The sequence below is a fragment of the Kroppenstedtia guangzhouensis genome (assembly GCF_014637345.1).
In the GTDB taxonomy this organism is placed as follows: domain Bacteria; phylum Bacillota; class Bacilli; order Thermoactinomycetales; family DSM-45169; genus Kroppenstedtia; species Kroppenstedtia guangzhouensis.
In genome coordinates this window covers 1-114,568 of record NZ_BMEX01000003.1, presented here as the reverse complement: position 1 = coordinate 114,568, position 114,568 = coordinate 1, and the positions used below count along the sequence as shown (strand labels likewise).

Genomic DNA, 114,568 nt, shown 5'->3' with positions numbered 1-114,568 from the left:
GCGAAAATCATGGACAGCGCGGAAGAGGTCTGGGGTTCTGCGGAGATGATCCTGAAGGTAAAAGAGCCCCAAGCTTCGGAGTTCCAATATTTTCGTGAGGGGTTGATCCTGTTTACTTATCTTCACTTGGCTCCGGAACCGGAATTGACCCGGGCCTTGATGGAGAAAAAAGTGACCGCGATCGCCTATGAAACAATTCAGTTGGATAACGGGGCCCTTCCTTTGCTGACTCCCATGTCGGAAGTGGCAGGACGTATGTCTGTTCAAATCGGAGCACAATTCCTGGAAAAGCCGAAAGGTGGGAAAGGGGTTCTTCTCGGCGGGGTTCCGGGTGTTCTTCCCGGTGAGGTCGTCATTATCGGGGGTGGAATCGTCGGAACCAATGCGGCCAAGATCGCCCTGGGTCTCGGGGCCAATGTGACAATCATCGATCTCAACCCGGACCGTCTGCGGCAACTGGATGATATTTTTCATGGGCAGGTTCGGACATTGATGTCCAATCCCTTCAATATCGGACAAGCTGCCAAAAAAGCCGACCTCCTGATCGGGGCGGTCCTGATTCCCGGTCGGCGTGCCCCGCGCTTGGTGACGGAAGAAATGGTCAAGGAGATGAGCCCCGGTTCCGTGATCGTCGATGTGGCGATCGACCAAGGCGGCTCCATCGAAACCAGCGACCGGGTGACCACCCACAGTGACCCGACCTATGTAAAACACGGTGTGGTTCATTATGCCGTGGCCAACATCCCGGGAGCAGTGGCTCGTACATCCACCTATGCACTTACCAATGTGACGATTCCTTATGCGCTGGAGATTGCCAACCGGGGATTGGAGAAGTCTCTGCAGCAAAACCATCCCCTTGCCCGGGGGGTCAATGTGATGGACGGGATCATCACCTATCGAGCGGTTGCGGAGGATTTGAACCTTCCATATCAATCTCTTGATGAGCTGATGGGTCGGGCCATTCTGGGTTAAAGTGGACATAGGGCCGTCTCTCTTCCCATAAGATAAAGGTAAAAGAGATGGGAAAGGACGGGGTTTGATGATTATCCCGCTCCGTCGGTTGGCGGCATGGGCCAAGTTTTTAATCCTTTTTGTGATCCTGACCCTGGTTTTGTATGAAGCCATTTCCATCCTGTCACAATGGATGCAACCAACCCATCGATACGGGGAGCCGAAGGGACGTGCGGTCAAAGTGATGGCCCCCTCGGAAAAACCGAGTGGACGGGGGGATTTGGCAGATATAACGGATCGCCTCCGCATGTTTTATTGGTTGGGCGAATAAGCCTTTTCTTCACCGCTTGGGGATCCCTTGAGCGGCCTTTTTTTTGAGACGGATGACAGGGGTGAGACGCGTGAAGAGATTTGATCGAATCGCTTTGATCGTGTTGGACAGCGTGGGCATCGGAGCCTTGCCCGATGCGGAACAATTCGGTGATGAGGGAGTTCATACCATGGGCCATATCGCGGAAGTCAGGGGGCTGAATCTTCCTCATCTCGCCGGTTTGGGGTTGTCCAATATTGAACCGATTCCTGGAATCAGTCCAGCGGACCGGCCCAAGGCCCATTATGGAAAAATGGCGGAGGTTTCCGCCGGCAAGGATACGACTACCGGACATTGGGAATTGATGGGTGTACATACTTCGATCCCATTCAAAACTTACCCACAAGGTTTTCCCGAAGAGTTGATCCAAGCCTTTGAACAACGGATCGGACGCAAAGTGTTGGGAAATAAACCGGCCTCCGGGACGGCAATCATCGAGGAGCTGGGAGAGAAACATATGGAGTCGGGGGATGTGATCGTATATACATCGGCAGACAGTGTCTTTCAGATTGCAGCCCATGAAGAGATCATCCCCCTGAATGAGTTGTATCGGATTTGCGAGGTTGCACGGGAACTGACCATGGATGAACGGTTTGCCGTGGTCCGGGTGATTGCCCGTCCCTTCACCGGCCGGCCGGGGAGTTTTGAACGGACCGCCGACCGGAGGGATTATTCCGTCAAACCACCGCGACCGACAGTGATGAACTTTTTGCAACAGGCGGGTCTGGATGCGATCGGCATCGGCAAGATTTCGGATATTTACGCCGGCGAAGGGATCACCCGCTCCGTTACAACTGAAAATAATATGGACGGAGTGGACAAACTGTCGGAGGTTTTGAAAGAAAACTGGACCGGGCTGGCTTTTATCAATCTGGTCGATTTTGACTCCAAATACGGACATCGACGGGATCCGGAGGGATACGGACAGGCGTTGGAGGATTTTGACCGTCGGTTGCCGGAGATTCTGGAGTTGATCCGGCCGTCTGATCTCCTGATCATCACGGCAGATCACGGAAATGATCCCACATACACCGGAACCGATCACACCCGGGAATATGTCCCTCTCTTTGTATGGGGGCCGTCGTTGTCGGAGACAGGAAGGTCCCTCGGGGTTCGGAAAACTTTTTCCGATGTGGGGGCCACCATAGCGGACAATTTCGGGGTGCAGATGCCGGATTACGGAACTTCATTTCTGTCCGAATTACAATACCGGAGATAAGGAGAGAGGAGATCTCAAGATGGAATCCATGCTGCAGAAAACGGAACAGGCTGCACAAATGATCCGCAGACGGATCAGTAAAAAGCCGAAAATCGGGTTGGTACTCGGCTCCGGTCTGGGGATCCTGGCGGAGGAGATCGAAAGTCCGGAAACCGTTGGTTACGGGGAGATTCCCCATTTTCCAGTCTCCACAGTGGAAGGTCATGCGGGTCGGTTGGTAATGGGTCATTTGGAATCCCAACCGGTGGTGGCGATGCAGGGGCGGTTTCATTTTTACGAGGGGTATGGGATGCAGGAGGTGACCTTTCCGATCCGCGTGATGAAATCCCTGGGGGTGGAGACGTTGGTCGTCACCAATGCCGCCGGCGGCATCCACACCGGCTTTGAAGCGGGGGATCTGATGTTGATCCGGGATCATCTCAATCTGATGTTTACCAATCCGCTGATCGGCCCCAACCATCCCGAATGGGGTGTCCGGTTCCCCGATATGTCGGAAGCATATGATCCCCTGTACCGGCAATTGGCCAAACGGGTGGCGGAGGCTCAGGGGATCATCTTGCGGGAGGGAATCTATGCCGGACTGACCGGACCTTCCTATGAAACGCCCGCCGAGATCCGCATGCTCCGAAAGATGGGAGCGGATGCCGTCGGCATGTCTACCGTTCCCGAAGTGATCGTGGCCAGACACGGGGGGATGCGGGTCATCGGTATTTCCTGTATCTCCAACATGGCTGCGGGAATCCTGCCCCAACCTCTCAGTCACAATGAGGTAATGGAGACGGCTGAACGGGTAAAGCCCCGCTTCACCCGGCTGGTGAAAGGGTTGATCAAGGAGATTCGATCGGTCTGAAGGGGATCAAAAACAAAGGGAAGGGGATCCATACATTGGAGCAAAAAATGGAACGGATTGCAGAAGCAAAGGAAACCATTGAGAAAAAAACGAATCACCGTCCGACCATCGGAATGATCCTGGGTTCCGGACTGGGGGATTTGGCCCGGGATCTCGAGGCTGCTGACTATATTCCTTATGACGAGATTCCTCACTTCCCTCAATCCACAGTGGAAGGTCATGCGGGCAGATTGGTCATCGGCTGTCTGTCCGGAAAAACGGTGGTGGCGATGGAGGGGCGTTTCCATTTTTATGAGGGATATACCCAGCAGGAAGTGGTATTTCCCATCTATGTGATGAAATCCTTCGGTGTGAAAAGCTTGGTGGCCACCAATGCCTGTGGCGGGATGAATGCTTCCTTTCAGGCAGGGGATCTGATGTTGATTGAGGATCATATCAATTTCACAGGAGCCAATCCCCTGATCGGTCCCAATGAGGATCGCTTGGGCCCCCGTTTTCCCGATATGTCGGAGGCCTATGACCGGGAATTGATCCAATTGGCCCGGGAAGTGGCTGAGGAGCAGGGAATCCGTCTGCAACAGGGAGTATACGCAGGGGTTAGCGGGCCCTCCTATATGACCCCGGCCGAATTGATCATGCTTCGCAACCTGGGAGGGGATACCGTCGGTATGTCGACGGTGCCGGAGGTGATTGCAGCCCGTCATGCAGGTCTGAAGGTGCTGGGGATCTCCTGTATCACGGATATGGCCATTGGAGAGGAGCTGGAACCTCTGACTCATGAACAGGTGGTGGAGGTGGCCAACCGAACAAAACCCCGATTTATCGGGTTGGTAAAAGGAATCCTGGCCCGGATGGAGGGATAAGATGGAGGCAGTGGAACTGATCCGGAAAAAGCGGGATGGACAGGTGCTTACTTCCCAGGAGATCCGGTTTCTGATTCAGGGATATCACCAAGGAAACATCCCTGACTACCAGATGTCCGCCTGGGCCATGGCTGTCCGGATCCGCGGGATGAACGCCCGGGAGACGGTGGATTTGACCATGGAAATGGTTCGATCCGGCGAGGAGGTTGATCTCTCTGCGATTGAAGGAATCAAAGTGGACAAACACAGCACAGGGGGTGTGGGGGACACCACCACGCTGGTGCTGGCTCCCCTGGTGGCAGCGGCCGGGGTGCCGGTGGCCAAACTGTCCGGGCGTGGTCTCGGTCATACTGGGGGAACAATAGACAAATTGGAGTCTTTTTCGGGGTTTGAAACAGCTTTATCCACAACAGACTTTGTCCGGCAGGTCAATGAGTTGGGTGTAGCTGTGATGGGACAAACTGCTGATCTCACCCCGGCCGACAAGAAGCTGTACGCCCTTCGGGATGTCACCGCCACGGTGGATTCCATCCCTCTGATCGCCAGTTCCATTATGAGCAAAAAGATCGCTGCCGGTGCCGATGCTGTTGTCCTGGATGTTAAAACCGGAAGCGGGGCGTTTATGAAAGAGGAAAAGAAGGCACTTGAGCTGGCCCGGTCGATGGTGGAAATCGGCCATCGAATCGGGCGGCGGACCGTGGCAGTGATCAGTGATATGAGTCAACCGTTGGGATATGCGGTGGGAAATGCTTTGGAAGTGAAGGAAGCGATTGAAACTTTGAAAGGCGACGGCCCCCGGGATCTGACGGAACTTTGTCTGACCTTGGGGGGACAGATGGTGACCTTGGCTCAAAGGGCGGCATCACCAAAGGAGGCTGAGGAGAAGCTCAAGGCAGCCATCGATGATGGTTCGGCTCTGGAGTATTTCCGCCGGTTTGTAAAGGCGCAAGGAGGAGACGCCCGGGCGGTGGATGAGCCGGATCGACTTCCGCAATCTCCGGTGCAATTGCCCGTGGAATCTCCCGACTACGGGGTAGTGACAGCATTGGATGCGGAGGCGATCGGTTTGTGTGCCATGCAGCTGGGTGCCGGTCGAAAGACTAAAGATGCTCCCATCGATTACGGTGTCGGGGTGCTTCTGCGTAAGAAAATCGGGGATGTCGTGCATAAAGGGGAAACGTTGGCCATCCTTCACGCCAACAACAGAGAAGAGGCAGAAACCGTGCGGGAACGTTTCCTTAACGCGGTCACTCTTGGAAATCAACCAGTGACGCCTCCACTCCTGGTTCGGGAATTGGTTACAGATGTGAAGGCTGAATAAGTTTAATTTTCTCCGGGTATTTGCCCGGTTTTTCTTTTTGTCATATATGGAATAATCATCCTCCCCTCCGCTCACAATAAAGGTAGAGAAGGAGGGGAAGCCTCGATGCGAGCACGTTTGTGTGTGTGGGTTCTGTTGTTGTGTCTGCCCATTGTGGCAAGTCCCACCCCCGTGTGGGCGGCAGAAGATGGGTTGGCACCCAGTTCAAAATCGGCTATTTTGGTCGATGCGGATACCGGAACCGTGTTGTATGAAAAAAACAGCCGGGAAAAACTGCCGCCGGCAAGCATCACCAAAATCATGACGATGCTGTTGGTGATGGAAGCGTTGGAGAAAGGCAAGATCTCCTATGAAGATCAAGTGCGTACCAGTGAATACGCCTCCTCCATGGGAGGGTCCCAGATTTTTCTGGAAACAGACGAAGTTATGAAACTGGAAGATCTGTTAAAAGCGGTGGCGGTCGGAAGTGCCAATGATGCTTCGGTGGCCCTCGCCGAACATTTGGCGGGTACGGAAGGGCGGTTTGTGGAAATGATGAACCGGCGGGCGGAAGAGTTGGGCATGAAAGACACCCGGTTTCAAAACCCCAATGGTCTTCCAGCACCTGATCATTATTCCACGGCGAAGGATATCGCGATCATGTCCCGCGAGTTGCTCAAACATCGGGAAATAACCAGATTTACAAAAATCTATGAGGATTATTTGCGCAAGGACAGTAAAAAGCCTTTTTGGTTGGTGAATACCAACAAACTGGTGAAGTTTTACGAAGGATTGGACGGTCTTAAAACAGGATATACAGGGGAAGCGGGATTTTGTCTGGCTGCCACTGCCAAGCGCCGGGATTTGCGGGCGATTGCTGTGGTTATGGGTGAACCGGATGTCAAGGCTCGAAACCGGGAAATCACCCGCATGCTGGATTTTGCATTCAATCAATACGCCAACCGGGTGATTTACAAACCGGGTCAACTGATCGGAAGACTTCAGGTGGATAAAGGGGAAAAAAACATGATCGAGGTGCGTTCCCCCCAACAGTTCAGCGTGTTGATGAAAAAAGGAGAGAATCCCGGCGATTATCGGACGAAAATTCGATGGGAAAAGCTGAAGGCACCGGTCAGGAGAGGGCAGTTTTTGGGAGCTGTGGAAGTGGAGAAAAACGGAAAAACAGTGGCCCGGATGGAGTTGGTTTCCGCCCGGGAGATCCCCAAAGCGGGAATATGGACCATAATGAAGCGAACTGCCAGGAAGATGTTTTTTATTCCGGATGAAACACCTGCCGCAGACCCCGGAACTTAAGACCGATTCCGCCCCGATGGGCGGAATCGGTTTTGTCGGTCTTTCCCGGTTTTCTTCTATTTTTGTCAGTTAGGAGGAACCCCTTTTGGAAACGTAGAAATGAAAAGCAACGGTGTTTTACAGAAGGACAGGGGGGAAAAGAGATGAGCCTGCATGTGGAGATTTCACATCAGCGAGATGTACTTCTCGTGCGTCTGGACGGGGAGTTGGATCATCACTCCGCGACAGAAGTGCGGGAGCGAATTGACCGGGAATGGTCCAAAGGAATTTATGGACATCTAGTGTTAAACTTATCCAAACTCACCTTTATGGACAGTTCGGGACTTGGTGTGATCCTGGGTCGATATCGCAGAATATCCGAAATGGATGGAAAAATGGTTCTCTGTGCTGTCCAACCGTCCATACACCGCTTGTTTGAGCTATCGGGGATGTTAAAAATTCTGCCCTTTTGCGAAGATGAGCAAACAGCTCTCAATGTCTGTGGGGTGGCATCATGAGCACCATACATACCAATTTTATGGAGACGAGGTTTGCCAGCCGATCGGAAAACGAATCCTTCGCCAGGGTGGCGGTGGCCTCTTTTGTCTCCCAACTGGATCCGACCATGGAAGAGTTGACCGATATCAAGACTGTGGTTTCCGAAGCGGTTACCAATGCGATTATTCACGGTTACGAGGAGAGGACAGACGGTGAGATTACGATCCGGACTGAAATCGACGGGAACCGGATCAGCATCCAGATTGAGGACCAAGGGGTGGGCATTGCGGATGTGGACAGGGCGCGTCAACCTCTCTTCACCTCTAAGCCGGAACTGGAACGTTCCGGGATGGGCTTCACTATCATGGAAAATTTTATGGATCAAGTGGAAGTCCTCTCTGCCGAAGGGAAGGGAACGAGTGTCCGTATGGTGAAAGATTTGAAAACCCACCGACAGGCTGTTGGAAACTGAGGGTGGACTATGGAGTCTGATGTGCGCAATTCCCGCCATAAGCATCTGTCGGATAAAGAAGTGAAAGACCTGATCCAAAAAAGTCAAAAAGGGGACACGGAGGCACGGGATCGACTGGTTCAGCATAACATCCGGCTGGTGTGGTCCGTGGTGCAACGTTTTCTGAACCGGGGCTATGAAGCGGAAGATCTATTTCAAATCGGTTGTATCGGTCTTTTGAAAGCCGTGGATAAATTCGACCTCGCTTATGATGTAAAGTTTTCCACCTATGCTGTGCCGATGATTATCGGAGAGATCCAACGTTTTCTGAGGGATGACGGCATGGTGAAGGTAAGCCGTTCTCTCAAGGAGCTGTCTAACCGAATTCGAAAAGTCAAAGATGAATTGACCAAAGGGTTGGGTCGCTCCCCGACCATCCAGGAGCTGTCCGATGAGATCGGGGTGACGCCGGAAGAGATCGTTTTTGCCCAGGAAGCAAGCCGTACCCCCACTTCCATCCATGAGACAGTTTATGAGAATGACGGGGATCCGATCACTTTGATAGATCAGATTGCCGATGATGAGGAAGAAGGCTGGTTTGACCGAATGGCCCTGAAAGAGGCGATCCGTCAGTTGGAAGAAAGAGAGCGTTTGATCGTATATCTCCGGTTCTTCAAGGATCAGACTCAGTCGGAAGTGGCACAACGGCTGGGAATTTCCCAGGTTCAGGTCTCCCGTTTGGAAAAAAAGATCATTCGCCGCATGCGGGATGCCATCGATGACGGCGAAGTTTGAGGAAAGGCTTGCACCCTCCAGAGGGTGGCCTTTTTTTGTATGGAGTTTTCGAGAACGTTACATACTACATACGGGAGGGAGTGCCATGACTTCCAGTCAAGTGTTTATACAGATGAAAAAAAGAATACTGGCTCGACCCGGACAAATCCTGCGGGTGGGGGACGTCTCCCGGGTGTTGGCGGAGGAAGATCGGGAACAGATCGAAAGTCTTCCCGTCACCCGGTTTGGCCCGGAAGAAGGAAACATGGCAGTTGTCGAACTGATGGATGTAGTTCGGATCATCCGCAGGGAGTATCCCACCTTGGATATTCGGACAGTGGGGAATCCCCAGGTTCTGATCGAGTTCAAGAAAATCGGTCCCAAGCCTGGATGGATCACCGTGGCTGGAGTGTGGTTATTGCTGTTTGTGGGGTCGGGGCTGGCCATTATGAATTTCCACACGGATGTGAGTATGAAAGAGGTGCATGAACGTATCTATTATCTGATGACCGGAATGCACCACTCTCGGCCGCTGATTCTGCAAATCCCGTATTCTTTGGGGATCGGACTGGGCATGGTCTTGTTTTTTAATCACCTTTTCAAGCAAAAGTTTAATGATGAGCCCAGTCCGCTGGAACTGGAAGTTTTTATGTATCAGGAGAGTATCGATCAATATGTGATCGATCATGAGAAAACGAAAGGACAAAAGGGTTCCCGTGTCCCTTCTGGTTGACTTGGCACTGATTTTTATCGGATTGGCCGGGGGAGTTGCGGTGGGGAGCGGACTGGTTGCGTTTCTGACCGTGTTGGATATTGTTCCGCGGCTGACGGTTCTCACCAACAGCCGAACACAGGTCCATCTGTATGAGATTGCCTTCGTAGTGGGGGCAGTCGTCTTCACCTGGGTGGACTTTCGGGAATGGGTCGCTTTTTTTCCTCCAGTCAGCACAGTGTGGATGGGACTTTTGTCGGGTGTTTTTGTCGGGCTGCTGGCGGCCGCACTGACAGAGGTGGTAAATGTCCTGCCCATTCTTGCTAAGCGGATCGGGATGGAACCCAGGATTTTTTGGTTGTTGCTGGCGATGATGTTGGGAAAAGTGGTGGGCTCATTGTTTCAATGGATCGTCTTTATCTCCGATTGAAATGGTGGTATCTCCGTTTTGATGAGTGTTCGGGTGAGCCCGTTCAAGGGGTGAGGCATATGGGAAAGAGAAAGGTGATCCTGATTACCGACGGTGACCGGATCGCCAGGGAAACCGTGGAAGAGGTGGCCCGGCGAGTGGGAGGAAGATGCATTTCGGCGTCAGCGGGGAATCCGACGCTGTTGACCGGACCTGACTTGGTGAGATTGATTCAGGAAGCCGCCCATGATCCCGTGTTGGTGATGTTTGATGATTGCGGTTCCCAGGGAAAGGGACCCGGGGAGACCGCTTTGGAGCACGTGGTGAATCACCCCGGGGTGGAGGTACTGGGAGTTGTTGCTGTCGCTTCCAATTGCTATGCTGCGGCGGGGGTTCAGGTGGATGTGGCCCTGGATCAGAAGGGCCATTGCGTGGAACATGGTGTGGACAAGGACGGTTCGGTGGTAAACGGAGCCCCTTTACGAATTTACGGAGACACGGTGGATGTATTGAATCAGTATCAGTTTCCGCTGGTGGTGGGAATCGGTGATGTGGGCAAGATGGAGAACTATGATGATCCGTTGTGGGGAGCTCCCATTACTACGAAAGCGGTTCAGTTGATTTTAAAGCAAGCCGGCTTCTCTCCTGTTTCCTCCGAAAAAAACAGTTGATTGGGATCAGATGAGAGCGACCCATATCACATGAAGAAAAAGATCAGTACACAGATGAGCCAGCATGGCATAAGAGAGTCCCCATCGCCAAAAGAGCCAGCCAAACAACACTCCGGGTATGCCGTTTAAAATAGTGGCCCGAAGGATCAGAGGCACTGTCAAAGAGCCGAAAGCCGCAGATGTGGCTTCCAGATGGAAAATTCCGAAGAAAAGAGCGGAAAAGATGATTCCCATCCAATAATGATAAGATCGGGCTTGCTTACGGGATAATTTAATCAAAAGCCAGACGATCAGGTTCATCACAAGGAATCGACAAAGAACTTCTTCAAATATCCCCCCGTACAAACTTGCCGCCAAACCTTTCCAGGGAGAAATGACGGGGGAATCCCCCAAGGAGGAATGAAAGGAGCTGAAGATAAATGTATCCGCCATTATAATAAGTAATCCGATTCCCAGACCGAGCAACACGGAATGAAAGAATTTTCGGGTCATTCCTTCCGGCTTGGCATTCCGATACAAAAGCCAACGCATCACTGGTACATCCAACCCGGTTTGAGCGGACAATCGCACTCCGATCCAACTGGCCAAAAATGCAAGAATCGTGGATTGAACCAAAAAGATCCATATCAGATCGGGATTGCCTTCCTCCCGGATCAACTCGTTTACATATGGAATTCCTCCCACCACGCCGATAAAACAGAGAAAGGTGAGTAAAAATATCAACCGGCCTTGTTTCAATGAAATACCTCCTCAACAATTAGCTAATTTTCTAATTATCTAATCAAAATCCTAATGAACTTCATCTGCCAAGTCAACCCCCTTTTTTGGATGTCTTCTTAAAGGATATCAACCCTTGGCATGAAAAAAGGAATATGGTACTCTGATCTAAATTTATTTAGCCACGGAATAAGGGCGAGGGGTGTCGATTTGTCCGGGACCGATCATCCCCGAATCGGCTGTTGCCATCGTCAGGATGAATCAGGAGGGAGACTGGGGGAGGCAACAGGCGCGTCTGTCGTCCGTTGCTTTTTGAGTTGTGAAAGGGGAGCGGAAGGGATGAAACTACGCGGAACCAGTCGAATCAATCATCAAGGACACTTGGAGATCGGGGGATGTGATACGGTGGAATTGGCAAACCGTTTTGGAACTCCCCTTTATGTAATGGATGAAACGATGATCCGGCAACGGATCCGCTCCTATGTGGAAGCCTTTGAAAGGACAGAACTTTCCTATCGGGTGGCCTATGCCAGCAAAGCGTTCAGCACATTGGCGATGTGCCGGTTGGTGGCTGAAGAGGGACTTTATTTGGATGTGGTTTCCGACGGGGAGCTTTATACCGCATTAAAAGCGGGATTTCCTCCAGAGCGGATTTATTTCCACGGCAACAATAAGACATTGGAGGAGATTGTAATGGCGCTGGATGCGGGGATTGGCCGATTTGTGGCGGATAATTTCACGGAGTTGGCGATGCTGGATCAGCTCGCCCGGGAACGGGGACGTCGGGTGAAAGTGATTTTGCGAACCACTCCCGGAGTTGAGGCCCACACCCATCACTATATCCAAACAGGTCAGGAAGATTCCAAGTTCGGTTTTGATCTGGAAAGCGGCCAGGTTCACCGAGCCCTGAAGCAATGCATGACATCGGAGGGGCTGGAGCCGGAAGGGTTTCACTGTCACATTGGATCTCAGATTTTTGAAACTGATGGATTTCGTCTGGCTGTTCGTAAAATGGCGGCGTTGGCTACAGAGTGTCGGCAATCCCTGGGGTTTGAGACACGGATCCTCAATCTGGGTGGCGGATTTGGGATCCGTTACAACGAAGAGGATCACCCGATGCCAGTGAATCAGTATATCGCGGCCATTGCCGAGGAGGTGCGTCATGGGTTTGCCGGTGAGGAATTTCCTCAAATCTGGTTGGAGCCGGGACGCAGTATTGTAGGAGAGGCTGGCACCACATTATATCGGGTGGGAACTGTGAAGGAGATTCCTGGCCTTCGCAAGTATATCGCCGTGGATGGTGGGATGAATGACAATCCCCGCCCGGCGCTGTATCATGCCTCCTATGAGGCTTGCCTGGCCAACCGGGTGGGGGAAGAGCCGACTGAAACAGTTTCTATTGCAGGAAAACTCTGTGAATCCGGAGATATGTTGATCTGGGACATCGCTTTACCCCCGGTGAACACCGGCGATCTGTTGGCTGTGAGTTGTACCGGAGCTTACAATTATTCGATGGCGAACAACTACAACCGGCTCCGCCGCCCGGCGGTTGTCTTTGTCCGGGGTGGTGAAGCCTTTGAAGTGGTGCGACGGGAGACTCTGGAGGATCTGATCCGGAATGACCGGATCCCCGGGAGAATGAAAGAGCTGGATCAGACGTAATTGGTGCGATCAGAATAAGTGGTATAGGTTCTATGAACTATGGACTCCTCCTTCGGGAGGCTTTTCGTCAAATCTCCTCTTTTCATCTTGAACACTCAAAGGAGGCTCTAGTATACTGACTTTTGAAGTGAACTGATTTATAACAATCGATGCGAGGTTTCTCCCTTTGAAACATCCATAGGATGTTTTGCGTTTTAGCGGAAACACCGGATTCATATGGTGGAAAGGGTGATCCTGTTTTGAAGATGATGGGAGAGGGCGCGTGGAAGAAGACAGCGGTTGCTGTGGTGGCTTTGAGTTTAGCCTTCTCCGTCTGGCCATCGGGTCTTGTCCAAGCCGACAAGAAGTCCGAGTTGGAAAAGAAGTTGGACGATGTCCAGAAAAACAAAGCCCAAAAAGAGAAAGAGATCGCGGAACTGAAAAAGGAGATCGATGAGCACAAAAAGAAATTGAATTCCTTGGAGGAAGAGCTGGAGAAGGCAAAGTCAGAGGAAAGAAAGAAAAAGGAGATTCTGAAGGAAGCCAAAAAGGAACTGGACAAATACGATGACAAATACAAGGAAAGCGTCCGTTCCATGTACATCAACAGCGGAACCAATCAGATGGAGGTTTTGCTGAAGGCGAAATCCTTAGGAGAATTTCTGGCCAGATATGAAGTTCTCCGCCTGATCCTCAAGCAGAATTACGATGAAGTGAAGAAATATTACGAGCGAAAGGACAAGGCGGAGAAAGCGGAGAAGGAAGTGAAAAAGGCCAGAAAAAAAGTTGAAAAAAAGACGGAAAAGGCACGGAAAGAGTATGACAAAATGGTTGACTTGATGGAGGAAAACCAGGATAAACTGAGTTCCCTGGAGCATGAAGAGGGGGATTACCGGAAGGAACTGTCCCAACTGAATTTGGAACATTTGAAGTCAGGCTCTTTTCCTTATCAGGGCCCCCTGAGTCGGCCGGCAGGAGGACGGGTCTCGTCCGGGTATGGATATCGCGGGAGTGAATTCCATACGGGGATCGATTTTGCAAACGGTCAAGGTTCCCCGATTTACGCAGCTGCCAACGGACGGGTGATCCGTGCTCAAAGTTGCAATTGCGGTTATGGCTACTATATCATGATTGATCATGGGGGCGGTGTCTTCAGTCTCTATGCCCACATGTATTCCTGGCAATCCCAGGTGTCGGTGGGAAGTGTGGTGAAAAAGGGGCAACGGATCGCCTCAATCGGGAACAACGGACGCTCTACGGGGCCCCACCTTCATTTTGAGGTGCATGAAGGGCGACCAGGGAACTACGTCAATCCATATAAATATATGCAGTGAATTCTGTTTTCATCCCCTTCCATTCCGGAGGGGTTTTTTTGAAGTATGGAGAATTTGTGCCCGTTAAGCAGCCAAGGCATTAGGGGTACCGGTAGTGTGGTAGAATAATGGATGTCAAGGTGTACAGAGAGGAGGTACTCCATAGATGAATCGAACGATTCGGGGAATGTCCATTCTGGGAGCGGCGGGCACGCTGTTGATCACCCTGATGGGGGCATTGGTCACCAAAACCGGTTCCGAAGACGGATGTGGCAATACTTGGCCCTTCTGCCACGGCGAAATTTTTCCCAGCTACCACACTCTGGAGCTGTGGATCGAGTATAGTCACCGGATCGTCTCCGCACTGGTGGGTTTGATTGTGGTGGCGGCTTCGGTTGGGGCCTGGCTTCTTTACAGGAAAAACTTCACTGTCAAGTTCTTGGCATTCAACAGTGTGTTTTTTATCATTTTCCAGGGCCTGCTGGGAGCGGCGGCAGTGGTTTGGGGTCAGTCGGATGCTGCACTGGCTCTTCACTTCGGTTTTTCCCTCTTATCCTTTGCCAGTGTGCTCCTGTTGACGGTGGTTCTGTTTCAGATGGATCGTCAGGGACGCTCCCAAAGCAGTAAAGCTTCTTTTGTGTCCCGACCGATGAAATATGGAATGTGGGGTTTGGCAGTTTACACCTATGTCGTCGTCTACACCGGTGCTTATGTACGGCATACGGGCTCCAGTCTGGGCTGTGCCGATTGGCCTTTGTGTGGAAGCAAATGGATTCCAGATCTGTTCAGCCAGGGGGGAATACAATTGACCCACCGTCTGTTTGCTGGTCTCTTGTTCCTGTTTGCCGTCTGGTTATGGTGGGCGGTCAGGAAAAAGTATCCCCATCGGAAAGATCTGAACAAGGGGGCCCGCTGGTCTTTGATTTTAACTGTGCTTCAAGTGTTGACCGGTGGTGCAATCGTTCTGACCAAGCTGGAGTTGATGGTGGCCCTCGGCCACGCAACCCTCGTCTGCCTCTTCTTTTCTGCGGTCTGTTACCTTTGCTTGCAAGTGGGTCCACCCTGGAAGGACCACAGGGATCCCTCTCTGCTCCAAGGTAGGAAAAGTGATCCCTTGACCCCGTGACGGAGGGCATCGGTTCCCATACCGGATTGGGGTATGATACAATGTAAACGTGATCGCGCATACGATCCAATTGAATCAGCTGATCAACATCCTTCGGGGCTGGGTGAAATTCCCGACCGGCGGTGATGGAGGGGGATCCCTTCCTCAGTCCGTGACCCGCGTTTTGCGGTGGATCCGGTGAAACTCCGGGGCCGACAGTTAAAGTCTGGATGGGAGAAGGATGAAAGGGAATGCGGGTGTCTCCTGTGGCAGCGGTGCTTTTTTGTTGTGTCTGCTGTTGTCGAAGCCCTGCCAAAGTCGGTTTCCTTTGTGGGATCCGGGGAGGTATTCCTGCGTTCTCATTTCCTGTGTCCCTGTTTTCAAAAGCCCTGATGGAAGGGCTTTTTTTATTTGATTGCAGAGAGGAGATCATCCTTGAAGAGCATGAGCCTGACGGAAGATGAACGATGGATGGAGTTGGCACTCCGGTTGGCGGAGGCGGCTCGTGGACAGACATCCCCCAATCCATTGGTGGGTGCTGTTGTGGTAAAAGATGGACAGCTCCTGGGTTCCGGGGCCCATTTAAAGGCGGGAGGCCCTCATGCGGAAGTGCATGCCCTGGAACAGGCGGGGGAGTCGGCGGAGGGAAGCACCCTCTATGTCACTCTTGAACCTTGTAATCACTATGGTCGAACTCCTCCCTGTACTGAGCGAGCCATCTCCTCCGGAGTGAAACGGGTGGTGGTGGGTAGCATCGATCCGGACCCTTTGGTGTCGGGAAAAGGGGTGCAACGGTTGCAGGAAGCCGGTTTGTCGGTGAAGACAGGGGTGCTTGCAGACCGATGTACCCAGTTGAACGAAACCTATTTTCACCATCGCCGAACAGGATTGCCCTTCATCACCTTGAAAGCAGCGGTCACGCTCGATGGAAAGACTGCCACCTCTGACGGGGACAGTCGATGGGTGACGGGGGAGGAGGCCAGGGAAGAGGTGCATCGTCTGCGTCACCAATACGACGCGGTTTTGATCGGATCCGGAACGGCTCTGCACGACCGGCCGCAGTTGACGGTCCGGCTGCCGGGGGGTGGTAAGAATCCGTTGCGGGTCGTGGTGGACAGTAAACTCCGCGTTCCACTGGACAGCCCGTTGGCAGATGTGGAATCCGCTCCCACCTGGGTATTCTGTACTGACGAGGCGGCTCCCGGACGGGAAGAAGCTCTGACCGCCAGGGGGGTTCGTGTGTTTCGAACAGGGGCGGGCCCCCGGGTGAGGCTGGAGCGGGTCTTTCGTCGTTTGGGTCAAGAGGGGATCGTCTCGGTCCTTACAGAGAGCGGGGGGGAATTAAACGCGTCCCTGTTGCGGGAAGGTTGGGTGAATAAAGTGATGTTTTTTATTGCACCCAAGATTTTAGGAGGCCGGGACAGTCTGACCGCCGTTGGGGGGGCGTCAGCAGATTACATGAAAAATGCTCTCTCACTGAAAGATGTATCGGTTGATATCTTGGGCCGGGACATCCTAGTGACGGGGATTCCCCGCAAGCCTTGATTGAAAGGAAGGGATTCCATGTTTACTGGATTAGTGGAAGAGGTGGGTCGGATCGGCTCGATGGACCGCGAGGGGGATGCCATGCGCTTGTCCATCTCCTGTAAACAGGTGTTGGAAGGGGTGCAGGTGGGGGACAGTGTTGCCGTGAACGGTGTCTGTCTGACTGTGGTCGGATTCGATGCCGATCAGTTTTGGACCGATGTGATGCCGGAAACGATAAACCGAACCAACCTGGGCCAACTTGCCCTTGGAAGTCCGGTCAATTTGGAGCGGGCATTGCGAGCGGGGGATCGATTGGGAGGACATTTTGTCCAGGGACACGTGGACGGAATGGGACGTGTTCTTACCCGTACTCCCCGAGAAAACGCAGTTCTGTTTCGGATCGAAGTTCCCGCAGAGTTGACACGGTGGATGGTGAATCAGGGGTCGGTGGCGGTGAACGGAATCAGTCTGACCATCGTGACGGTCGAACCGGAAGCTTTTACCGTCTCCATCATTCCCCATACTTTGGAGTTGACCCAATTAAAGGAGACGGAACCGGGGGATTCGGTCAATATAGAGTGTGACCTGATCGGAAAATATGTAGTCAAACTGGCCAGTCAGCAAGCCATGCGTTTGTAGGAAAAGAGTTGAAAGAGGTGGGTGATGATGCGAGGTTTCGATTCAATCGAAGAAGCTATCAATGCGTTGAAGCAAGGTAAAGTCATCATCGTGGTCGATGATGAGGATCGGGAGAATGAAGGGGATTTTGTGGCCCTCGCCGAAAAGGCGACACCGGAGGTGATCAACTTTATGATCACCCACGGGAGGGGACTGGTGTGTGCCCCGATCACCGAGGAACGGGCCCGGAAGTTGCATCTTCCCTTGATGGTTCGTCAGAACACAGATACCCACGGTACCGCTTTCACTGTGTCTGTCGATCACGTTTCGAGCACCACGGGAATTTCCGCCCATGAACGTTCAACGACGGTGAAAGCATTGATCGATCCTGAGACCCGGGGAAGTGATTTCCGTCGCCCGGGCCACATCTTTCCCCTGATCGCCAAAAGCGGTGGAGTGCTCCGCCGTGCAGGCCATACGGAGGCGGGAGTGGATTTGGCCCGTCTGTGCGGGGCTTTTCCCGCTGCCGTGATTTGTGAAGTGATCAAAGAGGACGGCAGTATGGCCCGTGTGCCGGATCTGATGAAGATCGCCGAAGCGCATCAACTCAAAATGATCACCATTCAGGACTTGATCCATTATCGCAATCGTAAAGAAAAATTGGTGGAACGGGTGGTATCGACCCGACTTCCAACGGAGTTCGGTGATTTTACCGCATACGGATATCGAAATGATGTGGATGAGAAGGAACATATCGCCTTGGTTAAGGGGAAGATTGATTCGGAACAGCCGGTCATGGTCCGGGTTCACTCGGAATGCCTCACAGGGGATGTGTTTGGATCTCACCGCTGTGATTGTGGTCCCCAACTTCATGCCGCTTTGAGTCAGATCGAAGAAGAGGGGGTCGGCGTTCTCCTCTATATGCGCCAGGAAGGGCGCGGAATCGGTCTTCTCAATAAATTGAAAGCCTACAAACTGCAGGAAGAGGGGATGGACACTGTTGAGGCCAATCTGAAGCTGGGTTTCCGGCCTGACTTGCGTGAGTATGGTATCGGCGCCCAGATCCTGCGTGATCTCGGAATAAAGAAGATGCGCCTGTTAACCAACAATCCCCGAAAAATCACAGGGTTAAAAGGTTATGGTCTCGAAGTGACGGAAGTATTGCCAATCGAAATGCCGTCCTTGCCCGATAACGAACAATATCTACGAACCAAAAAGAACAAATTGGGACATATGCTCCACCTGTGATTGAAAGAAAAGGATGGAGAGTTGATCAGGATGTCCATAAACGTTGCGAATTCGTACTGGCCGGGTCGGTCGGGATTGGGTTTCACATGACCTTTTCCTTGTTCTTACGATCCAAAATCACTCCATGTGAAACCCAACCCTCCCTTGCCTCCTCCAGCAATTGTGAGCTAGGATGGTGGGAATTTGATTCGCCTTTTCGTTTTTTGGTGGAACACGGTCTCCCCATGCAAAATGGGATGAATATACGCTTTTAAAAAGGAGTTTTTCCAACATGGCCAGAACATTTGAAGGAAACCTGACTGCAGGCGATCTTCGCTTCGGAGTGGTGGTTGCACGCTTTAATGAATTTATCACCTCCAGACTGCTGCAAGGGGCCGAAAGCGCATTGTCGCGGCATGGGGCTGACCGGGAGGCGATCGATGTGGCTTGGGTTCCGGGAGCCTTTGAAATCCCTTTGATCGCTGATCAGATGGCAGCGTCAGGAAAATATGATGCGATCATCGCACTGGGAGCGGTGATCCGGGGTTCCACTCCCCATTTTGATTATGTCTGTTCTGAAGCGGCCAAAGGGGTGAGTGCCGCGGCTGTCGAACATGGTCTTCCAGTCATTTTTGGGATTTTGACAGTGGATACCATTGAGCAGGCGATTGAACGTGCCGGTACAAAGGCCGGAAATAAAGGGTGGGATGCGGCGATGGCCGCCATTGAAACCGTCAATCTGCAAAAGGCTTTGACACGGGCTTGGAAAGAGGAAGCGGGCGAGTGAAGGGAGTGAGCCATGATTGGAGATGAAAATCAAGCTGGATATGTTTGAGGGGCCTTTGGACCTCCTTCTCCATCTGATCGATAAATCGGAGCTGGATGTGTGTGAGATTCCCATCGCCCGAATCACAGATCAATATATGGAGTCACTATCGGCGATGCAAGTTTTTGAGCTGGAGTCGGCCAGTGAATTTCTGGTCATGGCGGCTACCCTGCTGTCTATTAAAAGTCGGATGTTGCTTCCCCGCGCGGAACCCGCCGATCTGTCCGATGTACTGGAGGATGAAGACGGAATGGATCCCCGGGAAGAGCTGGTTCAGCGACTGTTGGAATACAAACGGTATAAACGACTTTCTGATGTCCTTCGTGAGCGGGAAGCGGCCAGAAGCCAGGTTTATACCCGGATGCCGATGAACCTGACAGAATACACTCCGGATGAAAATCCCTTGGAAGGGATCACACCGGACGATCTGTTGCAGCTCTTTGTCGATGTGATGAACAACCGAGAGGAGGAGGAGGAAGAAGAGGCACCGACCAAAATGACGCGGGAAGAGATTTCGGTGAGCGACCGCATGGAAGAGATTCATGATTTTCTGGCCCGCCGGGGAGGGGTTCTGCATTTTTCGGAATTGCTTCATTGGAAGGTGATCACCCGGGAGCGGGTGATCACCACCTTTTTGGCTTTGCTGGAACTGTTGAAGTTGAAGCGGATTCGGATCCGACAGGGTGGGCTGTTTGATGATATCCGGGTTGAAGCCCTTATATCGGAGGGAGGAGACGCGTCTGGAGGAACAACGGTTAAAGCCAATTATTGAGGGACTTCTGTTTGCAGCGGGAGAAGACGGACTCCGGGTGGCGGAGATCGCCGAGGTGACGGAGACGGATAAACGAACTCTTCGCCGGATCCTGAAAGAAATGGCTCAGGAATGGACAAAACAAGGCCGGGGTATCCAAATTGTTGAAGTAGCCCAAGTCTATCAGCTCACCACACTCCCGGAACATCGGGAGTACTTCGAACGTCTCGCCAAATCCCCTTCACGCTCTCAGATCTCCCGAGCGGCACTGGAGACATTGGCAGTGATTGCTTACCGTCAGCCGATCATCCGGGCGGAGGTGGAAGAGATTCGAGGGGTGAAAAGTGAAAAAGTGATTCATTATCTGAAACGGAAAGGATTGATCCGGGAAGTGGGGAGGGCAGAAGGAGCGGGCCGTCCGATCCTGTATGGAACCACCCGGGAGTTTTTGGAGTATTTTGGGCTGCGCAGCCTGGATCAGCTTCCCCCGGCGGATTCCATCTTTGAGTGGGCTGAGTGGGAACGGGAACGAAAGGAACTGTACGAACGCCTGGGAGTGGATCCCCCCTCCGAAGAGGAGAAGCTGCCGGATTCCGATTCCGAGGCGAAAACGTGCGTCGCTGAAACTTCCAATCGGGAAAATTGACCGGTTTCAGACAATATCCGCGGGACGAGACCCGCGGTTTTTTGTATGAATTGCAGAAAGGGGGCCGATACTATCATCATTGGAAGATGTTGGGCGTCGGGTGGTGATGGTGTTGGTCTGGATGATCCTCTTCGGAGTGATCCTGATCATCCTGATCCTGTTTCCGTTCACATCAGTCCGGATTCATCTGATCTACCGAAGAAAGGCGGAAAGGGATCACCTGGAGTTCCGTTTTCGCCTGTTTTTCGGATGGATCCGATTTCGGGTCAGGGTTCCTTCACTTCAGCTGAGGGGGGCGGAAATGACTGTCCGTTCCAAGGAAAAAGGAAATGTGCCGGGAAGCGGTACACGACATCAAAAGTCAAGAATCACCTGGCGAGGGATCCGTAAGATGCGGCACAAGTTTGCCCAACTCCAACAACGCATCGTACAGCTGAATGAGGTGTTGCTGGAGACCGGCCGCCGGTTTATGAGCCGGGTGGTATGTGAGCGATTGGAGTGGGAGACTTTTATCGGGACAGGGGATGCGGCGTCGACGGGTATAGTGACGGGAATCGTATGGGGAGTGAAATACACCTTGATCGGTTTTGCCGGTTCCCACATTCGTTGGGAGAAAGCTCCCCAGATTGAGGTTCAACCCCTGTTTAACAGTGAACGGATCGAGACCTGCTTGGAAAGTATATTCCGATTCCGAATTGGACACGCTATCCTTGCTGTCATTTGCCTGCTTGTACGCTTGTTGCAGAATCAAAAAGGGGGTGAAGGAAGTTGGCAGAACACCCAATTCAAGGCTTGATGACGACTGCTATGGAAAATATCAAAGAGATGGTGGATGTCAATACAATCGTGGGAGAGCCGGTTGAAACGCCCGATGGCAGCATCATCATCCCTGTATCCCGGGTGGGGTTCGGTTTTGCCGCCGGCGGAAGCGAATTTAACGGGTCGAAGCCGGACCCATCGGTAGGGAAAGAGGGTCCGGAGAAAAAGGGTGGGGATTCCCCCGGCTTTCCTTTTGGTGGAGGCAGCGGGGGCGGAGTTTCCATCACCCCGGTTGGATTCCTGGTAGTCACCCAAACAGGAATCCGGATGTTGAACATGGAAGGTTCCACCCATCTGTTCGACCGGTTGTTGGATTTGACGCCCAACATGATGGAGAAGTTGCAGAAATGGACTAAAGGTAAAACGGAATCCTTTGAGGAACCTGGAACCGACATCTGAATCCCCTCAAAACGCCGGTCCGTCTAAAAATAGGGATCGGTGTTTTTTTGTCTCTTTTTTCATAACCCTGTCCCACCGGCATATAATTTTTAGAAAACAAGCCCGAGGTGGAGGGTTAATGCGGTTGACACGATGGTTACTCACAGTGTGGATCGGATGTGTCCTGGTGTTCCTCCCTGCGAAATCCTTGGCTTTTCATCGGCCTGAGCATCTGGAATTGAGTGCGAAGGCGGCGGCAGTGATCGATGTCCAGTCCGGACGCATCCTGTATGAGAAAAATGCTGGGAAACAGATGCGGATTGCCAGTCTGACCAAAATCATGACCGCGATTGTGGCCATAGAAAACGGGGATTTGAAAGAAAAAGTGAAGGTGAAACCCAGGGCAGTGGGTGTGGAGGGATCCTCCATCTATCTGAAACCGGGGGAGGAAATTCCGCTGGAGCATTTATTGTACGGGTTGATGTTGCGTTCAGGGAACGATGCGGCAGTGGCGATCGCGGAGCATGTCGGCGGGTCGATGGAAGGGTTCGTATACAAAATGAATGAAAAGGCGGAGTATTTGGGATTGGAGAATACCCATTTCCGAAATCCCCATGGATTGGATGCACCGCAACACTACTCTTCGGCTGAGGATTTGGCCCGGTTGACCGCTTATGCCCTTAAAAATCCCGTGTTCCGGAAAATTGTTTCCACCCAAGTGAAAACAGTTCCCTGGCCGGGTGAACAATGGCATCGAAAATGGTACAACAAAAACAAAATGCTCCGTCTTTACCCGGGAGGGGATGGGGTGAAAACCGGTTTCACCAAACTGTCCAGGCGCACTCTTGTCTCCTCGGCCACAAGGGAGGGAAGACAGATTGCCACGGTGACACTGAATGCGCCGGACGATTGGAAAGATTCCATGCAACTCTTGGAATATGGGTTTCGTCACTTTCAAAGAGTGCAGTTAGTGAAAAAAGGAGAAGAATTCTCCCCCAGCCAGAAAGGGCGGGCTCCAATGGAAATCGTGGCTTCCCGTTCCTTCACCTACCCGTTGACTGAGGAGGAGCGAGACCGGGTGGAAGTGCGCCCCATGATCACCTTTCCTCTGAAAAAGGTGAAGTCTGCAGGGATCCGTGTGGGTACAGCCCGGATTTTCGTGGAAGGAAAGCCCGTCGGTTCCATCCCTCTAATCACCCAAGATGAAGGAGAAGAGACTGTATGGGGGCATTGGTTCACAGTATTGGCATCCATTTATGAACAGGAGGGATAGGGATTGGTCAATTATATCTGGCTGTTTATGATCGTGAGCGGTGTCGTGGCCGGTGTGATTCAGGGAAATGTGGACACGGTGACCGAGGCCGCATTGAAAGGTGCGAAGGATGGAGTGGCGGTCTGTCTGGGTTTGATCAGCATCCTCGTCTTTTGGCTGGGGATGATGCGAATCGCCCAGGAAGCGGGGCTCTTGGAAAAACTGGCCCGCATTCTGGGACCTGCGGCCCGGTTTTTGTTCCCGGATGTTCCCAGGGATCATCCCGCCATGGGATATATCCTGTCCAACATGAGCGCCAATCTGTTTGGTCTGGGTAATGCGGCCACTCCCATGGGACTGAAGGCGATGGAGGAATTACAGAAGTTGAATCCGGATCCTAAGACCGCATCCCCGGCCATGTGCACCTTGTTGGCTTTAAACACATCCAGCTTGACTCTGATCCCGACAACCATCATTGGGATTCGGATGGAGCATGGTTCCGCAAACCCCACAGAGATCATCGGAACGACGATTTTTGCTACTTGTTGTTCGACATTGGCAGCCATTCTGTTGGATCGCTGGTATCGGACCCGATGGACAGCGAAAGAATAGGGATTTTGGGGATCAGAGTTGTCAGATTACGAGAAAACAGGTGATGGAAAGGGAGTCGTGTGCGGCATTGGTGTGCCCAAGGAGTGTAGTGACCAGGAAATCACTTGTGCTCTATGGATGCATCGGTCGAGTTGGGGCATGTCTGATAAAACGTACATAAAAGTGAATTGACCTGGTCATATACGAACTTTCGCGAATGAACATACAGAGATAAAGGAGGGGTTAGGGTGCTGGAAACTATCTCATTTTTGTCAAAGATCATGATTCCGGCCATCCTGGCCTTTATCCCTCTCTACGCTGCATATCGCAAAATCCCTGTATATGAAAGCTTTGTCGAAGGGGCCAAGGAGGGGTTTCCCACTGCGATCCAGTTGATTCCCCACCTGGTCGGGATGATGGTGGCGGTATCCGTTTTCAGAGAAACAGGAGCTCTTCAATTCTATCTGGGGCTGTTTAAACCGCTGGTTGCATGGGTCGGTTTTCCGGAAGAGGCGCTTCCTCTCGGTCTGTTGCGACCGATTTCAGGATCCGGATCCTTGGCTTTTGCCGAGAGTATCTTTCGCACTCACGGTCCCGATTCCTATCTGGGTCGGCTGGCTTCCACCGTGCAAGGGAGTACGGATACCACCTTGTATGTACTGACAGTCTATTTCGGAGCAGTGGGGGTCCGTCGCTCCCTCTATGCGGTGAAAGTGGGCCTGTTCGCCGATTTGTGCGGGCTGGTGGCCTCTTGGTGGGTTGTGACTTGGGTGTTCGGGATGTGATGGAGTGTTGGATGGGACCCATTTTCTGAATCATGGACAATTATATAGAACGGTGGATCGTTACGCACACAACAAGGTGCGTTTTTTCATATTGGTGTAAATCTCAGTTCTGCGCTTGTGATTGAGTCGCGGGATGGATAAGATGTTCAATGAGGTGAAAACATGGAACGGTTGCAAAAAGTGATGGCCCGGGCAGGGGTTGCCTCCCGACGGAAGAGTGAGGAGTGGATCCTCAGAGGAAAAGTCCGGGTGAACGGGGAAACAGTGACTCAGCTGGGGACCCGGGTGGATCCTGATCGGGATCGGATCGAAGTGGAGGGTCGTCTGATTCGACCGGAGCAGAAGCGTTATTTCGTCTTTTACAAACCGAAGGGTGTGATCACTAGTTTGTCCGATCCGAAAGGGCGACCGGTGGTGGTGGACTGGTTTCGTGATGTGGGAGAGAGGATATACCCCGTGGGACGCCTCGACTATGATACAGAGGGACTTCTTCTGTTGACCAACGATGGAGAGTTGGCCCACGGCATGGCTCACCCCCGCCAAGAAGTGGACAAGGTCTACCAGGTGACGGTAAAGGGGATTCCCGCAAAAAATTCCCTCCGCCGTTTGCAGACGGGAGTCAAACTGACCGACGGTTGGACGGCTCCCGCCAAAGTCCGTATCCTGTGGACCGGGAAGAATCAGGCCCAAATGGAGTTGACCATTCATGAAGGGAGAAATCGGCAGGTGAGACGAATGTGTGAGGCGGTGGGGCATCCCGTGGTGCACTTGGTTCGTGTTCAATTGGCATTTCTCACTCTGTCAGGGCTCCAACCGGGAAAATACCGGGAGTTGAGCCAAGAAGAAGTCCGACGGTTGAAAGAACTTCTGTAACGGGAGCCAGCTTTCAAACAATATTCAAACCGGAAGCTCTTCGGGGGAGCCCGCGAAGTTATAATAAACATGGGTATTTGTAAAAAGGCGAGTGGTTTTCCGAAACGGGGGGTGGAACATTTGATCAACAATACCAAGTGTGATTGCGGACATAACAACCCCGTCGGTACGGTTTTGTGCGAGCATTGCGGGAAACCGCTGGAAAAGGGGGATTCCGACCGTCCCTTGGAGATGCGTTACGAAGGGAAAGCCCGGCGATCACAGACACAGAAGGCCACACTCTTTGATCGGATCTGGAACTTTTTCTCTTCGGTAAAGGTGGCTATCTGGCTGATTCTGATTACCCTGGTCGTCTCCATTCTGGGCACGTTGTTACCCCAGGAGCAGTACATTCCGTCCAACCGACCCGAGATCTACTATCCTGAGAAGTATGGATTCTGGGGGGAAGTTTTCTATCAGCTGGGTTTGTCCAATTTATACGAGTCCCCTGTCTATATAGCTTTGTTGGCCAGCATCGGCATTTCATTGGTGGTTTGCAGCCTGGATCGGGTGATTCCTCTGTATAAAGCTTTGACCAACCAGAAGGTGGTCAAAAACATCCGGTTTATCAACCGGCAGCGGGTGAGCCGGACGGAGGCCGTACCCGATTCGGACAAGGAGGCCCTCTTGGATCGACTGGCGGAGGGTTTGAGTCAGAAACATTATCGGATTCGTCGGGAAGGGGAGTCCATCCTGGCGGAGAAAGGTCGGTTCAGCCGTTGGGGTCCCTATATCAACCACATCGGCCTGATTTTGTTCCTGGTGGGGATCCTTCTGCGGCACACCGTTCCGGGTTGGTATCTGGATAACTATGTATATCTCCGGGAAGGGGAGACGAAAAAGCTGCCGGAGCTGAACTATTATGTAAAAAATGTGAAGGCGACGGCGGAGTTGTATGATCCGGAGGAGATGCCACAGTCGGACAAGGGCGAGCCCACCGTGAAAAAGTATGAAACGCGTCTTATCCTGTATGAGAAGGATCATGAGACTGGTAAGCTCCGTGAGCTGAAGCGGGGGACGGCCATTGTCAACGATTCCTTCAAACACGAGGATCTGGAGCTTTTTCAATCAGATTTCACCACTGAAACTCAGGCGATCCTTCTCAATGTGAAGGACAAGCAAGAAAATCGCAATCTGGATACGTTCAAGGTGGATCTGTTTGATCCGGAACAGAAGTACAAGCTGAAAAACGGAATCCATATCGATATTCTCGACTATTTTCCGGACTTTGTCATGGAGGGGAACCGTCCTGCGACCAAATCGGAAACCCCCAATCGACCTGCCTTCATCTTTTCCGTGGATGCTCCGGATTTGAAAAAACCGGAGGTCTCCTGGATGATCTCCGGGACCAATCTGGATGATATCAACCGGAAAAACCGTTACACCATGGAATTGAAAAGCATGGAGACAGTGAATGTGTCCGGATTGATGGTCCGGGTGGATAAAGGGTTGCCGATCATTTTCTTGGGAGGAATCATCTCCATGATCGGTTTGGTGATGGGATTTTTCTGGAACCACCGCAGGGTGTGGATCCGCTGGCAGGATGGACATCTTCATGTCGGAGCCCATACAAACAAGAACTGGTTCGGTCTGAGGCGGGAGCTGGAGCAGGCTACGGAAAAAGCGGACCTGCCGCTGTCTTTCAGTCCGGATCGACGTCAGGAGGTTGATTGAACATGGTACAAGTGATGGAATACGCTCTCCTGGGAGCCTTCGTCTTCTATCTGTTCTCCACCATCGCTTTTGTGACGGCGGTGACAGGGAAGGGTTCGCGGGTCGGTAAAAAGGCTCATACCCGGTTGTGGGGCAACTGGGGGATCGTCCTGACCATCATCGGGGTGGCTCTGCACCTGGTGTTTATCGTGACCCGGGTGTTATTGGGCGGTCACTTTACCAGTAATATGTTTGAATTTACGGCGTTCCTTTGCTTTACGATTGTGGCCGTATTTATCGTGATTTTTTTCATCTATCGAAGTGTGACCCTTGGAGCTTTTGTGATGCCGGTGGCTATGTTGATGGTGGCCTATGCCGCAGTTTTCCCCAAAGATGTGGAACCATTGATCCCGGCTCTGCAAAGTTATTGGTTGCATGTCCATGTCACCACCGTGGCTGTGGGGGAAGGAGCCTTGGCCATCGGCTTTGTTGCGGGCTTGATCTATCTTGTCCGTTGGGTGGGGATGGATCGAAACAGCAAGTCAGCCGTCTGGTTGGAAGTGATCATGGTTACGATTTTGATGGTGGCAGGCTTTGTCATCACATTCTTTACCTTCTCGATCCCAGACTACCAGGCAACGATCCAACATTCCGTGGAGGGGCAGCCGCTGGTTCAGGAGTATGACTTACCGCCGATTGTGGGTCCCCATAATGGTAAGGTCGTGCAGATGGATCCCTTCTTCGGCATGAACAGTCCGCTGTTTGAAGCCCCTTCCTGGATGAAGGGGGAGGAGGCGGCCAGAAAATTCAACTCAGTACTGTGGTCGGTCCTTTCAGGACTGGTCTTGTACGCTTTGTTGCGGTTGCTCCTCAGGAAACGGGTCTATGAATTGTTGTATCCGATGGTGAAAAACCTCGATCTGGAGAAGGTGGACGAAATCAGCTACCGGGCGATCGCCATCGGATTTCCGATATTCACTTTGGGTGGTTTGATCTTTGCCATGATTTGGGCTCATGAAGCTTGGGGGCGGTTCTGGGGCTGGGATCCGAAAGAGACATGGGCTTTGATCACCTGGCTCTATTACAGCGGTTATCTTCATTTCCGCCTGTCCCGGGGATGGCACGGATTGAGATCTTCCTGGCTGGCAGTGGGAGGATTTGTGGTAATCATGATCAATCTGGTCGCCATCAATTTGGTGTTCGCAGGACTTCACTCTTATGCTTGATGTTTCCGGTGGTTCACTTGCACCACCGGTTTTTTTAACCTTCTTTCTGATGGAAATGGATAGTCGTGTGGGATTGCCATATCTGGTTGGAGAGTCCGAAGGACTCTCTTTCCCCTGTCTGTTTCCCGGTGCGACAAACTTCATTAAATGAAGGAAAATTTTGATCCTTTGAAAGGATGAGACCTATGAATCTGACCACCTTCTCTTTTTCCTCAAAGGGGAAAGATCAGTTACAGATTGTTGCAAACCGGTGGAAACCGGATATACCGGCCCGGGCCGTGGTGCAGATTGTCCATGGGATGGCGGAGCATATTAACAGATATGATGCGTTTGCCAGCTTTCTTATACAACGCGGATTGGTTGTATACGGCAATGATCACCGGGGGCATGGTCGGACTGCCGGTAAGGAAAACCGGGGGTGGTTTGCCGAGGATCAGGGATTTGAACAGGTGGTGCAAGATCTGTACCGATTGACACAGATCATTCGCCGGGAGCAACCGGGGCTTCCCCTCTTCCTGTTTGGGCACAGCATGGGATCTTTTTTGGCCCGGCGAATCATCCAGCTTCACGGAGATGAATATCAGGGAGTCATCTTATGCGGAACCGGCGGGGACCCGGGATGGTTGGGGAGGCTTGGGCTAAGAATCGCCAGACGGGAAGTGAAAAAAAAGGGGAGTCAAACACCCAGTCCCATGATGGCCAAACTGATTACCGGCGGGTTCAATCGCAGGTTTCGTCCCCGGCGCACGGAGGTGGACTGGTTGAGTCGGGATGAGAGGGAGGTGGACAAATATCTGGAAGATTCCTTCTGTGGCGGTGTTCTCACTGCCGGTTTTTATCGTGATTTGCTGGAAGGTCTGATCATGATTCATCGGGAGGAAAATATTCAATTGACTCCGAAAAACCTTCCAATCTTGTTGATCTCCGGGGAGGATGACCCAGTGGGTGATTTTGGGAAAGGGGTGCGCCGGGTGGTTCAACGGTATCGACGGGCCGGAATAAAGGATCTCAGGTGCAAGCTGTATACCGGTGCCCGTCACGAGTTGCTGAATGAATTGAACAGAGAAGAAGTGGTTCAAGATGTGATCAACTGGTTAGAAAAACATATAAATTAATTTCCGACGGCACTTTTGCCAACAAATTTGTAAACAATTCTACGTAAAGATGACGCGGGGTTAAGGACTTTGTTAAGATAGATGCACGGGGATTGCAGGTTCAACTGGCGATTTTATTGCAACACTCCCCGGAAGTGTGACTAAGAAATGAGCCGGATATGGTATCCTATAGAAAAGGGAATCCAAGGTTGGTTGGCCCTGTGAGGTGAATCAGGTGGAAAAACAGGAACGTATTTTGGTTGTGGATGATGAGGATCGGATCCGCCGTTTGCTTCGCATGTACTTGGAACGAGAAGGTTACTTGATCGATGAAGCGGAGGACGGGGAGACCGCCCTAAAAAAAGGAATGGAAACCGATTACGATCTGATTTTATTGGATTTGATGTTGCCTGGTATGGATGGTTTGGATGTATGTCGGGAGCTTCGGAATAAAAAGGCGACACCAGTGATTATGTTGACCGCCCGGGGGGAGGAGACCAACCGGGTGGAAGGCTTTGAGGCGGGCACCGATGATTATGTGATCAAGCCCTTCAGTCCCCGGGAACTGGTACACCGGGTGAAGGCGGTCCTCCGGCGCTCTTCAGCGACGGCTTTTTTGTCCACGGAGATGGAGACCCACAATGTGATTGTCTTTCCCGAGTTGACCATTGATCACGACGCCCATGAGGTACGGGCCGGTGGGACGGAGGTCTCTCTGACTCCGAAGGAGTATGAACTTCTCCATTATCTGGCATCTTCGCCGGATAAAGTGTTCACTCGGGAAGAGTTGTTGCGGGATGTATGGAACTATGAATTTTTTGGTGATTTGCGGACCGTGGATACCCATATTAAGCGATTGCGGGAAAAATTGAACCGTGCTTCTCCCAAAGCAGCAGCCATGATCCATACGGTTTGGGGAGTCGGCTATAAGCTTGAGGTACCCAAAGATTGATCTGGCGCAGTGTAGTCGGGAAGTTGTGGTTGACCATCATCGGCTTGGTCACTTTGGTGCTTCTGATCCTCAGTTTGTTTTTGATGGAGCAGATTTTGTCCACGTATTATGAGGCGGAATTGAATAACATGAATTCGCTGGCCCGGGAGGTTCACGACACTTTGCAGGGGCCAAAGACCCATGGCCGCCAGGAGTATCTTCGCTCAGTTTTAAAAGTGGCGGAGCTGAATGAGACCTATACGATCATTCTCGGACCCGACGGTTCGGTGCAACCTCTGGCCTCCCCCAATGTTCCCGATATCCCGTGGCGGGACATCCTGGAACAGACTGAAATGGATAAAGTGTTTCGCGGGGAACCCGCCTCCCTGCGCACGCGGGTGATTGTTGGTGATAAAGGGAGTTCCCCCTTTCCTCTGTTTAAAGACGAAGTGATGCTGGTGGCTCTCCCTCTGAAAAAAGGGGAAAAGGTGAGCGGAGCGGTGGTGGTGTACCGGACCCAAAGTCAGTTATCGGAAAACGAGATTAAGAAAGTGATCCTCTATTCGGCCTTGATCGGTATTTTTTTAACCACGATCTTTGCCTTTTTCTTGTCGGGTCGGATCACCCAGCCGCTGATCCAGATGAAGCGGGGAGCGGAACGAATGGCTCGGGGGGAGTTTTCGGCACGGGTTCCCGTCCGTTCCCATGAACGGGATGAGATCGGCGATCTGGCGGTGGCGTTCAACCGGATGGCGGCTCAGTTGGAAGAGTCGATTCAGGCTCTATCCAGGGAAAAGGAGCAACTGGCCAGTATCCTTCGCAGTATGGCGGACGGGGTGATCACTCTGAATGCCAAGGGACATGTGATCGTCACCAACCCTCCTGCAGAGAAATTTTTATCGGATTGGCGGGAAGAGGGAGGTGAATCGGTATTACTTTCCCCTCTGAATCAGTTTTTCCGCCAGGTTCTCGAAGGAGAGAAGGAAGTTTTCGGGGACATCGATGTACACGGAAGAACCTGGGCACTGGTGATGGCCCCACTGTATGCCGGTCCTGAGGAGATCCGGGGGGCAGTGGCGGTATTACGGGATGTGACCGAAGAGCGAAGGATGGATAAACTGCGAAAGGATTTTGTGGCCAACGTCTCCCATGAATTGAGAACCCCATTATCAATGTTGCAAGGGTACAGTGAGGCTTTGCTGGATGATATTGCCGCCTCTCCGGAGGACCAACGGGAGATCGCCCGGGTGATCCACGATGAGTCCCTCCGCATGGGCCGTTTGGTGAGAGATCTGCTGGATCTCGCCCGGATGGAAGCAGGTCATATTCGTTTGGAGCCCTCGACGGTGAATGTTCCGGAATTGATCCGGCGAGTGTATCGCAAATTCCAGACGATCTCCAGGGAAGAGCAGGTGGTCCTGCAGGTTGATCTTCCCGACAGGATGGATCCCGTTCGGTGGGATGAGGATAAAGTGGAACAGGTATTGACCAATCTGACCGACAATGCCATCCGGCACACACCGGCGGGGGGTCGAATCATTTTGAGAGCATTGCCCACCGCAAAGGGCGTTCAATTGATTGTGGAGGATAACGGAAGTGGTATACCGGAAGAAGATCTCCCCTTCGTCTTTGAACGCTTCTACAAAGCGGACAAGGCCCGGACCCGCGGACAGGGAGGAACAGGACTGGGACTGGCAATTGTCAAAAATATTGTCGAGGCTCATGCCGGCTCGGTCAGCGTCAAAAGCAAGGAAGGGGAGGGAACACGTTTTACGGTGTTGCTTCCTATAAAAGCTCCGCAGGAGAAGGAGAAATCATGACAAAGCGTCCCGTAAAAAGGGACGCTTTTTTTACTTGCGACCCGCGCAAGTTCAGCAGTTGCCCGCTCATGTGAACCCGCTTGAGGGACTTGAGCCTCCCCGGGTGACGGGGCCTTTGATATTTGCTTTGTAGATGCGTTCGTGGTTCCTACTGCTGCAATTGGGGCAAGTGGCTTCTTTCAGTTTTGAAAAGGATGTGTACACTTCAAATTCCCGGCAGCAGTCTTTGCATTTTAGATCATAAAAGGGCACAATGGTCCCTCCTTTCTATACCATAATACCTACATGGGTATAATCCCGCAAGGAATCCTGTTTCCCCAAAGGTTTGATACCTTGCTGTGACTCAAACGCTCCAGTGCTTGAAAGGAAATCACTTCTGTATCTCCGGTGGTACTTGGGGTCGCATGATTACCTGGTTGTAAATCACACCCTCCGGTGCGGTCACCATATGCCAGATTGCCTCCGTCACCTGCTCTGCAGTGAGTGCGTACGCTTTCGGATTCCCAGAGAACTCCGTCTGGATCGATCCGGGGCAGATGGTGTTGACTTTGACTTCATGCTTCTTCAATTCCTGGGTGAGAACATCGGACAGGGCCATCAATCCGAATTTGGAGGCGCAGTAGCCTCCGCCGCCGGGAAAGGTAACGGTTCCCGCAACACTGGAAACATTGACGATATGCCCCTTGGTTGGGATAAGATGAGGAATGGCGAATTTGGATGCGAGGAAAGGCCCCTTCAGGTTGACTGCCATCATCAGATCCCAGTCTTCTTCCGACAACTCCGGAATCTGGCCAAAACGTCCCACTCCGGCATTGTTCACCAGGATATCCAGCTTTCCAAACCGATCCACGGTGGTGTCGATCAGGGATTTCACCTGGTCGGTTTGTGTGATGTCACAGGTGAAAGGGAGGATGAGACCGGGAAATTCTTCGGCCAGCTTCTCCAGTGCGGCTGTACTGCGGGCGGCAGCCACTACTTGAGCGCCCCCTTGGGCAAAACGGCGTGCCAAGCTGGCTCCCAGTCCTTTGCTGCCACCAGTGACAATGACTGTTTTTTCTTGTAGATCCGCCATAGAAAACCCTCCTTGGTCCGTACGGTTGGATACACTTTCACTTTACTTCATCGGGAAGGGAGTTCCAAGCCCGATGAAGCTGTGCTTTCTTTTTGATCGTTATAAATCAATGGCGGTCACTTGTTGGATTTGTTCTAATTCCTCCAGGGTTTTCAGCAGATCTTCGGGTATTTTTTTATCGACGGTCAGCATCATGATCGCCGATCCACCTTGATCGCGGCGTCCCACCTGCATGGTGGCGATATTGATATCCCGGCTGCCGAGAACCGTTCCCACCTGTCCGATGGCACCGGGTTGATCCCGGTGACGGATGAGGAGCAAATGTCCGTAGGGTTGAACATCGACAGAGTGGGAGTCAATCTTGACGATGCGGGGACCCAATCCGTTCAACAAAGTGCCGGACACTGAGAAGTCACTTTGGTTGGTTTGGATTTTTAAATGGATCAACTGGTTGAAGCCATGACTTTGGGACATTTTTTGCTCTGTTACGCGGACACCCCGTTCTTTGGCCAGATGGGGGGCATTCACATCATTGACTTCATCAAGATAATGGGAAAGCGCCCCTTTCAGAATGATTCGGGTCAAAGGGGAAGTGTCCACCTCAGCCAATTCTCCGGAATAGGTGACAATGATTTCGCTTAGGGCACCGTCGGTGGTTTGGGTGGCAAAACTGCCCAGTTTTTCAGCCAGTTTTTGATAGGGACGCAGTCTTTCTTGCAATTCCGCCGGGATAGAGGGGAGGTTGACGGCATTTTTAAAGGGTTCCTCCCGCAGAATATGAAGAATCTCTTCTGATACATCGACAGCTACATTTTCCTGGGCTTCCCGGGTGGATGCGCCCAGATGAGGCGTGGCGATCACTTGGGGGAGTGTGAAAAGCGGATGTTTCCCAGGTGGCTCCGTCTCAAACACATCCAGTGCGGCTCCTGCCACTTTTCCGCTTTGGATGGCTTTTACAAGGGCATTTTCGTCGATGATGCCTCCCCGGGCACAATTAAGCACCCGGACACCGTCTTTCATTTTGGCAAAAGCATCAGCGTCGATCAAATGACGGGTCTCTTTGGTCAGAGGAGTATGAACCGAGAGGAAATCCGCTCCGGCGATCACTTCCTCCAGCGTGGCTTGTTGAACACCGGCTTTTTTCGCGCGTTCTTCGGTCAGATAGGGATCAAAGGCGATCACTTTCATGTTGAATGCACGGGCCCGCTTGGCCAACTCGGTCCCGATCCGTCCCAAACCGACAATGCCTAGGGTTTTGTGGTTCAACTCCACACCAACAAACTGTTTTCGGTTCCATTCTCCCCGAATGACGGATCGGTAACCCTGGGGGATGTTCCGGGCCAGAGAGAGCAGCATGGCGAAAGTGTGTTCTGCGGTGGAGACAGTATTGCCATCGGGGGCGTTCACCACGATGATGCCACGGGCGGTGGCGGCGGAGATGTCGATATTATCCACTCCAACTCCGGCCCGGCCGATCGCTTTCAGCTTTCGCCCCGCTTGGATCACTCTGTCTGTAACCTGGGTCTGACTGCGAACGATCAAGGCGTCGACAGTGGATATTTCCTCCAGTAGTTGATCCAAGGACAGATCTGTTTTTCGAATCACCTCTACATCAGGAGCTTTCAACAGTTTTTCGATTCCCTGATCGCTCACGGGATCAGTGATCAGCACTTGATACATGAATCAGTTCCTCCTCTGCTGCTTTGGTTCCGGCTCCGGGGTCCACAGGCGCTCCCAAGCGGGTAAGGGCCACCTCTATGGCAGAGATGACAGTCAGCATATCCAGGGGATCGGAATATCCCATATGACCGATGCGGAAAATCTCCCCTTTCAGGTGTTGTTGTCCCCCGGCGACCCGCAGACCGAGCCGGCGCAATTCTTGCCTCAGTGCCTCAGAGGACCAGCTGTCTCCACCCCGGACGGCGGTCACCGTGGGGGAGGCGTCCCTGTCATCGGTCAACAGCGCAAGGCCGAGAGCCCGCATCCCTGCCCGAATCATATCCCGCATCAGGCGGTGCCGGGTAAAGACGGCCTCCAGTCCTTCCTCTTCGATCATGTTGAGAACCTCCTCCACTCCAAACAGTAGGGAGACCGTCGGAGTAAACGGAGTGGTCTCTTTTTGCAGGCTGTCGCGATATTTGCGGAAATCCAGGTAAAACCGGGGATGAGGATTGGATTCAATCCGTTCCCAAGCCTTGTCGCTGATGGCGGCAAAGGCGAGTCCTGCTGGAAGCATCAGTGCTTTTTGCGACCCGGAGACGAGGATATCAATTTCCCAATCTTCCACCTTCGCGGGGACGCCGCCGATACAGCTTACTCCATCGACGACAGTGAGGGCGTCGGTATGTTCACGAACGACAGCAGCCAGTTTTTGCACGGGATTCAGGACCCCGGTGGAGGTTTCACAATAGGTCAGAAATACAGTTTTCACCTGGGGATATTTTTTCAGAAAAGCGGTCAGTTCTTCCGGCCCACAGGATTTTCCCCAGGGAATGTCCAAGCGATGAACGGATACTTCCATGGAAGAGAGGATGCGGGCAAACCGATCTCCGAAGGCGCCGGTCACCACTACGGCGGCTTCATCTTCCCGGGACAGGGTGTTGACTGCAGTGGCCTCCAAAGCGGAAGTTCCGCTTCCGGCCAGGAGTAAAATAGGATTTCGGGCTCCGAACACGGGTGTGAGGCGTAAACTGAGGTCCCGAACCAACCGGGAACAGTCGGGATCCCGGTGGCCGACCATCGGGCGATTCATGGCTTGTTGCACCCGGGGCGGAATTGGCGTCGGCCCAGGAATTTGCAGACGGAATTTGTCTTTTAACACAGTTTCTCTCCTCCTTTGGTTCATAAAGAAAGGCCTTTCATTCCCGCACCTGACGTTAAAACAGGTGAGGGACGAAAGGCCGTGTTGCCACCCTCATTCACTCCGGCTTTGCAGCGGGAGTCTCAGCGGGTTCAAAAGAACCCCGGGATAACGGGTCCACCGATCCGGCCTACTGATGTTCAACCGGATGACTCAGGAGTGCTCCATTGCGTCCGGAACGCCGATTCGCAGCAACCATCGGCTCTCTGGGGTTCCTTTTTTCGCAATTTGGCTCCGTCATGGTCTGTGCTTCATTCAAAATGTTGTTACTTACTCTAGCACGGTAAAGTAGAGGTGTCAACCGGTGAAAACATGATGTCCCACGAAAAGGTGGATTGTGGTACCATGGCAGTGCACTTATATCGGAGTTCGGTGAGAAAAGGGGAGGGCAGATTGCAGTCGGTGGAAACAGTGGACCTGTCAGGCTTGAATCCCAAACAGCGGGATGCTGTCACCTTGGTGGGAAAGTCGGCAGTGGTATTCGCGGGTCCGGGCAGCGGCAAGACAACGGTTTTGACACGGCGGGCAGCTTGGCTCCTTTCACGGGGAGTGCCGGCAAACCGGATCATGGTTGTCACCTTCACCCGGATGGCGGCACAGGAGATGAAGCAACGTTTGTTGAAACAGACCGGCAGTTCGACCGGGATGACCATCGGCACGTTCCATTCCGTTTTTCTTCGGTTGCTGCGGAACTCCGGTGTGTCCATTCCCCGCCTGGCCGGGGAGCGGGAGCAGGCCGGATTGATCCGGGAATTGTTGATCAAGTCAGGCAGGCCCGCCGATGAAGAGATGATCTCCAACACCTTGAGCCAAATCGGGTATTGTAAAGGAAATCTGATATTGCCGGAGCGCATGAAGGTGAAACAAGAAAAAAAGATCGCTTTCCGGGAACTGTTTCAGGAGTATCAACAGGTGATGGAGCAACGGGGGATTTGGGATTACGACGATATCCTGCTCCGGTTCCATGATTTGCTCCGTAACAATCAGCCGTTCCAAAGGCGGTTTGTTCACATTCTGGTGGACGAATTTCAGGATATCAACCGGGTTCAGATGGAAACGATTCGTCTTCTGCTTCCTGAAGGGGGATGTCTCTTCGCTGTGGGGGATGATGATCAGTCTATCTACGGATTTCGGGGGAGCGATCCGGGATATATGTTGGATCTGCCCCGCACTCTTCCGGAATGCACCCGGATCGTACTAACCATCAATCATCGGTCAACGGAGCCGATTATCCGGATTGGACAGCAACTGATTGCCCACAATCGTTTCCGGCAACCAAAGAGAGTGGAGGGAACCGGAAAAGTAGGGGCGGCTCCCCGCTGGTGGGAACCGGAGGATGAAGAGGATGAGGCCGGTAAAATCCTGGACATGCTGACGGATGGGGTGGAGACAGCCGTTCTTTACCGGACTTCCACCCAGGCCCGCGCGATCATCGATGCACTGGTTCGAGCGGATATCCCCTTTGCTGTTTCACCTGGAGATGCCGCTTTTTATCAGCGATGGCAGGTGGCGGATGTACTGAGTTATCTCAAACTGGCGAATCATCCCGATGATCTGGATGCCCTTGTGCGGGTGGTCAATCGACCGAAGCGGTATCTTTTTGGGGAGGAGTGGCTGGACGGGCTCCAAAGGATATCCCGGGAAAGGAATTTCCCTTTGCTCCAGTGCTTGCCTCAACTGAAAGGATTGGAAAGATATCAAACCAAATACCTGGAACGGATGGTGCAACAAGTGACAGCTTTGAAGGGTTGTTCACCTTCGGCGGCGGTAAACCGGGTTCGGCGGGAGATCGGGTATGACAGCTTTCTTTCCGCGATGGCGAAGGATTTGGGTCATGATTTTCAGACACTGTCAGAACCGGTGGATGAGCTGTCGATTGCAGCCGGAGCCCATGGGAAGATCGAAGATTTTCTGGATCATATTGAACAGGTGGATCGGAAGGTAAGGGAACAACCGCCGTCTCCAAGGGTTCGGTTGATGACCCTTCACAAGTCGAAAGGGTTGGAGTTTGATCGGGTGTTTCTAATCGGCCTCCATGCCATGGTGCTCCCCCATCACAGGAGCCTGCAAGTGCCGGATAAAATGAAAAGCAGGGCTTGGGAGGAGGAGAGGCGGTTATTGTATGTGGGGCTGACCCGGGCCCGCCGGGAACTGATTCTCTCTGTCAGTCGAACCCGCCAGGGTAAACGGGTGGGTCCATCTCCCTTTCTAAAGGAGATGGGGTACACCATCCAAGAGGAAGCGCCGATGGTGCAGCCTGTTTCCCGGAGTCGACCTGACCCAAAACAGCCTCAACTCCGTTATGTGGGGGAATCCTTGACAGAAGGAGATACTCTCCTTCATTCCCGCTGGGGAGAGGGAGCGGTCATTCAGGTGGAGTCCCTTGAGGGAACGGCGCCGGGTCGCAAGGTGACGGTGCGCTTTGGAGATGAAATACACACCCTGCATTATGAGTTGTCCCGACAGTTGGGGTTGCTGGAAAGGGGAGAGGGGCAATAAAAACCAGCGGGTCCAACAGAGGCTGGACCCGCTGGTTTTTTAGTTTTAACCCGAATACCGTTCCAGGCTTTCCCGATACAGCCGTTCCGCGACGTCAACACCTTTCCAGCCCTCGATCCGGGTCTCTTTTTTCTCCAGATCTTTGTACACTTTGAAGAAATGTTCAATTTCCCGCAGAGTGTGGGCCGGAATGTCTTCGAGGGAATGAACCGAGTCCCAACGGGGATCATCCACGGGAACGGCCAACAATTTCTCGTCCTTCCCTTTATCATCAGACATCAGGAGGACGCCGATCACACGGGATTGGATGACACATCCGGGAAAGGTCGGGAAGGTGGTCAACACCAGAATATCGAGAGGATCACCGTCTTCCGCCAGGGTGTTTTCCAGATAGCCGTATTCAGTGGGGTAGTGCATCGGGGAATACAGTACCCGATCCAGGCGAAACACGCCTTTTTCCTTGTCATATTCGTATTTGTTCTGACTTCCGGTGGGGATTTCGATAAAGGCGTCCACTGTGAGTGTCTTTTGCGCCATCTCAGGAACCTCCTCCAAGTTTGTATGTATCTGTGGAAGGGAAAAAACCCTACCGCTCATTTTATTCTTTGTGGATCGCTTAATCAATCCACAGGTGCATATTTTTCGGGTCATCATGGTACATTGATGTCAATCTCGGTGGGGATCAGTGAACACAAAATCATGAAATATGTTAAAGACCAATAAGTCACTGCTGATTCCTTTGCAAAGATACAAACAAGGGATATGAAGGATTCGATTCTGTTGCGTGTCCGTGAAGAACATGAATGGGAGGTTTAGCGTTTGGAGGGATCCATCTGGATCCCGCTCTGATATCTCCCCTTGAAATGGAAGAGGTTGGATTTGGAGGAGGAAATTTGTGTGCTCTGCGCCATGGGAGTTCGGAGTCACCATGCGACCCGTTTTCTGTATGAACGGGATGCCGTCATGCGATCAACGTGGAGGATGGATTGGCCCGGGTGAACCTGTATCTGGATCATAAAAAATACTGCCTGATCAGGCAGCAATGATATCTATAAATGAATCATTCTTCCACTTTGATCGAATCAGTCGGGCAGCCCTCCAAGGCATCTTGAACATCCTCGTGAAACTCTTCGGGGACCTCGGCGGTTCCGGCATTGTCGTCCAGGATCACATATGCGATCCCTTCATCATCATAATCGTAAACGTCGGGAGCAGCGGCACCGCAAGCTCCGCAGGCGATGCAAGTATCTTTATCTACCCAAGTGCGCATAAATTTTCCCCTTCCATATATATGAATCCAAAGATTGAGCCGGTTCCAACAAACATTTTAGAATGATTTCCGGTTATTTGCAAGAGAAGGGGATGAAAAGGGGCGATCGGGTGAGGAGGAATCAAAGGTGGAAGGGGAGTCATACCGGAAAGTCCGTCTGTTGCGTTGGAACCTATATCTCACTCAACTGTTGGTTTTTGTGGTGGCTTTAGCTCTCCTCCAGCTTCAGGGTCGGTTGACGGCAGGGCTGTGGATCCCTGCTGGGTGGAAGATATGGGGGGCGGGCGTCGCTTCCGGATTGGCGGTAGTGGCTTTCGACCGGATTCTTCAACGGCTGGTTTCCGAAAAGCGGCTGGATGACGGGGGGTTCAATCGTCTGCTGTTTCAAAACCTGTCCTATGTGGAAATTGCCGGGATTACGGCTTGGGTGGCGCTGGGGGAGGAAATGCTGTTTCGGGGAGCCCTTCAGCACTGGCTGGGCATCATCGGTACCAGTCTGCTTTTTACCCTGCTCCACTTCCGGTACCTGAAACAATGGATTCTGGTGGGGGCGGTTTTTGGCATCAGCTGTCTTTTCGGTGGGCTGACGGAGTGGACCGGAAGTTTGATTCCCGCCGTGGTGGCTCATTTCACAGTGGACTTCATCCTAGGTCTGTCCATCCGAGTTGCAAGAGATTCATGACGGGCATCTTTTCGGGGAATGAATGATATATTGAATTAAGGGGGGATGGATCTGATCAGACTTTGGATACAGGTGATGGTGATCTGGGGACTCTCCGGGTTTGTTGTTTTCCTGGTGCCTGATGGTTCCCGGTCGGTTCCTTCCTTCTGGGGATATGTCAACCTGGAGACCTTATTTGCCGTGGGGCTTGTCCTCTTGGCGGGGCGGCAAGTGGTCAAGGTGTCCGCCAAATCGCTTTCCTATTTTTTGTATCTCCCGCTGCCTGTCAAATCCCTGGTGCGTTGGCGTTCTCTTTTCCCATTGGCGGCGGCTTGGGGGGCGGTACCCTTTCTCATTCTGTACATTCCGGTGGTCGGATGGGTCACCCTCTTGTTTTTTGCGGGCAGGGAAGCGATGATCTGGAGGGAAAAACAGAGGACGTTGCGGGATTCCTTCCGTCGGATCCCTTGACATGACCGGTTTTCTGTTATATCATTGAATAGCATTTGTTTTGGGGAGAGGTGTCCGAGAGGCCGAAGGAGCACGATTGGAAATCGTGTAGGCGGTCACCACCGTCTCGAGGGTTCGAATCCCTCCCTCTCCGCCATTGGTTTGAGGAGAGATACCCAAGAGGCTGAAGGGGACGGTTTGCTAAACCGTTAGGGGGCTGGATGGCCCCGCGCGGGTTCGAATCCCGCTCTCTCCGCCATTTGGGTGATAAGAAAGACGAGCTCCCGGTCGCCCGGGTTCTTTTTTTATAGGCAGTAAAACCGGGTGAGACTCTCGCAAGTCCGACCGGTTTTTGATATGATGGATGCACGGAGTGAACGGGCCCTCCCGGAGGCGGATGGTATACACCTAACCTCAGGGAGGTTTGTACAGTTGGTTGATGTACAACAGAGGATGAGAATATGGAGACCTAAAAACGCGTAACGAACAGTGCTTCACCCTCATACGCTGTAATATGCGGGTCTCCAGTGAGGGAGGGTAAACCATGCGTGTCGAGCGTCTCAGTCGAGACAAAATCCGCTTTTTTTTATCTATGGATGATCTGATGGAACGGGGAATTGAGAAAGAGGATATGTGGCAGGACATTCCAAAGGTGCATGAACTGTTCAACGATATGATGGATCAAGCCTACCGGGAACTTGGCTTCGAGATCTCCGGTCCTGTCGCTGTGGAAGTGTTTGCGCTGCCAGCCCAGGGAATGGTGGTGGTGGTCTCACGAGGAAGAACTCCTTCTCGGGACGAATTGGATGATTTGGATGGCGATGAGCTGTATGAATTGGAAGTGACATTGGAGGAAAGTGATCAGGTTGTCTTCCAATTTGCGGACTTTGAAGATTTGGTGCAGGCGGCAGGCAGTTCTTATCGGCTGATCGGTTCCGGTGGTAGTGTTTATGCATACCGTGATCACTACTATCTCGTTCTCGACACGGAGATGGAAGCGGAAACCCTCCAGAAAGGGATCGCTGTACTATCTGAATACGGAGAGGCATCCACCTATACCGGGCATGTACTGCAGGAATATGGAAAAACCATCTGGGATCGGGATGCGATCGGGGAGATCGTCCGTTATTTTTCCTGATACCGGTTTTGGCGGCCGCGGAAAACCGCGGTCGCTTTATATTTATATCAGTTCGGTTCCGGTTATGCCAGCAGGAGCATTGACGATCTGGTAATATTCCGTTGTCCGCAGGTTTTTCCAGTTTCCTTCCCATACTCCCGGGAACACTCGTTGAATGGACAGGTGCTGGGTTCTGTGTTGTCGCAAGGCACCCATTATTTCCCTGCGGAAAGGTGCCACGTCAATCCGGTGTGTGACCTCCGTGAGGGGAGTGGTGTGCACTCCGGGGGTGGAGTCCGATTCTGGGATTACAATATAGTACAGGTGGATCCTCAATTCGGCATCCAAACGGCTGAGCGCTTCAAAAGTGGCCCGTTGGATGACCTGATGATCGGGATGACCTGAAATTCCGTGGGGTGGAAAGGTGACAACAGCTTGGGGGGATTCCAACCGGATCTGACGGGTTATTTCATCCACCAATTGCTGGAAAGGGGCCTCGGCCAGCCGTCCATCACCGTAATTCCCTAGGATGACCCGGTTGATTCCCAAAAGGGAGGCGGCCCCCTTCAGTTCCCGGGATCGAACTTCCCCCAACTCTTCCTGGGTGCACAAAGGAGGGTTGCCGGTCTTGCCCGCTTCGCCCCTCGTTGCGCAAAAGAGGACGATTTCGCAGTCGGACTGCAGGGCATATCGGGCAATCGTTCCCCCGGAAGCGAATGTTTCATCATCGGGATGGGCATAAATGAACATCAGTTTTCTTTTCAAGGGACGTTCCTCCTTTATGATTGATTATAACAAATAAAAGAGGAAAAAGTCGGAACAGGAAATGATGTTACCTTTCTGGAGTGAACTGGTGTATACTTGGATATGGATTGACGGGAATTATTCTTTTTTGAGGTGGTCAGGGATGGAACAACAGTCGGAAGCCTCCAATCTGGAGCAAAAGGAAGAAAATCTGGATGTCCTCGTATCCACACAAACTGTGATTAAACGTGCCCTGGATAAGCTGGGGTATCCCGAACAGGTTTATGAGTTGTTAAAAGAACCGATGCGGATGATGCGCGTTCGGATTCCGGTCCGGATGGATGACGGTTCGGTTCAGGTTTTCACCGGCTATCGTTCTCAACACAACGATGCGGTCGGCCCCACCAAAGGGGGTGTCCGCTTCCACCCGGACGTTAATGAAAAGGAAGTGAAGGCGCTTTCAATCTGGATGAGTCTGAAGGCCGGCATTGTGGACCTCCCATATGGCGGGGGGAAAGGGGGGATTGTCTGTGATCCCCGGAAGATGTCCTTCAGAGAATTGGAACGCCTTTCCCGGGGATATGTACGGGCGATCAGTCAGATTGTGGGACCGACGAAGGATATTCCGGCACCGGATGTATTTACCAACTCCCAGATTATGGCCTGGATGATGGATGAATACAGCTTGATGAGGGAATTTGACTCCCCCGGGTTCATCACCGGGAAGCCTCTCGTCCTCGGGGGTTCCCGGGGAAGAGAGACGGCGACAGCCAAAGGGGTGACCCTCATGATCCGGGAGGCGGCCAAGAAGCGCAATCTGCCTCTGGAAGGGGCCAGGGTCGTCATCCAGGGATTTGGAAACGCCGGCAGTTTTCTTGCCAAATTCATGGCTGATTCCGGGGCAAAAGTGATCGGGATCTCGGATGCATACGGAGCCCTGCACGACGAGGATGGTCTGGATATCGATTATCTGCTGGACCGCCGCGACTCTTTTGGAACGGTGACCAATCTGTTCAAGGATACCATCACCAACCAGGAGCTCCTGGAGCTGGATTGCGACATTCTGGTTCCCGCCGCAGTTGAAAATCAGATTACGGCGTCCAATGCCCACCGGATCCAAGCAGATATCGTGGTCGAAGCGGCCAACGGTCCCACCACTCTGGATGCCACCCGGATTCTGAGTGAGCGGGGAATTTTGCTGGTTCCGGATGTGTTGGCCAGCGCTGGAGGGGTGACCGTCTCCTACTTTGAATGGGTTCAAAACAACCAAGGCTATTACTGGTCCGAGGAGGAAGTACTCCAAAAAATGGAGGACATTATGGTGACGGCTTTTGAAAACGTATATCAAACTTCCCAAACGAGGAAAGTGGATATGCGGTTGGCCGCTTATATGGTAGGTGTCCGCAAGATGGCGGAGGCCTCCCGATTCCGTGGTTGGGTATAATTTGGATCACATACAGAAAGACATCCCGGCAGTGCGGGGGTGTTTTTCTGTTTTCTTGTCACCAGGAGGTTGGTAAGCATGGAGGATCTGATAATTGTCGGGGCAGGTCCTTGTGGTTTGTCCGCCGCTGTTGAAGCGAAGAAGCGGGGATTTAACCCATTGGTGATCGAAAAAGGTTGTCTCCTCCATTCTGTTTACGGGTTTCCGGTCCACATGCAATTTTTCAGCACTCCCGAACTGCTGGAGATCGGGGGGGTTCCTTTTATTTCAACCGGTGAAAAACCCAACCGGCTGGAAGCTCTCAAATATTACCGGTCGGTGGCCAAAGCCTATGGCCTGAGAGTCCATCTTTATGAGAAGGTGACCCGTATCGACAAAGTAGGGGAAAAGTTTGTTGTCCGGACGGAAAACAGCGCCGGAAAACAACGCTATGTCACCTGCCGGGTGGTGGTGGCCACGGGGTATTATGATACTCCCAACCTGATGAACATTCCCGGGGAGAAGCTTTCCAAGGTTCACCACTATTATAAGGATGGACATCCTTACTACGGACTGGACGTACTTGTTATCGGCGGGAAGAACTCCGCCGTCGATGCGGCGATGGATTTGCATCAGGCGGGAGCCAGGGTGACCATGGCTTATCGCCAGGGAGCTTTCACAAACAGTGTAAAAGCTTGGGTGAAACCGGTGATCGAAAGTGCCATCAAAAAAGGCTGGATTACCATGCACTGGAACACGGTGGTTCGGGAGATCCGAGAAAAAGAGGTGCTTCTTGAAAAAGAGGGAGAGCTGTTCACTCTTAAAAATGATGCTGTGTTTGCGATGACAGGGTATCGTCCCCAAACCAGGATGCTGGAACAGCTGGGGGTGAGCTTGGATTCGAAAACAGGGGCCCCGGTCCATGACCCGGAGACGATGGAGACGGAAGTTTCCGGTCTGTATATCGCCGGGGTGATTGCCGCCGGAAATGACGCCAATTCCATTTTCATTGAGAACGGCCGTTTCCACGGTGGAAAAATCGTCGCCCACATGGAAAAGGAGATGGGAGCGACGACTCCCTGATCGAGTGTCAGCCGTGGGGATATTCCTTGAAAAAAGTTTGCAACCGGGCGGGGTCCCGACTCACATGAAGCGCGGCCATCAATTGGATCCGCGCTTTTTGTCCGTTTAAACCGTTGGCAAAGATGATGCCCCATTCTTTGAGTTGCTTTCCACCCCCGTCGTAACCATAGGTGTCCTCAACAAATCCGTGATGACAACGGGAAACGAGGACAGTGGGGATGCCCGATTCAACTGCTTTTTTCAGACCAGGAAGCATGGCCGGGGGGAGATTTCCCTGGCCGAGGGCCTCCACGACCAAGCCCCGGGCTTTCGCCTGCAAGACTGCCTGGATCAACAGGTCGTCGGTGCCTGCTGCCGCTTTGACAAGGTAAACTCCTTCCACCGGAGGAAGGAGGGGGTAGACTCGTCTTCTGTCGAGGGTTTGGTGAAAGAGAATATCTTTTTTGGTGATTGTTCCCACAGGCCCCTGGGAGGGCGATTGGAAGGTGGCCACGTTGCTGGTGTGAGTTTTGGTGACCCACCGGGCGGCGTGAATCTCGTCGTTGAAAACCACCAATGTTCCCTTTCCGCAGGCTCTGGGGTGAGAGGCGACGCGAACAGCATTGACGAGATTGAGGGGGCCGTCCGCTCCCAGTTCGTTCTGGCTGCGCATCGCTCCGGTCATTATGACAGGGAGGTCGCCGGGCAGGGTCAGATCCAGGTAATAGGCAGTTTCCTCCAGTGTATCGGTGCCGTGAGTGATCACCACCCCGTCGACGTCGGGGTTGGAAAGGTGATGGATGACCCGTTGACCGATTCGATGCATCCACTGGGGGGTGATGTGGGGACTGGGCAAGTTACAGAAGTGATCCATGTTCACCTGAACTCCATAGCGGGAGAGCAAGGGAAGAACTCTTTTCAGACCTTCGGAACCCAGGGGTTTCACATCTCCTGTCTGTTCATCCTCTGCCATGGCGATGGTTCCGCCGGTGGTGATGATCGTGATTTGTCTCATGTGGTGTCTCCTCCATATGAATTTCCTCCTCTTTTGGGAAGGGGCGGCTACATGATGATGAACATATCTTCATTTAGGTGTTTGGATGCAGGCGTGTTGATTAACTATATTTTGGGTGAGGAGGGGCTTCAGCCGATCTGAATTGGAATGCTGTGGTATAAAGGTCGCTTAGGTAATAGACGACTTCCTTTTCCTGTCCATTTTCCGGTTCATTAACGGGCCTTGATCTTCATTTTATAACAAGAGCCGGTGATTATCGATCACCTGTTTTGTTCATAATGAAGATGAACCTACCTGTCTGAGGGGTGAAAGGCGATGGACGGTCGCCGGTATTTGGTGAAAATTCGATGTAAGGAATGCGGAGAGTATTTTTTGTTGAAAGGCAGTATGAAAAAGGGAAAAGTGGAAACAGGTTTTAAACAATGCCTCTGTGACAACCGAAGCCCTTCAAGGTTTGAGATTTCATCAGAGAGGTTGTAAGTCATCCGACCTGCACGGGTCGGTCTTTTAATTGTATAAAGATGGGATGAGGCGTTTAAACTATCTGCGAAGAAATCCAGGGGAGGGATGGGAAATTTGATTCGGTGGGTTAATCCCTTGCGCAGATCCCTGATCCTCGGTGTCATTCTGCTGACACTCATCCCGCACACCGGAACCGAAGAATTGCGGGCGGAGCAGAAGACGGGGGAGTGGCCCCTTCTCCCCCAAAGAAATCAAATTGATGGCCAATGCCGTGCACGGAGGGGGAGAACTATATTGGACAGGTGGCGGTGGCGGCTGTCATTCTGAACCGGATCGAGAGCGGACGGTTTGATCTTTCAATCCTGAACCTTTACCGCCGTGGCCGACGGGCAGATATTGGCTGTCATTCAATGAGGACTCGAAAAAAGCGGTACAGGATGCCATCCGAGGATGGGATCCGGCGGGAAGCGGCACTTTGTACAATTTCCATCCGGAAGCAGCGGCCTCCGGATGGATCTGTCCCGTCCGCAAGTAAAAAAATCGGGAAACATATTTTTTGCAGATAGGAGTGATTCAGCCGTGTACAGACGGATTGCCGCCGTGTTGTTCCCCGTTGCCGTACTAGCCTTGATCGGCACCGCCGTATGGGGATACAAAGAAAACCAGGAAAAAAGCAGTTTGCTCATTAAAGCAGAGAACCAGTATCAAAAAGCTTTCCATGATCTCAACTTTCATATGGACAAACTGCAGGATGAATTAGGGAAGACCCTTGCTTTGAATTCGCGCAAACAGTTATCCAATTCTTTGACCAACGTGTGGAGACTCAGTTTTGCCGCCCAAAACGATCTCGGTCAACTTCCATTGTCCATTATGCCCTTTGACAAAACGGAATCTTTTCTCGCCCGGATCGGCAACTTCAGTTACGGGGTGGGAGTCCGGGATCTGGATAAAAAACCTTTGACTGACAGGGAATATAATACTCTGAGGGATTTATACAAACGTTCCAATGCCATCCAAAAAGACCTGCAGAAAGTGCAGTCCCATGTCCTCAGCAAAAACCTCCGCTGGATGGATGTGGAGCAGGCGATGGCCTCTGAGGACAAGGTGATGAATAACACCATCATTGACGGTTTTAAAAAAGTGGATAAACTTTCAGAAGGATATACCGAGGTGGACTGGGGTCCCTCCGTTAACAATCTGGAGGCTGAACAGCGGAAACAACCGGTGAACCTGACAGGAAAATCGGTATCGCCCCAGGATGTGAAGGAGAAAATCGCCGATATTCTGAACCGTCCGGACACCAAGGGGATTGAAGTGGTGTCCAACCGGAAGGGGGATGTAAAGACTTACAGTGCCAGATTGAAGAAACCGAAAGGCAGGGAAGTGAATGCCGATGTAACCGCCAAAGGTGGTCATGTTCTCTGGGTTAATTATGACCGCCCGGTGAAAAAACGGAAATTGAGCTTGGAGCGGGCTCAAGGAGAGGCCATTCAGTTCCTGGATGGCCTGGGATATCCGGAGATGGAGACCACTTCCTTTGATGAAACGGGGAACATGGCTTCCTTCAGTTTTGTCAGGAAAGAGGGGAATGTATTGATTTATCCCGAGACGGTTGTGGTCAAAGTGGCTCTGGATAACGGAGAAATCATTGGGTTCCAGGCGGAAAACTACGTGTATAATCACAAAGAAAAGCGAAACCTGAAACCCCGTCTGACCCAAGCTCAAGCTCGAAAATACGCCAGTCCCCGGATGAAGGTGAAGGAGTCGCATCCAGCAGTGATCTTTGGGGAGAAGGGGAAAGAAGTGCTGTGCCATGAGTTTCTGGGACAATTGGGAAAAAGTGAGTATCGTATATTCATCAATGCGGACACCGGTGATGAAGAGTTTGTTCAGAAGGTCAAAAAGGCCGATACGAAGGAACTTTGAAATGGACACAGGCCGGCAGCCAAGCCGGCCTGATATTTTGACAAAATCGCCTGAAAAAATGGTTTCAGTCGTTGCAAGCTTTATATGTTTGTGGTATCCTTATAAAGAATTCAAACAAAGGAATACATAGCGAACCCCAAGGGTTCGTGGTATGTCGCTGGCCAAGGTTTCCGAGGGGAAATCATCATCCAACTCGAGATGAATCAAATACCGTTCATCCGCTGAGCAGGCCATGCCCTGCTCTTTATGTTTTTGTCAGGAGGATCTGGCATGACTTGTCTATCTGTAGCGATCGATGGTCCCGCCGGTGCCGGTAAGAGTACAGTGGCACGGAGAGTGGCGGCCGAGCTGGGGTTGACCTATGTGGATACCGGCGCCATGTATCGGGCGATCACTTGGAAAATCCTGAAAGAAAATGAAGATCCAGAAGATGAAGCTTCTGTCTCACGACTGGCCCGGGAAACCGACCTGCAACTGACAGCCGGAAAAGGTGAAGTCGATGTTTGGGTGGATGGAGAGAGGGTGACAGAGGCGATTCGGACACCTGAAGTCACCTCCGAAGTTTCCCGGATTGCCGGCCAGGCGGGGGTTCGGAAGATATTGACAGATAAACAGCGGGTGATAGCCCGTCAGGGAGGGGTGGTGATGGATGGCCGCGATATTGGTACGCAAGTGTTGCCGAATGCCGATGTGAAGGTTTTCTTGACTGCCTCCATCGAAGAACGGGCCCAACGTCGCCACCTGGAGTTGGTTCGACGGGGATATGAAGTGGACCCGGAACAACTCAAGGAAGAAATTCGGAATCGGGATGAGAAGGACCGGAACCGAGAGCATGCTCCCTTACGCCCGGCTGAGGATGCCGTTCATGTGGATACCACAGGGTTATCGGTCGAAGAAGTGGTCCAATCCATCCTCAACCTTTGTAAATCCCGCGTGGGCGGCGGTGAGTAAGTTGTGGTATAAAAGCTTTTGGGTATTTTTCCGCATCTTTTTTACAGTTTTCTATCGCTGGGAAGTTCGCGGCCAGGAACATATCCCCGAGCGGGGAGGGACTGTGGTTTGTTGCAACCATATCAGCAATCTGGATCCACCACTCTTGGGCTCGGCCATGCGTCGTCCCATCCGGTTCATGGCCAAGGAGGAGTTGTTCCGGATCCCCGTCTTCTCCTCTCTGATCCGCAAATTCGGGGCTTTTCCGGTGCAACGTGGATCCGCGGACAAAAGGGCTTTAAAAAAAGCTTTGTCGATTCTGAAACAGGGGGAAGTCCTGGGAGTGTTTCCGGAGGGAACCCGTTCCAAGACGGGGAAACTCGGTGAAGCCCATACCGGAGCTTCTTTCATCGCCCTCAAGGGAGAGGCCGAAGTGGTTCCGGCAGCGATTGTCGGTCCATACCGGCTGTTCCGGAAGGTTACGATCATCTTTGGTCCGCCATTGGATCTGAGTGAGTACCGGGGGAAAAAATGGACATCCCAAACTTTGAAAGATGTGACCGACCGGATCATGGGAGAGATCAACACTCTCCTTGGAGAAAGTCGTGAACTGTCATGAAATGGTTGTTTCCGTTGGTCTTGTTTTTTGCGGGAGTCCTCTATTTCCGCAACTTTATTGTAAAACGGGGCAGAGACCATGGAATCCACATCAGGGAGATCCGGCGTCGCTCCCGCCGCTTCCTCTTTTCCGCTTTCCTCGTCTTTACCGGTCTCACTCTTCTGTTTACAGGGCTGAGAATCGGATGGCTGGGAGGCCTTACGGCCCTAGCGGGCATTTTGATTTTGAGTGGTGCCACAATCACAGGATTAATGAAATTAAGGGGCTGGCTTTCTTAATTTCATTGTTCATCTCTCCACTCCCGGGGAGATCATAAATCAGGTTATTCTGTCGCAGGTAAATGAGGAGGTTGTCGTCATGGTGGAAGAAATGAAATCTGAAATGGCAGAGGTGACTCCGTTGAACCGCGGAGATATCGTCAAGGGGAAAGTTACCAAGGTTGAAGATCATCAGGTCTTGGTGGATGTCAACTACAAGTTTGACGGTGTGGTCCCGATCTCGGAACTGTCCAGTCTGCATGTGGATAAAGCTTCCGATGTCCTGTCAGAAGGGGACGAGGTGGAAGTGAAAGTGCTCCGGATCAACGATGAGGAAGACAAGCTGGTACTTTCCAAAAAAGCGGTGGATGCAGATCGTGCCTGGGAAGAGCTGCAACAAAAATACGAAAGCGGCGAAACCCTGGAAGCGGAAGTTGCCGATGTGGTCAAAGGCGGTCTGGTGGTGGACCTCGGAGTTCGCGGATTTATTCCCGCTTCGCTGGTTGAACGCCATTACGTCGAGGATTTCTCCGACTATAAAGGACGCACTCTGCCCCTTAAAGTGATTGAAATCGATCCGGCCAAGAACAAACTGATTCTGTCCCGCAAGGCGGTTCTTGATGAAGAAGCTGAGCAACGGAAACAGGAAATCCTGGCGAGCTTGGAACCGGGTCAGGTGATGGAAGGTACAGTTCAACGGTTGACCGATTTCGGTGCTTTTGTGGATATCGGTGGAGTCGACGGTCTGGTCCATGTTTCCGAACTGGCCTGGAACCGGGTGGAACATCCTTCTGAAGTGATTTCCGAAGGGGATCAGGTTCAGGTGAAAGTCCTCAAAGTGGATCAACAAAACGAGCGCATCAGCCTCAGTATCAAAGAGACCCAACCGGGTCCCTGGGAGAAAGTCTCCGAAGAGATCAAGACCGGGGATATTGTGACGGGTACAGTGAAGCGGCTGGTCTCCTTTGGTGCCTTTGTGGAAGTGTATGAGGGAGTGGAGGGTCTGGTTCATATCTCCCAGATTTCCCGGCGCCATATCGCCACTCCTTCTGAGGAGCTGGAAGAGGGACAGGAAGTCCGGGTAAAAGTATTGGATATGCAACCGGAACAAAAACGCATCAGCCTCAGCATCAAAGAGGTGGAACAGGAAGAAACCCGCGAGGAAATGAAAAATTTGGACCGTAACAACAGCGGGATGAATGTGACCCTGGGTGATGTTTTCGGTGATCAACTCCGCCGATTGAAGTAATTGTAAAAAGCCTCCGGCCATGTCCGGGGGCTTTTTTGGCTGAACCAAAGAGGAAACAGACATACTACCGTGAAACGGGGTTCTTTCGGAGGGAGTTGCCCGTGGTTGACGGTACATTGGCATTACTGTCGTCCCTATCAATAGCGGTATTGATTCAGACCGGTTGGTTTCCGGGGTTGGAGCAGCAACTGAAATGGAGCAGACCGGGGCTGGTCCTCGGGTTGTTGGCTGTAACATCGTTGCTGAGAGTGGAAGTTCCGGTCGGGGAAGTCTTGAAGATTCAGGGAGGGATGTTGTTGTTACTGCCCTTTCTGATCCGATTGATAAGGATGAAGCGGGTTATGATGACGGATTGGGTTCCCGCTGTTTCCCTTGCAGGCTCCATCCTGTTTCTTCTTCATGAGTTGTATTGGTGGGTTCCAGCGATCAGCGAAAGCGGTTTCCGTGTTTTGGGAACCGGGGTTGCTGGGGGGATGGCACTCTTCACTTCCCGTCAGCTTCATATCCGACTGATCGTGGCTGCCGGGGGACTGTGGATGGCGGAGTGGATGACATTGATCTTGCACAGGAAGGAATTGAATCCAGTCGTGTTTGGGGCGCCGTCAGCTTTGGATGTTTTTTGGATTACATGGGCCGCCATCTTGGTTTCCCATTATGCGATACGTTTTATGATGGCTTGGGTTCGCCAGTTTCGAAGGACCTGAGGGGTCGGTGAAATCCACGCCAGTTCAGATGGAGCACATCGCTTCGTGGGTATGGGCGAAAAAGGTCCTTCTGTGTTAGAATCTAACTGATAATCCGCCGCCGGGATGTGATGCCTTTCGTGGCGGGGATCTGCGGTTGGAATATGGAGGAGAGGAATTCAGACCCATGAGTTTGCCAATTGTAGCCATCGTGGGCCGCCCCAACGTGGGAAAGTCCACACTGTTCAACCGGATCGCCGGAGAACGGATAGCGATTGTAGAGGACAGACCGGGGATCACGCGGGATCGGATATACAGTCGCGGCGATTGGTCGGGACGTCATTTTCATGTGATCGACACCGGCGGTTTAGAATTCGGAAAAAAAGATGAAGTGGTGGAACATGTTCGCCATCAGGCCGAATTGGCGATCGAAGAGGCGGATGTGATCCTGTTCGTGGTGGATGGGAATGATGGGGTGACCTCCACAGATGAAGAGGTTTCCCATGTTTTGCATCGTTCCAATAAACCGGTAGTTCTAGCCGTCAACAAACTAGACGATGTAAAACATCATCAGAACGTCTACGAGTTTTACCAATTGGGCTTTGATGAACCGATCGGTATCTCTTCCCTTCATGGAACGGGGACGGGAGATCTGTTGGATGCGGTGGTGGATCGTCTACCGGATGGGAAAGAGCAAGAATATGACAGTGATACCATCCGTGTTTCCATCATCGGCCGTCCCAATGTGGGAAAATCCTCGCTGGTCAACCGGATCCTTGGGGAGGAGCGGGTGATTGTGAGTCCCATCGCAGGTACCACTCGGGATGCCGTGGACACTCCTTTCACTCATGAGGGGCAGGATTATGTCATTATTGATACGGCCGGGATGCGAAAGCGGGGAAAGGTGTACGAAAGCACGGAAAAATACAGTGTTCTGAGAGCGTTGAAAGCGATTGAACGATCCGATGTCGTGTTGATCGTGTTGGACGGGACGGAAGGGGTGACCGAACAGGATAAACGGGTGGCCGGGATCGCCCACGATGCGGGAAGAGGGGCGGTTTTAGTTGTAAACAAATGGGATGCGGTGGATAAAGACGATCAAACGATGAATAACATGATCGGGGAAGTCCGCCAAGAATTTGCTTTCATGGATTACGCCCCCATCCTCTTTACATCGGCAAAGACCGGGCAACGAGTGACGAAAACCTTGCCGGTGGTAAAAGAAGTGGCCGAGCAGCATGCCATGCGCGTGTCCACTTCTGTTCTCAATCAGGTGTTACAGGATGCAATTATGTCGACTCCGCCTCCCACGGTGAACGGTAAGCGAACCAAGGTGTACTACGGAACACAGGTATCTGTGAAGCCGCCGGTTTTCGTGCTGTTTGTCAACGATCCGGAACGGGTTCATTTTACTTATCAACGATATTTGGAGAATCAGCTGCGGGAGGCTTTTGGTTTTATCGGAACCCCGATCCGGATTCTTTTGCGCCAAAAGAAAAAAGAGATCTAAACAAGAGAGGGGGAGGAGGATGGGGACATTCGTATGGATCTTGCTTGTCTCATATTTAATCGGCTCGATCAGTTTCAGCTATTGGATCACCCGTTTTATGAAGGGGTTTGACATCCGTCGGTACGGCAGTGGCAATGCCGGTGCGACCAACATGTTACGAGTGGTCGGCAAAGGGCCTGCCGCTGCGGTTTTTATCCTGGATGCCTTGAAAGGGATGGCTGCTGTGGGACTGGCTGCTGCAGTGACTGATCATCCGACGCTGATGATGGCGGCAGGAGTGGCGGCAATAATCGGGCATAACTGGCCTGTCTTTCTCGGTTTTCGGGGGGGAAAAGGGATTGCGACCACCATCGGTGTCACAGCTCTGCTCACCTTGGCGGCGGCGTTGATCTCTGGAGTGGCGGCTATTTTTGTTATTCTTCTTACCCGTTACGTATCCCTCGGCTCTTTAATTTTTGCCGCCGGTTTGCCTCTGATAATTGCCTTTTTGGATTATCCCGCTTCCTATGTGTATCTCAGTCTGGTGATCACCTTGATGGCCTTTATCCGACACAGCACCAATATCAGGCGCCTTCTCAAAGGAACGGAGAGCAAACTGGGATCAGCCGGAGAACAACGGAGTTAGAGCGGAGGGAAGGGTTTTTATGACCAAAAAAAGTGCGGCTGTACTCGGTGCAGGCAGTTGGGGAACCGTTCTCGCTTCGGTATTGGTCGAGAACGGCCTCGATGTGACGCTGTGGGCCCGCAAAAGGAAACTTGCGGAGGAGATCACTCAAAATCATAGTAACAGCAAATATCTGCCGGAAGTCCGATTGTCGGAAACACTTCAGGCCACGGATTCCATGGAGGAGGCGGTGACGGGTAAAGATCTGGTGATGGTGGTGGTTCCCTCCCAATCGATGAGGGTGGTGGCCCGGAGTATGGCTCCCCGATTGGGAAAGGATACACTGGTGTTACATGCGGCCAAAGGGTTTGAACTAGGATCCCTGAAGCGCATGTCCGTGGTGCTGGAGGAGGAGTTGCCCATGGCGGCGGAACGGATCGCTGTGTTGTCCGGTCCGAGTCACGCAGAGGAGGTGATCCGGAAATCTCCCACGACGGTGGTGGTGGCATCCAATAATTCTTCTGTCGCTAAAGAGGCACAAGGATTATTGATCAATTCCTACTTAAGGGTTTACACTCATCCCGATGTGATCGGAACTGAGGTGGGCGGTTCTCTGAAAAACATTATCGCTTTGGGTGCGGGACTTTCCGATGGGCTCGGTTTTGGGGATAATGCGAAAGCAGCATTGATCACCCGTGGACTGGCGGAAATGGCGCGCCTGGGTATGGCGATGGGAGCCAAACCGATCACTTTCGCTGGGCTGTCAGGTGTAGGTGATTTGGTGGTCACTTGTACGAGCCGTCACAGCCGGAACTGGCGGGCGGGCCATCTGCTTAGCCGTGGCCTGGGGATGGAGGAAGTGCTGAAACGGATGGGAATGGTGGTGGAAGGGATCAAAACGACCCAAGCGGCCCGGGAGCTTGCCCGAAGATATCAAGTGGAGATGCCGATCACCCAGGAACTTCATGCGGTCCTTTTTGAAGGAAAACCACCCCGAAAGGCAGTGGAAGATTTGATGGCCCGGGGAAAGACGGATGAGATGGAAGAGATGATGCGAGGTTCGTCAGGCCCGACCGCCTAATGTATCCATGATTCGTTGCAAAGCGTCAAACTCCCACATACGTTGTTAGTACATCCGGTTTGGCTGCTGTGCAACAATGCGGCTCTTGCCAGGGGGAACAGGGACCAGTGGATGCTTGGGCGACCAAACCGGAAAAACAGGGGTGCGCCTGCAGGCGTCACCCCTGTTTCCGTTTGCGGGGTGTTCCCTTCTGTCTGGGGCCCGCCTGCATCAAGTCGGACATCAAACGTCTGACAAAGGGAAGTTGAAGGATTTTGAGAAGTTGGGTGAAATCAAAATTCTGGAATGGAGGAGAGGATGAGGGGGTATCGGAATCCGGATTGCCATCCAGCGAAGGCAGGTTAAGACGGGGAATCACTTCTTCGTCCTCCTCTTCCTCCTCCCGTCTGGGCTGTACTAAACGCAAAGGGGGGCGTCCCGGGATGGATTGTTTCTGATTCATGAATTGGGTGGCCATTTCAAACATCTGATAGGCGTTATCCATGATTTTCTCCATCCGTTGCAAGGATTCGCTGAATTCTTTCAAGGTGGTTCGAAATGTGTAAAATCCGGTAATCAATTTGGTCAGACCGTTTGAGGCAGAGTCCGACGGGGTCTCCCTGGGGGGAAGACGTTTCTGTTGCCGGGGCCGGCGACGTCTGGGGGGACTGTTGGTCCGGTTGGTTTGCAAGGCTTTTTTTTGCATGGAAGATCTCCTCCACTTCGGGCATTTGTCTCTCTATCCTATGCCAATGACCTGGAAGGGATTGGACGGAAGCCCGGTGGATTGGTGGGCGCCTGTGGACTTTGCTATACTGGTGTTTGAATACATGCTGAAGAAGGAAGATGATTGACTTGGATGCCATGATCAGCATTGTGTTGCTGTTGATTGCCAATTTCACGATTTCATGGACCCGTCAGTTGGGTACGGGATGGATCCGGATTTTGTTGTCTGTTTTCGCCGTCCTGCTTCTGGTCCCGGCCTTCCTTTTCGGATTTCGGGCGTTGATGTGATCACCATGGACGGGAGGAAGCCAGATGAACCGATGGAAATTGACGTCTGCTTGGTTGGTGGCAGTGCTGATCCTGCTGACCGGTTGCATGCGGACCGATGAGTTTGATCAGCGTATCGCGAAAGATCTGCCCCGGGAAGTGAAAGAGGTACAGATGGCTGTGGACCAATACAGGAAAGAGCACAATAATGTCTTGCCCCTCAAACCTCCCCAGGGTCCCACTTTGTACCAGAAGTACATTCTCGATTTTTCCAAAATGAGTTCCTATCTCTCGAATATTCCGTCCAACTCCTTCCAAAAAGGGGGCCATTTTGTATTTGTTGTGGTGGATCCCGGGAAAAATCCAGAGGTTCGTGTTCTGGATCTCAGAGTGACGGAAAAGTTGCGAGAGTTGCAGGGCCGGGTGGATGTATACAAGGAACGGCACGGAAAGCTGCCCAAGGGATCACAGCAGGGAGAAGGGATTTATGATGTGGATTATCGGGAATTGAAGACGGATCCGGTCACCCTTCCGAGTCCCTACCATTCCGAGCTCACTCTTTCTCCGGTGCTTAACAGCAAAGGGACGGTGTATTTGGATTATCGAAAAGATGTGATGAGGCTGCTGGAAGAATCCGATCAAAAGCCGGACAAAGGGCAGGATCTCAGGGAGATTTTGTACCGGGACTCGCTATTTGTCCCCGCCCACTCCCTTCCGATGGAGTGGAAGAACGGGGATCCCGTGTTGAAGGAAGAATAAAATCGGTCCCCCGCACATATGAAATGGACAAGTCTCCAAAATGGAAAGCGGGGGATCCCTCTTGGGAGTGATGGAAAATCTTTTGCTGCATTTGATTGCCATTCCGGCGATCTTTCTGCTGGGAAGGCTCTCTGCAGTCAAGGTGACCGGCTTTCGGGTCAGAATGGTTGGCCGGGAGAATTCATCGGATGAACAAGCCCGTTCCCCAAGAAGGACTGTCTGAGTGGACAGTCCTCGGTTTTTTGTCGGGGAAGGTTCATAACCGGCCCCTCGCCTCATATATTTATAGTGTCCAAATCCATCGGATCAAGATAAAGGAGGCGGTTCGCCTTCGCGCCGACAGCACGTCCGTGGGAGTCGGAACTTTCGAGGGAGGGGTTTTCGTGAAGAAAGTCGATATCTTCAAAGATATTGCGGAACGAACAGGGGGCGATATTTACCTGGGTGTCGTCGGTGCGGTGCGCACCGGAAAATCCACCTTTATCAAGCGGTTTATGGAGCAGGTGGTCATCCCCAACATCAGTGACGAGGCAGACCGGGCCCGAGCCACCGATGAGTTGCCACAGAGTGGAGCGGGGAAGACGATCACTACCATCGAGCCCAAGTTTGTTCCCAATCAGGCTGTCCAATTGCATGTCACTGAAGGAATCGATATCAATGTCCGCTTGGTGGACTGTGTCGGATATGCGATCAACGGGGCCCGGGGGTATGAAGATGAGGCCGGTCCCCGGATGATTAACACCCCGTGGTACGATGAACCGATTCCTTTTCAGGAAGCAGCGGAGATCGGAACCCGAAAGGTGATCCAGGAACATTCCACTCTGGGTGTGGTAGTGACCACCGACGGTTCCATCACCGATATTCCGCGTCACGACTATGAAGAGGTGGAAGAACGGATCGTCGAAGAGATGAAGGAGGTTGGGAAACCCTTCATTCTGGTCCTCAACTCCACGCGTCCATACAGCGAAGAGGTGCAGCAATTACGGGAAGACCTGGTGGAAAAATACGATATTCCCGTACTGGCCATCAGTGTGGCCACTATGGGTGAAGAAGAGGTTTACTCGGTTCTGAAAGAAGTCCTGTATGAATTCCCGGTTCACGAAGTGAATGTCAACTTGCCCAGCTGGGTCATGGTTTTGGACGAGGATCATTGGCTGCGCAAGGATTTTGAAACTGCGGTCCGGGAAACGGTTCAGGATATACGCCGCCTGCGGGATGTGGATCAGGTGGTGGGACAATTTACTGAATACGAATTTATTGAACGGGCGGCTCTTTCCGGGATGGATATGGGTCAGGGAGTTGCGGAGATCGACCTGTATGCATCGGATGAATTGTATGATCGGATCCTGACAGAAGTGGTGGGGGTTTCGATTCAGGGAAAAGATCACCTCCTTCAGCTGATGCAGGAATTTTCCAAGGCCAAACGGGAGTATGACAAAGTGTCCGACGCGATTCAAATGGTTCGAACGACCGGGTATGGGGTGGCGGCACCGACGTTGGAAGAGATGGCTCTGGATGAGCCTGAGTTGATCAAACAAGGACCCCGCTACGGCGTTCGGTTGAGGGCGTCCGCTCCGTCCATCCATATGATCCGGGTGAATGTCCATTCGGAGTTTGCGCCGATTATCGGGTCCGAACGGCAGAGTGAAGAATTGGTCAATTATCTGATGCGGGATTTTGAGTCGGATCCTTTGAGCATCTGGGAGTCAGATATTTTTGGTCGGTCCCTTCATTCAATCGTACGAGAAGGAATTCAGGCGAAATTGTCCATGATGCCGGAGAATGCCCGTTATAAACTGCAGGAAACTTTGGAGAGAATTATCAATGAAGGCTCAGGTGGGCTTATCGCCATCATCTTATAAAAGACACGTCCAACTTTGGGATGGGGATGGGTTCACAGGAGGCATGTCATGCGCAGGTATCATGATAGGAGCTTGGTTCAAATCCCCTTTGGGATGTCAGAACAAGCTTTTTTTTTGTTTGTAGATAAAGAGAGCTGTTAAAACCTAGTTCAGTCCTCTTTCTGTAAAGCCCGATGTCCCCTGAAGGGGATATTTTTATTCCATTTGGCTATCACCAAATAGAAAAAAGGACCGATTTCTTTTTTTTAACCGGGGATGCTTCAAACACTTGATATTCACCGGTTTTCTGTATTACTATAGGTTTGTCCCTTCAGGCGAGTTCCGGGGACTGTATAAGTCGGACAGGAACAGTGAAACATTGAAGTTAAACCAACACATCCGGAGAGGAGGTGAGGGTTGTGAACAAGACAGAACTGATTTCTCAAGTTGCCGAAAAAACGAACATGACCAAGAAGGATGCAACTCAAGCTGTAGACGCCGTTCTCGACACGATCACGGAAGCACTGAAAGCAGGGGAGAAAGTGCAGCTGATCGGGTTCGGAAACTTTGAAGTGCGTGAACGCGCCGCCCGTAAAGGCCGCAACCCGCAGACCGGCAAGGAAATCGATATTCCCGCCAGTAAAGTGCCCGCTTTCAAACCGGGTAAGGCGTTGAAAGACGATGTGAACCACTGACGCAAGGACGGGTACATACTCCTCACCTGGGGTGACACGAGGTAAAGCCTACGGACCCGGGTACAGTCGGGTGTGGAAGAGGACCCTCTCACGTTTTGTGCCCACAGGCCCTTCGGGGCCTTTGTTTTTTATCCCGGAGGAGTGCCAAGCCATGAAATTCCTGCGGATCCGCATTTCCAACAAAGGAAAAGATCTGCCAGAGGGAGGCGACACAGGATATGGGAGTGAATCATGAAAAGATACAGCGGGCGGTGAGGATGATCCTGGAAGCAGTGGGGGAAGATCCTGATCGTGAGGGTTTAAAGGAGACTCCGGCAAGGGTGGCCAGGATGTATGAGGAGATCTTTTCCGGGATGGGGGAAGATCCAGATGAGTATTTCTCCACTGTTTTCGGTGAAGATCACGAAGAACTGGTGTTGGTGAAGGATATCCCCTTCTTTTCCTTATGTGAGCATCATTTGGTTCCTTTTTTTGGAAAGGCGCATGTCGGATATATTCCAAAAAGTGGCCGGATCACGGGATTGAGCAAATTGGCCCGTGCTGTGGACACAGTGGCCCGTCGTCCTCAGCTGCAGGAGCGGATCACATACACAGTGGCGGATTCCATGGAAAAAACCCTCCAACCCCATGGAGTGATCGTGGTGGTGGAAGCGGAACACATGTGTATGACGATGCGCGGTATCAAGAAGCCCGGTTCCCGGACGGTGACCTCTGCTGTCAGGGGAATATTTGAAAAAAATTCCGCTGCCCGTGCCGAGGCCTTCAGTCTGATTGGATTCGGAAAATAAATATCATAAAACCCGACATAACCCCTTGACAGGTATCCCGGATCCAGATACAATAAGTATTGTCGCTTCAAGTTAAACGGGCGACCACATCGGGAATATGTCGGGCTATGGCGCAGCTTGGTAGCGCGCTTGCATGGGGCGCAAGAGGTCGTCGGTTCAAATCCGGCTAGCCCGACCAGAACCAAAAGGCTCTCCAAGCTTGGAGGGCCTTTTCCGTTATGCGGTCAATTTGAAAGGAGGATTTCCATGGCGGGACAAAACGGGGATTTCTTTGTAGTCAAGGCTAAAGAAAGTGGAGTCAATGTGATCGGTCTGACCCGGGGGAAAGACACTCGTTTTCACCATTCGGAGAAACTGGATAAAGGTGAAGTGATGGTGGCTCAGTTCACTGAACACACGTCAGCTGTAAAAATCCGGGGAAAAGCCCAGGTGATCACCCCCTTTGGAACGGTGGACACAGAGGTGGATGAATAATTTCATCAGCATGTTCTCCTCCTTTCACCATACAATGATGACAGAAAGCGGAAGGAGGGGGCCTGCATTGAACGGATTGGCCCGGCGGCTGTTCGCCTCGGTGTTTGTTTCCCTGATGGCGGCGGCATTGTTATCACTCTTGCCAGCCTTGGGGGAAAAGGCCGGGGAAGGGGAAGGAGTTCCCGCCTTCGGTCCGACAAAACAAAAGGTTCTCACGGAAGAGACACTGGCAGATTTTCTCTCAGGACAACCGGAAGGTCTCCGTGTGATTCATGCGGATCTGGAGAGGGGAGATCTTCGGTTGCGATTAAAGAGAGCGGGCGGCCCTCGGGAATCCGTCTATCAAGGAACTCTTCACATGATCCGGGGTGCACTGGTTCACACAAGTAACGTAGAATCCGTCACGCTGTCTGTGCTTGGAGCGGATCAACCTTTGCTAACTGTATACGCGACCCGATCTGATCTGGCTGCGGATCCCGAAATGAAAAGGATGAAGGAATTGACGGCAAAGGAGTACCTGAGACAGATGTTTCGCTTGAAGGGACCCTGGGGTGAATGAGGTTGAGCAGGTTCGGGGGAGAACTGCTGCCCTCTCGCCAGGTCGGTGAAACTTTGGTATTATTAGGTCATGGACTCAGTTATAAGATAAGGATTGTGTTGGACAGTTTCAGCGGGGGGGCGTGTCTTGATGACCATATTCTCAGATGAATTGAACTGGATCGTTGCGGAAATTGAATGCCAAACCCGCCATTCCTTCATGGACCGCCACATCCGCCGCCCGGAAGTGCCGGTCTCTTTCGTGCGGGTTCTCCATTCCATGTTGCGCTCCCTTTCACTTTCCAAGGAACGGATCCGGCTGTACTGTGTCACTGCAACCCTGCTGCAAATGGGCTTGGAGATCCATGAAACTGTGACCAACAATCGGGAGACAGGAACAGGGAAGATGCGAGCCCGCCAACTGGCTGTGCTGGCGGGGGATTATATGAGCAGTCTTTTCTACAAAAACCTGTCTGAACGGGGCGAAATCGATGGAATCCATCGACTGTCCCAAGCAATCTCCGAAATCAATGAAGCAAAGATGGAACTTTATGGACTTCAGGATCAATCCCAGGTTTCCTGGTCTGTTTTCATCCGGCCGGCACGTAGGATCTGTGGGGGATTAGTGACGCACTTATCCCGTTTTTTTTGTGATGATTCTTCGGAAAATCCCTGGGATCCACTGGCAGAAAATCTGTTGCTGATGATCTTTTGGTCCTCTCCGCCCCGACCGGTCGCTGAATTGGCGATGCGGTTTCCCGAAGAGGCGCTTCGTCCCCTGTTCGTGGAGACCTTGCAACAAGTCAGAGAGGTCCGTCCATTGGATGTCCGACATGATCTGATTGATCTGATCCGGGAGACGATCCCTCCCTTGTGGAGTGAGTCTCCGGTGATGGAGGGTTGAAACATTGAATGGTGTTGATCACAGCCATCATAAGAAAAACAAGTCGCAGTTTGTTCATCAGGTGTTTGAGAGCATTGCCAAAGATTATGACCGGATGAACACCCTCCTCAGTTTTCGCCGTCATAAAAACTGGAGAAAGTTTGCAATGAAAAAAATGAGGGTAAGGCCCGGAGACACGGCGGTGGATGTCTGTTGCGGAACATGTGATTGGACGATTGCCTTGGCCGAAGCCTCTCAGGTGGGAAAGGTGATTGGCCTGGATTTCAGTCAAAACATGCTCAGAGTGGGGGAAAAGAAGATCTCGAATCGCAAACTGGGGACACAGGTGGAATTGATCCACGGAGATGCGATGAATCTGCCCTTGGAGGATGGTCGGTTTGATCACGCCACCATCGGGTTTGCTTTGCGGAATGTTCCCGATTACCGCCAAGTGATTCGGGAGATGGCGCGGGTGGTGAAGCCGGGAGGCCAAGTTGTCTCTCTGGAGTTATCAAAACCGACATGGGCTCCCTTCCGCGTTGTATACTACTTGTATTTCCAGCGGATTCTTCCGCTGTTGGGCAAACTGTTTGCCAATCGCTACGAACAATACAAATGGCTTCCTGAGTCCCTTGTGGAATTTCCTGATTATCGAGAGCTGGCACATATCATGGAGGAAGAGGGATGTTTTGAGCGGGTGGAGGTTTATCCGCTGACAGGAGGGATTGCCGCGTTGCACATCGGAACGGTCAAATCTTGAGCTCTCGCCGTATGTTGTGCAAGGCTTGGATTGGCCGGAGAGTAAGTCTTTTTCAAACAGGGTGAAATGGAATGAAGCTAGCGGATATCTACAACAGCCTGAAACAAGACCTGCGGGAAGTGGAGCGGGAGCTTGAAAAGTCGATCCAGACGGATCACCGGGATTTGAACCGGTCAGCGGCCCACCTGTTGGAAGCCGGAGGCAAACGAATGCGGCCGGTTTTCGTTTTGTTGTCGGGAAAATTCGGCAGATATGATGTGGACAAGCTGAAGCAGGTGGCGGTTCCTCTGGAATTGATCCATATGGCCACCCTGGTTCATGATGACGTGATTGACGACGCTTCCACCCGGCGGGGCCGGCCCACAGTGAAGGCAAAATGGGATAACCGAGTGGCGATGTACACCGGGGATTATATTTTGGGCCGCTCCCTGACCATTGTGAGTCGGATCAGCGACCCAAAGATCCATCGCGTTCTGTCCCCGGCCATGTATCAGATGTGCAGGGGGGAAATTGAGCAGATCCGGGATTTCTTTGAGACGGATCCGTCGCTTATCCGCTACCTGCACCGCATAAAACGGAAAACCGCCCTTTTGATGTCTGTCAGTTGCGAGCTTGGGGCATTGGTCTGTGGCGCGGCACCGGCTGATGTTCGCCGCTTGCGCCTGTACGGATATTTTGTGGGTATGGCATTTCAGATCACCGATGACATCCTGGATCTGACGGGAGATGAACGGACACTGGGCAAGCCCGCCGGCAGCGACCTTCGCCAAGGAAACATCACCCTGCCTGTGATTTATATATTGAAAAAGGGTCCGGAGGAGGATAGGGAACAAATTCTCCAATATCTCCGAAGCCGGGGGGATGAAAAAGCGCTTCCCTATATTCTCCAGCGGGTTCGTCAATCAGATGGGATCACTTATGCTGAAGGATTGGCCCGCCGGTATCTGGACAAAGCCCTCCGGGTGTTAGAGGGATTGCCTGCAGGGGACACCAGGGAATCTTTGCGTCTGATCGCTGAGTTTGTGGCAGGTCGTTCCTATTAGGTTTGATTTACTCTTTTCGTTTTGTTAAAATTTCGGTGGGTTTTCGGGTCTTCCAGTGTTGGGAGACCTGTGTCCGCTTTTCTACATAGTGAGATGGAGGCAGGTTCATATGGAACAAACTTTTATCATGGTGAAACCTGACGGAGTTCAACGGGGATTGGTGGGGGAAATCGTTGCCCGCTTTGAAAAAAAAGGGTTTCAGATGGTGGGCGGGAAATTGATGACCGTCTCCCGAGAATTGGCCGAAGAACATTATGCTGAACATAAGGAGAAGCCTTTTTTTGGGGAACTGGTCGACTTTATCACTTCCGGTCCGGTGTTTGCCATGGTGTGGGCTGGTGAAGATGTGATCGCGACTGCTCGCCATATGATGGGGAAAACGAAACCCTCGGAGGCGGCACCGGGAACGATTCGTGGTGATTTCGGCCTGACCGTGGGCAAAAATATCGTTCACGGATCCGACTCACCGGAAAGTGCCCAACGGGAAATCCAGCTTTGGTTTGGAGGAGATGAACTCTCTTCCTATGATAAATTGATCCATCGCTGGATCTATTAAACCCCGAAAGCCACCGGCTTCTTAGATAGCCGGTGGCTTTTTATATATGTTGGGTTATTTCCATCGGGGTCTTGGATCCGGAACTGGGACATAAGATGAAATCAGTCGGGTCCATCCACTGTTTCAGGTTCATGAAGGTAATGAGGTGAAAATGTGTTTACCAAGTACAAGCGCCTTCGTGGTCCGCGAAAAAAACGCCACTGGATTTTGATCGCTGCACTCATCATTGTTATTGGAGCGGTCTATGTGTTAAATCAACAAGCGGAGACGACGTTAATCAAGCTGGCAAAAGCCAGGGTGAAAAATATCTCCCAGGAAGCGGTGACGAAAGGGATTCATGAAACACGGACCGCTTTGGGACCTGATTTGGGAAAGCTGATGGTTCTGAAAAAGGCAGAGGGGGGAGCCCTTGAATACGTCGACGTGAGTCCGGAAATTTCAGCAAGGGTTTATGCGATTGCAAGTCAAAAGATTGAGAGTGAACTGAGAAAATTGGGACGGAGAGACTACGGAATTCCTTTGGGAGCGATATTTCAAAGCAGTTTGTTGTCCGATGTGGGTCCTGAGATTCCCCTGAAAATTTGGCCCAAGGGTGCCACAAAAGTTGATTTGGTACCCAGAATGGAAGCAAAGGGGATCAATACGGTTCAAGTGACGCTCTATTTAAAGGTTACCAATGAAATGGATATTGTGATTCCGGCAAATCACGACAGCGGGATGAAGATCGATTATCAATATCCTTTTCATTCGATCATCCTTCCTGGGGAGGTCCCTGATAACTATTTTTACTACAATAGTGAAGGCAAAGGGAAAGGAGTGGAGGGACCTATCCCGGTCGTTCCCGTGCCAGGAAAATAAAACAAATAAACCGGACGGCGGTGCTGTCCGGTTTATTTGTTTCCTCAAGATCCAGATATTCAGACAAGTTTGCATAACAAACCTCTAAGGGATCAAAACAAATCGCCCTTTTTCCGAAGCGGCTCCTTGTGTTATCATACTGCTAACTTTACTTGAATACAGTGAAGCGGCAAAAACAGCAACAGCAGGAGAGGACGGGATCGGTATGCGGTACTTGACGGCAGGGGAGTCCCATGGGCCCCAATTGACATTGATCATCGAGGGCTTGCCCAGCCGGTTGCCCATTTCCAAAGAGAAGGTGGATAATGAACTGGCCCGGCGCCAGAAGGGATACGGCCGGGGACGACGGATGCAGATTGAATCCGATGAGATCCGGATTCTGTCCGGAATCCGTTTTGGAATGACAACGGGTGCACCGGTGGCTCTCTCCATCGAAAATAAAGACTGGAAAAAATGGAAGGATATTATGGATGTCCATCCGGATGAGGAAAAAGCGGCCAAACGCCGGGTATCGCGACCGCGCCCAGGGCATGCGGATTTGAACGGAGCGATCAAATACAATCACCGGGACATGCGGGATGTCTTGGAACGTTCCAGTGCCCGGGAGACTGCCGCCCGGGTGGCGGCGGGGGCAGTTGCCCGCCAGTTGCTGGAGTACTGCGGAATCCGCTTGGCGGGTCATGTGGTTCGGATCGGTTCGGTGGGAGCTCGTCGTCTCACGGGATGGACGGCGGCAGCGATCGCCGAAAAGTCGGAAGCCTCTCCGGTCCGATGCCTGGATCCCGAGGCGGAAAAAGAGATGATCCGGTTGATCGATGAGGCGAAGCAGGAAGGGGACAGTCTGGGCGGTGTCGTCGAGGTGGTGGTGGAAAATGTTCCGGTCGGGCTGGGCAGTCATGTTCACTGGGATCGGAAGCTGGATGCCCGGATCGTCCAGGCCGTCGTCAGCATCAACGCCTTCAAGGGGGCGGAGATCGGAATCGGTTTTGAGGCAGGTGAGCTGAAAGGTTCCCAGGTGCATGATGAGATTCTCTGGTCCGAGGAGAAGGGATTTCATCGGGCAAGCAACCGTCTGGGTGGTTTTGAGGGAGGAATGACCAACGGGGAGCCGATCGTGGTCCGCGGGGTGATGAAGCCGATCCCCACGTTGTACAAACCCCTCCGCAGTGTGGATCTCGACACTAAGGAGCCTTTTGAAGCCAGTATCGAGCGTTCGGATAATTGTGCGGTGCCGGCGGCCAGTGTGGTCGCGGAGAATGTGGTCGCTTGGGAAGTCGCTCGGGCCCTGTTGGAGACATTCAGTTCCGATACCGCCGAAGACCTCCTTCGGGATGTGGTGCGTCGCCGGGAGGAGGCTCGCAGGTTCTGATGAAGACACTTCATGTTCAGATTGGAAAACGAAGCTATCCCATCCATATCGGTTCCGGGTTGCACGGTCGCCTGCCGGATTTGCTGCGGGAGATCGGCTGGAGCAGGAGACGCCCGTTGATGTTGGTGACGGATGATCAGGTGGGCGCCCTTTATGGAAAGGATGTAAAAAGGGATTTGACCGATCATGGCTTTCAGGTGGGGTATCTCACGATCCCAGCGGGGGAAAGTTCCAAGAGATTATCATTGTTAGAAGAGATGGCAGGGGATTGCATCCGGGCCGGACTGGACCGAACTGGCGCCATCCTGGCCCTGGGCGGTGGGGTGGTGGGTGATTTGGCCGGCTTTTTGGCCGCTTCCTATATGCGGGGAATCCCCTTTGTTCAGTTGCCGACCACCCTTTTGGCCCATGACAGCAGTGTGGGTGGGAAGGTGGGGGTGAACCACCCCCTCGGGAAAAATATGATCGGCGCCTTTCATCAACCCTCGATGGTAGTGTTTGATGTGGAAACATTGCACACACTGCCGGAGCGGGAAGTGGCTTCAGGTTATGCCGAAGTGGTGAAACATGCCCTGATCCGGGATGTGGGTTTTGTTCGCTGGTTGGAGAGGCAGGTGGAGGACCTGAAACGGTTGGACCCGGAATCCGTTTCAGAAGCGATTTGGAAAGGATGTGCCGTCAAAGCGGAAGTGGTGTCCCAAGATGAGAAGGAATCCGGGTTGCGGGCGATCCTCAACTATGGTCACACCATCGGTCACGCCTTGGAGGCAGCGGCGGGATATGGCAGTTTGACCCACGGGGAAGCGGTGGCGCTCGGAATGGTGGGTGAAGCGATGTTAGCAGAAGAGTCGGGGCTCTGTCCCCCGGTGTCAGAGCGGATCGCCCGTCTGTTGTCCGCCTTCGGTCTTCCGACCCGCCTCACCTTAGAGCTCACCGATGAGGAGCTCCTAGAGAGAATGCGCCGGGATAAAAAGGTGAGAAAAGGGAAGCTCACCTTTGCGCTTCCCCGGGGTATCGGCCGAGTGGACATGGTGGACGGGTTGGAGGAGTCTGTAATCCGCCGGGCACTCAACCGGCTGAGAGGAGGAGAAGCGGGATGAGCCTGCGTGGGATTCGGGGAGCGACGACGGTTTCCGATAACGAAGAGGGAGCGATCCTGGAAGCCACCCGGGAATTGTTGGAAGTGGTGGTGGAGAGAAACAGGGTTTGTCCCGAGGATATCGCCAGTGTATTTGTCACGATGAGTCCCGATTTGAATGCCACTTTTCCAGCCCGTGGGATTCGGACTCTGCCTGGCTGGAAACAAGTCCCGCTAATGTGTGCCACCGAGGTGGATGTACCCGGTGCTTTGCAAAAATGCATCCGCCTGCTGGTCCTTGCCAACACCGACCGGGATCCTTCCAGAATCCGGCACGTTTATCTGCGTGATGCCCGGCAACTGCGTCCGGACTTGACGGATCAGTAGGTTTCCATGGTTGACACCAACCCTTCTCTTCAGTAAAGTAGGAATAAGCCGAGAGCAGAGATGAGGATCAGAGATGAGATGAGACGAGATGAGCAGAGGAGAGCCGAGCGGGAGTGTACGGAAACCCCGACCGGAGCCACTGTGCTTCGGTCTTTTTCTTTCCCCTTTTTCCTCTGGCTCCAACAGATCTCCACCTAAAGGAGGGAGCCTTATCTGTGTATACCCCCACTCTGGATGAAGTGCGGGACTATGCCCGTCACTTTTCAAGCATTCCTGTTTGCAAAACGGTATTTGCCGATATGGAGACACCCATCAGCCTGTACCGACGGTTGGGAAAGCGACCTTATTCCTTTTTGTTGGAAAGTGCTGAAAGCAAGGGACGATGGGGTCGCTATTCATTTATCGGATCAGATCCCTTCCTTGTGTTTCAAAGCATAGGCAATCGTGTGACAATCACGGAAGATGGAAGAGTACGAAGGTTTGAAGCGGAGGATCCCTTCCAAATGGCGAAAGAACTCCTCCGAAGGTACCGCTCTCCCCGATATTCCGGTTATCCGCCGTTTTTGGGTGGGGCGGTCGGTTACGTAGGTTATGAAGCGGTTGCACTGAAGGAACCGATCCTCCCCCGCAAGGAGCCTCCCAGCTCCAGGGATCTTCATCTGATGTTTTTCGATCGGCTGATCATTGTGGACCACTTACGGCAGGAGTGGGTCCTCGTGATCAATCTGCATGTGGAACCTGGGATGGAGGCAGAGGCGCTTGATCGCGCTTATGAGGAGACTTTGGCAGAGCTGGATCGGTGGAAGGAGGAGTTGACAGGAGGGAAGTTTCCCATTGCATCATTGCCGTCGGTGGTGGAAGGCAGTGCGGCGGATTTTGATCGGGTGGTTTCCAATTTAGGAAAAGAAGCGTACTGTGACCGGGTAGTCAGGGCTCAGGAATATATCCGGAAGGGGGATCTCTTTCAGGTGGTGCCCTCCCAGCGATGGGAGTGGAGAAATCCACCCCCGGCCCGGGAAGTGTATCGCGTCCTGCGCTTGCTCAATCCATCTCCTTACATGTATTGTCTCTCCCTGGGAGATGAGGAGGTGGTGGGTGCGTCCCCGGAATTGCTGGTCCGGGTAAGTGACGGAAAAATTGAGACACGTCCCATCGCCGGGACCCGTCCCCGGGGTAAAGATGCTGCAGAGGATGCAGCTTTGGCCGCTGAGTTGATGCAGGACGAGAAAGAACGGGCGGAGCATGTCATGCTGGTGGATCTGAGTCGGAATGATCTAGGTAAAGTTTCCAAATACGGATCAGTCCAGGTGACGGAGGAGATGGCCGTGGAACATTACTCCCATGTGATGCATTTGGTCTCCCATGTCACAGGGGAACTGAAAGAGGGGGTGGATCCTTTGGACGGTTTTCTGGCCTGTTTTCCTGCAGGAACTGTCTCCGGTGCACCCAAAATCCGGGCGATGGAACGGATTGCCGAGCTGGAACCGGAGAGTCGGGGGATTTATGCCGGGGCTATCGGATATTTCGGTTTCAATGGCAGCTTGGACAGTTGCATCACTATCCGGACGATCCATTTTTGGAAAGGTTCTGCCTATATTCAGGCCGGAGCCGGGGTGGTGGCCGATTCGGTTCCGGAAAGAGAGTACGAGGAGTCCAGAAACAAAGCCCGGGGATTGATCCGCGCCCTTACCCTTGCGGAGCAGTTATTCACCCCGGTGCGATGAAAGGAGAGCGGAGCATGGTGGAGCGGAGCTTAGCGAAGCTGATGGCAAACGAAGATTTGAATCGTGCCGAATCAGAGACATTGATGGGGGCGATGATGGAGGGGAAACTCCCTCCGGCGCAGGTGGCTGCAGTGTTGACGGCCTTGCGGATCAAGGGGGAGACGGTGGAGGAATTGGCGGGGATGGCCGCTTCCATGCGAGCCAGGGCACAGCAACTAACCGCTGTCCCTCCAGAAGCGGTGGATACCTGTGGTACCGGAGGTGATGGGGGCAAAACCTTCAATATTTCCACCGCTGCCGCCATCGTGGCCGCCGCTGCCGGTGTTCCGGTGGCCAAACACGGAAACCGGGCCGTCTCCGGGAAGAGCGGCAGTGCCGATGTTCTGGAAGCACTGGGGGTGGGGATTCAACTCACTTTGGAAGAAGCGGAGCAGACATTAGCGGAGACTGGAATCTGTTTTCTGTTCGCTCCCTTGTTCCACCAGGCGATGAAACAGGTGATGCCGATCCGGAAGGAACTGGGGTTTCGCACCTGTTTCAATCTGGCCGGACCTTTGGCCAACCCGGCGGGAGTCCGGCGACAGCTGGTGGGAGTGTTTGATCCCGGGTTGACGGAAACTTTGGCACGGGTCCTCCTCTCTCTGGGATCGGAGCGGGTCATGGTGGTGTCCGGCTTGGACGGAGTGGACGAGATTACCCTCACGGGAGAAACACAGGTGAGTGAAATCCGCGACGGCAAGGTTCACACTTATCGAATCACACCGGAGGAAGTGGGCCTGAAGCGGTGCCATCCCACGGAGCTGTCGGGGGGAGATGCCGTCGTCAATGCACGGATCATCCGCGAAATTTTTCAGGGGAAGCCGGGACCCCGCCGGGATGTGGTCCTGGCCAATGCCGGGGCGGTGCTCACTATCGCCGGTCTGTCGGGCTGCTTGCAGGAAGGCATCCATCTCGCCAGGGAAACCGTGGATGAGGGACGGGCACAGGCCAAGTTGGAGGAGATGGCAGCACGGAGAGGAGCGGAGGTTTCCCATGTTTCTTGAACAGATCGTGGATGGAAAGAAAGAAGAGATTCAAGCGCTGAAGGGGCGTTTGGGGGAGAGGGAATATCGGGAGGCCCGCCATCTGCCACCAGTCTGTTCATTGGTGACAGCCCTGGGAAAGCAAGCTTCCCCTCCGGCACTGATTGCTGAGGTGAAGCCGGCATCCCCTTCCAAAGGGGATATCCGCCTGGATGTGGATCCGGCGGTGACAGCCCGGGAGTATGAGGCCGGGGGCGCGTCAGCGGTTTCGGTGTTGACGGAAAAGACGTACTTCAAAGGGAGCTTGGCCAACCTGATCCAGGTGAAAGAGAGCGTCCGGCTTCCTGTTCTGCGGAAGGATTTTATCCTGGATCCGCTGCAATTGGTGGAGAGCCGGCTGGCAGGGGCTGATGTGGTATTGCTGATTGCCGCAATGTTGTCTGCAGAAGAGATGAGAAAGCTCATCCGGGAGGCCCATGTCCTCGGTTTGGAGGTGCTGGCGGAAGTCCATGGGGAAGAGGAGTTGGAGCGAACGTTGGCGGCAGGTCCTGATATATTGGGAATCAATAACCGGAACCTGCACACTTTTGAGACGGACTTGTCGGTCACGGAGAGGTTGCGGGGCCGGGTTCCTGCCGGTATTCCGGTGATCGGGGAGAGTGGGGTTCACTCCCGGGAGGATTTTCAACGATTGGCCCGGGCAGGTGTGGACGGCATCCTGGTGGGGGAATATCTGATGCGCCACGCCTCTCCCCGGGAGGCGGTGGAAAATTTGACAGCGGGTGTCCGAGCATGAGGACCACTTTTGTCAAAGTGTGCGGCCTGTGTTCACCGGAGGATGCCGAGAAATTGAAAGGGCTTGATGTCTCCGCCGCCGGGATGATTTTCGTCCCCGGCCGCCGTCGTCGGGTGACCCTTGAACAAGGGACGGCCATCGCCGCTCACCTCCCCCGGGATGTGCTGAAGATAGGAGTATTCGTCAATCCGACCCCAAAAGAATTGTTGTCCGTGTTGGATCGGGTTCCCCTGGACTTGATCCAGCTTCACGGGGAGGAGTCACCGGAGTTCTGCGAGTGGCTGAAGGAGAAGGTGAAGATTCGCGTGGTGAAGGTGTTTCACATGGGAAAAAGATCTCCCGTCTCCCCCGGTGATTATGCTTCCCAGATTGATGCTGTCCTGCTCGATTCTTCGTCGGGGGGGACGGGCAGGGTCTTTCCCTGGGAACGGATTCCTGGGGAAAAAGAACGATGGAGGAGGTGGAAGCTCCCGGTTTGGGTGGCGGGAGGACTTTCCCCCGGCAATGTGGATTCGCTGTTGAAAGGGTATGCTCCGGATGGAGTGGATGTCTCCAGCGGGGTAGAGACGGGAGGAAGGAAAGATCGGAAAAAAATCAGTGCCTTTGTAGAGAGGGTGAGGCAATATGACCGTCAAGTCCATTGAATCCCGATCGGCAGATCCCTTAGGCCGGTTCGGCAATTTCGGGGGACGGTTTGTCCCCGAGACATTGATGACGGCGTTGGCTGAATTAGAGACAGGGTACCGGTCCGCGTTGGCGGATGCAAAGTTCCAGGAGGAGTTGAAAGGCCTCCTGAAGGAATATTCCGGGAGGCCGACTCCGCTGACTCTGGCACAAGGTCTGACCGAGCTGACGGGAGGGGCCCGCATCTATCTGAAGCGGGAAGATCTGAATCACACAGGTGCCCACAAGATTAACAACACCCTGGGGCAAGGATTGCTGGCCAAGCGGATGGGGAAGCGGAAGCTGATCGCGGAGACCGGTGCCGGTCAACACGGGGTGGCCTCAGCCACGGTGGCAGCTCTCCTGGGGATGGAGTGCAAAGTGTTTATGGGGGAGGAGGATGTTCGCCGGCAACAACTGAATGTGTTCCGCATGGAGCTGTTGGGGGCGAAGGTGATTCCCGTCACTTCGGGTACCCGTACGCTGAAGGATGCCACCAATGAAGCGATCCGCCATTGGGTCTCCCATGTGGAGGATACCTTCTATCTGATCGGATCGGTCGTCGGTCCGCACCCCTATCCTGAGATGGTGCGCAATTTTCAACGGGTGATTGGAGATGAAACCCGGAGTCAGATATTGGAAAGGGAAGGGCGCCTTCCTGATGAGGTGGTGGCTTGCGTCGGGGGTGGTTCCAATGCCATCGGGATGTTTACCGCTTTTCTGGAGGATCCTTCGGTCCGCCTGCACGGTGTGGAAGCGGCGGGAGAGGGGGTCACCACCGACCATCATGCAGCCACGCTGACGATGGGGTCGCCGGGGGTGATTCACGGTTCCCTCACCTACGTGCTGCAGGATGAACACGGCCAGATTTTGCCCGCCCATTCGATCTCTGCGGGTCTTGATTATCCGGGAGTGGGACCGGAACACGCTTATCTGAAGGAGAAGGGGCGCGTTCGTTACACCACGGCGGAGGATGGGGAAGCCCTGGAAGCGGTCCGTCTGCTCTGCCGGACGGAAGGAATTTTGCCGGCTTTGGAATCGGCTCATGGCGTTGCCGAGGCGATCAAGTTGGCGAAGAAGGGAAATCCCGATTCGATCGTGGTGATCTGTCTGTCGGGCAGGGGAGATAAAGATGTAGATTCGATTCGGCAGGGTCTGGAGGGATTGTGATGAGGATTGAAGCAGCTTTCAGCAGCGGGGACAGGCTTCCGTTGATTCCTTTTATCACGGCGGGGGATCCCTCCTTGGAGGTAACACTGGATATAATCCGGTTGTTGGATGAGGAAAAGGTGACCGCCATTGAGTTAGGAGTGCCCTATTCCGATCCGCTGGCTGACGGCCCGGTGATCCAATCCGCCTCGGAACGTGCGTTGTCACAAGGGGTGACACTGACCTGGGTGTTGGAACTGGTGCAGACGGCCCGGGAAATCGGAGTGACAACCCCTTTGGTTCTTTTTTCCTATTACAACCCGATCCTTCGATTCGGTGAGGAGTATTTTTTGGAAAGGGCCCGGTTTTCGGGTCTGACCGGGATGATTATCCCGGATCTCCCTTGGGAGGAAGGGAGATTGTTTTCCAGCCTGGCCGCAAAAAGTGGAGTGGATCTGATTCCTCTGGTGGCACCCACTTCCCGGGAGCGGATCCGCCGCATTGTCTCTGATGCCAGAGGGTTTGTCTACTGTGTCTCTTCCCTAGGAACTACTGGAATACGGCAGCATTTTTCTGAGGGAGTGGACCGATTCCTCGATGTGGTGCGGGAGTACAGCCCGGTGCCGACGGCAGTGGGCTTTGGGATTTCCCGTGCCGAACATGTCCAACATTTCCTCAACCATGCGGATGCCGTTGTGGTGGGAAGTGTTTTGATCCGGCTCATCGAAGCCAAAAAGGATCGGTTGCAGGATTCCAATCGCAAGGGGCAGGCTTTGGCAGAGATCCGGGAGTTTATTCGTGATCTGACGGCACTGACCGTTCCATTCCATGAAGGATAAACGACTTCCATCCCGTGTGCACCGGGCACGGGATTTTTCTTTTACCCGCAATATTGTAAGATAGAGAGAAAAAGAACGGGGAGGAGCCTTGATGGAATCGAAATATGCCCTACGGAACTTACCAGTGTACCAGCCGGGGAAATCGCTGGAAGAAGTAAAACAGGAATTCGGGTTGTCTGAGGTGGTGAAGCTGGCCTCCAATGAGAATCCCTTTGGATGTTCCCCCAAGGTGTGGGAGGCTTTGCGGGAAGAACAGGCCTACACTTCCCTGTATCCGGAAGGGGAGGCCCCACAATTGCGGAAGGAGTTGGCCCGACGTCTCAGGGTGGACCCGGGATCTCTGGTTTTTGGGAATGGATCTGACGAGATAGTACAGATGATCGCCAGGGCATACCTGGACAAGGGGGATGAAGCCATCATGGCTGAAGCCACCTTCCCCCGATACAAGACTCAGACGGTGATCGAAGGGGGAATTCCGGTGGAGGTTCCCCTGAAGGACGGGGTGCACGATCTGGAAGGAATGGCCGCTGCAGTGACTGAACGGACTCGGGTGATTTGGGTGTGCAATCCCAACAATCCGACGGGAACGATGGTATCCGGAAAGGAATTGGAGGCGTTTTTGAAGCGGCTGCCGGAACATGTTCTGGTGGTGGTGGATGAGGCCTATTTTGAATATGTGGACGCGCCTTCCTATCCGGATTCATTGTCCCTCTTGAAAAAAGATCCCCGATTGTTGGTGTTGCGCACTTTCTCTAAAATTTACGGTTTGGCCGCTTTCCGGATCGGCTACGGTGTAACCTCGGAGGCGATCGTAGGAGAGCTGAACAAGGTGCGGGAGCCCTTTAACACTAATCGGATTGCGCAGCGGGCCGCTCGGGCAGCTCTCACCGATCAGGAATTCGTCCGTCGCTGTCAGCAGGTCAACCGGGAGGGAAAAGAGCAAATACGAGCACAGTTGGATCTTTGGGGACTGTCCGCTTTTCCCACCCAGGGCAATTTTCTGCTAATCGACACTGGCCGCTCTGCAGATGAGGTGTATCATGCACTCCTCCAACGAGGGATTATCATTCGGTCGGGGGCGGCCCTGGGCTATCCGACGCACATTCGGGTAACGATTGGAAGTGAAGAGCAGAATCGGCTGTTTTTGAAAGAGTTGGCCGCCTGTCTGAAAAAACCCTTCAGAGAACGGGGATGACATGATGAAAAAAGCGGCGGTGCTGGGGATCGGCTTGATCGGGGGTTCCCTGGCTCTCTGCCTGAAGGAACGGACTCACTTGGAAGTCCACGGTTTTGACGCGTCAAAGGAATCTCTTTCGCTGGCGAAAGCGGCTGGATTGATTCATAAGGGGCACATTTGCCTGGAATCAGCGGTGGAGGATGCCGATGTGGTCTTTCTCGCCGTTCCGGTGGGAGCCGCCCCTCGCCTGTTGAAACAATTGGCGGCTCTCCCACTCAAGCGGGGGTGTATCATCACCGATGTGGGCAGCACCAAGGGGGAGATTGTCCGATATGCCGAAAGCTTGGTCAACCTTCGGGGAACCTTCATCGGAGGCCACCCGATGGCCGGATCTCACCGTTCCGGAGTGCAGGCCGCACGACCGCTCTTGTTTGAAAACGCCTATTATGTGTTGACTCCGTTACCGGAAACTCCGTTGCCGGAAGTGCAACGGCTCAGCCGGTTGTTGGAGCGGGCCACCCGGGCCCGGCTGGTGATTATGAACCCGGAACATCATGATCGGGTGGTGGGGGCGATCAGTCATCTTCCCCACATAGTGGCGGCATCTCTGGTGAACCAGGTGGCAGATTACAACAGTTCCAACGAATGGTTTCATCGTCTGGCCGCTGGTGGTTTTCGGGATCTGACACGAGTGGCGGCCAGCCATCCGGTGATGTGGCGGGATATTCTGTTGAGTAACCGGGAGAGTGTGCTGGAACTGCTGGAAGACTGGGCACGGGAGGTGGAGGCGATCCGATCGGCAGTCAAGGATCGGGATGCCCGGGCGATTGAAGCTTTTTTTCGCAAGGCGAAGGAGTCCCGGGAAGGGCTTCCCGAAGGACGCAAGGGAGTGCTTCCTCCCGTATATGAATGCACTGTGGATGTCCCTGACATTCCCGGGGAGATTGCCCGGGTGGCTCAACTCTTGGGGGAGAAGAAAATCAATCTCCGAAATATCGGAGTGATGGAAAACCGTGAAGACCGGGCAGGAGTGCTCCGTTTGGTCTTTGATAACGAAGAGGAGTTGAAAAAGGCGGTGGCCTGTCTGAGGGTCTCGGGTTATCAGGTGTTTGATCCGGATTTGGATTAGAGAGGGAGGCGAGGGCATGGGAGTGTTACAGATCCATGAGCGAAGGGATCTCCGTGGGGAGATCCGGGTCCCGGGGGATAAATCGATTTCTCACCGGGCGGTGATGTTGGGGGCTGTTGCTGAAGGGACAAGCCGGGTGGAAGGTTTTCTTCCCGGAGCGGACTGTCTTGGCACCATTGAATGCTTTCGGCGGATGGGAGTGAAGATTCATCGTGACGGCTCTGAAACATTGACTGTGGAGGGACAAGGGTGGGAAGGACTACGGGAGCCGGAGACAGTGCTGGATGTGGGGAATTCAGGAACGACGATTCGCTTGATGCTTGGGGTGTTGGCGGGGCGTCCCTTCCATGCTACGGTTTTGGGGGATGAATCGATCGGACGCCGCCCGATGAACCGGGTGGTGGAGCCCCTTCGTCTGATGGGAGCCAGAGTGGACGGTCGCTCCAAAGGCTCATTCACTCCGCTGTCTGTGCGGGGAGGTCAACTCACCGGGATCACCTACCGTAGTCAGGTGGCCAGTGCCCAGGTGAAGTCTTCTCTCCTGTTGGCAGGGTTGCAGGGAGAGGGGGTGACCCGGGTGGAAGAACCTGCTCTGTCACGGGATCACACGGAGCGGATGTTGAGGGCTTTTGGAGTAAAGGTGGATTGTGATTCCCAGGGCGTGTCGGTTTCGGGAGGGCAAGTCTTGCGGGCCCGGGAAATCCGTGTGCCGGGAGATATCTCGTCAGCGGCTTTTCTGATTGTGGCGGCATTGATCGTCCCCGGGAGCCGGCTGATGATCCGGGACGTGGGCCTCAATCCCACCCGGACGGGAATTTTGGATGTCCTCCAAAAGATGGGCGGTGAACTGGAGATCATCCAGACGGGAGAATGGAATGGGGAGCCGGTAGGGGATGTCACGGTTTCCCACAGTTCCTTGACAGGAGTGGAGATTGGAGGGGATACGATTCCGCGCCTGATCGATGAGATCCCTGTACTGGCAGTGGCTGCCACCCAGGCCGCCGGTAATACCGTCATCCGGGATGCAGCGGAGTTGAAGGTGAAAGAGAGTGATCGAATCGCTGCAACTGCTCAGGAGCTGCGCAAGTTGGGGGGACGGGTGGAGGAGACGGATGATGGTCTGGTCATCGAAGGGAAAACTCCCCTGACCGGCGGCCCATGTGACAGTCACGGGGATCACCGAATCGGGATGGCAATGGCAGTGGCGGGTTTGGTCGCCGCAGGGAGAACCACTGTGACCCGGGTCGAAGCCATCGATGTCTCTTTTCCGGAGTTTGCATCCCTGCTGGAGGGATTGTGAAAAGACAGCCCAATCAGAAAATTTGAAATTACCTGTTGACCTCACAATTTCGCTTGTTTATACTATACACATAGTATGGTTTCTCTCCACTCCTATCCATATGAATCGCCCGTGTGTAGGGCGGTTCTTTTTTTGTCCAATTTGTCATAACTGTAGAAACAGGAGGGGAGATCAATGAAGGGAAGAGCCGGTGCAATGGCTGTGGAAATGGTTTTTGTACTCGCTTCGGTGATCCTGTTGAAGGAGTGGGTGTTCCCTTTTTTTATCAGCCAGTGGTTTCCCCAAGCTGACACCGCATCACAGATGCTGGAGTGGATTCTCCTCGTGATCGGGGTGATCACCTGTTTTATCTATATCGGTTTGGGATCTTCCGCCTGGAATCACCATGGTTTGAAAGTGGGTCCTTCCCTGGCGGTTTTTCTGGCCGTCCATTTTCCCCTGTTGCTTCCCGCCCTGTCGACCGTTCCCGGGATAGTGTTTACTGATGTCTGGAGTGGATTGATCGGGGACGGTCTCCGTCTTTTCAATCCCGCCCGCTGGACTTTTCACCCTGTCACTCTGGGGGGGCTGACCTGCCTGTTGTTCCTATTGGGAAGGAGGATTCGGGTGACCGAGGGAGAGTCCCGGAGATTTCGCCGAATGAGCCGTGGGAGGAAGGTGTGGGAGAAACCGTGATCAAAGATTTATATTATTTGGGTGGTGCCGGTCCAAGATCCGGTGAGCCTTCGTGCTGATATTCCCCCTCGGGGGAATTTAATTTTTCATCTCTGATGTCGATGTGTCATAAAGGTCCCCTGTTGATTCCATCAAAAGGATGAGCAGCTTTTACATAATGGACGTCTTTCGCAGGGTGAGCTTGGAAATGTATGGATCTCTCTTCAAACAGGCAACCTAAGAACCAAAAATGTTTCAAAGGAGCTTTCCAGATGAATTTTGCGGATTTGCTCACCTATGCGGATATCGATCATTTGAAAAGGATGGCTTCCCACTACGGATGCGGGAGGGAGAGTCATTCGAAAAACGGCCTGATCACGTCTCTTTTGTACCATCTTGGAGGTTCTTCCAGGTTACAGGGGGAATTGGATTCGCTGACACCTGCCCAGTTCCGGTTTTTGCAGCAGCTCTGTTTCGATTCCCGCCAATTGTTCAGCAGGGAAGATCTCTTGAGCAAGGGGCGGGCCGCAATCGATGATGAGGAGGAGACGCCCCGGGATCTGTTGATTATCGGATTGCGAAAAGGCTGGGTTTTTCCCGATGTCACCGGACGTAATCGCACGTTGTTCGAAGTTCCGGAGGATCTGCGTCAACGGTACCTCCGTCTTTTTGCCCAAATGTACCGAGGGCAGAAAGAGGTGTCTGAACCGGCGGTATATCGGAATGAAGAAGGGCTGTTGGCAGAGGATCTTCACAGTTTTCTCTTGTTTCTGGCGCAACAGGAGGTCCGGTTGACCCGAGAAGGGGCGATTTACCGGCAACAACAACGACAAATCCTGAAAACCCTCCATGTGGAGGAGGAGCCGGTGGAGGGAAAAGGATGGAGATTTGGGTTTGGGCGTCGATACCATCAATATCCCGACCGCTTCTCCCTTTTGTACGACTATGCCTATTACAAGGGATATATCCTGGAGGAAGAGACGGAGGGAGTGCTCCGTTTAAGTGCGTTGGGATTGGGAAAAATTCATAACAACGACGGGGACGAAGGACGGGAAATGTACCGTTTCTGGCTTCGCTTGTACCGGAAACCGATCCCGCGAATCGCCCTCATTGTCAAGTGGATTGATCTGTTGGCAGAGGGTGGCTGGTATTTATCCCGTGAGGTGGAAAAAGTGGTCGGAGACTGGCTGGACTCTTATTACTATGAGACGGGAGAGGATTTGTTCAAACGGACCCTCAAGCTGATGTTGCATCTGGGGCTGATCCGAATCGGGGAGACCCCCTCCGGGGAGCAGGTGGTGCGAATGAATGTCACGGGACACCGATGGGTCTCAGGTGTATCCGGGTTCGCCGATAAAGAGCTGGATGTGAAATATTTGGAGGTTCAATCCCGGAGATAAATTTGTCCCTTCAGCAGGAAATGTCGGCCGGTTTGTGGAATAAAGACAAAAGCCACTCTCATAGTATTCAGATACATCAACATAACCAACAGATGTCTAAATATTCAAATCCATCCTGGGTGGGGGGATCGAGATGGGCGAGTGTGTAACGGTCTCGGAAAAGAAAGAGTTTATCCAGTGGTTTTTGAGCCGTTATGAATTGCAGAAACGGGAAGCGGCCTGGCTGCTGAATTATCTCTGTTCCGAAGATCAACTGCTCAAACGAACCCATTTTGTGGATAGTCTTTGTCACTTGCCGAAAACACTCCTGATTTCCACCCGCTGCGTACGGATGACCCCCTTCAAATTCATGAAAAACCAGCGGGTGAGTGCAGATGTGGAATCGGCATTTTACGATCTCCGTACAAACAAAACTGAGGATCTCTATGTCAGCCTTTGTTTCAAAGACAAAGCCACTTGTCCGGAATATGCCGCCGTATTGGAGGTAAATCCGATGGAGAGACAAGACCTTGTACAGGATACCCTGTTCAGTCTGATGGCGGAGATGATCCTCGATGAATCGGTCCGGGAGTTCAGAAAAAAAGATCTGTATCGGCGGATTGACGAAGCCTTGGAACGGGGGGACGAAAAGGAATTCTTACAATTAACCGAACAATGGTTGAAATTCGTGGAAAAGGAAAGTTAACTCCGATATAATGTCCGGCAGATGCCGGGCTTTTTAATTTAATCAGGGAGGGGTGGCGATGCGGCTTTCCAGCTTGGATCATGAAGATTGGATCCGGTGGGCCCCTTATGTGGACACACTCCTTCTCCCACTTTACCGGATCCGGATCTCAGGAAAGCAGCCTGTTCTGGGAGAGGCGAGACGGGTTCGGGAGGTGGCCAGTCGGGTGGAAAGGGAATTGACCGGACGATTGCTGTTGCTGCCGGCAATCCCATACGCGACAGCGGACCCCGGCTCATTGCTTCAATATGTGGAACATGTGGCGGATGAAGTAAAGGGAGATTTTCATCACTTCATTCTGCTCGCTCCGGAAGCTTACCGCACTTGGCTTGATCCGGGAATCAAAGGGAATTGGGAATGGATGTTCCTCCCCGGGAAAACGGATTTGGAGCCGGAGGAGCTGGCTATGAAAGTCAGTGACGAGATTGTGACACGTTGGAATGAAACTTAGAGGAATGATGAAAAGGGTTTGAGGAAAAAGTAGTACCGATCCGTTGATTCCGGCCCGTCCTTGACATTGTTCAAACGGGTTGGCTATCATGAGTATGTCCTAGTAATCCATAGGTTCCGGTCCGTTGGACGTTATGCCGTATAGAGGGAGGTCGGAAGAGTCGTGAGCGAAAAGAAGAGCGAGCAGCAAAAGCCGGGGATGTCACGCCGGCGGTTTTTGACCTACACGATTGCGAGTACCGGCGGTTTTCTCGCTTCCGGTGTGTTGTTCCCGATGATCCGCTTTGCTGTGGATCCGCTCCTGCAAAAAGGGACGGATACGAAGTATGTGGATGTCGGACCGGTGGATGAGTTTGGCAGCAAGCCGAAATCGGTGGAATTTCGCATTAAGCGGAAAGATGGTTGGTACATGAAAGAGGATGGGGAAAAGGCAACGGCCTGGGTGGCAAAACACGGTGCCGAGATTCTGGCTCTCTCCCCGATCTGCAAACATTTGGGGTGTACGGTGCATTGGGAGGGCGGAGGCCATTTGAACCATTTTTATTGTCCCTGCCACGGCGGACTTTACACCAAAGACGGGGTGAACGTTCCCGGAACGCCGCCCAACGGACCCTTGGATACTTACGCCTACAAGGTGGAAAACGGAAGACTTCTTTTGGGTCCCATCACTAAGCGCGGGGGAGGTGCCTGATTATGCTGAAAGCGGCATATGAGTGGTTGGATCAACGCTTGGACATCACCCCGATGTGGCGGGACCTTGCGGATCATGAGGTTCCGGAACATGTGAACCCGGCTCACCACTTCTCAGCATTTATCTACTGCTTTGGTGGGTTGACCTTTTTTATTGTGGTGATCCAAATTTTGTCCGGGATGTTCCTGACGATGTACTATGTTCCGGACATTGAGAACGCCTGGAAGAGTGTTGATTACCTCCAGAATGAGATCGCATTCGGCCAGATTGTTCGCGGAATGCACCACTGGGGTGCCAGTGTCTCGATCGTGATGTTGTTCCTGCATACCCTGCGGGTGTTTTTCACCGGTTCCTACAAACACCCCCGCGAATTCAACTGGCTGATCGGTCTGGGTTTGTTCGGAGTCATGGTGGGTCTCGGATTTACGGGATATCTCCTGCCCTGGGACAACAAAGCCTACTTTGCCACCAAGGTGGGGATTGAAATCGCAGCCAGCGTTCCGGTGGTCGGGGACGCCATCGCTACATTCCTGCAGGGGGGAGAAATCGTCGGAGCCCAGACTCTGGCCCGGTTTTTTGCCTTACATGTTTTCTTCCTCCCCGCCGCTTTGTTGGGCCTGATGGGCGCTCACTTCTTCCTGATCCGGAAACAAGGGATCTCGGGGCCGCTATAAGCCGAGGGTAAGGGGGGATAACACATGGCACACAACGACGGTAACGGTAAAGTACATTACGTCGGCGATTCGCGGGTCCGGGTCCGGGAGAAAAAGCTTCTCCCCAAAGACTACTCCGAGTTTCCCGGCAAAACAGAGGCTTTCTTTCCGAACTTCCTCTTGAAGGAATGGATGGTGGCAGTGGTCGTACTGGTGGGATTCATGGCCTTGGTCATGGCGGAAGAGCCGCCTCTGGGCGAGCAGGCTGATCCGACCAATACCGGATTCCTTCCGGTGCCAGACTGGTACTTTCTGTTCCTGTATGAATTGCTGAAGTTCAAGTGGGCATCCGGCCCCTTTGTTGTCCTGGGAACTGTGGTGATTCCGGGCTTGATGGTTGGAGGACTGGTTCTTGCGCCCTGGCTGGATCGGGGGAAGGACCGCCGCCCCATGAAACGGCCGACCGCGACGGGTATAGCTCTGTTGACTCTGGTTGCAATCGTGACTTTGACCTGGGTGGCCTGGGATGAACACGAAAAGCAACTGGCAGCCCAGCCGAAAGGCTCCAGTGAAGATGCTAAAATCGTGGACCCACAAAATCCTGCCTATGAGATTTATAAGAACAATGCTTGTGTCAACTGTCACGGTCAAAAGTTGGAGGGGTTGCAAGGGCCCGCTCTGACGGGGATCGGAGGTGCCTATACTCCGGAGCAGCTCATTGACATTATGGATAAGGGGAAAGGCACGATGCCGGCCGGAATGTTCCAGGGGAATGAACAGGAAAAACGGCAATTGGCTGAATGGCTGGCCAAGCAGTACCCACCCGAAGAGAAAGAATCTGAACAGTGAGGGGGATTCCCCCGAAAAACTGGCCCCGGTATGGGCCGGTTTTTTTATCCACCTGGACAGGAGGGAATCGATTGCGAAACAGATGGTGGTGGTGGGAATGGTTTGTCCGGCAGTTGGATCGGCGCTGTTTTCTGTATGTGCTTTTGACGGTCAATTTTCTAGGATCGATCTACGGGTATTATTGGTACAAAAATCAATTGGAAGCCACTCCTGTTTATTGGCTCCCCTTTGTCCCGGACAGTCCAACAGCCAGTGCCGCCTTCACCTTGGTTCTGTTTCTCTATCTTTTCAACAAGCGGAGTCCTTTCTGGGAGGCTTTTGCTGGTGTAACCCTGTTTAAGTATGGGGTTTGGGCGGTGTCCATGATCCTGGCCGGGGCTGTGTTGTCGGATAAACCTTTTCTGGAATCGCTGGTGTGGACGGATTGGATGTTGATGGTTTCTCATCTCGGAATGGCAGTGGAAGGTATACTCTACAGTCGTTTCTTCATTTTTGGAAGAAAAGAGATTCTCCTGGTGGGAGGGTGGACCGTGCTGAATGACGTCATGGATTATGGCGTGGGAATCCATCCGTGGCTGCCCCTTTCCATGGCGGGAACTGAGCCTGTTGTGGCGCTGTTCACCCTCAGCCTGAGTCTGGTCAGTCTGCTGCTGTTCACTTGGTTGGTCTTCTCGCCAAGACCGGAACGAAAAGAAGAACTCCCGCTTTGGTTCAAAGGAAAATAACTGGTTTCAGGCCGGCAACCCTTCGGGGATGTCGGCTTTATTTAAGGAGCCCTTCGTCTGGAAGCGTTGTGAATTTGTGCTGGCCAGGGGAGCGGTCGGGATTGGGTTTCACATGACCTTTTTGTTGTTCTGAACTGCCCAAATCACTCCATGTGAAATCCACCCCCCTGCAAACGGCTTTTTTTAAAAATACTTCTAGTATTATTGATTTCATTCTGACTACATAAAATAAACTGGTTTGTATTACAAACTATTACTTTCCTTATCGAATCACCGGCTAACAAGCCGGACAGGAATTGGGACTCTTTCAGTTCACCTTTCATGTTTGGACAGGTTGTGCATAGGATGGAGTAAAGAGGACGGCTTGCTGGTGGAGGGGGGATGGGAATGCGATGGATGATTGGGTTATGGACAGTTCTTTTTTTGATCGGAGGGAGTGGCTGGACCCGGGCGGAAGGGAGCGAGCTGATGGAAAGTTGGTCACAGCAGGCTGAGCGGGTGGATCAGTTGGTGAGGGAAGGAAATCGGGAAGAGGCACGGGAGGAATTGTCCAAGCTGGCGAAGAGTTTTTCGCAGGGGGATTTTTCCAATGTGCATCTATCTGTGGAAGGCATCGGTGCGCTGTCAGATACGCTGGTGGATTTGGATCGGGAGTTGATTCGGGCGATGACGCAACCCGAAAAATTGAATGAAGCTTCAAAACGGATGAGGTTGGCTTTTGATGCGCTGGCACATCCCGCCCAACCTTTGTGGCAGAGTTATGTATTCCGGATGGGGGGTGAGATCCGGAAGATGAAGAGGGGGATAAAAAAGGATTCTCCGGAGACAGTCCTTTCTGCGGCGAACCGATTGAAAGCTGACTTCAGACAGATCGAACCGGCCTTGTGGGTCTCCCGTAAACCGGAAATCGCGGGGGCGGTCCAATCCTATGTTGAGTCGATTGCGGGGCAGGCGGGAAAGGAGCCGTTGCCCATGGTACCTCTGCAATCTGCATTGGAGCAATGGGAGAAAATGATTCGACCGTCACTTCTCGGGAAAGAAGAGGGTGTGCTGGCCGGCGCCGGTGAAGGTCCGGATTGGATGAAGCCGGCTTTTATTGTCGGTGGGGTACTCCTGTTGGCTCTCGGTTATGTCGGATGGAGAAAATACCGTGTCGATCGTCATGAAGTGGTTACTCTCGGTCGTAGGTGAATCCCTCACCCAGTACGTCCCGGACATCGTGGACGACGACAAAGGCATAGGGGTCGATGGAATGAATCAATTGTTTCATTTTTGGAAGTTCGTTTCGGCTGACCACCACATACAGGACTTCCTTATCTGTTCCGGTATATCCACCGCGTCCTTTTAGCAGGGTGACACCGCGCTCCATCTCCCAGGTGATCTTTTCGGAGATGGAGACAGCCTTGCTCGAGATGATAGTGGCCGCTTTGGAAGTGTTTAATCCTTCCACAACAAAGTCGATCACCCGGGATCCCACAAATACGGCAACCACTGTGTACATCGCCTTTTCCCGGCCGATGATGAAGGTGGAGCCGACGATGACGAGCAGATCAAAGAGAAACATGGTTCGACCGATACTCCAGTCCCAATACTTGTGAACCATTCGGGCGATGATATCCACACCCCCGGTGGTTCCCCCGGCCCGGAAAATCAGTCCCAGTCCACCTCCAATCAGGACACCGGTGTAAAGGGCGGCGAGGAGGGGGTCGCCGACGGGTTTATAATCCCCGGCAGTCAACCATACGGCGACGGAAACGGACACCGTACCCAGGATTGTATAAAGGAGAGCCCTTTTTCCAAAAACCTTGTATCCGATAAAAAACAGCGGGATATTCATGACGAGGATGACGGTTCCCGGGGAATAGCCGAATAAATAGTGAAGCACCAGAGCGATCCCGGTGAAACCGCCCTCAGCCAGTTTGTTGGGGATGGCGAAGTAGTTGATGGCGATCGAGAATAAAAATGCCCCGGTCAGGATCATCAGAACAGGTTTGATGTGTTTGTACAACAGTGTTGCCTCCTTTCTCCTCTCATTATTTTGAAGACCCTCGATTTATTATAGCGACCTCCTCAGCCTCGGGCAATAACCGGGCAAAAGGCATCTTTTTTAGATCTTTCCGGTCGATTTCACGGGTAAGTTTGTCTTCCCTTAACAGATGGGTTACCATAAGGAAAGGCCTGAGAGGAGGGAGAAGATGGACGGTAAGACGATGAAGGAGATGCAACAGGAAGTGGACGCTTATATTTCCCAGTTCAAGGAGGGCTATTTCCACCCCTTGTCCATGTTGGCCCGCATGACAGAGGAGGTCGGGGAGCTGGCCCGGGAGGTGAACCACCGCTTTGGGGAGAAACCGAAAAAAGCGGAGGAAGAGGAAAACAGTATGGAGATGGAGCTGGGGGACCTGCTGTTCATTGTCATCTGTTTTGCCAACTCCCTGGAAATCAATCTGGAAGATGCGTTTCAAATGGTTATGCAAAAATACAATAGCCGGGATGCGGATCGCTGGACCCGGATCGATTCATAACTTTACATAGAGGCGGATAAAGGAGGGAAGTGCTCCTGACCAAAACTGTCAGGAGTGCCACGGGATGAATCCCATTCATATCGTTGTAGCCGGAGCCACCGGGCGCATGGGGCGGGAGGCGATCCGGATGATCGCCGGGGAAGCCCATTTCAAGCTGACCGGTGCAGTAGCCCGAACACATACTGGAGAAGACATCGGTGAAGTGATCGGCATCGGTGCACAGGAGATTCCTTTGACCAACTCCTTGGGGGAGGCTCTGGAACTGGGACAGCCGGATGTGTTGGTCGATTTCACAACTCCCTCCCTGGTCAGGGAACATATGGAGTTGGCGATCGATGCCGGTGTCCGCCCGGTGGTGGGAACGACGGGTCTGACGAAGGCGGAGATGCGGGAATTGGATGAGCGCTGCCGGGAACGGGGGATCGGCGGGATCATCGCCCCCAATTTTGCCATCGGGGCGGTGTTGATGATGGTTTTTGCAGCCAAGGCGGCCAAGTATCTCCCCGATGTGGAGATTATTGAGAAGCACCATGACCAAAAGTTGGACGCCCCTTCGGGTACGGCCCTGAAGACGGCGGAGCTGATCTTTAGGGAACGGCAGGAGAAGAAACAGGGACACCCCGAGGAGAAAGAGATCCTGGAAGGGGCCCGGGGCGGCTATCGGGACGGCTTCCGCATCCACAGCGTCCGTCTGCCGGGGCTGGTCGCCCACCAGGAAGTCCTGTTCGGCGGTCCGGGTCAACTTTTAACTCTCCGCCATGACTCCATGAACCGGGAATCCTTTATGCCCGGTGTCAAGCTGGCAGTGGAAGAAGTGATGAAGCACACCGGTCTGATCTATGGTTTGGAAAATGTGATGGATCTGTGAAATGAAAAGAGCCGAGTCCCCGGGAGGAGGGGGAATTTCGGCTCTTTTTGTTTTATGGAATCAAATCACAGCGGATCCCGCACCTGTAATTAACACCACTTTACTGTCAAATCATTTGCTCATTTGAATCTCCCTTCCTTTTAAATGATTTTCCTTGGTTTAAGCAGAACCTGTTCCCTGTCCTCCATCGATTCGATAGTAGGATCTATTCATCGCTTCCTTTCATTTATGCCCCAATATCTTTCTCCAAACATAACCACATCATTCAGGTTATACTGATGATGTGTCGTTCTGGTTGACTGACTTTTAATCAACCGCATATCAACGTTTGGCAGAGACATTGAATCATCGGTAACATGCGACTTTGGAAACCAATAAACAAGGACCGGCCATCGAGGACGGTCTCTCTTATATCAACCCACCTTTGGATGGTTCCACGATATAAATAGATGCAACAGTTTGGGAATTCAGTTGATTCCTTTAACCGGATCGCATCTATAGGTGAATCATCCAAAAAGACCGGCTCCTTCGCACAGGGAGCGGGTCTTTTTGTGCCTGTATGGCAAGTTGAATCGATCACTTTTCCCGGTTTGGACGGACCAGCAAGTCATTCAGTTGTTCCATCAGATTTCCGCCTCCGGTGATGGATATGGTACCGATTTTTTCACAGATGCGCTCCAGGAATTCCAGCTCTTTCAGACGGTACAGGGTTTGGTTTTGGTCCATCATCTTGGCGGTGTTCAGCAGGCTGCGCGTGGAGGCGGTCTCTTCCCGGCGGGTGATGATGTTGGCCTGGGCTTTCTTTTCTGCGATCAGGACGGTGTTGAGGATCTCCTTGACATCGCCGGGCAAAATGATATCCTTCACTCCGGCGTCGATGAAGTGAACACCAAATTCGGCTTCTTTTTCTTGCAATCGATGCAACACCTGGGAAGAGATCTCCTGTTTTTGCTTCAGCAGGTCGTCCAAACGGTAGGTTCCGATGTATTCTCTCAATATCAGCTGCAGGTGGATGTAGACCTGTTCCTTGAAAGAGTGGACTTCCAAGACTTTCATCGGATCCGTCACCCGGTACTGACAGACAAAGTTGAGGCGCAGGGTGACTTTGTCGGCCGTCATCATCTCCTGTCCGGTCAGATCCAACTGTTGTCGACGGAGGTCGACGGTCTGCAGTTGGACGTCGACGGAGGATGAATTCCAGAAATAATAGTTTCCCGGAGGCAATTCTTTTTGAAATTGATGATCGTAGAAGAGGAGGCCCTGGTGATGAGGGGGGACCTTAAGGACCTGAAAAAATCCATTCAGCTCCGGATGGATGAAAATGGAACGGTCGATCGTGTCGGAAACGGCGGGTTCTTTCAGATCCACAAAAGTGAAAGTGTGCTCTTTATATGAATTCCAGAAAGCGTATTTACCGGATGGGTAGACATCGACAAACTTTCCGTCCTCATAGTGAAGGGCGAGCTCATGGTCCCGGACGTCCAAGATCGTCAATTCCTTCAACAGTTCTTCATCATGCAGAAACAGATGAAGGTCCTGATCCGGGGGGGAGAAGGGCTCGTCCAAATTCATGATGACCACCCGATATGAACTTACGAAGCTGTTTGCAAAGAGGGGGAAAAAATAGCTTCCCGGTTTCAGATGCTTGACATAGTCCCCCCGTTTAAACAACAAGCCTCTCTGATCTTTTTGAATGTGTATCATCATTATTATCCTCGTTTCATGAGATGTGGCGCTGTTTGAAATCCTCCCGCGGAAAACGGCGGAGCTTGGTTTCAGGTGCAGCTTTTTTACATCATTCGGGATGGATGAGCCAAAGAAGGGAAGCCGGCATTTCACTTCCAATCAAGGCCCCCGCAGCCCGAGTGTCATGAAATCCACCACATCGGATCAACCAACCTTCAAGGCCGCTTCCCCCGGTGTCCTCCCGGCGGGTGCACTCCCGCCGGGAGGACGGAGGATTTCCCCAACAGCCCACAAAATAAGGTGCTTACCAAGCATCGTCCCCCAGACGATTGAGGAATCGAACCTCACATCATACCGTGTGCTCTGCCTCTGAGCTAATCGCTGTCGCGATGGAGGAATCGAACCTCCGACCTCACGGTTCCAAAAAGGTCTCGAGAAAGTATCGAGATTGACTTCCAGCATACTTGCATCCAAAGGAAGAAGCACTGCGGGACCATCCGGAAATCCTCACACAGGAAGTCTTTTTCCATGATAGAACCCATAAACAATTCTGTCAATACAACCATTGGAAACCGACAGAAAAAGCGACCCACTGAAAGGATTCCTCCCTTCGATAATTTTCAGACCAGTTTGTATCACAGACAACAATAACTCTCATACAAACCATGGGTTACAAAAACCACGGTTTCCACTTCCTTGATTTCGGTTTTTGGATTAGAATATAATGAAATCAATTGAACCAGTGTCAACTTCTGATTCCCGGTCGATATCCCGCGCGGTAGGAGATCCACTACCGGGTGGGTTTTTTCACGATTAAGGACTTGGAGGGAACCCATTTGAAGATCGCGCTGGTTGCTCATGACCTTAAGAAGGAGCAGATGGTTCAGTTTGCAATTGCCTACCAGCAGATTTTGAAGGAGCACACCCTATATGCGACGGGAACCACCGGAAAACGGATCAGGGAGGCCACGGGGTTGAATCTTCATCGGTTTTTATCCGGACCTTTGGGAGGGGATCAACAAATTGGGGCGCTGATGGCGGAAAATCAGTTGGACTGCATCATTTTCCTCCGCGACCCGCTGACTGCACAACCACATGAGCCGGATATCCTGGCACTGTTGCGGTTGGCCGATGTGCACAATATCCCGGTGGCCACCAACCTGGCGGCGGCGGAGGTGCTGATCCGCTCGTTACAACAAGGGGATTTCGATTGGCGACACATTGTGCACCAGCGCAAGGAGAGAGGAGAATAAAACCTATGGAAAAATCAGACCATGTGGAAATCCTGGCCTTTGGAGCTCACCCCGATGATGTGGAAATCGGTGCTGCTGGGATTGTTCTGCGCCATACATCCCGGGGAATCCCCGTGGCGATCTGTGACCTGACTGATGGGGAGCTTTCCTCCAATGGGGATGTGGTTACCCGTCGCAAGGAAGCGGACCGGGCATCGGAAATTCTGGGATTGGCAGGCCGCTATCGTTTGGGATTTGCCGATCGGGGATTGAATGGATCACCGGAACAATTGGCTGAGATGGTGAAGCTGATCCGCCGTCTGAAACCCCAGGTGGTGCTGGCGCCTCACTGGGAAGACAGACATCCGGATCATACTGCCTGCAGCCGTTTGGTTCGAGAAGCGGTGTTTGATGCAGGGATCCGAAAGAAAGCTGCGGAGGAAGGAGAGGCTCCCCACCGGGTTCGGCAACTCTTTTTCTATTTCATCAATCATACCGGCCAAGCAGATGTGATCATCGATGTCAGCGATGTCTATTCCCGAAAAAAAGAGGCGATCCTGGCCTTTGAAAGTCAGTTTGTTCCCGGTCCGGAACGGGCGGATACACCCTTAAACCGACCCACCTATCTGGCAATGGTGGAAGGACGGGATCAGATTTGGGGACACCAGATCGGGACCAGTCATGCCGAGGGGCTGGTATCGGCAGGTGCCATCCCCATGGATCTGCTGATTTGAGAGGGAGGGAAGGAGAATCATGCGCATCGGAATCACTTGTTACCCAAGCCACGGAGGATCGGGTGTGGTGGCGACGGAGCTTGGAAAAGTGATGGCCGAGAGGGGACATCAGGTACATTTTATCGCCTATGACATGCCCTTTCGCCTGGGGCGGTTTCATCATAATATTCATTATCATGAAGTGGAGGCCAACCGTTATGCAGTGTTTCGTTATCCGCCCTATGATCTGGCCCTTGCCAACCGGATGGCCCAGGTGGCCAAAATACACAAGCTAGACCTGATCCATGTACATTATGCGGTTCCCCATGCCCTTTGCGCCTATCTCGCCAAACAGATGGTGGGGAACTCGTTGAAGGTGGTCACCACTTTGCACGGGACGGATATCACGGTGATGGCGGAAGATCCGTCCCTCAAGGATATTATCTGTTTTGGAATTCGTGAAAGCGATGCGGTAACAGCGGTTTCCGAGGACTTGATCCATCAGACAAGAGAGTTGCTCTGTGTGGACAACCCCCTGATACGAATCTACAATTTTGTGGATCAGCGGGTATACAAACCCACAGATGTGTCGGATCTTCGGAAAGAATATGCCGCCCCCCATGAAAAGATCTTGTTGCACATCTCCAATTTCCGTCCGGTGAAACGGGTGTTCGATGTGATCCGGATCTTTGAACAGGTGAACCGGGAAATCCCCTCACGCCTGATTCTGGTGGGGGAAGGGCCTGACTGGTCCGAGGCGGTAAAAATGGCCAAGGAGTTGGGGATGGAGTCACGGATCGATTTTCTAGGGAAACAGAATGAAGTGGCCCGGCTGATCTCTCTGGCGGATCTTCTCCTGCTCCCGTCCTCCAAGGAGAGCTTCGGTTTAGTCGCACTGGAGGCGATGGCTTGTGGCGTGCCCACTGTCGGTTCCAATGCCGGCGGGCTCCCGGAAGTTGTGATTCATGGAGAGACGGGGTATTTGGCACCGATCGGGGAGGTGGATTCGATGGCCCGCTATGCCATCCAACTATTATCTGATCCCCATCTGTATGACCGATTCTCGGAAACCGGCCTCCAACGGGCTCGGAAGGAATTTTGTGCCCAAAAAATCGCGGATCAGTATGAATCCCTCTACCAAAAGGTGATTCAGCAATGAAAGAGGCCCGAAAGGCCTCGCTTCAGGTGCTGGAACGGCTGGAAGAGGCGGGATTTCAGGCTTACTGGGTGGGGGGGTGCGTCCGGGATGAGCTACTGAACCGGGAACCGACAGATTATGATGTGGCGACGGATGCACCGCCAGAGAAGGTTCAATCTCTCTTTGCCAAGACAGTGGCGACCGGCATCCAGCATGGGACTGTGACCGTTCTAATCCATCGACAGGCGGTGGAGGTGACCACGTTTCGGGAGGAAACGGGATATAGAGATCACCGTCACCCGGGGCAAGTTCAGTTTATAAAAAGATTGGAAACGGATCTTGCCCGCAGGGATTTTACGATCAATGCAATGGCTCGGGACCGTCGGGGGTGCCTGATCGACCCTTTCGGGGGGGAAAAGGATCTCCAATCCAAATTGGTTCGGGCGGTAGGGGAAGCAGAAGAGCGTTTTCAGGAGGATGCTTTGCGCATGGTGCGAGCCCTGCGATTTTGTGCCCAACTTCGATTCCGGCTGGATGAACAGACGAAAGTGGCTCTGATCCGCCAAAAATCCCTCCTGCGTTACCTGGTGGTAGAACGGGTGACGCAGGAATTGGAAAAATTGTGGGCAACGGAAAAACCGTCACGGGGAATCCGTCCCCTATGGGAGATGGGGTTGTTCCCCCATTTACCCCCCTTTACCCGTTGGGGTCGTGTCGTCGGTGACCCGGCCATTCCCGTGGAAGAGATGGATCGTCGGATAGGACGATGGGCCCGTTGGGCTCTGTTTCTTCACCTGTGTGGTGTTCACCCGGAGAAGTCCAAACCACATCTGAGAAGTTTTCGCCTGCCGGCTAAAGACGTGGAAATCGTCTCTTCAGTGTATCGGCTGGGATTTCAGTGGCAGCTCACTCCCATAGATGGCCGCACCGGAAAACAGTTTCTCCTCACTCATGGAAAAGAGAAACTGGAGTCCGCCTTGGAAACAGCGGCTGCTATCCATCGTTGGGACGCAGAGGAAGAAGAGGGGATGCGGGAGGCCCTGATCCGGTGGCAACGGGAGATGCCGGTACATCATCTCCGGGAGCTGCGCGTAAATGGACGGAGCCTGATGGAAGCCACGGGACGCAAGCCGGGCCCCTGGACGGGACGGGTGTTGAATACACTGTTGAAAAAAGTGGCTCTCGGAGAACTCCCCAATGAGGCTGAGGCGCTGATCGAGGAGGGATGTCGACTTGTCCAGCAGGATTCGTGAACAGTTGCTCTCTTTTTTTCTGGAAAGGCAGGATGATTTTTTGTCCGGGGAAGAGATCAGTGAGCATTTGCAATGCAGTCGGACCGCCATCTGGAAACAGATTGAAGAGCTCAGAAAAGAGGGGTATCAGATTGAAGCCCGCCCCAAAAGAGGCTACCGACTGATCTACCGTCCGGACCGGGTGGCTCCTGAGGAGTTGAAGCCCCATTTGTCCACCGATCGTTTCGGTCAACAGATCCGTTATCGACAAAAAATGAGTTCCACGCAATTGCTGGCTCATGAATGGGCCCGGGAGGAGGCCGTGGAAGGCTCACTGGTCATCACCGAGGAACAGGTGCAAGGCAGGGGGCGGCTGGGCCGCACTTGGGTCTCCCCACCCCACAGCGGAATTTGGATGAGCCTGATTCTACGGCCACCGATCCCTCTCATCCAAGCTCCCCAACTCACATTACTCACTTCGGTGGCTCTCACCCGGGCGCTTCGGCAGGAGACGGGGCTGGAAATCCGGATCAAATGGCCCAACGATCTTCTGATCCATGGGAGAAAAGTATGCGGAATCCTGACAGAGACCCGGGGAGAACAGGATCAAGTCCAATATGTGGTGCTGGGAATGGGAATCAATGTGAATGTGACTGCATCCTGCTGGCCCAAGGAATTGAAAGAAACGGCCACATCCCTGGCGATTGAAGGAAACACGACTTATCACAGGCCGAAACTGATCGCAAAGATCCTGGAAGAATTGGAAGGATTGTACGATGCTTATCTGGCTCATGGCTTTGAACCCATCCGAATTCTGTGGGAAGAATATGCCGGAATGCTCGGGCGGCAGATTCGAACCCTCACTCCCGAAGGGCCTGTCAAAGGTACGGCGGTGGGATTGGATCGATCCGGAGCGCTTCTAATTCAGCGGGGAGATCAAGTGAGCCCGGTTTTTTCCGCGGAAATCGACTGTTGAGAAGCGATCGGTTTTCGTTTACCCTTAAAGGTGGCAGCGGCGGCATCCTTCCCGGAGCCGCACGTGCCACCTTTGTTCGTTCTTTTTTGTCACCCGATAAATCTGCTCTGAGCCTTTGGGACGGAGACAGAGGTATGGTTGATAAGCCGACACCTTGTCTGTTCCTGTTTGGGCTGATAAGGTGTTTTTTAATGTTCCCGCCTCTGACTCCGGAGCATCACAAGGAGGTTTGTTCCATGACTGCACACGGAAAAAGCGTGACGCTTCGGACACTCAGTCGAATGAAGGCTGAAAACACCAAAATCGCCATGATTACCGCCTACGACTATCCATCGGCGAAACTTGCGGAAGCGGGGGGAGCCGATCTCCTCCTGGTGGGGGATTCCCTGGGAATGGTGGTGCTCGGATATGATTCCACCGTTCCGGTCACACTGGAGGATATGGTTCATCACACCAAAGCAGTGACCCGCGGATCCCAAAGAGCCCTGGTGGTGTCAGATCTACCCTTTTTGACCGCCCACCTCACCCCGGAGAAAGTGTTAAAAGTAGCAGGACGTCTGATGCAAGAGGGAGGGGCCCGGGCAGTCAAAGTGGAAGGATGTGATGCAGTTCTTCCCGGGATTCGCGCCTGTGTCGCAGCAGGGATCCCCGTGATGGGCCATATTGGTTTGACACCGCAGGCGGTTCACCAACTGGGTGGATACCGGATCCAAGGAAAAGATGCAGAAAGCGCCCGACAACTGCTCGAGGAAGCCCGGCGACTGGAAGAGGCAGGTGTATTTGCACTGGTGTTGGAGTGTGTCCCGGATGAGGTGGCTTCCAGGATCACCCGTTCCCTCTCGATTCCGACGATCGGGATCGGTGCCGGAAGAAATTGTGACGGACAGGTTCTCGTCTATCACGATGTGCTTCAGTATGGAAGTGAGATTCAGCCCTCTTTTGTCAAGTCTTATGGACATATGGGGGAGATGGCCGTCAAGGGCATCCAAGCCTACGTGAAAGAGGTTCGGGATGGGATCTTTCCCGGAGAAGAACACACCTTCCGAGCTCCGGGTGTGGTGGATCACCTCTATGGTGGAGAAAGGAAGAAGGATTAATGCAGAAGATCGAGAGGATTGCCCAACTCAGAGACTTTCTCCGCCCACATCGGGAGAGGCGTCTGGGCTTGGTACCGACGATGGGCTATCTTCATGAGGGTCATCTCAGCCTCATCCGACAGGCTGCCAAGGAGTGTGAGCAGGTGGTGGTTTCCGTCTTTGTCAATCCTTTGCAATTTGGTCCCGGAGAGGACCTGGATCGTTATCCGCGGGACCTGGAACGGGATCAAAAATTGGCGGGAGAAGCGGGGGCTGATATTCTGTTCACTCCCGGGGTGGGAGAGATGTATCCAAACGGAGCGAAGACCACCGTCCGAATCACCGGTCTCACCGACCGGTTGTGCGGAGCCTCCCGCCCCGGCCACTTCGACGGTGTGGCCACTGTGGTGTCCAAGCTGTTCCATATCGTGGAACCGGACCGAGCCTACTTTGGTCAAAAAGATGCGCAGCAGGTGGCGGTGATCCAACAGATGGTCCAAGATCTCAACTTCCCCGTGGAAGTGGTCTCCTGCCCGACGGTACGGGAAGCGGACGGTCTGGCGATGAGCTCCCGGAATGTTTATCTGTCGCCAGAAGAGCGGAAACAGGCAGCCATCCTGTACAAAACCCTCCGGGAAGCGACCCGTGAACGGGAGGCGGGACGGCTATGCCGGGCAGCGGAAGCGGTTCAGTTTATCCGGGAAAGGCTGGAAAAGGCGGAGGGTCTCTTGATTGACTATGTGGAAGTCCTCAGCTACCCGGAACTGGAACCCCTGGATAGACTGGACGGCGACCGATCGATTGCGGCCGTGGCCGTCCGTCTGGGCTCAACCCGCCTGATCGACAATGTGATTTGGCCACAAGAGGAGGGAACAAGATGTACCTCACCCTAATGAAGTCCAAAATTCACCGGGCCACCGTGACAGAGGCCAATCTCAACTATGTGGGCAGCATTACTATCGATGAAGATCTGATGGAACAAGTGGATATTTTACCCAATGAAAAAGTGCAGGTTGTTAACAACAACAACGGGGCCCGGCTGGAAACGTATGTAATTCCCGGTCGCCGAGGTAGCGGCACCATTTGTCTCAATGGAGCCGCCGCCCGGCTGGTCCAGCCCGGAGATAAAGTGATCATCATCTCCTATGCGATGATGACGAAAGAAGAAGCAGAACGCCACCGTCCCCGAGTGGCCATCATGGGTGAAGGAAATCAAGTGCAGGAAATGATCGGGGAGGAAACTCACGGTGTGGTTATTTGAATCGTAAATCAGTTTGTATTAAAGACAAAGCCCTTGCCCAATGGCAAGGGCTTTGTGCATGGAGGCAAATCCCCATCCGAGGATGACAAGGGATCATTTTTTTAGTTTCTGTGGAGAGACTACTTAAAAGCCAAACCAATCGAAAAGGAGGTGAAAAGATGTTACAACCCTGGTTGCAAGAAATGCAAAAACACCTGTCCCAGATTGCTGAAACCTTTGGGAACTCCGCCCCGGAGGAGCGCAGCCAACTGCGGACGGAGTTTCAAAAAATCCATCAACATACCCATTCATTATTGGAAGGTTGGGCTGTATTGGAGGAACAAGTGGCCTCCATTCTCAAACAACATCCGGAATTGGCGGAGGAAGAAGAGGAAATCAGCGGTGAGTTTTTTCTGGACAGTCAGGTGGTGCGAACCTTCCGTCAAGGACAGGGATATTACCAGCTGAAAATGTTCGGGGAGGCCCGGCCTTACTTTCATGAAGTGGTTGAAAAGGAACCTGAATTTCTGTTGGGTCGATTGTACTTGGGCTTAAGTGATTTTCAGCAGGAAAATCTGGAGGAAGCCCGCCGTCAATTTCAATTGGTGACCCAAACCTCGGAGATCCCCCGATTCAACGCTTTTGCCCATCACATGCTGGGGTGCATCCATGTCCGTCAGGAAGAGGATGAACTTGCTATTCGCCAATTCACGCGGGCGTTGAATCTGGATGAGGAGAGGGGGGACACCTGGTTCAACCTGGGGGCTTGTCATTATCGATTGGGTTATTATCATGAGGCGATCCCGATTTTTTTCCATGCCTTGCGGGTTGATGAGGAAGATTGGGAGGCAATGTATTACCTTTCCTGTTGTTATGAAAAGCTGGGACATGATGACAGTGTTTCATATTGGAGAATGGCCACATATCAGAAAACCCGGCATCCGGTGGTGGTGGAATCGATCGCCCGTCACTTTGAGGAGCGAGGAGAACCCCGGCAAGCGATCCCATGGTACCGGAAATTGATAAATGCAGATCCGAAAAACGTCAGGGCGTATCACGGGTTGAGCTGGAACCTGTGGGTTTTGGGGCAAAGGGAAAGAGCCATGGCATACCTGAAAAAGGGTTTGACACTGGAAGCGGGGAATCGGGACCTCCTGTTTACTTACGTCTGGTACCTTTTGCAAATCGGTGACTCGGATCAGGTAAAAAAGGTATGGTCCGGTCTTCCCACAAGTCTGCTTGAAGATCCCTTGTGGTTAATTCTCCGTTCCCGATTGTCCGTCCACAGCGGAGATTTTGATGGAGCGGAAGCCATTGCCCGCCAGGTGATCGAAACACGGGATACTGTGGCCCGTTCCTTGGGATACTACCAGTTGGGGCGGGTTCTCCTGGAAAAACGGGATCCCGAAAAAGCGGGGATCGCCTTTCAGAACGCCCGGGAGCTTTCTCCCAAGTGGGAAGAACCTATTTTCTTTGAGGGTCTCTGTCATCTGTTGAAGGGGCGGAGAGAAGAATCCCGTCAATGTTGGGAAGGAATTCTGCCGAAGGCTGATGCCATCGGCCGTTAGGGGGGATCATCCGTGCACACCATCTGGAAAGGAGCCATCAGCTTCGGTCTGGTCCATATTCCGGTCCGTCTGTTTTCGGCCACTCAGGATAAAAGCATCTCCTTTCGCAGTCTCCATGAAAAGTGCAAAACCCCGATCAAGTATTCCCGGTATTGCCCCACCTGTGATACCGAGGTTCCCTGGGAGGAAGTGGTCAAGGGGTATGAATACGCTGATAACCAATTTGTTCTGATGAAAAAAGAGGAAATGGAAGCCATCCTGCCGGAAAACCGAAAGGCGATCGAGATCCTGGATTTTGTCAAACTGGAGGAGATCGATCCCATTTATTATGATAAATCCTATTATCTCGGTCCCGGAGATCACGGGAATCACGCCTATTCGCTGTTGCGGGACGCGATGGCCGAAACGGGAAAGATCGGGGTGGCCAAAATCACGATCCGATCCAAACAATCCCTGGCGGTGGTGCGTGTTCATCAAAGTTGCCTGGTGATGGAAACCATCTTTTATCCCGATGAGGTCCGGGATGTTGCCCAAGTGCCGGAGGTTCCCGCAGGGGTAGAATTGCCGGAAAAGGAGATGGAAATGGCCAAACAGCTGATTGATCAGCTGACGACAGCATTTGATCCTGAAAAATATCGGGATGAGTATCGGCAGGCGGTGGAAGAGGCCATCGAGAAAAAAATCAAAGGAGAAGAAATTGTGGAAGCTCCCGAGCGTCAACCGGAGCGGGTAGTCGATCTGATGGAGGCTTTAAAGGCGAGTCTGGAACAATCCGGGAAAAAGAAAAAGAAGCCAAGAAAAAAGAAAACAGCCGCGAGATAGCGACTGTCAGGAGGAATCCCCTTTCCAATACCGAAGGTGGGTCTCTTCACCGGCGGGACGCGTCCGGATTTTTTCGCCCTTAGCATCGCGAATGATTTCGATCATCCGGTAATGCTCCACCTCCCACGCTCCTTCTCTGGTGACTCCTTCATATCTCAGGCGAAACTCTTTTTGGGAAGCCGGAGAACCGGGTTGGCCCACGACAGGTGCTGTCCCGGCAGGCTCCAACTGGCTGCGGGCGACCAACAATCCCACCCACATCATGTTCACCGCAATCACCGTTACCAGCAGAGTCTGGATCAGGGTTTGTTTCCATGATAAATCCATGATTTTTCCGCCTCCCGGATAATACATGTCTATGGTCCGAGTGTCTATTTCATACGTGGGGTCCAATAAACACGGGACTCGCCCTAAAAGAAGTCCATCAACCACCACAAAGCGACGATCGCCACTGCCAGTTTGAATGCCACCTCCATCCAATCGGGTTTGGACGCCTGGAAGGAACGGATCACCCGGTATACAGACCGGACCAAAATCACAATCAGGGCAATCTGGACGAGAAGTGTTGGCATACTTTTCATCACCTCCAATTCAAAGCCTATTCGGTGGGAGGGCTTTTCCATTCCGATGTGAGGCATGCTGGAATCAAAAAGGCGGGTGAACCCAAGTGACAATTATCGCTCCCATGGAACCGGTTCCCCGAAGAGAAGTGTTTGCATCCGAAGATTGGCTGTATCAGGTGAAATGGGATGGGATCCGAATGCTGGCTTTTTTGGAACGGGGCCAAGTTGAGCTTTTCAATCGGAAACAACGGTGCAGGACTCTCTGGTACCCTGAACTGACAAAGGAGATGGCCGGACTTTCTTGCAAATCGACGATCTTGGACGGGGAAGTGATCGTACTTCAAGAGGGACGACCGGATTTTTTTCGGGTGTTAAAGCGAGAACTCTTGTCGGACCTGAACAGGCTCCGATCCATCATGGACAAGATTCCTGTTCAATACATGGTTTTTGATCTTTTGTCCTTGGACGGACGTAATTTGATGAAAGAGCCTTTGACTCATCGATTGGAGATTCTGACCGGATTGATCCCTCCGAATTCAACCACCCTGCACCTTTGTGACAGTTTTAGTGACGGTCCGGGTTTGTGGGAAGCCACCCGTCAGCAACAGTTGGAAGGAATTGTGATGAAGGAACGGAAGGGTGTATACCACCCCGGACAGAAACACCCTTCTTGGCAAAAAGTGAAGCATTTTCAAACCCTGACAGCCACTGTTGTGGGCGTGTTAACCCGCGGCAGTCTGGTACGGTCTATTCTATTGGGATTGAAAGGAGATGACGGATGGACATATATCGGTCGTGTGAGCTCCGGGTTGAATGAAAAAGAGCGGAGGTTGTTGACTGAGGCTGTTCCCGGCCTGAAACGAAAGTTACCAGTTGTGGTAAATCCGCCTCCCGCCCGTCTTCAGGCTATTTGGATGGAGCCGGTGTTGCGAGTGGAAGTACGTTACATGGAATGGACCCCCCAGGGGACGCTGCGCTCCCCCGCGGTGATCGGTTTTCGTCTCCCCGATTCATGAGAAAATGGGAAGACCCGGTTTTCACCGGGTCTTCCCAACCGTTTCACCAAAAGAAAGGACGATAGGGAAAGGGACGGTAAAAGGGAAACGGGCGGTAGAAGGGGCCAAATCCACCATAAGGGAATCCAAAAAATGGAAAAAATTGGCTGGTTTGCAGATTCCCCGAATCGTAGGTTGTAGGCGAATAATTGTAAGCATCCGCCGGAAGACCGTAGGTGCCGTAGAAGTTACCCGGGACACCGCTAGAGACATGAGGTGACAATGGGGATGAGGTTCCCTCCAAGCGTGGCTGCTCTTCGGACATCATGATATTTCCTCCTTGAGTTGATTTTTTCTCTACAGGCACTATATGTCCGGAATCAATTTCTGGTCATTTGTCCCGGTTAATTTGGGCTGATTCGATAAAGGAGAGTGGCAATGAACCGGATTGTGCAAGTTGAAGGAAAGAAGATTCAGATCACGAACCCGGATAAAAAGTTATTTCCCGAAATCACCAAATGGGACTGGATTTTGCATTTAAGCCGATTGGCGCCCCAGATTCTTTCTTATGCCCGGGGACGGTATCTGACAACGATTCGCTATCCGGATGGGGTGGATGGTAAGTTCTTTTACCAAAAAAACGTTCCGGACCATGCACCCCGATGGGTTCAGACTGCTCGCTCCGGTGAAGTGAATCACATCCTTTTGCAGGATGCCCCGACTCTGATCTGGTTGGGAAACCTGGCCTGTCTGGAATTTCATGTTTCCTTCGATCGGGTGGACCGACCGGGTTATCCCACGGAGCTTGTCTTTGATCTCGATCCGTCAGTGGAGGGCTTTGAAGCGGTGATGGAGACGGCACTTCTCACTCGGGAGGTTCTTCAGTCCATGGGTTTGGACGGAGTTGTCAAAACTTCGGGTGCAACAGGACTTCAGCTGTATGTTCCGATCCAACCCAAGCATACTTTTGAGGAGACCCGGATTCTCAGTCAATTTGTGGCCCGTTATCTCAAGGATAAGAATCCACGCTTGATCACCATCGAGCGTCAGGTGAAAAAGCGGGGGAGTCGGGTCTACTTTGATTATCTGCAGCATTGGAAGGGGAAATCCTTGATCACCGTATACTCTCCGCGTGCCCGGCGGGAGGCCACCATTTCTGTCCCCCTGCGGTGGGAAGAGTTAAAACCGGGGCTGACACCGGATCGGTTTACATTGGAGACCGTACATCATCGTCTTCAGGAGGAAGGAGATCTTTTTGCACCGATCAGCCGCCCTACCAATCCTTATGATCTGTCAGAGATCTTATCCTTTATCTCTCAGAACTAAAGTGTTGTGAATGAGTGGCAGCCAGGTCGGTCGGGATGGGGTTTCACATGGCTGTTTCGTTGTTCTGAACGAACCCCAACCTTCCCTGTGAACGGCTTTTTCACAATGCTTCCAATGCTGCTTCCAGAGGTACCCCTCTCGAGCAGCCATGAATCCAACACCTTGTCCGGAAAAAAGAAGTGGGGTATGTTGAGGAGGTGAGGACTCAAAACCGAAGGAGGAAAAACATGAAACGGCTCTTAACCCATGCCCGCATTCTGACCATGAAAGAAGAAGAGTCCCGCCCTCTGGAAAACGCCTGGTTGCTGATCGACGGGGAAATCATCGCTCAGGTGGGGACGGGAAACCCGGAGATTGATGCGGACGAAGTGGTGAACATGCAAGGGAGATTGCTTCTTCCCGGATGGGTCAATACCCATGGGCACGCGGCGATGACGCTTCTCAGAGGGTTTGCCGATGATCTGCCCTTGAAAATCTGGTTAGAAGAAAAGATGTGGCCCATGGAAGAGAGATTTGGCCCCCGCCAGGTCCGATGGGGAACCTCCCTGGCAGTGGCCGAAATGATCCGCGGCGGTACCACTTGCTTTACCGATATGTATGACCATATGGATGATGTGGCCGATGTGGTCGCACAATCCGGCATCCGGGCCAGTTTGTGTCGGGGAGTGATCGGATTGGGTTCTCGGGAGGAGCAGGAGGCGAAACGACAGGAGGCCATCCGCTTTGTCCGGGATTGGAATGGGGGCGCCGGGGGGCGCATTTCGGTGATGATGGCACCTCATGCTCCCTACACTTGTCCACCTGATTATATAGAAAAATTGGTTGCCGACTCTGCAGAGCTGGGGGTTCCGATTCATATTCATATGTCTGAAACGCAGGCGGAGGTGGAGCAAAACCTGCGGGATTACAATGCCCGACCGGTGGCTCACCTCCGGAGATTGGGAGTGTTTGACCGTCCCTGTCTGGTGGCCCATGCAGTCCACCTGACAACTGAGGAGATCGGGATTCTGGCCGAAAAGGATGTGAAAGTATCCCACAATCCGGGGAGTAACCTGAAGTTGGGGAGTGGAATTGCCCCCATCCCCGAGATGCTGAAAGCGGGTATCCGCCCTTCCTTGGGAACGGATGGAGCGGCCAGCAACAACAATCTGGATCTGATGGAGGAGGTCCGTCTGGCCGCACTGATCCATAAAGGGGTTCGGAGGGATCCGGAGGCCGTCCCTGCTGAAACCGCACTCCGGATGGGAACTCTATACGGAGCAGAAGCTCTGTTTTTGGAAGATCAGATCGGAACACTGGAGGCGGGAAAACAGGCAGATTTGATCTCGATCGATCTCAACGGTGCCCATCTTCAGCCCTTACATGACCCGGTTTCCCATCTGGTTTATGCTGCGAGCCGGGATGATGTGCAGGATGTCTATGTGGCGGGTCGTCCCTTGATGCGCAACCGGGAACTTCTCACTTTGGATGAGGAAAAAATCCGGTTTGAAGCCAACCGTGCTTTTGCAAAGGTGGCCCCCTAGAAAAAAGCCGCCAATCGGCGGCAGGGAAATCATGGTGGGGGGTATAGGCAGGAGAAAATTCGTTAAAATACTGGATAGGTTACATTTTCAAATCGATTTCCAGGTGGAAACGCAAAGGAATCCTGGACTCTTCTTCAACGGAAGCTCTCCATCTCCTGAAGGCGGGAGAGGCCCAGGATTCTGCTTGCATATAGGCTTGGATCTTCTCCAGTTCTTCGCCGGATACTTGGTGTTGCAAGCAATCGCGGATCCATCCGGACGGAAGGGAAGCCTCCAATTGGCTCACCTCCTTGTGTAAACATAGTATCACCCCGGGGAATTCCGTTATGTTAACACATTTTTTCACGTATCACGTCTTTAAGACCGTTGGTTTAGGAAGTTTTTCCCGTTCGTGTTTTGCAAACAAATTGCAAACATGCGGCGGGATTTTCTTTTTGAGGATGGATGAGGCTTTTCCTGCTGCGCATCACCATCACAACGTCAGTTATCCATGCACTTTTTCACTTTGGGGTGATAATTGGCATCGGTGCCAAGTAAAATGGAAAAAAGAGCGGGGGAGGGAGCCACTTGCATCTTCGATACTGGACCGGGTGGCTGTTGACTTTGGCCCTGGTTTTACTCTCCGGGTGTCACGGGGAGCATGAGAAAGGATCAGAGGAACAAGCGACCCGCTTCCACTTGTTCCGGCATATCGATGGCCAGTTGAATCAATCGCGCTATCCCTTTACCCTTTCGGTCCACTCCCTGCGATTCAACGGCAAACAACAAGGAGTGAACTGGTTTCTGGAAAGCCAGGATCCGGATGGAGAGAAAAGGATTCGTATTCGAAAAGAAGGGAATACCATCTTTCTGAGTCGGGGAAAGCAAGCGGAAAAACTGAAGACCCGACAATTTGGCCTTTTATCCCCCAGGGATCATCTTCTTCTGATCAAATCAACGGTGTTGCGGATTCAGCCGCTGCCGGAGAATAAAAAGGGTTTAATCGGGGTGCAAGCGGTTTTGTCCAGTGAGGAAATTGGAGATCGATTGGGCGCATGGATGGGAGAGGGTTTTGAACAGGGGGCGGCCAACCAGGCTAGCCGGAAATTCCGGATCCGATACCACATGTGGTATCGACCTAATCAAGATGGGCTTTCCATCCTGAGAATGGGGATTTATCCGCAAGTGAAGGGGCAGCCCGGCGAGAAGATGATTTATCATTTTGGAAAACCATAAGGAACCATGGTTTTCTTTTTTGTTACCATTTTCATCCTTAACATCTTGAGTATATATAATATGATATACTATTATCGATGCGTTAAGAAGCTGGTAGAAAGGGGGGTTGACGGAGGATGCAGATTCGATGGCCCGTCGCCGTTTTGGCATTGTTTGTCAGCCTCTTTGTATTATTCGGTGGATACTTCGGTTTTCAATGGTTTCAGACAGAAAAACCGATTCGGGAGACAGTTCAACAGACGGCTCATGTGAAATTAGAGAAGATGGACGTGGCACCGGACCGCATCACGATTCAACTTCGACCGGATGCCCAATTTTCATTGATTTCAGATTATATCCCTTTAAGAAAAACCATCCTGACCCATGGGGGCAGTCGCAAGGTGGAGATTCGACTTTCCGACCGACCGGATGCGACCCTTACTGAAGCATGGAATCGGATGGTCTTCGGGATTCGTGAAGGAATAGCTCATGGGCGGTTCACCATGATTCCCAAAACAGTGAAACAGGTAGCTGAAAGGGAAGGGATTCAATACCGCCTCGGAATGGATAAAAATTTTGTCTATGTGGAACTTCATCGGGGCGATCATTATCTGTATCAGATTCTGCCCCTGAGTCAACCGGAAAGAGAGGTGAAGGATCATGGGTAAAGGAATCTCAATCGGTGTAACCCTGTCGATCCTCCTTTTCCTTCTCTATCTGGGATTCAGTCCATTGCCCCTGTTGGTTTTGGCTGTGATTGTCGGGATGGCCTGGTATTTTTTTCAGTCCCGTTCAGGCGCGCAGATCGGGGTAGGTCAGAACAAACGGCTACAACGCAAGAGTTCGGTTCCCGATGTTTCCTTTGAGGAGATCGGGGGACATGCCCGTTCCAAAAAAGAACTGAAAGAGGCATTGGATTTTCTGATTCACCGGGATCGGATCCAGCAGTACGGGATCCGTCCGATTAAAGGCATTCTGTTGTCCGGCCCTCCCGGGACCGGGAAAACATTGATGGCGAAAGCGGCGGCACACTACACTGATTCCGTGTTTGCGGCCACCAGCGGAAGCGAATTTGTGGAGATGTATGTGGGGGTAGGGGCGCAGCGGATCCGGGAATTGTTTCGGGACGCACGAACCCAAGCGCGGAAGAATCAAAAGAACAGTGCCATCATCTTTATCGATGAAATCGATGTGATCGGAGGTAAGCGGGAAGGCTCCCAGCATCGGGAATATGACCAGACTCTCAACCAATTGTTGACGGAGATGGACGGAATCACTTCGGATCAGGAAGTACAGGTACTGGTGGTTGCGGCCACCAACCGCAAAGATATGCTGGATTCCGCCTTGTTACGCCCGGGTCGCTTTGATCGTCACATTTCGGTTGATTTGCCGGATAAACAAGCAAGGGTCTCCATATTGAAGATGCATACCCGGAACAAGCCTTTGGCCGAGGATGCCGATATTGAGCGAATCGCCTTGGAAACCTTCGGATTCTCCGGAGCCCAGTTGGAAAGTCTGACTAATGAAGCGGCGATCTATGCCTTGAGGGATAACAGCCGGCTGATCGGTCACGAACATTTGTCCCGGGCCATCGATAAGGTCATGATGGGAGAGAAAACGGACCGGGAGACCACCCGGGAAGAACGGGAACGGGTAGCCATTCATGAACTGGGCCATGCGGTGGTTTCCGAATGGGTTCGCTCAGGCTCGGTCTCCCAAGTCTCTCTTTCGCCCCGGGGGCAAGCACTGGGGTATGTTCGGCATCATCCGGGACAGGATCGTTATCTGTATACCCGGAAACAATTGGAGGATCAGGTGATGATCTGTTTGGCAGGTGCAGCAGCAGAACAGATGATTTACAAAAACCGATCCACTGGTGCCCAAAATGATTACGAACAGGCTACCCGCTATATTCGGACTTTGATGGAAGCGGGATTGTCCGATCTGGGAATCATCGACAAGGACTTGGTGGGCAAGGAGATGTTACATGCCGAATCGGCCAAGATCCTGAAAGATCTGTATGAACGGACCGAGCATCTCCTTCAACAGTATTCGCATGTGTTTCAAGAAGCTTTGGATGTGTTACTGAGGGAAGAAGTGTTGTCAGGGGATCAGTTCCGTCAACTCCTCAAATATACTGCCTCATCGTCGGATGCGGTACGCATCGGAGGTTGAACGGGGGATTTCCCTCCCAAAAAAGCAGCCGGATTTTGGCCGGCTGCTTCTTAAGACTGTTTTCTTTTGATAACAAGAAAAGGTCGCATCATTTCGTGATCCTCATGTTCAGGATATGACAGTGCCAGACGTATTCCCCTGTAAAGGGTCCCATTCGGGGAATAATCCGTGTGACGTGCCCCGGGGTGGCCCGGACGGTATCCTTCAGCCCTTGTTCATCCGGGGATGGCCGAAGGGGAGGACCTGTTAACCGAAGGTTTCCTGTTCTGTTAAAATGGTTGAGTTTGTATATCTAATGTGGGGCCATATGTTGATGAAACCGTCACTCGTCTATTTCGGAAGATTCGCCAGTTGTCGATTGATCTCCATGGCGATCGAATGTAAGCAAACCGGTTGGGGCTGTGTTAAAATGAGGATGAAACGGAAGGAAGAGAGGAGCACCAGGATGAAACTGTCCCAACGGGTTCAACGGTTAACCCCTTCAAAAACCATCGAAATCACAACCATGGCCAATGAATTGAAAAATCAGGGGCACGATGTGATCGTGCTGGGAGCCGGAGAACCGGATTTCAATACACCCAAGCACATCTTGGACGCTGCCGCGAAGGCGATGACTCAAGGATTGACCAAATATACTCCCGCCGGTGGAGTGGTGGAATTGAAAGATGCCATCCGGGCCAAGTTCCAACGGGATCAAGGTCTTGAATACAACCGGGATGAGATCGTGGTGACCGTGGGTGCCAAACACGCCCTGTACAATCTGTTCCAGGTCATCCTTGATCCGGGTGATGAAGTGATCATTCCCTCCCCTTACTGGGTCAGCTACATCGAGCAGGTGAAGTTGGCCGGAGGAACCCCGGTGATCATTGAAGGCACAGAAAAGACGGGTTTCAAAGTGACTTCGGATCAATTGAAAGATGCTGTGACGGAGAAAACCGTCGCCTTTTTGATCAACAGTCCCTCCAATCCCACCGGTGCCATGTACAGTCGACAAGAGCTCCAAAACTTGGGTGACATTTGTCTTGAGCATGACCTGACGATCATCTCTGATGAAATCTACGAGCTCTTGATCTACACAGACGAAAAGCATGTCAGCATCGCTTCCCTGAGTCCCGAGCTGAAAGCCCAGACAGTTGTGATCAATGGAGTGTCCAAAACCTACTCCATGACCGGTTGGCGAATCGGTTACGCTGCGGGAGATGCCCGGATCATCGGAGCGATGTCCAGGTTATCCAGTCACAGTACCTCCAATCCGACATCAGTGGCCCAGTATGCTGCCCTGGAGGCCTTGACCGGCACCCAGGAGCCGGTGGACAGAATGCTGTCGGCGTTTAGAAAACGACGGGATTACGTAGCGAACCGTTTGCTGAGGATCCCCGGGATTCACTGTGATGTTCCTCAAGGCGCCTTTTATATTTTCGCCAATGTAGCAGAAGCCGCACAAACTGCAGGTTATGACGATGCAGATGCTTGGGCGAAGGCTCTTCTGGAACAGGAAAAGGTGGCACTGGTTCCGGGATCCGCTTTCGGTTCCTCTGCTCATGTCCGCCTTTCCTATGCCACTTCCATGGATCAACTGCAAAAAGCGATGGATCGGATTGAACAATTTGTGACCCAATCCTGAATAATAAACCCTCTGTCAATGAACAGAGGGTTTATTATTTATGTATAGTTACTTGACAAAAGTAAGCTGGTTTAATTATTATAGCTTTGAATGCAAGCATCAACGATGGACAAATTAACAAGGAGGTGAAGTCATTGGAACTGATGGGGATTCACCATGTCTCCGCATTAACCGCACAAGCGTCCCGAAATGTCGATTTTTACACAAAAAACTTGGGTATGCGTCTGGTTAAAAAAACAGTCAACCAGGATGACACATCTTCCTACCACTTGTATTACGGAGACGAACTGGGTCATCCGGGTACCACCTTGACCTTCTTCGATATTCCAAACCTGGCACCCAATTCTCCCGGTGTGAGCAGCATTTCCATCGTTTCACTCCGGGTGTCGAATCAGGAAGCTCTCCGCTATTGGGAGGATCGGTTCCAAGCGTTGCAAGTGGATCATGACGGGATCCGATCTCATGCAGGCCGTGCCTCACTTCCATTTCGTGATTTCGAAGGGCATCGTCTCCAGCTCGTGGCAGATGATAATCCGCCGGGAGTGCCCGGAGGAACACCATGGGAGAAGAGTCCCGTGCCTGTCAGATGGGGAATCCGCGGCTTGGGGCCGGTTACGCTGACGGTGCGGGATGCTGAACCGACGGCACGGGTGTTGGTCGATATTCTGGGATTCCGGGAAGTGGGACAAATCCCGGCACAGATTGAATCACAGCCGGATATTCTCATTTTTACCACCGGAGCCGGAGGGGCCGGCGCCGAAGTTCACGTGGAAGAACGTTCCGATCTTCCCCCTGAACGATTGGGCCGCGGGGGAGTTCACCATGTGGCGTTCCGGGTTCCCGATCAACAGGAGTATGAGGCGTGGAATCAACACCTGGAGGCCGCCGGTTTTGTCACGTCGGGGCTGGTGGATCGCTATTATTTCCAATCCATATACTTCCGGGAGCCGAATGGAATTCTGTTTGAGTTGGCGACCGATGGGCCCGGGTTTGCGACAGATGAAGCCCCGGATCAACTGGGGAAAACACTCGCATTGCCTCCTTTCCTGGAACCGCATCGGAAAAGTATTGAGGCGAAGTTACAGCCATTGCAGACTCATTAAAGAAATCAAAAAAACAAAGACATAACTTACACGAAAAGGGGAATTGACCATGTCAAACGTTAAATTGGCGATTATTTATTACAGCTCCACAGGAACCAATCAAGCTGGCCAAATGGGCAGAAGAGGGGGCCAAACAGGCAGGTGCCGAAGTGAAGGTATCAAAAGTGCCGGAACTCGCACCTATGTCAGCGATTGAATCCAATCCCGCTTGGAAGGCTCATTATGAAGCAACTAAAGATGTTCCGGAAGTCTCCTTGGATGACTTGGAATGGGCGGATGCGATCATCTTCAGCATTCCGACCCGGTTCGGAAATGTCCCTTCTCAGATGAAACAATTTTTGGATACGACTGGAGGTCTTTGGTTCCAAGGAAAACTTGCCAACAAGGCTGTCAGTGCCATGGTTTCGGCCAACAACGCTCATGGCGGACAAGAACAGACTGTCTTGTCCCTGTATACCACCATGTACCACTGGGGAGCGATCGTGGTGGCACCGGGGTACACAGATGAGTCAGCTTACAAGAGCGGAGGCAACCCCTATGGAACCAGTGTCACGGTGGATTCGGAAGGAAACATGCAGGAAGATGTGAAGGACGCGGTGATGCATCAGGCAAAACGGACGGTCACAGTTGCAGGTTGGATCAAACAGGGAATGCAAGGATAAAAGGGATCAGCTAAAACCCGGAGACGCCACAGGCGTCTCCGGGTTTTCCTCATCTCAGACTATAATCCCCCAGTTTGACGAAGCGATAGCCCTGTTCACGCAAGATGGGGATGGCCTCTTTCACCCCTGCACAGGTTCCGCTTCCGGGTTGGTTCATGTGGAGAAGAGCGATCGAGCCGGCCCGGGACCGGAGGAGAGCCTGTTTCACTTGATATGAGTTGTATGTGCCCCCGGCATCACCCAGAATGTCATAATTGACCACTTGGATTCCCAGTTCTCCGGCCGCTTTGACCGCCACGTCATCATAGTGGGCGGTGCCGGAGCGGAAAAATTCCGGTTGCTTGCCGGTGATCGCGTTGATTTTGCGATGGTTTTCCAGAATCTCATCCAGGACTTCCTCCAGGTTGGCTGTTCCCCGGATGCCGTAAACCGACCGGAACCGGGTCCAGCCGTCCACCTCTACCAACAGATCGGTCAGCTTGATTCGTGGCAGCAGATCGTAAGCGCGCCGGGTCAAATCTTCCACCCCGTCAGGAACGGCTTTTTTCAGGGGGGTAATCCGGAGCTTCCCGTTCGTTAGAGTAACGTCTGGCAACTGGTCTTTCCGGATCAACTCGCCGACCTTCTGCAGCTCCTCCTCCATTTTTCGTGAGCGTTCCTCCAAATACCGATCGACATCCACCGGGGCCGCAATCGGCAGGGAGGGATCCCCCTTCATCTTGGCCCACATCTCCAATGGCAAAAGGTATTCATCGAAATCCTTGTACTGGCGGCTGCCCGTCACCCACAGGTCCCCGGACCGAAGGTGGTTTCGTAGCTCTGACAGGGCACACATTTCGTAATAATGCCGGTCGATTCCCTCCTCGCGGAGCACATGTTTTTCCCAACGGGGTTTGACAAAGGCTGCCGGAGCCTCATCCGGCAGCTTTCGTTTGCCAGTCACGTTCATCTCCTTCAATAGCTGAAGGGCTTCCAAAAGAGAAGCACTGGGAGCGGCAGAAGCCCGGAAGTCGTAGCTATTCAACAACCGCGGCGTATACTTGCGAAGCTGATGATAACGGCTATTCAGCAGGTCCAGAAAATCAAAATCCGCCGGGCGTGCGAGTTGTTCCGCCTCCTCCACGGTGGAAATAAACTTTTCCCAAGTGATGATGGACTGCAGGAGCTCATAGGGATCTTGTTCAGACTCCCGGGCAGAAATGAGTGCCTTGCCTACTTTCGCGTACAGGCGTACCTTTTCATTGATCATTTTTCCGTCTCGCTGGAATTGGTCCTTGTGGGTGTGCTCTCCGCGGTTGAACAATCGTCCAATCAGCTTGTCATGAACCTCCAGGCCTTGGTCCGTAAGGGCGGCATAGGTGTGATAGAGGAAGGCCATCAGGGTGGCGTAACGTCGGCGCTCGTTAAAACGGGCCAAGTGTTGGGCGGAGTACCGGGAGCCTTCCCGGGCCAGCTGGGTCAGTCGGTTCTGGTGAACCTGTCGGGCGTTATCCAGAGGAAGTTGCAGATCCCGGATGTAATCCCGCCGGTCCATGATCTCGTGGAAGCTTTTGTTGGAGACGCTACCGGGTGGCTGTCGCAACCAGGTAAGGTAGGTTTGTTTTCCGCCTTTCCGGACTGTCAAAAGCTGATCCAGTTGGATACATTGTTCCGCCGTCAAGTCTTCCGTTAGTTGCCTATAGACTCGGTTTTCTGCCCTGCGGCGCACCGACCAGCCCAGCCGCTCGACGGCATACATGGCCGGAATGATGATTTTCCGGTTTCGCATCTCCTGGATCAGAGATTCGACGAGAACGATCCCCTTGTCGGTTCCCATGGCGATCGGCGACAACCATCGGCTGAGTTCGCGATATTCCCGCAACGTGAAGGACCGGTATCCAAAGGTTCGGCGGATTTCCGCTAAGTGTTCCCGCCGAGTGGTATCCCGGCCACGAGCATAGTCTTGCATCACGGCCGGTGAGATCCCAAGCTGACGGCCAATGTGAGCCAGGATGGGCAATGGAACTTTCTCCTGAGGCGATAACGGACGCCCCGGAAACCGAAGGTATCCGAGCTGAACCGCAAATCCCAACCGGTTGGCGGCTCCCCGGCGGCGATTGACGACCTCGATCTCTTCCGGGGACAACGTGTAGTAGCGAGTCAATTCCCGATTACTCATCTCCCCGGGAACCTCGGTAAACTGAGCGCGCTGAGCCGGTGACAACAGATCGTATGTAGGCAAATCTGGCTCTCCCTTCTGTTCTCTCCAAAGGATTCTTGTTACTCGTCCACTATTGCCATGCGATCTTTTCCACTTCGGCTTGGAGGTCGGAACGGGTCGCCTGCACATAAATCATCGTGGTGTCCAGGCTATCGTGCCCCATGATTTGGGCCAATCGGTGAAGCGGTGTCTTATCGGCCATGACGTACCCGAACCGGTGTCGAAGATCATGGGCGCTTAACCCTTCCAACCCTGCCCGGCGCATGTATTTCTGGATCAGGTGACGAAGGGCCCGCTCTCCCAGACGTCCGCCGGTTTTTTCGGAACGGAAGAGGGGACCGTCACTCTGGGTGTCCAGCGTTGCCAGATATTCCTCCAGCGCGGTCCGAATGGTGATGTTAAGCGGGACCTCCCGTTGCTTGTTCCGTTTCCCAGAACGAACCAAAAGGCGGCCGCTTCGCTTGCCAAGGATCACGTCCTGGTACTGAAGGTCACAAACCTCCATGGTCCGTAAGCCGGTATGGAGCATCAGGAGAAGGATCGTCCGGTCCCGGATCGTCCCGTCCCGTTGAACGGCGGTCATCAGGGCCGCTTCCTCCTGATCAGTCATCTGCCGCGGACTGGTTTTTTCCACCGGCACAAGCTTGACCGGTTTGGCGGGATTGAGGGCCACGATGTTTTGCTTCGCCGCCCAGTCGAAAAAGCGCTTAATGATCACCAGCCGACGGTTGACCGTGGCGGGCTTTAAGGATCGGACGGTTTGCATATACTCCCGGTATCGGATCAGCGTCGGTGTGGTCATTTTCGCAGGATGAAAGTTCCGATCTTCTTCCTGGTGGGTGCTCCAACTGGTTTCCATCCACTCGGCAAGGAGCCGCAGATCCCCCGCATATTCTCGAAGCGTCTTGGGGCTCAGGTCATCATGGGTAGTTAGGTCATCGATGAAGCGGTCAATCCAATGTTCCGCTTGGTCGGAAATTGAAGGGGATCGACTCATACACACGCCTCCTTTGAGATTTGACTAACATTAGTGGACATGATATTCTTAGCTTATCCGAACCGTTAGCGGACATCAAGAGCGGGATTTCAGCGAAACCATAGCCGCTAATTTCAATTAGCGGACATCTCCAAGCGAAACGGAGGAGCCCCTATTGAGCATTGAAAAGGACGACCTTCACAAGCTCGTGGATCGCCTGCGCGAACAGGACAAAAAAAGTGCCTACGACTTTCTCCGCTACCTGATCGACCGACAGAAAGACCCGTATTATGAGATTAATCAACGCGAGCCCGATGATGTGCCGATGAACGAGGAAGAATTGGAGCAGTTCCACGATGAGGAGTTTGTTTCGTGGGAGGCGGTCAAGCGTGGTCTTAAAATATGACCTTCGTCTTTCACGAAAGGCCAACAAATTCCTGATGAAGCAAGAACCCGGAGTTCAGAAACGAATTGCCCAAGCCATTGAGGGCATTCGCATCGTTCCCCCCGAAGGCGATG

Annotated in this window: 119 protein-coding genes, 3 tRNA genes, 4 pseudogenes and 1 riboswitch (1 of these 127 cut by a window edge); of the genes and pseudogenes, 107 read left to right on the top strand and 19 right to left on the bottom strand. The window is 52.7% G+C overall.

The annotated features are described in order from the left end of the window. From ald to spoVAEA, 13 genes are all read left to right on the top strand, one after another. On the top strand, positions 1–972 hold the 3' portion of the coding sequence (gene ald / locus IEV46_RS05075) for an alanine dehydrogenase (protein ID WP_188430597.1). The gene continues 162 nt to the left of window position 1, outside the view; 972 of the gene's 1,134 nt are visible here — the last part of the coding sequence; the start codon falls outside the window, past its left edge; the stop codon is at positions 970–972. 67 nt (positions 973–1,039) lie between these two features. Further along, positions 1,040–1,282: a YqzK family protein gene (locus IEV46_RS05070; protein ID WP_188430595.1), complete on the top strand. Its 243-nt coding sequence runs from the start codon at positions 1,040–1,042 to the stop codon at positions 1,280–1,282. A gap of 52 nt (positions 1,283–1,334) precedes the next feature. Continuing rightward, positions 1,335–2,540, top strand: a complete 1,206-nt coding sequence (locus IEV46_RS05065; protein ID WP_188431145.1) for a phosphopentomutase — start codon at positions 1,335–1,337, stop codon at positions 2,538–2,540. A gap of 28 nt (positions 2,541–2,568) precedes the next feature. Continuing rightward, positions 2,569–3,390, top strand: a complete 822-nt coding sequence (locus IEV46_RS05060) for a purine-nucleoside phosphorylase (RefSeq protein ID WP_188431143.1) — start codon at positions 2,569–2,571, stop codon at positions 3,388–3,390. Positions 3,391–3,425: 35 nt separating this feature from the next. Beyond that, positions 3,426–4,253: a purine-nucleoside phosphorylase gene (locus IEV46_RS05055; RefSeq protein ID WP_188430593.1), complete on the top strand. Its 828-nt coding sequence runs from the start codon at positions 3,426–3,428 to the stop codon at positions 4,251–4,253. 1 nt (position 4,254) lies between these two features. Beyond that, positions 4,255–5,574 carry a pyrimidine-nucleoside phosphorylase gene (locus IEV46_RS05050; RefSeq protein WP_188430591.1) on the top strand — a complete coding sequence of 440 codons (1,320 nt, stop codon included), beginning with the start codon at positions 4,255–4,257 and terminating at the stop codon, positions 5,572–5,574. A gap of 105 nt (positions 5,575–5,679) precedes the next feature. Then, positions 5,680–6,867, top strand: coding sequence for a D-alanyl-D-alanine carboxypeptidase family protein (locus IEV46_RS05045; protein ID WP_188430589.1), 1,188 nt, complete (start codon positions 5,680–5,682; stop codon positions 6,865–6,867). 143 nt (positions 6,868–7,010) lie between these two features. Then, the gene (gene spoIIAA, locus IEV46_RS05040; protein ID WP_188430587.1) at positions 7,011–7,364 is read left to right on the top strand and encodes an anti-sigma F factor antagonist; all 354 of its coding nucleotides are present in this window, start codon (positions 7,011–7,013) and stop codon (positions 7,362–7,364) included. Then, positions 7,361–7,816, top strand: a complete 456-nt coding sequence (gene spoIIAB, locus IEV46_RS05035; protein ID WP_188430585.1) for an anti-sigma F factor — start codon at positions 7,361–7,363, stop codon at positions 7,814–7,816. Before spoIIAA ends, spoIIAB begins: the two co-directional genes overlap by 4 nt. A 9-nt stretch (positions 7,817–7,825) precedes the next feature. Continuing rightward, positions 7,826–8,590, top strand: a complete 765-nt coding sequence (sigF, locus tag IEV46_RS05030) for an RNA polymerase sporulation sigma factor SigF (RefSeq protein WP_188430583.1) — start codon at positions 7,826–7,828, stop codon at positions 8,588–8,590. 85 nt (positions 8,591–8,675) lie between these two features. Next, the gene (locus IEV46_RS05025) at positions 8,676–9,302 is read left to right on the top strand and encodes a stage V sporulation protein AA (protein ID WP_188430581.1); all 627 of its coding nucleotides are present in this window, start codon (positions 8,676–8,678) and stop codon (positions 9,300–9,302) included. Continuing rightward, positions 9,286–9,711 (top strand): stage V sporulation protein AB, encoded by a 426-nt coding sequence (locus IEV46_RS05020; protein WP_229735912.1) that lies wholly within the window; start codon positions 9,286–9,288, stop codon positions 9,709–9,711. Before IEV46_RS05025 ends, IEV46_RS05020 begins: the two co-directional genes overlap by 17 nt. 59 nt (positions 9,712–9,770) lie before the next feature. Then, positions 9,771–10,361: a stage V sporulation protein SpoVABEA gene (gene spoVAEA / locus IEV46_RS05015; RefSeq protein WP_188430577.1), complete on the top strand. Its 591-nt coding sequence runs from the start codon at positions 9,771–9,773 to the stop codon at positions 10,359–10,361. Positions 10,362–10,367: 6 nt separating this feature from the next. Here spoVAEA and IEV46_RS05010 read toward each other — a convergent pair whose 3' ends face one another. Beyond that, positions 10,368–11,099 carry a CPBP family intramembrane glutamic endopeptidase gene (locus IEV46_RS05010; protein WP_188430574.1) on the bottom strand — a complete coding sequence of 244 codons (732 nt, stop codon included), beginning with the start codon at positions 11,097–11,099 and terminating at the stop codon, positions 10,368–10,370. 318 nt (positions 11,100–11,417) lie between these two features. On the opposite strand from IEV46_RS05010, the gene lysA reads away from it, so the two are divergent. The 20 genes from lysA (at position 11,418) to IEV46_RS04910 (ending at position 32,193) form a co-directional block, all read left to right on the top strand. After that, entirely contained in the window at positions 11,418–12,740 is a 1,323-nt protein-coding gene (lysA, locus tag IEV46_RS05005; protein ID WP_188430572.1) for a diaminopimelate decarboxylase, read from the top strand. A gap of 245 nt (positions 12,741–12,985) precedes the next feature. Continuing rightward, a complete protein-coding gene (locus IEV46_RS05000; protein WP_229735944.1) occupies positions 12,986–14,053 on the top strand; it encodes a murein hydrolase activator EnvC family protein in 1,068 nt (355 codons plus the stop codon). A 145-nt stretch (positions 14,054–14,198) separates the two neighbouring features. Beyond that, on the top strand, positions 14,199–15,158 hold the full coding sequence (locus IEV46_RS04995; protein ID WP_188430568.1) for a COX15/CtaA family protein: 960 nt from the start codon (positions 14,199–14,201) through the stop codon (positions 15,156–15,158). 85 nt (positions 15,159–15,243) lie between these two features. Further along, positions 15,244–15,383, top strand: a riboswitch (FMN riboswitch). 198 nt (positions 15,384–15,581) lie between these two features. Next, entirely contained in the window at positions 15,582–16,682 is a 1,101-nt protein-coding gene (ribD, locus tag IEV46_RS04990) for a bifunctional diaminohydroxyphosphoribosylaminopyrimidine deaminase/5-amino-6-(5-phosphoribosylamino)uracil reductase RibD (RefSeq protein WP_188431141.1), read from the top strand. Positions 16,683–16,700: 18 nt separating this feature from the next. Beyond that, on the top strand, positions 16,701–17,303 hold the full coding sequence (locus IEV46_RS04985; protein WP_188430566.1) for a riboflavin synthase: 603 nt from the start codon (positions 16,701–16,703) through the stop codon (positions 17,301–17,303). Positions 17,304–17,330: 27 nt separating this feature from the next. Beyond that, on the top strand, positions 17,331–18,530 hold the full coding sequence (locus IEV46_RS04980; protein ID WP_188430564.1) for a bifunctional 3,4-dihydroxy-2-butanone-4-phosphate synthase/GTP cyclohydrolase II: 1,200 nt from the start codon (positions 17,331–17,333) through the stop codon (positions 18,528–18,530). 271 nt (positions 18,531–18,801) lie between these two features. Beyond that, entirely contained in the window at positions 18,802–19,296 is a 495-nt protein-coding gene (ribH, locus tag IEV46_RS04975) for a 6,7-dimethyl-8-ribityllumazine synthase (RefSeq protein WP_188430561.1), read from the top strand. A gap of 22 nt (positions 19,297–19,318) precedes the next feature. After that, positions 19,319–20,107 (top strand): segregation and condensation protein A, encoded by a 789-nt coding sequence (locus IEV46_RS04970; protein WP_229735943.1) that lies wholly within the window; start codon positions 19,319–19,321, stop codon positions 20,105–20,107. After that, positions 20,031–20,732, top strand: a complete 702-nt coding sequence (scpB, locus tag IEV46_RS04965; protein ID WP_373284549.1) for an SMC-Scp complex subunit ScpB — start codon at positions 20,031–20,033, stop codon at positions 20,730–20,732. The genes IEV46_RS04970 and scpB overlap by 77 nt, the downstream gene beginning before the upstream one ends. A gap of 121 nt (positions 20,733–20,853) precedes the next feature. After that, on the top strand, positions 20,854–21,528 hold the full coding sequence (locus IEV46_RS04960) for a DUF2953 domain-containing protein (RefSeq protein WP_229735942.1): 675 nt from the start codon (positions 20,854–20,856) through the stop codon (positions 21,526–21,528). Beyond that, the gene (gene ytfJ, locus IEV46_RS04955; protein WP_188430553.1) at positions 21,501–21,950 is read left to right on the top strand and encodes a GerW family sporulation protein; all 450 of its coding nucleotides are present in this window, start codon (positions 21,501–21,503) and stop codon (positions 21,948–21,950) included. Before IEV46_RS04960 ends, ytfJ begins: the two co-directional genes overlap by 28 nt. A 118-nt stretch (positions 21,951–22,068) precedes the next feature. Further along, positions 22,069–23,202 (top strand): D-alanyl-D-alanine carboxypeptidase family protein, encoded by a 1,134-nt coding sequence (locus IEV46_RS04950; protein ID WP_188430551.1) that lies wholly within the window; start codon positions 22,069–22,071, stop codon positions 23,200–23,202. 3 nt (positions 23,203–23,205) lie between these two features. After that, positions 23,206–23,793, top strand: coding sequence for a nucleoside recognition domain-containing protein (locus IEV46_RS04945; protein ID WP_188430549.1), 588 nt, complete (start codon positions 23,206–23,208; stop codon positions 23,791–23,793). 227 nt (positions 23,794–24,020) lie between these two features. Then, positions 24,021–24,557, top strand: a complete 537-nt coding sequence (locus tag IEV46_RS04940; protein ID WP_308420271.1) for a spore maturation protein — start codon at positions 24,021–24,023, stop codon at positions 24,555–24,557. A 162-nt stretch (positions 24,558–24,719) separates the two neighbouring features. Next, complete coding sequence (locus IEV46_RS04935; RefSeq protein ID WP_188430547.1) at positions 24,720–25,430, top strand: pseudouridine synthase; 711 nt, start codon at positions 24,720–24,722, stop codon at positions 25,428–25,430. 120 nt (positions 25,431–25,550) lie between these two features. Then, on the top strand, positions 25,551–27,143 hold the full coding sequence (gene resB, locus IEV46_RS04930; RefSeq protein WP_188430545.1) for a cytochrome c biogenesis protein ResB: 1,593 nt from the start codon (positions 25,551–25,553) through the stop codon (positions 27,141–27,143). A 2-nt stretch (positions 27,144–27,145) separates the two neighbouring features. After that, on the top strand, positions 27,146–28,348 hold the full coding sequence (gene ccsB, locus IEV46_RS04925) for a c-type cytochrome biogenesis protein CcsB (protein WP_188430543.1): 1,203 nt from the start codon (positions 27,146–27,148) through the stop codon (positions 28,346–28,348). 185 nt (positions 28,349–28,533) lie between these two features. After that, positions 28,534–29,463, top strand: a complete 930-nt coding sequence (locus IEV46_RS04920; protein WP_188430542.1) for an alpha/beta hydrolase — start codon at positions 28,534–28,536, stop codon at positions 29,461–29,463. 214 nt (positions 29,464–29,677) lie between these two features. Beyond that, positions 29,678–30,394 carry a response regulator transcription factor gene (locus tag IEV46_RS04915; protein WP_188430540.1) on the top strand — a complete coding sequence of 239 codons (717 nt, stop codon included), beginning with the start codon at positions 29,678–29,680 and terminating at the stop codon, positions 30,392–30,394. 29 nt (positions 30,395–30,423) lie between these two features. Next, entirely contained in the window at positions 30,424–32,193 is a 1,770-nt protein-coding gene (locus IEV46_RS04910) for an ATP-binding protein (protein ID WP_229735911.1), read from the top strand. Positions 32,194–32,259: 66 nt separating this feature from the next. Here IEV46_RS04910 and IEV46_RS18580 read toward each other — a convergent pair whose 3' ends face one another. From IEV46_RS18580 to IEV46_RS04890, 4 genes are all read right to left on the bottom strand, one after another. Then, the gene (locus tag IEV46_RS18580; protein WP_188430538.1) at positions 32,260–32,445 is read right to left on the bottom strand and encodes an FmdB family zinc ribbon protein; all 186 of its coding nucleotides are present in this window, start codon (positions 32,443–32,445) and stop codon (positions 32,260–32,262) included. 118 nt (positions 32,446–32,563) lie between these two features. Further along, positions 32,564–33,265, bottom strand: coding sequence for an SDR family oxidoreductase (locus tag IEV46_RS04900; protein WP_188430536.1), 702 nt, complete (start codon positions 33,263–33,265; stop codon positions 32,564–32,566). Positions 33,266–33,364: 99 nt separating this feature from the next. Then, positions 33,365–34,945 carry a phosphoglycerate dehydrogenase gene (serA, locus tag IEV46_RS04895; protein WP_188430534.1) on the bottom strand — a complete coding sequence of 527 codons (1,581 nt, stop codon included), beginning with the start codon at positions 34,943–34,945 and terminating at the stop codon, positions 33,365–33,367. Continuing rightward, positions 34,923–36,086 carry a pyridoxal-phosphate-dependent aminotransferase family protein gene (locus tag IEV46_RS04890; protein WP_188430532.1) on the bottom strand — a complete coding sequence of 388 codons (1,164 nt, stop codon included), beginning with the start codon at positions 36,084–36,086 and terminating at the stop codon, positions 34,923–34,925. The genes serA and IEV46_RS04890 overlap by 23 nt, the downstream gene beginning before the upstream one ends. A 384-nt stretch (positions 36,087–36,470) precedes the next feature. On the opposite strand from IEV46_RS04890, the gene IEV46_RS04885 reads away from it, so the two are divergent. Then, a complete protein-coding gene (locus tag IEV46_RS04885; protein ID WP_188430530.1) occupies positions 36,471–38,624 on the top strand; it encodes an ATP-dependent helicase in 2,154 nt (717 codons plus the stop codon). A 45-nt stretch (positions 38,625–38,669) separates the two neighbouring features. Here IEV46_RS04885 and IEV46_RS04880 read toward each other — a convergent pair whose 3' ends face one another. Both IEV46_RS04880 and IEV46_RS04875 read right to left on the bottom strand, forming a co-directional pair. Then, complete coding sequence (locus IEV46_RS04880; protein WP_188430528.1) at positions 38,670–39,161, bottom strand: inorganic diphosphatase; 492 nt, start codon at positions 39,159–39,161, stop codon at positions 38,670–38,672. A gap of 523 nt (positions 39,162–39,684) precedes the next feature. After that, the gene (locus IEV46_RS04875; protein WP_188430526.1) at positions 39,685–39,894 is read right to left on the bottom strand and encodes a ferredoxin; all 210 of its coding nucleotides are present in this window, start codon (positions 39,892–39,894) and stop codon (positions 39,685–39,687) included. Between the two features lie 127 nt (positions 39,895–40,021). On the opposite strand from IEV46_RS04875, the gene IEV46_RS04870 reads away from it, so the two are divergent. The 5 genes from IEV46_RS04870 to IEV46_RS04850 all read left to right on the top strand — a co-directional run bounded on the left by IEV46_RS04870 (position 40,022) and on the right by IEV46_RS04850 (position 42,143). Continuing rightward, complete coding sequence (locus tag IEV46_RS04870; protein WP_188430524.1) at positions 40,022–40,576, top strand: CPBP family intramembrane glutamic endopeptidase; 555 nt, start codon at positions 40,022–40,024, stop codon at positions 40,574–40,576. A gap of 45 nt (positions 40,577–40,621) precedes the next feature. Then, entirely contained in the window at positions 40,622–41,026 is a 405-nt protein-coding gene (locus IEV46_RS04865) for a hypothetical protein (protein ID WP_188430522.1), read from the top strand. 44 nt (positions 41,027–41,070) lie between these two features. Then, positions 41,071–41,162, top strand: a tRNA-Ser gene (locus tag IEV46_RS04860). 9 nt (positions 41,163–41,171) lie between these two features. Further along, positions 41,172–41,264, top strand: a tRNA-Ser gene (locus IEV46_RS04855). Positions 41,265–41,549: 285 nt separating this feature from the next. Further along, positions 41,550–42,143, top strand: coding sequence for a genetic competence negative regulator (locus IEV46_RS04850; RefSeq protein ID WP_188430520.1), 594 nt, complete (start codon positions 41,550–41,552; stop codon positions 42,141–42,143). A 42-nt stretch (positions 42,144–42,185) separates the two neighbouring features. On the opposite strand, the gene IEV46_RS04845 is transcribed toward IEV46_RS04850, so the two are convergent. Next, a complete protein-coding gene (locus IEV46_RS04845; RefSeq protein ID WP_188430518.1) occupies positions 42,186–42,887 on the bottom strand; it encodes a PIG-L deacetylase family protein in 702 nt (233 codons plus the stop codon). A gap of 142 nt (positions 42,888–43,029) precedes the next feature. Here IEV46_RS04845 and IEV46_RS04840 point away from each other — a divergent pair, with 142 nt between their 5' ends. Beyond that, the gene (locus tag IEV46_RS04840; protein WP_188430515.1) at positions 43,030–44,310 is read left to right on the top strand and encodes a Glu/Leu/Phe/Val family dehydrogenase; all 1,281 of its coding nucleotides are present in this window, start codon (positions 43,030–43,032) and stop codon (positions 44,308–44,310) included. Between the two features lie 78 nt (positions 44,311–44,388). Next, positions 44,389–45,372, top strand: coding sequence for a YpdA family putative bacillithiol disulfide reductase (locus IEV46_RS04835; protein WP_188430513.1), 984 nt, complete (start codon positions 44,389–44,391; stop codon positions 45,370–45,372). 7 nt (positions 45,373–45,379) lie between these two features. On the opposite strand, the gene IEV46_RS04830 is transcribed toward IEV46_RS04835, so the two are convergent. After that, the gene (locus tag IEV46_RS04830; protein WP_188430511.1) at positions 45,380–46,366 is read right to left on the bottom strand and encodes an asparaginase; all 987 of its coding nucleotides are present in this window, start codon (positions 46,364–46,366) and stop codon (positions 45,380–45,382) included. Positions 46,367–47,063: 697 nt separating this feature from the next. Between IEV46_RS04830 and IEV46_RS04825 the strand changes: the two are divergent. The 9 genes and pseudogenes from IEV46_RS04825 to IEV46_RS04785 form a co-directional block, all read left to right on the top strand. Continuing rightward, positions 47,064–47,394 (top strand): annotated as a pseudogene (locus IEV46_RS04825) (cell wall hydrolase); the annotation flags it as partial. A gap of 13 nt (positions 47,395–47,407) precedes the next feature. After that, positions 47,408–48,754, top strand: coding sequence for a germination protein YpeB (gene ypeB / locus IEV46_RS04820; RefSeq protein WP_188430509.1), 1,347 nt, complete (start codon positions 47,408–47,410; stop codon positions 48,752–48,754). 270 nt (positions 48,755–49,024) lie between these two features. Further along, positions 49,025–49,705, top strand: coding sequence for a (d)CMP kinase (cmk, locus tag IEV46_RS04815; protein ID WP_188430507.1), 681 nt, complete (start codon positions 49,025–49,027; stop codon positions 49,703–49,705). Then, a complete protein-coding gene (locus tag IEV46_RS04810) occupies positions 49,698–50,303 on the top strand; it encodes a lysophospholipid acyltransferase family protein (RefSeq protein WP_229735910.1) in 606 nt (201 codons plus the stop codon). Before cmk ends, IEV46_RS04810 begins: the two co-directional genes overlap by 8 nt. 357 nt (positions 50,304–50,660) lie before the next feature. Further along, a complete protein-coding gene (gene rpsA, locus IEV46_RS04805; protein ID WP_188430503.1) occupies positions 50,661–51,809 on the top strand; it encodes a 30S ribosomal protein S1 in 1,149 nt (382 codons plus the stop codon). A 35-nt stretch (positions 51,810–51,844) separates the two neighbouring features. Then, positions 51,845–52,513, top strand: a complete 669-nt coding sequence (locus tag IEV46_RS04800) for a hypothetical protein (RefSeq protein ID WP_188430501.1) — start codon at positions 51,845–51,847, stop codon at positions 52,511–52,513. A gap of 166 nt (positions 52,514–52,679) precedes the next feature. Then, complete coding sequence (gene der / locus IEV46_RS04795; protein ID WP_188430499.1) at positions 52,680–54,002, top strand: ribosome biogenesis GTPase Der; 1,323 nt, start codon at positions 52,680–52,682, stop codon at positions 54,000–54,002. Between the two features lie 19 nt (positions 54,003–54,021). After that, on the top strand, positions 54,022–54,627 hold the full coding sequence (gene plsY / locus IEV46_RS04790; RefSeq protein ID WP_188430497.1) for a glycerol-3-phosphate 1-O-acyltransferase PlsY: 606 nt from the start codon (positions 54,022–54,024) through the stop codon (positions 54,625–54,627). Positions 54,628–54,646: 19 nt separating this feature from the next. Continuing rightward, positions 54,647–55,687 (top strand): NAD(P)H-dependent glycerol-3-phosphate dehydrogenase, encoded by a 1,041-nt coding sequence (locus IEV46_RS04785; protein ID WP_188430495.1) that lies wholly within the window; start codon positions 54,647–54,649, stop codon positions 55,685–55,687. Positions 55,688–55,844: 157 nt separating this feature from the next. Here IEV46_RS04785 and IEV46_RS04780 read toward each other — a convergent pair whose 3' ends face one another. Next, positions 55,845–56,372, bottom strand: coding sequence for a hypothetical protein (locus tag IEV46_RS04780; RefSeq protein ID WP_188430493.1), 528 nt, complete (start codon positions 56,370–56,372; stop codon positions 55,845–55,847). Positions 56,373–56,521: 149 nt separating this feature from the next. Between IEV46_RS04780 and IEV46_RS04775 the strand changes: the two genes are divergently transcribed. The 35 genes from IEV46_RS04775 to IEV46_RS04605 all read left to right on the top strand — a co-directional run bounded on the left by IEV46_RS04775 (position 56,522) and on the right by IEV46_RS04605 (position 85,823). Beyond that, on the top strand, positions 56,522–56,680 hold the full coding sequence (locus IEV46_RS04775; RefSeq protein ID WP_188430492.1) for a hypothetical protein: 159 nt from the start codon (positions 56,522–56,524) through the stop codon (positions 56,678–56,680). Between the two features lie 24 nt (positions 56,681–56,704). Next, positions 56,705–57,418, top strand: coding sequence for a YphF family lipoprotein (locus IEV46_RS04770; RefSeq protein ID WP_188430490.1), 714 nt, complete (start codon positions 56,705–56,707; stop codon positions 57,416–57,418). Positions 57,419–57,479: 61 nt separating this feature from the next. Then, complete coding sequence (locus tag IEV46_RS04765) at positions 57,480–57,641, top strand: hypothetical protein (RefSeq protein WP_188430488.1); 162 nt, start codon at positions 57,480–57,482, stop codon at positions 57,639–57,641. Positions 57,642–57,801: 160 nt separating this feature from the next. Further along, complete coding sequence (spoIVA, locus tag IEV46_RS04760; RefSeq protein WP_188430486.1) at positions 57,802–59,280, top strand: stage IV sporulation protein A; 1,479 nt, start codon at positions 57,802–57,804, stop codon at positions 59,278–59,280. A gap of 398 nt (positions 59,281–59,678) precedes the next feature. Beyond that, positions 59,679–59,954 (top strand): non-specific DNA-binding protein Hbs, encoded by a 276-nt coding sequence (hbs, locus tag IEV46_RS04755; RefSeq protein WP_040387147.1) that lies wholly within the window; start codon positions 59,679–59,681, stop codon positions 59,952–59,954. A gap of 218 nt (positions 59,955–60,172) precedes the next feature. Then, a complete protein-coding gene (gene folE / locus IEV46_RS04750) occupies positions 60,173–60,742 on the top strand; it encodes a GTP cyclohydrolase I FolE (RefSeq protein ID WP_188430483.1) in 570 nt (189 codons plus the stop codon). 101 nt (positions 60,743–60,843) lie between these two features. Then, a tRNA-Pro gene (locus IEV46_RS04745) sits at positions 60,844–60,920 on the top strand. 68 nt (positions 60,921–60,988) lie between these two features. Continuing rightward, positions 60,989–61,216 (top strand): trp RNA-binding attenuation protein MtrB, encoded by a 228-nt coding sequence (mtrB, locus tag IEV46_RS04740; protein WP_188430481.1) that lies wholly within the window; start codon positions 60,989–60,991, stop codon positions 61,214–61,216. A gap of 67 nt (positions 61,217–61,283) precedes the next feature. Then, complete coding sequence (locus IEV46_RS04735) at positions 61,284–61,775, top strand: hypothetical protein (RefSeq protein ID WP_188430479.1); 492 nt, start codon at positions 61,284–61,286, stop codon at positions 61,773–61,775. A 129-nt stretch (positions 61,776–61,904) separates the two neighbouring features. After that, the gene (locus IEV46_RS04730; RefSeq protein WP_188430477.1) at positions 61,905–62,657 is read left to right on the top strand and encodes a heptaprenyl diphosphate synthase component 1; all 753 of its coding nucleotides are present in this window, start codon (positions 61,905–61,907) and stop codon (positions 62,655–62,657) included. Between the two features lie 4 nt (positions 62,658–62,661). After that, positions 62,662–63,396 carry a demethylmenaquinone methyltransferase gene (locus IEV46_RS04725; protein ID WP_188430475.1) on the top strand — a complete coding sequence of 245 codons (735 nt, stop codon included), beginning with the start codon at positions 62,662–62,664 and terminating at the stop codon, positions 63,394–63,396. Positions 63,397–63,467: 71 nt separating this feature from the next. Continuing rightward, the gene (locus tag IEV46_RS04720) at positions 63,468–64,439 is read left to right on the top strand and encodes a polyprenyl synthetase family protein (protein WP_188430473.1); all 972 of its coding nucleotides are present in this window, start codon (positions 63,468–63,470) and stop codon (positions 64,437–64,439) included. Between the two features lie 109 nt (positions 64,440–64,548). Next, positions 64,549–64,995, top strand: coding sequence for a nucleoside-diphosphate kinase (gene ndk, locus IEV46_RS04715; RefSeq protein WP_188430471.1), 447 nt, complete (start codon positions 64,549–64,551; stop codon positions 64,993–64,995). Between the two features lie 153 nt (positions 64,996–65,148). After that, a complete protein-coding gene (yunB, locus tag IEV46_RS04710; protein WP_188430468.1) occupies positions 65,149–65,853 on the top strand; it encodes a sporulation protein YunB in 705 nt (234 codons plus the stop codon). Positions 65,854–66,058: 205 nt separating this feature from the next. Further along, positions 66,059–67,222, top strand: coding sequence for a chorismate synthase (gene aroC, locus IEV46_RS04705; RefSeq protein WP_188430466.1), 1,164 nt, complete (start codon positions 66,059–66,061; stop codon positions 67,220–67,222). Then, a complete protein-coding gene (aroB, locus tag IEV46_RS04700) occupies positions 67,222–68,322 on the top strand; it encodes a 3-dehydroquinate synthase (RefSeq protein WP_188430459.1) in 1,101 nt (366 codons plus the stop codon). Before aroC ends, aroB begins: the two co-directional genes overlap by 1 nt. Further along, complete coding sequence (gene aroH / locus IEV46_RS04695) at positions 68,319–68,687, top strand: chorismate mutase (RefSeq protein WP_188430457.1); 369 nt, start codon at positions 68,319–68,321, stop codon at positions 68,685–68,687. Before aroB ends, aroH begins: the two co-directional genes overlap by 4 nt. Positions 68,688–68,902: 215 nt before the next feature. After that, positions 68,903–70,411: an anthranilate synthase component I gene (gene trpE, locus IEV46_RS04690; RefSeq protein ID WP_188430455.1), complete on the top strand. Its 1,509-nt coding sequence runs from the start codon at positions 68,903–68,905 to the stop codon at positions 70,409–70,411. A gap of 14 nt (positions 70,412–70,425) precedes the next feature. Beyond that, positions 70,426–71,454 carry an anthranilate phosphoribosyltransferase gene (trpD, locus tag IEV46_RS04685; RefSeq protein ID WP_188430453.1) on the top strand — a complete coding sequence of 343 codons (1,029 nt, stop codon included), beginning with the start codon at positions 70,426–70,428 and terminating at the stop codon, positions 71,452–71,454. Next, on the top strand, positions 71,444–72,229 hold the full coding sequence (trpC, locus tag IEV46_RS04680; RefSeq protein WP_188430450.1) for an indole-3-glycerol phosphate synthase TrpC: 786 nt from the start codon (positions 71,444–71,446) through the stop codon (positions 72,227–72,229). Before trpD ends, trpC begins: the two co-directional genes overlap by 11 nt. Next, positions 72,226–72,873, top strand: a complete 648-nt coding sequence (locus IEV46_RS04675) for a phosphoribosylanthranilate isomerase (RefSeq protein WP_188430448.1) — start codon at positions 72,226–72,228, stop codon at positions 72,871–72,873. Before trpC ends, IEV46_RS04675 begins: the two co-directional genes overlap by 4 nt. Further along, on the top strand, positions 72,854–74,062 hold the full coding sequence (gene trpB / locus IEV46_RS04670; RefSeq protein WP_188430446.1) for a tryptophan synthase subunit beta: 1,209 nt from the start codon (positions 72,854–72,856) through the stop codon (positions 74,060–74,062). Before IEV46_RS04675 ends, trpB begins: the two co-directional genes overlap by 20 nt. Further along, positions 74,062–74,880 carry a tryptophan synthase subunit alpha gene (gene trpA, locus IEV46_RS04665; protein ID WP_188430444.1) on the top strand — a complete coding sequence of 273 codons (819 nt, stop codon included), beginning with the start codon at positions 74,062–74,064 and terminating at the stop codon, positions 74,878–74,880. The genes trpB and trpA overlap by 1 nt, the downstream gene beginning before the upstream one ends. A gap of 91 nt (positions 74,881–74,971) precedes the next feature. Continuing rightward, positions 74,972–76,075 (top strand): histidinol-phosphate transaminase, encoded by a 1,104-nt coding sequence (gene hisC, locus IEV46_RS04660; protein WP_188430441.1) that lies wholly within the window; start codon positions 74,972–74,974, stop codon positions 76,073–76,075. Between the two features lie 4 nt (positions 76,076–76,079). Next, positions 76,080–77,186 (top strand): prephenate dehydrogenase, encoded by a 1,107-nt coding sequence (locus tag IEV46_RS04655; protein ID WP_188430439.1) that lies wholly within the window; start codon positions 76,080–76,082, stop codon positions 77,184–77,186. Between the two features lie 22 nt (positions 77,187–77,208). After that, a complete protein-coding gene (aroA, locus tag IEV46_RS04650; RefSeq protein ID WP_188431132.1) occupies positions 77,209–78,486 on the top strand; it encodes a 3-phosphoshikimate 1-carboxyvinyltransferase in 1,278 nt (425 codons plus the stop codon). A 174-nt stretch (positions 78,487–78,660) separates the two neighbouring features. Continuing rightward, the gene (locus IEV46_RS04645) at positions 78,661–79,161 is read left to right on the top strand and encodes a hypothetical protein (RefSeq protein WP_188430437.1); all 501 of its coding nucleotides are present in this window, start codon (positions 78,661–78,663) and stop codon (positions 79,159–79,161) included. A gap of 251 nt (positions 79,162–79,412) precedes the next feature. Continuing rightward, the gene (locus tag IEV46_RS04640; RefSeq protein WP_188430435.1) at positions 79,413–80,540 is read left to right on the top strand and encodes a hypothetical protein; all 1,128 of its coding nucleotides are present in this window, start codon (positions 79,413–79,415) and stop codon (positions 80,538–80,540) included. A gap of 133 nt (positions 80,541–80,673) precedes the next feature. Next, positions 80,674–81,225, top strand: coding sequence for a ReoY family proteolytic degradation factor (locus IEV46_RS04635; RefSeq protein WP_188430433.1), 552 nt, complete (start codon positions 80,674–80,676; stop codon positions 81,223–81,225). A 58-nt stretch (positions 81,226–81,283) separates the two neighbouring features. Continuing rightward, complete coding sequence (locus IEV46_RS04630; protein WP_188430431.1) at positions 81,284–81,715, top strand: DUF2487 family protein; 432 nt, start codon at positions 81,284–81,286, stop codon at positions 81,713–81,715. Between the two features lie 198 nt (positions 81,716–81,913). Continuing rightward, positions 81,914–82,405 carry a QcrA and Rieske domain-containing protein gene (locus tag IEV46_RS04625; protein WP_188431130.1) on the top strand — a complete coding sequence of 164 codons (492 nt, stop codon included), beginning with the start codon at positions 81,914–81,916 and terminating at the stop codon, positions 82,403–82,405. Between the two features lie 2 nt (positions 82,406–82,407). Then, positions 82,408–83,079: a menaquinol-cytochrome c reductase cytochrome b subunit gene (gene qcrB, locus IEV46_RS04620; RefSeq protein ID WP_188430429.1), complete on the top strand. Its 672-nt coding sequence runs from the start codon at positions 82,408–82,410 to the stop codon at positions 83,077–83,079. A 24-nt stretch (positions 83,080–83,103) separates the two neighbouring features. Continuing rightward, positions 83,104–83,907 carry a menaquinol-cytochrome c reductase cytochrome b/c subunit gene (locus tag IEV46_RS04615; RefSeq protein WP_188430427.1) on the top strand — a complete coding sequence of 268 codons (804 nt, stop codon included), beginning with the start codon at positions 83,104–83,106 and terminating at the stop codon, positions 83,905–83,907. A 71-nt stretch (positions 83,908–83,978) separates the two neighbouring features. Continuing rightward, entirely contained in the window at positions 83,979–84,632 is a 654-nt protein-coding gene (locus IEV46_RS04610) for a DUF1405 domain-containing protein (RefSeq protein ID WP_188430425.1), read from the top strand. Positions 84,633–85,019: 387 nt separating this feature from the next. Continuing rightward, positions 85,020–85,823: a sporulation protein YpjB gene (locus IEV46_RS04605; RefSeq protein ID WP_188430423.1), complete on the top strand. Its 804-nt coding sequence runs from the start codon at positions 85,020–85,022 to the stop codon at positions 85,821–85,823. Here the strand turns inward: IEV46_RS04605 and IEV46_RS04600 are convergent. Then, the gene (locus IEV46_RS04600) at positions 85,804–86,643 is read right to left on the bottom strand and encodes a YitT family protein (protein ID WP_188431128.1); all 840 of its coding nucleotides are present in this window, start codon (positions 86,641–86,643) and stop codon (positions 85,804–85,806) included. The genes IEV46_RS04605 and IEV46_RS04600 overlap by 20 nt on opposite strands. A 184-nt stretch (positions 86,644–86,827) precedes the next feature. Here IEV46_RS04600 and IEV46_RS04595 point away from each other — a divergent pair, with 184 nt between their 5' ends. Continuing rightward, entirely contained in the window at positions 86,828–87,157 is a 330-nt protein-coding gene (locus tag IEV46_RS04595; RefSeq protein ID WP_188430421.1) for a nucleotide pyrophosphohydrolase, read from the top strand. Positions 87,158–87,221: 64 nt separating this feature from the next. Continuing rightward, positions 87,222–88,025 (top strand): 4-hydroxy-tetrahydrodipicolinate reductase, encoded by an 804-nt coding sequence (gene dapB, locus IEV46_RS04590; protein ID WP_188430419.1) that lies wholly within the window; start codon positions 87,222–87,224, stop codon positions 88,023–88,025. 576 nt (positions 88,026–88,601) lie between these two features. Here dapB and IEV46_RS04585 read toward each other — a convergent pair. Next, a complete protein-coding gene (locus IEV46_RS04585) occupies positions 88,602–89,738 on the bottom strand; it encodes a slipin family protein (RefSeq protein ID WP_188431126.1) in 1,137 nt (378 codons plus the stop codon). A gap of 809 nt (positions 89,739–90,547) precedes the next feature. Between IEV46_RS04585 and mgsA the strand changes: the two genes are divergently transcribed. The 10 genes from mgsA to ku all read left to right on the top strand — a co-directional run bounded on the left by mgsA (position 90,548) and on the right by ku (position 99,708). After that, the gene (mgsA, locus tag IEV46_RS04580) at positions 90,548–90,964 is read left to right on the top strand and encodes a methylglyoxal synthase (RefSeq protein WP_188431124.1); all 417 of its coding nucleotides are present in this window, start codon (positions 90,548–90,550) and stop codon (positions 90,962–90,964) included. Between the two features lie 5 nt (positions 90,965–90,969). Then, the gene (bshB1, locus tag IEV46_RS04575; RefSeq protein ID WP_188430417.1) at positions 90,970–91,677 is read left to right on the top strand and encodes a bacillithiol biosynthesis deacetylase BshB1; all 708 of its coding nucleotides are present in this window, start codon (positions 90,970–90,972) and stop codon (positions 91,675–91,677) included. A gap of 19 nt (positions 91,678–91,696) precedes the next feature. Beyond that, the gene (gene bshA, locus IEV46_RS04570; RefSeq protein WP_188430415.1) at positions 91,697–92,815 is read left to right on the top strand and encodes an N-acetyl-alpha-D-glucosaminyl L-malate synthase BshA; all 1,119 of its coding nucleotides are present in this window, start codon (positions 91,697–91,699) and stop codon (positions 92,813–92,815) included. Further along, positions 92,812–94,047, top strand: a complete 1,236-nt coding sequence (locus IEV46_RS04565) for a CCA tRNA nucleotidyltransferase (RefSeq protein ID WP_188430413.1) — start codon at positions 92,812–92,814, stop codon at positions 94,045–94,047. The genes bshA and IEV46_RS04565 overlap by 4 nt, the downstream gene beginning before the upstream one ends. Beyond that, positions 94,028–95,002 (top strand): biotin--[acetyl-CoA-carboxylase] ligase, encoded by a 975-nt coding sequence (locus tag IEV46_RS04560; protein WP_188430410.1) that lies wholly within the window; start codon positions 94,028–94,030, stop codon positions 95,000–95,002. Before IEV46_RS04565 ends, IEV46_RS04560 begins: the two co-directional genes overlap by 20 nt. A 236-nt stretch (positions 95,003–95,238) precedes the next feature. After that, positions 95,239–96,099, top strand: coding sequence for a 3-methyl-2-oxobutanoate hydroxymethyltransferase (gene panB / locus IEV46_RS04555; protein ID WP_188430408.1), 861 nt, complete (start codon positions 95,239–95,241; stop codon positions 96,097–96,099). Next, on the top strand, positions 96,099–96,971 hold the full coding sequence (panC, locus tag IEV46_RS04550) for a pantoate--beta-alanine ligase (protein ID WP_188430406.1): 873 nt from the start codon (positions 96,099–96,101) through the stop codon (positions 96,969–96,971). The genes panB and panC overlap by 1 nt, the downstream gene beginning before the upstream one ends. Continuing rightward, positions 96,956–97,339 (top strand): aspartate 1-decarboxylase, encoded by a 384-nt coding sequence (gene panD / locus IEV46_RS04545; RefSeq protein WP_188430404.1) that lies wholly within the window; start codon positions 96,956–96,958, stop codon positions 97,337–97,339. The genes panC and panD overlap by 16 nt, the downstream gene beginning before the upstream one ends. A 158-nt stretch (positions 97,340–97,497) precedes the next feature. Continuing rightward, a complete protein-coding gene (locus IEV46_RS04540) occupies positions 97,498–98,886 on the top strand; it encodes a tetratricopeptide repeat protein (RefSeq protein ID WP_188430402.1) in 1,389 nt (462 codons plus the stop codon). 12 nt (positions 98,887–98,898) lie between these two features. Further along, on the top strand, positions 98,899–99,708 hold the full coding sequence (ku, locus tag IEV46_RS04535) for a non-homologous end joining protein Ku (protein WP_188430400.1): 810 nt from the start codon (positions 98,899–98,901) through the stop codon (positions 99,706–99,708). A 6-nt stretch (positions 99,709–99,714) separates the two neighbouring features. On the opposite strand, the gene IEV46_RS04530 is transcribed toward ku, so the two are convergent. Both IEV46_RS04530 and IEV46_RS04525 read right to left on the bottom strand, forming a co-directional pair. Further along, on the bottom strand, positions 99,715–100,035 hold the full coding sequence (locus IEV46_RS04530; RefSeq protein WP_188430398.1) for a hypothetical protein: 321 nt from the start codon (positions 100,033–100,035) through the stop codon (positions 99,715–99,717). 83 nt (positions 100,036–100,118) lie between these two features. Then, positions 100,119–100,382: a hypothetical protein gene (locus tag IEV46_RS04525; protein WP_188430396.1), complete on the bottom strand. Its 264-nt coding sequence runs from the start codon at positions 100,380–100,382 to the stop codon at positions 100,119–100,121. Here IEV46_RS04525 and IEV46_RS04520 point away from each other — a divergent pair. Beyond that, positions 100,376–101,287, top strand: coding sequence for an ATP-dependent DNA ligase (locus IEV46_RS04520; RefSeq protein ID WP_188430394.1), 912 nt, complete (start codon positions 100,376–100,378; stop codon positions 101,285–101,287). The two genes, IEV46_RS04525 and IEV46_RS04520, sit on opposite strands and share 7 nt — an antisense overlap. 43 nt (positions 101,288–101,330) lie before the next feature. Here the strand turns inward: IEV46_RS04520 and IEV46_RS04515 are convergent, their stop codons facing one another. Continuing rightward, positions 101,331–101,594, bottom strand: a complete 264-nt coding sequence (locus IEV46_RS04515) for a hypothetical protein (RefSeq protein WP_188430392.1) — start codon at positions 101,592–101,594, stop codon at positions 101,331–101,333. Positions 101,595–101,704: 110 nt separating this feature from the next. Between IEV46_RS04515 and ligD the strand changes: the two genes are divergently transcribed. Both ligD and IEV46_RS04505 read left to right on the top strand, forming a co-directional pair. Beyond that, on the top strand, positions 101,705–102,592 hold the full coding sequence (gene ligD / locus IEV46_RS04510; protein WP_188430390.1) for a non-homologous end-joining DNA ligase: 888 nt from the start codon (positions 101,705–101,707) through the stop codon (positions 102,590–102,592). Between the two features lie 227 nt (positions 102,593–102,819). Further along, positions 102,820–104,115, top strand: coding sequence for an amidohydrolase (locus IEV46_RS04505; RefSeq protein WP_188430388.1), 1,296 nt, complete (start codon positions 102,820–102,822; stop codon positions 104,113–104,115). 79 nt (positions 104,116–104,194) lie between these two features. Here the strand turns inward: IEV46_RS04505 and IEV46_RS04500 are convergent, their stop codons facing one another. Then, positions 104,195–104,392, bottom strand: coding sequence for a hypothetical protein (locus IEV46_RS04500; protein WP_188430386.1), 198 nt, complete (start codon positions 104,390–104,392; stop codon positions 104,195–104,197). A gap of 290 nt (positions 104,393–104,682) precedes the next feature. Between IEV46_RS04500 and IEV46_RS04495 the strand changes: the two genes are divergently transcribed. The 3 genes from IEV46_RS04495 to IEV46_RS04485 all read left to right on the top strand — a co-directional run bounded on the left by IEV46_RS04495 (position 104,683) and on the right by IEV46_RS04485 (position 107,484). Then, the gene (locus IEV46_RS04495; protein WP_188430384.1) at positions 104,683–105,330 is read left to right on the top strand and encodes a hypothetical protein; all 648 of its coding nucleotides are present in this window, start codon (positions 104,683–104,685) and stop codon (positions 105,328–105,330) included. A 116-nt stretch (positions 105,331–105,446) separates the two neighbouring features. Continuing rightward, positions 105,447–105,977 carry a hypothetical protein gene (locus IEV46_RS04490; RefSeq protein WP_188430382.1) on the top strand — a complete coding sequence of 177 codons (531 nt, stop codon included), beginning with the start codon at positions 105,447–105,449 and terminating at the stop codon, positions 105,975–105,977. Continuing rightward, a complete protein-coding gene (locus IEV46_RS04485) occupies positions 105,970–107,484 on the top strand; it encodes an AAA family ATPase (protein WP_188430379.1) in 1,515 nt (504 codons plus the stop codon). The genes IEV46_RS04490 and IEV46_RS04485 overlap by 8 nt, the downstream gene beginning before the upstream one ends. A 50-nt stretch (positions 107,485–107,534) precedes the next feature. Here IEV46_RS04485 and IEV46_RS04480 read toward each other — a convergent pair. Then, a pseudogene (locus IEV46_RS04480) lies at positions 107,535–107,734 on the bottom strand (multicopper oxidase domain-containing protein); the annotation flags it as partial. A gap of 195 nt (positions 107,735–107,929) precedes the next feature. Here IEV46_RS04480 and IEV46_RS04475 point away from each other — a divergent pair. The 3 genes and pseudogenes from IEV46_RS04475 (at position 107,930) to wrbA (ending at position 110,873) form a co-directional block, all read left to right on the top strand. Continuing rightward, positions 107,930–109,108: a pyridoxal phosphate-dependent aminotransferase gene (locus IEV46_RS04475; RefSeq protein ID WP_188430377.1), complete on the top strand. Its 1,179-nt coding sequence runs from the start codon at positions 107,930–107,932 to the stop codon at positions 109,106–109,108. 134 nt (positions 109,109–109,242) lie between these two features. After that, a complete protein-coding gene (locus IEV46_RS04470) occupies positions 109,243–110,211 on the top strand; it encodes a ring-cleaving dioxygenase (RefSeq protein ID WP_188430375.1) in 969 nt (322 codons plus the stop codon). Between the two features lie 49 nt (positions 110,212–110,260). Next, positions 110,261–110,873: pseudogene (gene wrbA / locus IEV46_RS04465) on the top strand (NAD(P)H:quinone oxidoreductase). Positions 110,874–111,309: 436 nt separating this feature from the next. Here wrbA and IEV46_RS04460 read toward each other — a convergent pair. Continuing rightward, positions 111,310–113,094 (bottom strand): annotated as a pseudogene (locus IEV46_RS04460) (Tn3 family transposase); the annotation flags it as partial. Between the two features lie 49 nt (positions 113,095–113,143). Further along, positions 113,144–114,070 carry a tyrosine-type recombinase/integrase gene (locus tag IEV46_RS04455; RefSeq protein WP_188430370.1) on the bottom strand — a complete coding sequence of 309 codons (927 nt, stop codon included), beginning with the start codon at positions 114,068–114,070 and terminating at the stop codon, positions 113,144–113,146. Positions 114,071–114,224: 154 nt separating this feature from the next. On the opposite strand from IEV46_RS04455, the gene IEV46_RS04450 reads away from it, so the two are divergent. Further along, on the top strand, positions 114,225–114,455 hold the full coding sequence (locus IEV46_RS04450) for a hypothetical protein (protein ID WP_188430361.1): 231 nt from the start codon (positions 114,225–114,227) through the stop codon (positions 114,453–114,455). The last annotated feature ends 113 nt before the right edge of the window (positions 114,456–114,568 follow it).

Excerpts from the sequence above, each read along its gene's own strand:
- IEV46_RS05070 (WP_188430595.1), top strand. The coding sequence starts at position 1,040 with ATGATTATCCCGCTCCGTCGGTTGGCGGCATGGGCCAAGTTTTTAATC.
- IEV46_RS05065 (WP_188431145.1), top strand. The coding sequence starts at position 1,335 with ATGACAGGGGTGAGACGCGTGAAGAGATTTGATCGAATCGCTTTGATC.
- IEV46_RS05060 (WP_188431143.1), top strand. The coding sequence starts at position 2,569 with ATGCTGCAGAAAACGGAACAGGCTGCACAAATGATCCGCAGACGGATC.
- IEV46_RS05050 (WP_188430591.1), top strand. The coding sequence starts at position 4,255 with ATGGAGGCAGTGGAACTGATCCGGAAAAAGCGGGATGGACAGGTGCTT.
- IEV46_RS05045 (WP_188430589.1), top strand. The coding sequence starts at position 5,680 with ATGCGAGCACGTTTGTGTGTGTGGGTTCTGTTGTTGTGTCTGCCCATT.
- spoIIAA (WP_188430587.1), top strand. The coding sequence starts at position 7,011 with ATGAGCCTGCATGTGGAGATTTCACATCAGCGAGATGTACTTCTCGTG.
- spoIIAB (WP_188430585.1), top strand. The coding sequence starts at position 7,361 with ATGAGCACCATACATACCAATTTTATGGAGACGAGGTTTGCCAGCCGA.
- sigF (WP_188430583.1), top strand. The coding sequence starts at position 7,826 with ATGGAGTCTGATGTGCGCAATTCCCGCCATAAGCATCTGTCGGATAAA.
- IEV46_RS05025 (WP_188430581.1), top strand. The coding sequence starts at position 8,676 with ATGACTTCCAGTCAAGTGTTTATACAGATGAAAAAAAGAATACTGGCT.
- spoVAEA (WP_188430577.1), top strand. The coding sequence starts at position 9,771 with ATGGGAAAGAGAAAGGTGATCCTGATTACCGACGGTGACCGGATCGCC.
- lysA (WP_188430572.1), top strand. The coding sequence starts at position 11,418 with ATGAAACTACGCGGAACCAGTCGAATCAATCATCAAGGACACTTGGAG.
- IEV46_RS05000 (WP_229735944.1), top strand. The coding sequence starts at position 12,986 with ATGATGGGAGAGGGCGCGTGGAAGAAGACAGCGGTTGCTGTGGTGGCT.
- IEV46_RS04995 (WP_188430568.1), top strand. The coding sequence starts at position 14,199 with ATGAATCGAACGATTCGGGGAATGTCCATTCTGGGAGCGGCGGGCACG.
- ribD (WP_188431141.1), top strand. The coding sequence starts at position 15,582 with ATGAGCCTGACGGAAGATGAACGATGGATGGAGTTGGCACTCCGGTTG.
- IEV46_RS04985 (WP_188430566.1), top strand. The coding sequence starts at position 16,701 with ATGTTTACTGGATTAGTGGAAGAGGTGGGTCGGATCGGCTCGATGGAC.
- IEV46_RS04980 (WP_188430564.1), top strand. The coding sequence starts at position 17,331 with ATGCGAGGTTTCGATTCAATCGAAGAAGCTATCAATGCGTTGAAGCAA.
- ribH (WP_188430561.1), top strand. The coding sequence starts at position 18,802 with ATGGCCAGAACATTTGAAGGAAACCTGACTGCAGGCGATCTTCGCTTC.
- IEV46_RS04970 (WP_229735943.1), top strand. The coding sequence starts at position 19,319 with ATGAAAATCAAGCTGGATATGTTTGAGGGGCCTTTGGACCTCCTTCTC.
- scpB (WP_373284549.1), top strand. The coding sequence starts at position 20,031 with ATGATATCCGGGTTGAAGCCCTTATATCGGAGGGAGGAGACGCGTCTG.
- IEV46_RS04960 (WP_229735942.1), top strand. The coding sequence starts at position 20,854 with ATGATCCTCTTCGGAGTGATCCTGATCATCCTGATCCTGTTTCCGTTC.
- IEV46_RS04950 (WP_188430551.1), top strand. The coding sequence starts at position 22,069 with ATGCGGTTGACACGATGGTTACTCACAGTGTGGATCGGATGTGTCCTG.
- IEV46_RS04935 (WP_188430547.1), top strand. The coding sequence starts at position 24,720 with ATGGAACGGTTGCAAAAAGTGATGGCCCGGGCAGGGGTTGCCTCCCGA.
- ccsB (WP_188430543.1), top strand. The coding sequence starts at position 27,146 with ATGGTACAAGTGATGGAATACGCTCTCCTGGGAGCCTTCGTCTTCTAT.
- IEV46_RS04920 (WP_188430542.1), top strand. The coding sequence starts at position 28,534 with ATGAATCTGACCACCTTCTCTTTTTCCTCAAAGGGGAAAGATCAGTTA.
- IEV46_RS04900 (WP_188430536.1), bottom strand. The coding sequence starts at position 33,265 with ATGGCGGATCTACAAGAAAAAACAGTCATTGTCACTGGTGGCAGCAAA.
- serA (WP_188430534.1), bottom strand. The coding sequence starts at position 34,945 with ATGTATCAAGTGCTGATCACTGATCCCGTGAGCGATCAGGGAATCGAA.
- IEV46_RS04885 (WP_188430530.1), top strand. The coding sequence starts at position 36,471 with ATGGCAGTGCACTTATATCGGAGTTCGGTGAGAAAAGGGGAGGGCAGA.
- IEV46_RS04880 (WP_188430528.1), bottom strand. The coding sequence starts at position 39,161 with ATGGCGCAAAAGACACTCACAGTGGACGCCTTTATCGAAATCCCCACC.
- IEV46_RS04875 (WP_188430526.1), bottom strand. The coding sequence starts at position 39,894 with ATGCGCACTTGGGTAGATAAAGATACTTGCATCGCCTGCGGAGCTTGC.
- IEV46_RS04865 (WP_188430522.1), top strand. The coding sequence starts at position 40,622 with ATGGATCTGATCAGACTTTGGATACAGGTGATGGTGATCTGGGGACTC.
- IEV46_RS04850 (WP_188430520.1), top strand. The coding sequence starts at position 41,550 with ATGCGTGTCGAGCGTCTCAGTCGAGACAAAATCCGCTTTTTTTTATCT.
- IEV46_RS04840 (WP_188430515.1), top strand. The coding sequence starts at position 43,030 with ATGGAACAACAGTCGGAAGCCTCCAATCTGGAGCAAAAGGAAGAAAAT.
- IEV46_RS04835 (WP_188430513.1), top strand. The coding sequence starts at position 44,389 with ATGGAGGATCTGATAATTGTCGGGGCAGGTCCTTGTGGTTTGTCCGCC.
- IEV46_RS04830 (WP_188430511.1), bottom strand. The coding sequence starts at position 46,366 with ATGAGACAAATCACGATCATCACCACCGGCGGAACCATCGCCATGGCA.
- cmk (WP_188430507.1), top strand. The coding sequence starts at position 49,025 with ATGACTTGTCTATCTGTAGCGATCGATGGTCCCGCCGGTGCCGGTAAG.
- rpsA (WP_188430503.1), top strand. The coding sequence starts at position 50,661 with ATGGTGGAAGAAATGAAATCTGAAATGGCAGAGGTGACTCCGTTGAAC.
- der (WP_188430499.1), top strand. The coding sequence starts at position 52,680 with ATGAGTTTGCCAATTGTAGCCATCGTGGGCCGCCCCAACGTGGGAAAG.
- plsY (WP_188430497.1), top strand. The coding sequence starts at position 54,022 with ATGGGGACATTCGTATGGATCTTGCTTGTCTCATATTTAATCGGCTCG.
- IEV46_RS04785 (WP_188430495.1), top strand. The coding sequence starts at position 54,647 with ATGACCAAAAAAAGTGCGGCTGTACTCGGTGCAGGCAGTTGGGGAACC.
- IEV46_RS04780 (WP_188430493.1), bottom strand. The coding sequence starts at position 56,372 with ATGCAAAAAAAAGCCTTGCAAACCAACCGGACCAACAGTCCCCCCAGA.
- IEV46_RS04770 (WP_188430490.1), top strand. The coding sequence starts at position 56,705 with ATGAACCGATGGAAATTGACGTCTGCTTGGTTGGTGGCAGTGCTGATC.
- folE (WP_188430483.1), top strand. The coding sequence starts at position 60,173 with ATGGGAGTGAATCATGAAAAGATACAGCGGGCGGTGAGGATGATCCTG.
- mtrB (WP_188430481.1), top strand. The coding sequence starts at position 60,989 with ATGGCGGGACAAAACGGGGATTTCTTTGTAGTCAAGGCTAAAGAAAGT.
- IEV46_RS04730 (WP_188430477.1), top strand. The coding sequence starts at position 61,905 with ATGACCATATTCTCAGATGAATTGAACTGGATCGTTGCGGAAATTGAA.
- IEV46_RS04720 (WP_188430473.1), top strand. The coding sequence starts at position 63,468 with ATGAAGCTAGCGGATATCTACAACAGCCTGAAACAAGACCTGCGGGAA.
- ndk (WP_188430471.1), top strand. The coding sequence starts at position 64,549 with ATGGAACAAACTTTTATCATGGTGAAACCTGACGGAGTTCAACGGGGA.
- aroC (WP_188430466.1), top strand. The coding sequence starts at position 66,059 with ATGCGGTACTTGACGGCAGGGGAGTCCCATGGGCCCCAATTGACATTG.
- aroB (WP_188430459.1), top strand. The coding sequence starts at position 67,222 with ATGAAGACACTTCATGTTCAGATTGGAAAACGAAGCTATCCCATCCAT.
- aroH (WP_188430457.1), top strand. The coding sequence starts at position 68,319 with ATGAGCCTGCGTGGGATTCGGGGAGCGACGACGGTTTCCGATAACGAA.
- trpD (WP_188430453.1), top strand. The coding sequence starts at position 70,426 with ATGGTGGAGCGGAGCTTAGCGAAGCTGATGGCAAACGAAGATTTGAAT.
- trpC (WP_188430450.1), top strand. The coding sequence starts at position 71,444 with ATGTTTCTTGAACAGATCGTGGATGGAAAGAAAGAAGAGATTCAAGCG.
- IEV46_RS04675 (WP_188430448.1), top strand. The coding sequence starts at position 72,226 with ATGAGGACCACTTTTGTCAAAGTGTGCGGCCTGTGTTCACCGGAGGAT.
- trpB (WP_188430446.1), top strand. The coding sequence starts at position 72,854 with ATGACCGTCAAGTCCATTGAATCCCGATCGGCAGATCCCTTAGGCCGG.
- trpA (WP_188430444.1), top strand. The coding sequence starts at position 74,062 with ATGAGGATTGAAGCAGCTTTCAGCAGCGGGGACAGGCTTCCGTTGATT.
- hisC (WP_188430441.1), top strand. The coding sequence starts at position 74,972 with ATGGAATCGAAATATGCCCTACGGAACTTACCAGTGTACCAGCCGGGG.
- IEV46_RS04655 (WP_188430439.1), top strand. The coding sequence starts at position 76,080 with ATGAAAAAAGCGGCGGTGCTGGGGATCGGCTTGATCGGGGGTTCCCTG.
- IEV46_RS04645 (WP_188430437.1), top strand. The coding sequence starts at position 78,661 with ATGAAGGGAAGAGCCGGTGCAATGGCTGTGGAAATGGTTTTTGTACTC.
- IEV46_RS04640 (WP_188430435.1), top strand. The coding sequence starts at position 79,413 with ATGAATTTTGCGGATTTGCTCACCTATGCGGATATCGATCATTTGAAA.
- IEV46_RS04635 (WP_188430433.1), top strand. The coding sequence starts at position 80,674 with ATGGGCGAGTGTGTAACGGTCTCGGAAAAGAAAGAGTTTATCCAGTGG.
- IEV46_RS04630 (WP_188430431.1), top strand. The coding sequence starts at position 81,284 with ATGCGGCTTTCCAGCTTGGATCATGAAGATTGGATCCGGTGGGCCCCT.
- IEV46_RS04625 (WP_188431130.1), top strand. The coding sequence starts at position 81,914 with ATGTCACGCCGGCGGTTTTTGACCTACACGATTGCGAGTACCGGCGGT.
- qcrB (WP_188430429.1), top strand. The coding sequence starts at position 82,408 with ATGCTGAAAGCGGCATATGAGTGGTTGGATCAACGCTTGGACATCACC.
- IEV46_RS04615 (WP_188430427.1), top strand. The coding sequence starts at position 83,104 with ATGGCACACAACGACGGTAACGGTAAAGTACATTACGTCGGCGATTCG.
- IEV46_RS04605 (WP_188430423.1), top strand. The coding sequence starts at position 85,020 with ATGCGATGGATGATTGGGTTATGGACAGTTCTTTTTTTGATCGGAGGG.
- IEV46_RS04595 (WP_188430421.1), top strand. The coding sequence starts at position 86,828 with ATGGACGGTAAGACGATGAAGGAGATGCAACAGGAAGTGGACGCTTAT.
- dapB (WP_188430419.1), top strand. The coding sequence starts at position 87,222 with ATGAATCCCATTCATATCGTTGTAGCCGGAGCCACCGGGCGCATGGGG.
- bshB1 (WP_188430417.1), top strand. The coding sequence starts at position 90,970 with ATGGAAAAATCAGACCATGTGGAAATCCTGGCCTTTGGAGCTCACCCC.
- bshA (WP_188430415.1), top strand. The coding sequence starts at position 91,697 with ATGCGCATCGGAATCACTTGTTACCCAAGCCACGGAGGATCGGGTGTG.
- IEV46_RS04565 (WP_188430413.1), top strand. The coding sequence starts at position 92,812 with ATGAAAGAGGCCCGAAAGGCCTCGCTTCAGGTGCTGGAACGGCTGGAA.
- panB (WP_188430408.1), top strand. The coding sequence starts at position 95,239 with ATGACTGCACACGGAAAAAGCGTGACGCTTCGGACACTCAGTCGAATG.
- panC (WP_188430406.1), top strand. The coding sequence starts at position 96,099 with ATGCAGAAGATCGAGAGGATTGCCCAACTCAGAGACTTTCTCCGCCCA.
- panD (WP_188430404.1), top strand. The coding sequence starts at position 96,956 with ATGTACCTCACCCTAATGAAGTCCAAAATTCACCGGGCCACCGTGACA.
- IEV46_RS04540 (WP_188430402.1), top strand. The coding sequence starts at position 97,498 with ATGTTACAACCCTGGTTGCAAGAAATGCAAAAACACCTGTCCCAGATT.
- IEV46_RS04530 (WP_188430398.1), bottom strand. The coding sequence starts at position 100,035 with ATGGATTTATCATGGAAACAAACCCTGATCCAGACTCTGCTGGTAACG.
- IEV46_RS04515 (WP_188430392.1), bottom strand. The coding sequence starts at position 101,594 with ATGATGTCCGAAGAGCAGCCACGCTTGGAGGGAACCTCATCCCCATTG.
- ligD (WP_188430390.1), top strand. The coding sequence starts at position 101,705 with ATGAACCGGATTGTGCAAGTTGAAGGAAAGAAGATTCAGATCACGAAC.
- IEV46_RS04505 (WP_188430388.1), top strand. The coding sequence starts at position 102,820 with ATGAAACGGCTCTTAACCCATGCCCGCATTCTGACCATGAAAGAAGAA.
- IEV46_RS04490 (WP_188430382.1), top strand. The coding sequence starts at position 105,447 with ATGCAGATTCGATGGCCCGTCGCCGTTTTGGCATTGTTTGTCAGCCTC.
- IEV46_RS04485 (WP_188430379.1), top strand. The coding sequence starts at position 105,970 with ATGGGTAAAGGAATCTCAATCGGTGTAACCCTGTCGATCCTCCTTTTC.
- IEV46_RS04475 (WP_188430377.1), top strand. The coding sequence starts at position 107,930 with ATGAAACTGTCCCAACGGGTTCAACGGTTAACCCCTTCAAAAACCATC.
- IEV46_RS04455 (WP_188430370.1), bottom strand. The coding sequence starts at position 114,070 with ATGAGTCGATCCCCTTCAATTTCCGACCAAGCGGAACATTGGATTGAC.